The organism is Planktotalea sp., assembly GCF_050633725.1.
Taxonomy (GTDB): Bacteria; Pseudomonadota; Alphaproteobacteria; order Rhodobacterales; family Rhodobacteraceae; genus Planktotalea.
The window spans coordinates 56550-169691 of record NZ_JBOEHB010000004.1; the positions used below are offsets into that span (position 1 = coordinate 56550).

The 113142-nt window shown below is 53.6% G+C and carries 112 protein-coding genes and 1 tRNA gene (2 of these 113 running past the window's edge); 59 read left to right on the top strand and 54 right to left on the bottom strand.

Annotated elements, in window-relative coordinates:
- A protein-coding gene (locus tag ACRBCU_RS04980) for an isopenicillin N synthase family dioxygenase (RefSeq protein ID WP_431364269.1) crosses the window boundary here: on the top strand, window positions 1-494 show its 3' portion. 433 nt of this gene lie to the left of the window's left edge; 494 of the gene's 927 nt are visible here — the last part of the coding sequence; the start codon falls outside the window, past its left edge; the stop codon is at window positions 492-494.
- A 67-nt stretch (window positions 495-561) separates the two neighbouring features.
- On the opposite strand, the gene ACRBCU_RS04985 is transcribed toward ACRBCU_RS04980, so the two are convergent.
- A complete protein-coding gene (locus tag ACRBCU_RS04985; RefSeq protein ID WP_431364270.1) occupies window positions 562-1311 on the bottom strand; it encodes a DUF1013 domain-containing protein in 750 nt (249 codons plus the stop codon).
- 130 nt (window positions 1312-1441) lie between these two features.
- Between ACRBCU_RS04985 and ACRBCU_RS04990 the strand changes: the two genes are divergently transcribed.
- On the top strand, window positions 1442-2074 hold the full coding sequence (locus ACRBCU_RS04990; RefSeq protein ID WP_431364271.1) for a ribonuclease T2 family protein: 633 nt from the start codon (window positions 1442-1444) through the stop codon (window positions 2072-2074).
- A gap of 94 nt (window positions 2075-2168) precedes the next feature.
- On the opposite strand, the gene ACRBCU_RS04995 is transcribed toward ACRBCU_RS04990, so the two are convergent.
- Together ACRBCU_RS04995 and ACRBCU_RS05000 are read right to left on the bottom strand one after the other, a co-directional pair.
- Window positions 2169-3137, bottom strand: coding sequence for an NAD(P)H-quinone oxidoreductase (locus ACRBCU_RS04995; protein WP_431364272.1), 969 nt, complete (start codon window positions 3135-3137; stop codon window positions 2169-2171).
- Between the two features lie 18 nt (window positions 3138-3155).
- Window positions 3156-3860 carry a COQ9 family protein gene (locus ACRBCU_RS05000; RefSeq protein WP_431364273.1) on the bottom strand — a complete coding sequence of 235 codons (705 nt, stop codon included), beginning with the start codon at window positions 3858-3860 and terminating at the stop codon, window positions 3156-3158.
- 111 nt (window positions 3861-3971) lie between these two features.
- Here ACRBCU_RS05000 and rpsU point away from each other — a divergent pair, with 111 nt between their 5' ends.
- Together rpsU and ACRBCU_RS05010 are read left to right on the top strand one after the other, a co-directional pair.
- Window positions 3972-4178, top strand: coding sequence for a 30S ribosomal protein S21 (rpsU, locus tag ACRBCU_RS05005; RefSeq protein WP_085306716.1), 207 nt, complete (start codon window positions 3972-3974; stop codon window positions 4176-4178).
- A gap of 294 nt (window positions 4179-4472) precedes the next feature.
- Complete coding sequence (locus ACRBCU_RS05010) at window positions 4473-4967, top strand: CAP domain-containing protein (protein ID WP_431364274.1); 495 nt, start codon at window positions 4473-4475, stop codon at window positions 4965-4967.
- A gap of 8 nt (window positions 4968-4975) precedes the next feature.
- On the opposite strand, the gene ACRBCU_RS05015 is transcribed toward ACRBCU_RS05010, so the two are convergent.
- From ACRBCU_RS05015 to ACRBCU_RS05050, 8 genes are all read right to left on the bottom strand, one after another.
- Window positions 4976-6598 carry a thiamine pyrophosphate-binding protein gene (locus tag ACRBCU_RS05015; RefSeq protein WP_431364275.1) on the bottom strand — a complete coding sequence of 541 codons (1623 nt, stop codon included), beginning with the start codon at window positions 6596-6598 and terminating at the stop codon, window positions 4976-4978.
- 162 nt (window positions 6599-6760) lie between these two features.
- The gene (locus ACRBCU_RS05020) at window positions 6761-7831 is read right to left on the bottom strand and encodes an NAD(P)/FAD-dependent oxidoreductase (RefSeq protein ID WP_431364276.1); all 1071 of its coding nucleotides are present in this window, start codon (window positions 7829-7831) and stop codon (window positions 6761-6763) included.
- Window positions 7824-10142 carry a LodA/GoxA family CTQ-dependent oxidase gene (locus tag ACRBCU_RS05025; protein ID WP_431364277.1) on the bottom strand — a complete coding sequence of 773 codons (2319 nt, stop codon included), beginning with the start codon at window positions 10140-10142 and terminating at the stop codon, window positions 7824-7826. Before ACRBCU_RS05025 ends, ACRBCU_RS05020 begins: the two co-directional genes overlap by 8 nt.
- Window positions 10143-10204: 62 nt before the next feature.
- Window positions 10205-11545 carry a hypothetical protein gene (locus tag ACRBCU_RS05030; RefSeq protein WP_431364278.1) on the bottom strand — a complete coding sequence of 447 codons (1341 nt, stop codon included), beginning with the start codon at window positions 11543-11545 and terminating at the stop codon, window positions 10205-10207.
- A 661-nt stretch (window positions 11546-12206) separates the two neighbouring features.
- A complete protein-coding gene (locus ACRBCU_RS05035; protein ID WP_431364279.1) occupies window positions 12207-13157 on the bottom strand; it encodes a glycine betaine ABC transporter substrate-binding protein in 951 nt (316 codons plus the stop codon).
- Between the two features lie 56 nt (window positions 13158-13213).
- Complete coding sequence (locus ACRBCU_RS05040) at window positions 13214-15022, bottom strand: ABC transporter permease (protein WP_431364280.1); 1809 nt, start codon at window positions 15020-15022, stop codon at window positions 13214-13216.
- Window positions 15019-16074, bottom strand: coding sequence for a quaternary amine ABC transporter ATP-binding protein (locus ACRBCU_RS05045; RefSeq protein ID WP_431364281.1), 1056 nt, complete (start codon window positions 16072-16074; stop codon window positions 15019-15021). The genes ACRBCU_RS05040 and ACRBCU_RS05045 overlap by 4 nt, the downstream gene beginning before the upstream one ends.
- The gene (locus ACRBCU_RS05050; protein ID WP_431364282.1) at window positions 16071-18398 is read right to left on the bottom strand and encodes a DUF1989 domain-containing protein; all 2328 of its coding nucleotides are present in this window, start codon (window positions 18396-18398) and stop codon (window positions 16071-16073) included. Before ACRBCU_RS05050 ends, ACRBCU_RS05045 begins: the two co-directional genes overlap by 4 nt.
- A 106-nt stretch (window positions 18399-18504) precedes the next feature.
- Between ACRBCU_RS05050 and ACRBCU_RS05055 the strand changes: the two genes are divergently transcribed.
- The gene (locus tag ACRBCU_RS05055) at window positions 18505-19509 is read left to right on the top strand and encodes a LacI family DNA-binding transcriptional regulator (protein ID WP_431364283.1); all 1005 of its coding nucleotides are present in this window, start codon (window positions 18505-18507) and stop codon (window positions 19507-19509) included.
- Between the two features lie 32 nt (window positions 19510-19541).
- On the opposite strand, the gene ACRBCU_RS05060 is transcribed toward ACRBCU_RS05055, so the two are convergent.
- Together ACRBCU_RS05060 and ACRBCU_RS05065 are read right to left on the bottom strand one after the other, a co-directional pair.
- Entirely contained in the window at window positions 19542-20423 is an 882-nt protein-coding gene (locus ACRBCU_RS05060; RefSeq protein ID WP_431364284.1) for a CobW family GTP-binding protein, read from the bottom strand.
- Window positions 20420-22063: an amidohydrolase gene (locus ACRBCU_RS05065; protein ID WP_431364285.1), complete on the bottom strand. Its 1644-nt coding sequence runs from the start codon at window positions 22061-22063 to the stop codon at window positions 20420-20422. Before ACRBCU_RS05065 ends, ACRBCU_RS05060 begins: the two co-directional genes overlap by 4 nt.
- Window positions 22064-22194: 131 nt before the next feature.
- Between ACRBCU_RS05065 and ACRBCU_RS05070 the strand changes: the two genes are divergently transcribed.
- From ACRBCU_RS05070 to ACRBCU_RS05095, 6 genes are all read left to right on the top strand, one after another.
- Window positions 22195-23139, top strand: a complete 945-nt coding sequence (locus ACRBCU_RS05070; RefSeq protein WP_431364286.1) for a LysR family transcriptional regulator — start codon at window positions 22195-22197, stop codon at window positions 23137-23139.
- Between the two features lie 97 nt (window positions 23140-23236).
- Entirely contained in the window at window positions 23237-24808 is a 1572-nt protein-coding gene (locus ACRBCU_RS05075) for an ABC transporter substrate-binding protein (RefSeq protein ID WP_431364287.1), read from the top strand.
- 64 nt (window positions 24809-24872) lie between these two features.
- Window positions 24873-25850 carry an ABC transporter permease gene (locus tag ACRBCU_RS05080; RefSeq protein ID WP_431364288.1) on the top strand — a complete coding sequence of 326 codons (978 nt, stop codon included), beginning with the start codon at window positions 24873-24875 and terminating at the stop codon, window positions 25848-25850.
- Window positions 25847-26731, top strand: a complete 885-nt coding sequence (locus tag ACRBCU_RS05085; protein ID WP_431364289.1) for an ABC transporter permease — start codon at window positions 25847-25849, stop codon at window positions 26729-26731. Before ACRBCU_RS05080 ends, ACRBCU_RS05085 begins: the two co-directional genes overlap by 4 nt.
- Window positions 26728-27717 carry an ABC transporter ATP-binding protein gene (locus tag ACRBCU_RS05090; protein ID WP_431364290.1) on the top strand — a complete coding sequence of 330 codons (990 nt, stop codon included), beginning with the start codon at window positions 26728-26730 and terminating at the stop codon, window positions 27715-27717. Before ACRBCU_RS05085 ends, ACRBCU_RS05090 begins: the two co-directional genes overlap by 4 nt.
- Window positions 27717-28706: an ABC transporter ATP-binding protein gene (locus ACRBCU_RS05095; RefSeq protein ID WP_431364291.1), complete on the top strand. Its 990-nt coding sequence runs from the start codon at window positions 27717-27719 to the stop codon at window positions 28704-28706. Before ACRBCU_RS05090 ends, ACRBCU_RS05095 begins: the two co-directional genes overlap by 1 nt.
- 56 nt (window positions 28707-28762) lie before the next feature.
- Here the strand turns inward: ACRBCU_RS05095 and ACRBCU_RS05100 are convergent.
- Together ACRBCU_RS05100 and ACRBCU_RS05105 are read right to left on the bottom strand one after the other, a co-directional pair.
- Window positions 28763-28838 (bottom strand) — tRNA-Ala (locus tag ACRBCU_RS05100).
- 91 nt (window positions 28839-28929) lie between these two features.
- Window positions 28930-29253, bottom strand: coding sequence for a TIGR02300 family protein (locus ACRBCU_RS05105; protein ID WP_431364292.1), 324 nt, complete (start codon window positions 29251-29253; stop codon window positions 28930-28932).
- A 101-nt stretch (window positions 29254-29354) separates the two neighbouring features.
- Between ACRBCU_RS05105 and ACRBCU_RS05110 the strand changes: the two genes are divergently transcribed.
- Both ACRBCU_RS05110 and ACRBCU_RS05115 read left to right on the top strand, forming a co-directional pair.
- Window positions 29355-30041 (top strand): M48 family metallopeptidase, encoded by a 687-nt coding sequence (locus ACRBCU_RS05110; protein ID WP_431364293.1) that lies wholly within the window; start codon window positions 29355-29357, stop codon window positions 30039-30041.
- A 42-nt stretch (window positions 30042-30083) separates the two neighbouring features.
- Window positions 30084-30737 carry a GntR family transcriptional regulator gene (locus tag ACRBCU_RS05115; RefSeq protein ID WP_431364294.1) on the top strand — a complete coding sequence of 218 codons (654 nt, stop codon included), beginning with the start codon at window positions 30084-30086 and terminating at the stop codon, window positions 30735-30737.
- A gap of 43 nt (window positions 30738-30780) precedes the next feature.
- Here the strand turns inward: ACRBCU_RS05115 and ACRBCU_RS05120 are convergent, their stop codons facing one another.
- From ACRBCU_RS05120 to ACRBCU_RS05135, 4 genes are read right to left on the bottom strand one after another with little or no spacing between them, the layout of a single operon-like run.
- Window positions 30781-31743, bottom strand: coding sequence for an OmpA family protein (locus tag ACRBCU_RS05120; protein ID WP_431364295.1), 963 nt, complete (start codon window positions 31741-31743; stop codon window positions 30781-30783).
- Window positions 31740-32303 (bottom strand): peroxidase-related enzyme, encoded by a 564-nt coding sequence (locus tag ACRBCU_RS05125; RefSeq protein ID WP_431364296.1) that lies wholly within the window; start codon window positions 32301-32303, stop codon window positions 31740-31742. The genes ACRBCU_RS05120 and ACRBCU_RS05125 overlap by 4 nt, the downstream gene beginning before the upstream one ends.
- 12 nt (window positions 32304-32315) lie before the next feature.
- A complete protein-coding gene (locus ACRBCU_RS05130; protein ID WP_431364297.1) occupies window positions 32316-33044 on the bottom strand; it encodes a GNAT family N-acetyltransferase in 729 nt (242 codons plus the stop codon).
- Window positions 33041-33763, bottom strand: a complete 723-nt coding sequence (locus tag ACRBCU_RS05135; protein WP_431364298.1) for a competence/damage-inducible protein A — start codon at window positions 33761-33763, stop codon at window positions 33041-33043. The genes ACRBCU_RS05130 and ACRBCU_RS05135 overlap by 4 nt, the downstream gene beginning before the upstream one ends.
- A 48-nt stretch (window positions 33764-33811) precedes the next feature.
- On the opposite strand from ACRBCU_RS05135, the gene sfsA reads away from it, so the two are divergent.
- Together sfsA and map are read left to right on the top strand one after the other, a co-directional pair.
- Window positions 33812-34519, top strand: coding sequence for a DNA/RNA nuclease SfsA (gene sfsA / locus ACRBCU_RS05140; protein WP_431364299.1), 708 nt, complete (start codon window positions 33812-33814; stop codon window positions 34517-34519).
- 58 nt (window positions 34520-34577) lie between these two features.
- Window positions 34578-35393 (top strand): type I methionyl aminopeptidase, encoded by an 816-nt coding sequence (gene map / locus ACRBCU_RS05145; RefSeq protein ID WP_431364300.1) that lies wholly within the window; start codon window positions 34578-34580, stop codon window positions 35391-35393.
- A gap of 10 nt (window positions 35394-35403) precedes the next feature.
- On the opposite strand, the gene ACRBCU_RS05150 is transcribed toward map, so the two are convergent.
- Window positions 35404-35925 carry a cell wall hydrolase gene (locus tag ACRBCU_RS05150; protein ID WP_431364301.1) on the bottom strand — a complete coding sequence of 174 codons (522 nt, stop codon included), beginning with the start codon at window positions 35923-35925 and terminating at the stop codon, window positions 35404-35406.
- Window positions 35926-35963: 38 nt separating this feature from the next.
- Window positions 35964-36923 carry an acetyl-CoA carboxylase carboxyltransferase subunit alpha gene (locus tag ACRBCU_RS05155; RefSeq protein WP_431364302.1) on the bottom strand — a complete coding sequence of 320 codons (960 nt, stop codon included), beginning with the start codon at window positions 36921-36923 and terminating at the stop codon, window positions 35964-35966.
- A gap of 122 nt (window positions 36924-37045) precedes the next feature.
- On the opposite strand from ACRBCU_RS05155, the gene ACRBCU_RS05160 reads away from it, so the two are divergent.
- Window positions 37046-37900 (top strand): AraC family transcriptional regulator, encoded by an 855-nt coding sequence (locus ACRBCU_RS05160; protein ID WP_431364303.1) that lies wholly within the window; start codon window positions 37046-37048, stop codon window positions 37898-37900.
- On the opposite strand, the gene ACRBCU_RS05165 is transcribed toward ACRBCU_RS05160, so the two are convergent.
- The 3 genes from ACRBCU_RS05165 to ACRBCU_RS05175 are packed head-to-tail and all read right to left on the bottom strand — an operon-like array spanning window position 37879 to window position 40609.
- A complete protein-coding gene (locus ACRBCU_RS05165; protein ID WP_431364304.1) occupies window positions 37879-38475 on the bottom strand; it encodes a LysE family translocator in 597 nt (198 codons plus the stop codon). The two genes, ACRBCU_RS05160 and ACRBCU_RS05165, sit on opposite strands and share 22 nt — an antisense overlap.
- A gap of 40 nt (window positions 38476-38515) precedes the next feature.
- Window positions 38516-39682, bottom strand: coding sequence for a cytochrome P450 (locus ACRBCU_RS05170; protein WP_431364305.1), 1167 nt, complete (start codon window positions 39680-39682; stop codon window positions 38516-38518).
- A 30-nt stretch (window positions 39683-39712) separates the two neighbouring features.
- A complete protein-coding gene (locus tag ACRBCU_RS05175; protein ID WP_431364306.1) occupies window positions 39713-40609 on the bottom strand; it encodes a LysR family transcriptional regulator in 897 nt (298 codons plus the stop codon).
- Window positions 40610-40692: 83 nt separating this feature from the next.
- On the opposite strand from ACRBCU_RS05175, the gene ACRBCU_RS05180 reads away from it, so the two are divergent.
- The 3 genes from ACRBCU_RS05180 (at window position 40693) to ACRBCU_RS05190 (ending at window position 44228) form a co-directional block, all read left to right on the top strand.
- On the top strand, window positions 40693-41325 hold the full coding sequence (locus ACRBCU_RS05180; RefSeq protein ID WP_431364307.1) for a class I SAM-dependent methyltransferase: 633 nt from the start codon (window positions 40693-40695) through the stop codon (window positions 41323-41325).
- A gap of 82 nt (window positions 41326-41407) precedes the next feature.
- Entirely contained in the window at window positions 41408-42733 is a 1326-nt protein-coding gene (locus tag ACRBCU_RS05185) for a calcium-binding protein (RefSeq protein ID WP_431364308.1), read from the top strand.
- 157 nt (window positions 42734-42890) lie between these two features.
- A complete protein-coding gene (locus ACRBCU_RS05190) occupies window positions 42891-44228 on the top strand; it encodes a calcium-binding protein (RefSeq protein ID WP_431364309.1) in 1338 nt (445 codons plus the stop codon).
- 5 nt (window positions 44229-44233) lie between these two features.
- Here the strand turns inward: ACRBCU_RS05190 and ACRBCU_RS05195 are convergent, their stop codons facing one another.
- Window positions 44234-44734, bottom strand: coding sequence for a hypothetical protein (locus ACRBCU_RS05195; RefSeq protein WP_431364310.1), 501 nt, complete (start codon window positions 44732-44734; stop codon window positions 44234-44236).
- 135 nt (window positions 44735-44869) lie between these two features.
- Window positions 44870-46261: an aspartate aminotransferase family protein gene (locus ACRBCU_RS05200; protein WP_431364311.1), complete on the bottom strand. Its 1392-nt coding sequence runs from the start codon at window positions 46259-46261 to the stop codon at window positions 44870-44872.
- A 392-nt stretch (window positions 46262-46653) separates the two neighbouring features.
- Between ACRBCU_RS05200 and ACRBCU_RS05205 the strand changes: the two genes are divergently transcribed.
- The 3 genes from ACRBCU_RS05205 (at window position 46654) to ACRBCU_RS05215 (ending at window position 49854) form a co-directional block, all read left to right on the top strand.
- The gene (locus tag ACRBCU_RS05205; protein WP_431364312.1) at window positions 46654-47652 is read left to right on the top strand and encodes an ABC transporter substrate-binding protein; all 999 of its coding nucleotides are present in this window, start codon (window positions 46654-46656) and stop codon (window positions 47650-47652) included.
- 88 nt (window positions 47653-47740) lie between these two features.
- Window positions 47741-48547: a taurine ABC transporter ATP-binding protein gene (locus ACRBCU_RS05210; RefSeq protein ID WP_431364313.1), complete on the top strand. Its 807-nt coding sequence runs from the start codon at window positions 47741-47743 to the stop codon at window positions 48545-48547.
- A complete protein-coding gene (locus ACRBCU_RS05215; RefSeq protein WP_431364314.1) occupies window positions 48544-49854 on the top strand; it encodes an ABC transporter permease in 1311 nt (436 codons plus the stop codon). Before ACRBCU_RS05210 ends, ACRBCU_RS05215 begins: the two co-directional genes overlap by 4 nt.
- A gap of 141 nt (window positions 49855-49995) precedes the next feature.
- Here ACRBCU_RS05215 and ACRBCU_RS05220 read toward each other — a convergent pair whose 3' ends face one another.
- Window positions 49996-50751, bottom strand: coding sequence for an NAD(P)-binding domain-containing protein (locus ACRBCU_RS05220; protein ID WP_431364315.1), 756 nt, complete (start codon window positions 50749-50751; stop codon window positions 49996-49998).
- Window positions 50752-50920: 169 nt separating this feature from the next.
- Between ACRBCU_RS05220 and ACRBCU_RS05225 the strand changes: the two genes are divergently transcribed.
- The 3 genes from ACRBCU_RS05225 to ACRBCU_RS05235 all read left to right on the top strand — a co-directional run bounded on the left by ACRBCU_RS05225 (window position 50921) and on the right by ACRBCU_RS05235 (window position 55478).
- Complete coding sequence (locus tag ACRBCU_RS05225) at window positions 50921-52390, top strand: PLP-dependent aminotransferase family protein (RefSeq protein ID WP_431364316.1); 1470 nt, start codon at window positions 50921-50923, stop codon at window positions 52388-52390.
- A gap of 143 nt (window positions 52391-52533) precedes the next feature.
- Entirely contained in the window at window positions 52534-54315 is a 1782-nt protein-coding gene (gene xsc / locus ACRBCU_RS05230; protein ID WP_431364317.1) for a sulfoacetaldehyde acetyltransferase, read from the top strand.
- Between the two features lie 2 nt (window positions 54316-54317).
- Entirely contained in the window at window positions 54318-55478 is a 1161-nt protein-coding gene (locus tag ACRBCU_RS05235) for an acetate/propionate family kinase (protein WP_431364318.1), read from the top strand.
- A 4-nt stretch (window positions 55479-55482) separates the two neighbouring features.
- On the opposite strand, the gene ACRBCU_RS05240 is transcribed toward ACRBCU_RS05235, so the two are convergent.
- A complete protein-coding gene (locus ACRBCU_RS05240) occupies window positions 55483-56334 on the bottom strand; it encodes a phosphate acyltransferase (RefSeq protein ID WP_431364319.1) in 852 nt (283 codons plus the stop codon).
- A 35-nt stretch (window positions 56335-56369) separates the two neighbouring features.
- On the opposite strand from ACRBCU_RS05240, the gene ACRBCU_RS05245 reads away from it, so the two are divergent.
- The 6 genes from ACRBCU_RS05245 to ACRBCU_RS05270 are packed head-to-tail and all read left to right on the top strand — an operon-like array spanning window position 56370 to window position 62901.
- The gene (locus ACRBCU_RS05245) at window positions 56370-57503 is read left to right on the top strand and encodes a citrate/2-methylcitrate synthase (protein ID WP_431364320.1); all 1134 of its coding nucleotides are present in this window, start codon (window positions 56370-56372) and stop codon (window positions 57501-57503) included.
- Window positions 57504-57507: 4 nt separating this feature from the next.
- Window positions 57508-58257, top strand: coding sequence for a sulfite exporter TauE/SafE family protein (locus ACRBCU_RS05250; protein WP_431364321.1), 750 nt, complete (start codon window positions 57508-57510; stop codon window positions 58255-58257).
- A gap of 54 nt (window positions 58258-58311) precedes the next feature.
- A complete protein-coding gene (locus tag ACRBCU_RS05255; RefSeq protein ID WP_431364322.1) occupies window positions 58312-61131 on the top strand; it encodes a molybdopterin oxidoreductase family protein in 2820 nt (939 codons plus the stop codon).
- On the top strand, window positions 61128-61271 hold the full coding sequence (locus ACRBCU_RS05260) for a hypothetical protein (protein ID WP_431364323.1): 144 nt from the start codon (window positions 61128-61130) through the stop codon (window positions 61269-61271). The genes ACRBCU_RS05255 and ACRBCU_RS05260 overlap by 4 nt, the downstream gene beginning before the upstream one ends.
- The gene (locus ACRBCU_RS05265) at window positions 61268-62029 is read left to right on the top strand and encodes a 4Fe-4S dicluster domain-containing protein (protein ID WP_431364324.1); all 762 of its coding nucleotides are present in this window, start codon (window positions 61268-61270) and stop codon (window positions 62027-62029) included. Before ACRBCU_RS05260 ends, ACRBCU_RS05265 begins: the two co-directional genes overlap by 4 nt.
- A complete protein-coding gene (locus ACRBCU_RS05270) occupies window positions 62029-62901 on the top strand; it encodes a dimethyl sulfoxide reductase anchor subunit family protein (protein ID WP_431364325.1) in 873 nt (290 codons plus the stop codon). Before ACRBCU_RS05265 ends, ACRBCU_RS05270 begins: the two co-directional genes overlap by 1 nt.
- Window positions 62902-62959: 58 nt before the next feature.
- Here the strand turns inward: ACRBCU_RS05270 and ACRBCU_RS05275 are convergent, their stop codons facing one another.
- The 7 genes from ACRBCU_RS05275 to ACRBCU_RS05305 all read right to left on the bottom strand — a co-directional run bounded on the left by ACRBCU_RS05275 (window position 62960) and on the right by ACRBCU_RS05305 (window position 70799).
- Window positions 62960-63580, bottom strand: a complete 621-nt coding sequence (locus ACRBCU_RS05275) for a DUF1523 family protein (RefSeq protein ID WP_431364326.1) — start codon at window positions 63578-63580, stop codon at window positions 62960-62962.
- A gap of 13 nt (window positions 63581-63593) precedes the next feature.
- A complete protein-coding gene (locus ACRBCU_RS05280) occupies window positions 63594-63860 on the bottom strand; it encodes a hypothetical protein (protein WP_431364327.1) in 267 nt (88 codons plus the stop codon).
- Window position 63861: 1 nt separating this feature from the next.
- Window positions 63862-65238, bottom strand: coding sequence for a DUF6638 family protein (locus ACRBCU_RS05285; RefSeq protein ID WP_431364328.1), 1377 nt, complete (start codon window positions 65236-65238; stop codon window positions 63862-63864).
- On the bottom strand, window positions 65235-66032 hold the full coding sequence (locus tag ACRBCU_RS05290; protein WP_431364329.1) for a hypothetical protein: 798 nt from the start codon (window positions 66030-66032) through the stop codon (window positions 65235-65237). Before ACRBCU_RS05290 ends, ACRBCU_RS05285 begins: the two co-directional genes overlap by 4 nt.
- Before the next feature lie 305 nt (window positions 66033-66337).
- Window positions 66338-68263, bottom strand: a complete 1926-nt coding sequence (locus ACRBCU_RS05295; RefSeq protein ID WP_431364330.1) for an ATP-binding protein — start codon at window positions 68261-68263, stop codon at window positions 66338-66340.
- Window positions 68264-68334: 71 nt separating this feature from the next.
- Window positions 68335-69498: a hypothetical protein gene (locus tag ACRBCU_RS05300; RefSeq protein WP_431364331.1), complete on the bottom strand. Its 1164-nt coding sequence runs from the start codon at window positions 69496-69498 to the stop codon at window positions 68335-68337.
- Window positions 69499-69722: 224 nt separating this feature from the next.
- Window positions 69723-70799, bottom strand: coding sequence for a hypothetical protein (locus ACRBCU_RS05305; protein ID WP_431364332.1), 1077 nt, complete (start codon window positions 70797-70799; stop codon window positions 69723-69725).
- 177 nt (window positions 70800-70976) lie between these two features.
- On the opposite strand from ACRBCU_RS05305, the gene ACRBCU_RS05310 reads away from it, so the two are divergent.
- The 5 genes from ACRBCU_RS05310 to ACRBCU_RS05330 all read left to right on the top strand — a co-directional run bounded on the left by ACRBCU_RS05310 (window position 70977) and on the right by ACRBCU_RS05330 (window position 74494).
- Complete coding sequence (locus ACRBCU_RS05310) at window positions 70977-72104, top strand: serine/threonine protein kinase (protein ID WP_431364333.1); 1128 nt, start codon at window positions 70977-70979, stop codon at window positions 72102-72104.
- Window positions 72101-72697 carry a GNAT family N-acetyltransferase gene (locus tag ACRBCU_RS05315; protein WP_431364334.1) on the top strand — a complete coding sequence of 199 codons (597 nt, stop codon included), beginning with the start codon at window positions 72101-72103 and terminating at the stop codon, window positions 72695-72697. The genes ACRBCU_RS05310 and ACRBCU_RS05315 overlap by 4 nt, the downstream gene beginning before the upstream one ends.
- 86 nt (window positions 72698-72783) lie before the next feature.
- A complete protein-coding gene (locus ACRBCU_RS05320; protein WP_431364335.1) occupies window positions 72784-73383 on the top strand; it encodes a TetR/AcrR family transcriptional regulator in 600 nt (199 codons plus the stop codon).
- A 91-nt stretch (window positions 73384-73474) separates the two neighbouring features.
- A complete protein-coding gene (locus ACRBCU_RS05325) occupies window positions 73475-74149 on the top strand; it encodes a PspA/IM30 family protein (RefSeq protein ID WP_431364336.1) in 675 nt (224 codons plus the stop codon).
- A 66-nt stretch (window positions 74150-74215) separates the two neighbouring features.
- Window positions 74216-74494, top strand: a complete 279-nt coding sequence (locus tag ACRBCU_RS05330; RefSeq protein ID WP_431364337.1) for a hypothetical protein — start codon at window positions 74216-74218, stop codon at window positions 74492-74494.
- A gap of 109 nt (window positions 74495-74603) precedes the next feature.
- Here ACRBCU_RS05330 and ACRBCU_RS05335 read toward each other — a convergent pair whose 3' ends face one another.
- On the bottom strand, window positions 74604-75812 hold the full coding sequence (locus ACRBCU_RS05335) for an aminopeptidase P family protein (RefSeq protein ID WP_431364338.1): 1209 nt from the start codon (window positions 75810-75812) through the stop codon (window positions 74604-74606).
- A gap of 238 nt (window positions 75813-76050) precedes the next feature.
- Here ACRBCU_RS05335 and ACRBCU_RS05340 point away from each other — a divergent pair, with 238 nt between their 5' ends.
- Together ACRBCU_RS05340 and ACRBCU_RS05345 are read left to right on the top strand one after the other, a co-directional pair.
- Window positions 76051-77529 (top strand): NAD-dependent succinate-semialdehyde dehydrogenase, encoded by a 1479-nt coding sequence (locus tag ACRBCU_RS05340; protein WP_431364339.1) that lies wholly within the window; start codon window positions 76051-76053, stop codon window positions 77527-77529.
- A gap of 46 nt (window positions 77530-77575) precedes the next feature.
- Window positions 77576-78388 (top strand): PaaX family transcriptional regulator C-terminal domain-containing protein, encoded by an 813-nt coding sequence (locus ACRBCU_RS05345; RefSeq protein WP_431364340.1) that lies wholly within the window; start codon window positions 77576-77578, stop codon window positions 78386-78388.
- Here the strand turns inward: ACRBCU_RS05345 and ACRBCU_RS05350 are convergent.
- Window positions 78362-79231, bottom strand: a complete 870-nt coding sequence (locus ACRBCU_RS05350; protein WP_431364341.1) for an SDR family oxidoreductase — start codon at window positions 79229-79231, stop codon at window positions 78362-78364. The two genes, ACRBCU_RS05345 and ACRBCU_RS05350, sit on opposite strands and share 27 nt — an antisense overlap.
- Before the next feature lie 41 nt (window positions 79232-79272).
- Here ACRBCU_RS05350 and ACRBCU_RS05355 point away from each other — a divergent pair, with 41 nt between their 5' ends.
- A complete protein-coding gene (locus ACRBCU_RS05355; protein WP_431364342.1) occupies window positions 79273-79923 on the top strand; it encodes a class I SAM-dependent DNA methyltransferase in 651 nt (216 codons plus the stop codon).
- Between the two features lie 110 nt (window positions 79924-80033).
- On the opposite strand, the gene ACRBCU_RS05360 is transcribed toward ACRBCU_RS05355, so the two are convergent.
- Window positions 80034-80786, bottom strand: a complete 753-nt coding sequence (locus ACRBCU_RS05360) for a class II aldolase and adducin N-terminal domain-containing protein (RefSeq protein WP_431364343.1) — start codon at window positions 80784-80786, stop codon at window positions 80034-80036.
- A complete protein-coding gene (locus ACRBCU_RS05365) occupies window positions 80783-81226 on the bottom strand; it encodes a glyoxalase (RefSeq protein WP_431364344.1) in 444 nt (147 codons plus the stop codon). Before ACRBCU_RS05365 ends, ACRBCU_RS05360 begins: the two co-directional genes overlap by 4 nt.
- Window positions 81227-81293: 67 nt before the next feature.
- Between ACRBCU_RS05365 and ade the strand changes: the two genes are divergently transcribed.
- The 6 genes from ade to ACRBCU_RS05395 all read left to right on the top strand — a co-directional run bounded on the left by ade (window position 81294) and on the right by ACRBCU_RS05395 (window position 87164).
- Window positions 81294-83096, top strand: coding sequence for an adenine deaminase (gene ade, locus ACRBCU_RS05370; RefSeq protein WP_431364345.1), 1803 nt, complete (start codon window positions 81294-81296; stop codon window positions 83094-83096).
- Between the two features lie 16 nt (window positions 83097-83112).
- A complete protein-coding gene (locus ACRBCU_RS05375) occupies window positions 83113-84585 on the top strand; it encodes an AMP nucleosidase (protein WP_431364346.1) in 1473 nt (490 codons plus the stop codon).
- Window positions 84586-84717: 132 nt separating this feature from the next.
- Entirely contained in the window at window positions 84718-85005 is a 288-nt protein-coding gene (locus tag ACRBCU_RS05380; RefSeq protein ID WP_431364347.1) for an HU family DNA-binding protein, read from the top strand.
- 71 nt (window positions 85006-85076) lie between these two features.
- Window positions 85077-85952, top strand: coding sequence for a DMT family transporter (locus tag ACRBCU_RS05385; protein ID WP_431364348.1), 876 nt, complete (start codon window positions 85077-85079; stop codon window positions 85950-85952).
- Window positions 85953-86010: 58 nt separating this feature from the next.
- Window positions 86011-86724, top strand: a complete 714-nt coding sequence (locus tag ACRBCU_RS05390; RefSeq protein ID WP_431364349.1) for a cytochrome c biogenesis CcdA family protein — start codon at window positions 86011-86013, stop codon at window positions 86722-86724.
- 23 nt (window positions 86725-86747) lie between these two features.
- Window positions 86748-87164 (top strand): thioredoxin family protein, encoded by a 417-nt coding sequence (locus ACRBCU_RS05395; RefSeq protein WP_431364350.1) that lies wholly within the window; start codon window positions 86748-86750, stop codon window positions 87162-87164.
- Here ACRBCU_RS05395 and ACRBCU_RS05400 read toward each other — a convergent pair.
- Window positions 87161-88159: an asparaginase gene (locus ACRBCU_RS05400; protein WP_431364351.1), complete on the bottom strand. Its 999-nt coding sequence runs from the start codon at window positions 88157-88159 to the stop codon at window positions 87161-87163. The genes ACRBCU_RS05395 and ACRBCU_RS05400 overlap by 4 nt on opposite strands.
- Before the next feature lie 173 nt (window positions 88160-88332).
- On the opposite strand from ACRBCU_RS05400, the gene ACRBCU_RS05405 reads away from it, so the two are divergent.
- Together ACRBCU_RS05405 and ACRBCU_RS05410 are read left to right on the top strand one after the other, a co-directional pair.
- A complete protein-coding gene (locus ACRBCU_RS05405) occupies window positions 88333-88860 on the top strand; it encodes an invasion associated locus B family protein (RefSeq protein WP_431364352.1) in 528 nt (175 codons plus the stop codon).
- Between the two features lie 6 nt (window positions 88861-88866).
- Window positions 88867-89277 carry a CopD family protein gene (locus ACRBCU_RS05410; RefSeq protein ID WP_431364353.1) on the top strand — a complete coding sequence of 137 codons (411 nt, stop codon included), beginning with the start codon at window positions 88867-88869 and terminating at the stop codon, window positions 89275-89277.
- 39 nt (window positions 89278-89316) lie between these two features.
- Here ACRBCU_RS05410 and ACRBCU_RS05415 read toward each other — a convergent pair whose 3' ends face one another.
- Window positions 89317-90021 carry a DUF4386 domain-containing protein gene (locus ACRBCU_RS05415; protein ID WP_431364354.1) on the bottom strand — a complete coding sequence of 235 codons (705 nt, stop codon included), beginning with the start codon at window positions 90019-90021 and terminating at the stop codon, window positions 89317-89319.
- 195 nt (window positions 90022-90216) lie between these two features.
- Here ACRBCU_RS05415 and rlmN point away from each other — a divergent pair, with 195 nt between their 5' ends.
- Window positions 90217-91392 carry a 23S rRNA (adenine(2503)-C(2))-methyltransferase RlmN gene (rlmN, locus tag ACRBCU_RS05420; RefSeq protein ID WP_431364355.1) on the top strand — a complete coding sequence of 392 codons (1176 nt, stop codon included), beginning with the start codon at window positions 90217-90219 and terminating at the stop codon, window positions 91390-91392.
- Here the strand turns inward: rlmN and ACRBCU_RS05425 are convergent.
- Complete coding sequence (locus tag ACRBCU_RS05425) at window positions 91389-92015, bottom strand: TetR/AcrR family transcriptional regulator (RefSeq protein ID WP_431364356.1); 627 nt, start codon at window positions 92013-92015, stop codon at window positions 91389-91391. The genes rlmN and ACRBCU_RS05425 overlap by 4 nt on opposite strands.
- 115 nt (window positions 92016-92130) lie before the next feature.
- Between ACRBCU_RS05425 and mbfA the strand changes: the two genes are divergently transcribed.
- On the top strand, window positions 92131-93105 hold the full coding sequence (gene mbfA / locus ACRBCU_RS05430; RefSeq protein WP_431364357.1) for an iron exporter MbfA: 975 nt from the start codon (window positions 92131-92133) through the stop codon (window positions 93103-93105).
- Between the two features lie 69 nt (window positions 93106-93174).
- Here the strand turns inward: mbfA and ACRBCU_RS05435 are convergent, their stop codons facing one another.
- Window positions 93175-93555, bottom strand: coding sequence for a VOC family protein (locus tag ACRBCU_RS05435; RefSeq protein WP_431364358.1), 381 nt, complete (start codon window positions 93553-93555; stop codon window positions 93175-93177).
- A 69-nt stretch (window positions 93556-93624) separates the two neighbouring features.
- Window positions 93625-94365: a helix-turn-helix domain-containing protein gene (locus tag ACRBCU_RS05440; RefSeq protein ID WP_431364359.1), complete on the bottom strand. Its 741-nt coding sequence runs from the start codon at window positions 94363-94365 to the stop codon at window positions 93625-93627.
- 135 nt (window positions 94366-94500) lie between these two features.
- Here ACRBCU_RS05440 and ACRBCU_RS05445 point away from each other — a divergent pair, with 135 nt between their 5' ends.
- The 5 genes from ACRBCU_RS05445 to ACRBCU_RS05465 are packed head-to-tail and all read left to right on the top strand — an operon-like array spanning window position 94501 to window position 98269.
- Window positions 94501-95439, top strand: coding sequence for an AEC family transporter (locus ACRBCU_RS05445; RefSeq protein WP_431364360.1), 939 nt, complete (start codon window positions 94501-94503; stop codon window positions 95437-95439).
- A gap of 22 nt (window positions 95440-95461) precedes the next feature.
- Complete coding sequence (gene fghA, locus ACRBCU_RS05450; protein ID WP_431364503.1) at window positions 95462-96292, top strand: S-formylglutathione hydrolase; 831 nt, start codon at window positions 95462-95464, stop codon at window positions 96290-96292.
- Complete coding sequence (locus ACRBCU_RS05455) at window positions 96289-96747, top strand: YaiI/YqxD family protein (protein WP_431364361.1); 459 nt, start codon at window positions 96289-96291, stop codon at window positions 96745-96747. The genes fghA and ACRBCU_RS05455 overlap by 4 nt, the downstream gene beginning before the upstream one ends.
- Window positions 96744-97364 carry an HAD family hydrolase gene (locus tag ACRBCU_RS05460; RefSeq protein ID WP_431364362.1) on the top strand — a complete coding sequence of 207 codons (621 nt, stop codon included), beginning with the start codon at window positions 96744-96746 and terminating at the stop codon, window positions 97362-97364. Before ACRBCU_RS05455 ends, ACRBCU_RS05460 begins: the two co-directional genes overlap by 4 nt.
- Window positions 97361-98269, top strand: coding sequence for an ornithine cyclodeaminase family protein (locus ACRBCU_RS05465; protein ID WP_431364363.1), 909 nt, complete (start codon window positions 97361-97363; stop codon window positions 98267-98269). The genes ACRBCU_RS05460 and ACRBCU_RS05465 overlap by 4 nt, the downstream gene beginning before the upstream one ends.
- Before the next feature lie 42 nt (window positions 98270-98311).
- On the opposite strand, the gene ACRBCU_RS05470 is transcribed toward ACRBCU_RS05465, so the two are convergent.
- On the bottom strand, window positions 98312-99553 hold the full coding sequence (locus ACRBCU_RS05470; protein ID WP_431364364.1) for an MFS transporter: 1242 nt from the start codon (window positions 99551-99553) through the stop codon (window positions 98312-98314).
- A 103-nt stretch (window positions 99554-99656) separates the two neighbouring features.
- Here ACRBCU_RS05470 and zapE point away from each other — a divergent pair, with 103 nt between their 5' ends.
- Window positions 99657-100715, top strand: coding sequence for a cell division protein ZapE (zapE, locus tag ACRBCU_RS05475; RefSeq protein WP_431364365.1), 1059 nt, complete (start codon window positions 99657-99659; stop codon window positions 100713-100715).
- Between the two features lie 3 nt (window positions 100716-100718).
- Here zapE and ACRBCU_RS05480 read toward each other — a convergent pair whose 3' ends face one another.
- From ACRBCU_RS05480 to ACRBCU_RS05520, 9 genes are all read right to left on the bottom strand, one after another.
- The gene (locus ACRBCU_RS05480; RefSeq protein WP_431364366.1) at window positions 100719-101321 is read right to left on the bottom strand and encodes a pyridoxamine 5'-phosphate oxidase family protein; all 603 of its coding nucleotides are present in this window, start codon (window positions 101319-101321) and stop codon (window positions 100719-100721) included.
- A 129-nt stretch (window positions 101322-101450) separates the two neighbouring features.
- The gene (locus ACRBCU_RS05485; RefSeq protein WP_431364367.1) at window positions 101451-102218 is read right to left on the bottom strand and encodes a LysM peptidoglycan-binding domain-containing protein; all 768 of its coding nucleotides are present in this window, start codon (window positions 102216-102218) and stop codon (window positions 101451-101453) included.
- Window positions 102219-102230: 12 nt separating this feature from the next.
- Window positions 102231-102860: a rhodanese-like domain-containing protein gene (locus tag ACRBCU_RS05490; protein ID WP_431364368.1), complete on the bottom strand. Its 630-nt coding sequence runs from the start codon at window positions 102858-102860 to the stop codon at window positions 102231-102233.
- 350 nt (window positions 102861-103210) lie between these two features.
- The gene (locus ACRBCU_RS05495; RefSeq protein WP_431364369.1) at window positions 103211-104014 is read right to left on the bottom strand and encodes a LysM peptidoglycan-binding domain-containing protein; all 804 of its coding nucleotides are present in this window, start codon (window positions 104012-104014) and stop codon (window positions 103211-103213) included.
- 10 nt (window positions 104015-104024) lie between these two features.
- Window positions 104025-104660 carry a rhodanese-like domain-containing protein gene (locus ACRBCU_RS05500; protein WP_431364370.1) on the bottom strand — a complete coding sequence of 212 codons (636 nt, stop codon included), beginning with the start codon at window positions 104658-104660 and terminating at the stop codon, window positions 104025-104027.
- A 132-nt stretch (window positions 104661-104792) separates the two neighbouring features.
- Window positions 104793-106067: a bifunctional folylpolyglutamate synthase/dihydrofolate synthase gene (locus ACRBCU_RS05505; protein WP_431364371.1), complete on the bottom strand. Its 1275-nt coding sequence runs from the start codon at window positions 106065-106067 to the stop codon at window positions 104793-104795.
- A complete protein-coding gene (accD, locus tag ACRBCU_RS05510) occupies window positions 106064-107005 on the bottom strand; it encodes an acetyl-CoA carboxylase, carboxyltransferase subunit beta (protein WP_431364372.1) in 942 nt (313 codons plus the stop codon). Before accD ends, ACRBCU_RS05505 begins: the two co-directional genes overlap by 4 nt.
- 61 nt (window positions 107006-107066) lie before the next feature.
- Window positions 107067-107978, bottom strand: a complete 912-nt coding sequence (locus ACRBCU_RS05515; RefSeq protein WP_431364373.1) for a CPBP family intramembrane glutamic endopeptidase — start codon at window positions 107976-107978, stop codon at window positions 107067-107069.
- Window positions 107979-108003: 25 nt separating this feature from the next.
- Window positions 108004-108960, bottom strand: a complete 957-nt coding sequence (locus ACRBCU_RS05520; protein ID WP_431364374.1) for a fatty acid desaturase family protein — start codon at window positions 108958-108960, stop codon at window positions 108004-108006.
- Between the two features lie 140 nt (window positions 108961-109100).
- Here ACRBCU_RS05520 and ACRBCU_RS05525 point away from each other — a divergent pair, with 140 nt between their 5' ends.
- The 4 genes from ACRBCU_RS05525 to ACRBCU_RS05540 form a co-directional block, all read left to right on the top strand.
- Complete coding sequence (locus ACRBCU_RS05525; protein ID WP_431364375.1) at window positions 109101-110093, top strand: 2-dehydropantoate 2-reductase; 993 nt, start codon at window positions 109101-109103, stop codon at window positions 110091-110093.
- 107 nt (window positions 110094-110200) lie between these two features.
- Window positions 110201-111958, top strand: coding sequence for a dihydroxy-acid dehydratase (gene ilvD, locus ACRBCU_RS05530; protein ID WP_431364376.1), 1758 nt, complete (start codon window positions 110201-110203; stop codon window positions 111956-111958).
- Window positions 111939-112745, top strand: a complete 807-nt coding sequence (locus ACRBCU_RS05535; RefSeq protein ID WP_431364377.1) for a hypothetical protein — start codon at window positions 111939-111941, stop codon at window positions 112743-112745. The genes ilvD and ACRBCU_RS05535 overlap by 20 nt, the downstream gene beginning before the upstream one ends.
- 50 nt (window positions 112746-112795) lie before the next feature.
- Window positions 112796-113142: the beginning of a DUF6478 family protein gene (locus ACRBCU_RS05540; protein WP_431364378.1), read on the top strand. Its footprint extends 427 nt past the window's final position; the window shows 347 of its 774 coding nt (coding positions 1-347); the start codon lies at window positions 112796-112798; its stop codon lies beyond the right edge, outside the window.

Here is a 113142-nt window from a genome sequence, read left to right on the forward strand (position 1 = left end):
TTGCACTCGATCTGCTCTGCGCCCTTGCGGATGCAGCTGACGCAGATGCCGCGTACTTTCGCGACAAATTCAGCAAACCAATGGCGCTGCTCAGGGGCAACTACTACCCTGAACGACCCGACTGGGCGACGGACAAAGATTTTGGCATTGCAACGCACACCGACTACGGCTGCCTGACACTTTTGGCGACAGACGGCTCCCCGGGCCTAGAAGTACGCAAGCGTGGCGGCGGGTGGATACCCGTGAGCGCACCAATTGGAGAATTCGTTATAAACTTTGGCGAAATGCTGGAAATTTGGACCGATGGGCGCATCAAAGCCACCCCGCATCGCGTTCTTGGCCCCAAGAATGAACGTATTTCGGTTCCGCTTTTCTTCAACCCGAACCACGACACGATCGTTTCTCACAAAGAACAAGAGCCAGTTCTTGCGATTGATCACCTTCAACGGCGCTTTGATGAAACCTATGTTCACCTTCAATCAGACAACGCCTAAATGGGCACAGAAAAACCCGGAGCATTTGTATGTTCCGGGTTTCAATGATTAGCAGGAATAAGCCAACTTAGCTGTCAGCTTCATCGTCCTTGTCACCTGGCAAGTTAAAGAAGCTCTCGGCATCCAGAATGTCGCCTGTCTCTTCTTCTTTTTCTTCAGGTGCATCTCCAAGTGAAAATGTCTCTAGGCCTTCGATCGCGCTTGGGATTTTCGGCTCTGCTTCCATACCAAGAGATTGCTCTGTGCTCACCAGCTTGCGGCGCTCATCATCGCTCATCACGCTGCCTTCGGCGGCTTTCTTCGCTGCGGCTTTCTGAACTGCTGCGTCCAATTCGGATTGCTTACACAGGCCCAAAGCAACCGGATCAATCGGTTGAATGTTTGCAATGTTCCAGTGCGTGCGCTCGCGGATTGCTTGGATCGTTGGCTTTGTCGTGCCGACCAGCTTGCCGACTTGGCCGTCTGTCAACTCTGGGTGGAACTTCACCAACCAAAGGATAGAGGCAGGGCGATCCTGACGCTTGGACAAAGGCGTATAACGCGGGCCACGGCGCTTTTCTTCGCCTTGCGCCGCTGCGTTGAATTTCAGTTTCAGTTTGTGCAGCGGATTGTCTTGCGCTGCGTCAATTTCTTCCTGCACCAATTGGTTGTTCGCGATCGGGTCAAACCCTTTGACGCCAGTCGCAACATCACCATCCGCAATGCCCTGCACTTCAAGCTCATGCATGCCAACAAAATCTGCGATCTGCTTGAAGCTGATCGTCGTGTTATCCACCAGCCATACGGCGGTCGCTTTTGCCATAATCGGTTTGGCCATGGGAACTCTCCTTCAAACATATCTCTCTCGTCGCCTGAAATAGGCGGCACCTTTTTGAGGGGTGCGGGTTACCATTGTGGGGGAACTTGACCCCTCATATAGTGGCGATTGCACCAAAGGGGAAGAGGCAATGCGTAAACTGGTTCTGACACTGTTAATGATGGCAAGCAGCCTGCGTGCTGACGGCGAAAAAGCGGGCGAATTTGACTACTACGTCCTCGCCCTCAGCTGGACGCCAACTTGGTGTGCCTTGGAAGGGGATGCGCGCAATTCTGAGCAATGCGATGCCTCAAAAGATTTCGGCTGGACGCTGCACGGCCTTTGGCCGCAATTCCACCAAGGCTGGCCCAGCTTTTGCCGAACGCCCGAACGCCAACCTTCTCGCGGTATGACTAATGCTATGGCCGACATCATGGGCACATCAGGTCTAGCTTGGCATCAATGGAAGAAACACGGCACCTGCACTGGCCTCAGCGCGCGCGCCTATTACGACCTCTCGCGCGAAGCTTACGGCAAGATCAATCGCCCGGCTGTGTTTCGCAGACTCGACAAAGCAGTTAAGGTTCCCGCCAAAGTCGTGGAAGAAGCCTTCCTCAAGGAAAACCCCGATCTCGAGGCCAACATGCTGACAATCACATGCAAACAGGGTCGCATCCAAGAGACACGCATTTGCCTGTCAAAGAACCTCGATCCAGTTCCATGCGGGCGCGACACGATCAAAGATTGCACGATGAAAAACGCTCTCTTCGATCCAGTTCGCTAACCACATATTAAGGTTAACGCCCCCCTTCATTTTCCAAAATAAACTCCGGGGGAGTCTCAGCTCGCTGAGACGGGGGCTGGCCCCCTCTGCTGCCTCAAACCTTAAGAACGATTTTTCCGATGTGCCCAGAGCTCTCCATTCGCGCATGGGCAACGGACGCATCCGCCAAGTCAAATTCGCTGTCAATCACAGGCCCCAAACGCCCTGCATCTAGCAACGGCCAAACCTGTTCGCGCAGCGCATCTGCAATGCGCGCTTTCGCCAAATCACTCTGCGGGCGCAGCGTCGATCCTGTGATCGTCAAACGCTTCATCATCATCAGCGCGAAGTTCAGCTCGATCTTCGGGCCTTGCAAAAATGCGATCTGAACCAAGCGACCATCATTCGCCAAAGTCTTCACATTGCGCGGTAAATACTCACCGCCGACCATGTCCAAGATCAGATCAGCACCGCCTTCGGCCTTCAAAACCTCAACAAAATCCTCATCGCGATAATTGATCGCGCGCTCTGCCCCTAGTTCAACGCAAGCCGCACATTTCTCGTCAGAGCCCGCCGTCGCAAACACGCGCGCGCCAAAGAGTTTCGCCAGTTGGATCGCGGTCGTACCGATCCCCGACGATCCGCCATGCACCAAGAACCGCTCACCTGCTTTCAACCCGCCGCGCTGGAACACGTTGGAAAAGACTGTGAAATAGGTCTCTGGCAAACAGGCGGCCTCTTTCAACCCCATCCCCTTGGGAACAGGCAAGCAATGCGCCGCTGGGGTCGCGACATATTCTGCATAGCCACCGCCCGGCAACAGCGCGCAAACCTGATCGCCAACGGACCAATCTGTGACAGCGTCGCCAATCGCAACGATCTCACCAGACGCTTCCAGCCCGGGCAAATCGCTCGCCGTTGGCGGCGGCGCGTAGGAACCAGCACGCTGCAACGCATCAGGTCGATTCACCCCTGCATATGCGATCTTAATAACAACATCCCCATGCCCTGCCTCAGGCATTGGGCGTTCGCAAATCTGCAAGACTTCAGGGCCACCAGATTTGGTGATTTCAACGGCGCGCATGGGCAATCCTTTCGGGTATTATGTATTATTAGAGGTGTTCGACCAATGGCCGGGCAAGTCATCGCGAGAACCTTCGGGTGGTGCCTTGAGCAAACTCAGCGCCCATTTTGGACCCGCCAGAAACGGCCTTAATATCGGCGATGCGTTTACCTGCGCTTTGACCTTTTCAAACTGCATGACATTTTCGATTCGACGATCCAGGAACGCCCATGTCTCCGCATGATCTTCGGACGTATCACCCAACCAAAACAGAACTGTTGCACTATAGACCGCACTCAATGTTGTTCGCTTGGAATACCAATTAGAATCGCGCGACGTATCGCCAAGCGCATTCCAAATTGCATCGGCAGTGCCCCAAATTAGTTTCGCCCCATCACCTGCGTATTGCGGCAAAGCAAAAAGCGTCGTGCCGCGTCGCACGGCTTCCTTGTCCATTGCCGCTTCAAGGCGAAATCGAACCAAGGCAGCGATTTTTTCTGAATACCGCAAGCCACTTAGATCTTCTTGCCCAAATCGCGCAACCATGTCGGCATCGCCGCGAAGGTGGTATGCTATCGCCAAATCAACAGCGCCGCGCGGACACGCACCCTTTGCGAGCGGCATATCAATGCCAAGGTCTTGAACAGCCGCGTCAAAGCTCGCATCGCTCCAACCATCAAAAGCAACATGGTTCAAAATAGCGTCCAACAACTGCTGCTTTAGCGCTTCATTTGGATTGGTCATAGCAAGCCCCTCTTCGCATGATGCTATACTAGACATATTACACGCGCTTTGCTATATGGCGGCTTCCTGCAAATCCTTGCAACTTCAAACTAGAAAGGTGGTGAAAACCACATGCAGGTTAGTGTTCGTGACAACAATGTCGATCAGGCGCTTCGTGCCCTGAAGAAAAAGCTCCAGCGTGAAGGCGTTTTTCGTGAGATGAAGCTCAAGCAACATTTCGAAAAGCCGTCTGAGAAAAAAGCACGCGAGAAAGCTGAAGCGATCCGCCGCGCCCGTAAACTGGCGCGTAAGAAGCTACAGCGCGAAGGGATGCTCTAAGCACCTTTTCTTGAGCTTGAATGCTTTTAGAATTTGAAACCCCGCGTTGCATCAGCTTCGCGGGGTTTCTTTTTCCGCACAGATCACTTTACAGCAACGCAGAAAATGTAGGAATTTTCTTTACAGGGCACGTTCAAAATTCAAAGCTATCTCTCGATGCGCCAAAAGCTGTTCATTTTTCGGGAGATCATAATGTTCGACAAATTTTCAAATATCGCGGTCTTGCTTGCTGCTCCATTTATTCTATCAGCGTGCCAAGGTTCAAGTTCCAGCAGCTCAGCGCCCAGGCCGCCAATGCCCCCAGCAATCAAAATGATCGCTGCAGGCGGAGAAATTGATCCCATTTTGGGCCTAAGACAGTTTCCCGAAACGATCACTGGCGGAGATAGCTATCAGGCTAATCCAACCAAAGATGCCTCGTTCGCGTCGCTTATCAACGCTGTGCGTTTGGACGCGGGCTCACCAGCCCTAAAATACAGCGCGAAGCTCGATAAAGCAGCCCAAGCGCATTCCAACGATATGTTCGCCAATGGCAAGCTAACCCACACTGGCTCTACGGCGGAAACGGCAACCGTCAAGCTGCGGGCGATAAGAGCGGGATACAATCCAACCGTCATCGGTGAAAACATCGCAAAAGGTCAAAGAAACGAAAACGCGGTTATGAATGCTTGGGTGAAATCCAAACCACACCAAGCGAACAATGTTAATGCAGCATTTGAAGATTTCGGCCTAGCCCGCAAAGGAACAGGGGCAAATACCTATTGGACCTTGGTTCTCGGCGCTGAATAATCAGCGCGTTACACGCGCATTCGCGGAACGTCATGCGGGTCGAGCCGCAATTCAAGCAAAAATGGGCCCTTGCGTGCCTCCAAACTTGCAAGGGCAACCTCCAGTTCAGCTTTTGAACGCACCACCTCGCCGTCCCCGCCCAAAGCAATTGCCGTTTCGGCAAATGAGGGCCAATGAAATTCAGTCAAACTTGGGTCCATCTTTCGGTCAATAAACTGGATGTGTTCCGCGCCGTAAGCTGAGTCATTTGCAACAACAACTATCAGATCAAGCCCCAGCCGAACGGCTGTATTAAACTCATTGATGCCCCCCATCATAAAGCCACCATCACCGGTAAATAGGACAACAGGGCGGTCAGGCGCGGCGACGCCAGCGCCAATCGCTTCTTGCAGGCCAAGCCCAATCGCGCCGAAATTTACCGTCGGAACAAAGCTTTGCGGATCAGGCGCTGAGAGGCGACACCAAACCTCGGTCATGAAGCGCCCTCCGTCAGACACCAAAATCCGATCCTTTGGAAGCGCCGATTCCAGCCGCTCTAAAGCATAGACATAATTCACAAACCCATCCGCCTGCTTTTCCGCGGAAATTGGATGTTGCGTTAGTGTCGTGATGTCCAACTCGCGTGTAAAGCCGCTGGCAGGCACCTCTGCCTCGTTGAGCCAGTAAACAATCGTCTCTGCCGTTTGGGCCGCATCCGCAACCAGGGCCGCGTCAGGATGAAGCCCGCCACCAATCGCAGTTGGTTCGACATCAACCTGCACGATGCGCTTGTCTTTCATTAGTTTTCCGCGATCAGTGGTGAAATCATGCAAAGCCGTGCCAAAGCAAACTATGCAATCTGACATGGCGATCAATTCATAAGCGGCAGGCGTCGATAAGGTTCCAAAGATATCAATGTTGTAGGGATGATCATTGAACAGACCCTTTGCCTTTAGTGTCGTCGCAAGTGGTGCCTCTAAGCGATCCGCAAGCGCGATAAGCTGATCACGCGCCTTCACCGCACCGCCGCCTGCAAGAATGAGAGGCCGACGCGCAGAGGCGATCATGCCAATCGCTTTATCTAGGATATCCCCTTCGGCCACGCCGCCAGGTGCAGTGAAAACATCAAGCACATGACTTTGATGCTCGACTTCTTGCCACATAAAGTCGGCTGGCATGTTCAAGACAATTGGACGCCGCTCGACCTGAGCGCGATAAAATGCCCGTGCGACGTCTTTGGTGACAGTTTCGGGCGCACGCATTTGCTCAAAGCCTGCGCCTGTCATTTTCACCATCTCGCGTTGATCTAGGCTTTGTAGATGTCGCGGATTATCGACGGGCGTATCCCCCGCAAGTACGACCATCGGAACGTGACCACGCACGCCCTCGGTTAATGCGGTTGCACAGTTGGTAAGCGCGGGGCCATGGGTCACAGTTGCGACGCCAACTTTGCCAGAGACATGCGCATAGGCAAGTGCCATCAGGATCGAGCTGCCTTCATGAGCCGCTGGAACAAAGCGCCCACCGCACTCTCGCACAAAGCTATCGACCATAAAAAGATTAGCATCCCCCATCAATCCAAACATTGTTTCTACGTTATGCTCTTGCGCAGCGCGCGCGATTGATTGGTAGACGTGAAATTGACGAGACATTGGATTTCCTTGGTGTGGGGTAGGAAATGAATATCCATCCGAACATGCAAATTGCGCGCAAAAACCTCACCAAAATAAGCAATCATGCGTAAATTTCTTGAAAATGCTTATACATCCGAGAAAAGTCCGCAACACCTAAGCAGATTGCGCTTCGATCACCGCTTAAGCGGCGCGATGTCGTTTTGCCCAAAATTCGCTTTCTGGCCAGCGTGTTTCACTTTGATACAGCTCGCGCCGCTTGAGCAAATAGGTTTCATAGTCCTGCTGTGCATTAAGCTCATACAATGAAGCACCATTGCCCTGAATAGCCTCAGCAGCCGCTTTTCCACTGTTTAGCGCTTTGTAGATACCTGCGGATGACAAGGGGTCAAATCCAGACGCTGCATCGCCGATAGCGATCCAATTTTTGCCGCATACACGGTCCGCTCGGTAAGAATGAGAGGCGGTTATTCGAAGGCTATCGGGCACCAGACGTGCGTGCCGCAGCTTTGGAGCGATCAGCGTCGTTCCAGACAAGGCAGCTGCCCAATGTTTCAACTGGAACACGCCCCCGGCCTTGGCGAGTCTCGGATCGGTTCCAAGTGCGACGACGGCTTTCTCGTTTGGCAAACCCGCAGCATACCACCACCCATTCGAGGCCGCCTCTAACCAAGTAGAGCGACCCAATGCTCCGTCTTGAATTGCGAAGTGAGCCCAAATTACCGTCTGTTGATCATTGAAATTCTGCCCAACCCCAAGCCCGCGTAAAATTTGCGAATTGCGACCGCTGGCATCGACAAAGTGATTTGCAAAGATGCGCTCACCTTCGACAGCCAGATAATCAATGCACCCATCGGTTTGAGCCACCTCGGTGCAATTTTTCGCTATCAGTTTAGCGCCATTAGAAATGGCCTGCTCCAACAGCATCTTGTCAAAGCGCGCACGATCAATGTGCCAACCATGACCATAAGGCGACGTCATAAAATCATTGTGACCAAGCTGCGGACTTCCCCACAATGAATGACTGCCAAAGCACGGCAAATGGCCATCCGCTGCGAAGGTGTCAAAGACCCCAAGCTCGCGCATCAGAAGGTTCGTGTCAGGCGGAATCGTCTCGCCTGCACGCGCAGAACTGAAGTCTGACTTTTCAACAATACAAACCGAGGAAACACCGCGCTTTAAAAGCGCAAGCGCAGCGGCGCTTCCTGCAGCGCCGCCACCCAAAATCGCCACCTCAAAGGAGCGATCATTCATCCGTGACAGGACTTTTCGTATCAGGATAAACCTTGTCTGTGGTTTGGATCGGCCAAGGTTGCGACCAATCTGAAGGGCCTGTCAGCAAGCTTTCCACTTCGAGGAAGAGATCCGTGTCCTCCCCTTCAAAACCCTCAATCGCAGGGCCTTGAATGACAGTTCCGATATTGAACCAATGCGTAAGGATGTTAACCCGATCTTGATAGCGCCCTACGCTTTCTGCACCTACGGCCACTTCGGGATCAGGGTTTCCAGCAACCCACTGCGTTCCTGTTCCACGTACCGAAAACCGCTGTTCTGCATAGAAAGCATTGTTGTTATTTTGATAATCTTCGTAGGTGTAAACGGACACAGGACGCTGTGCAGGCCATGACCAGAACAAAGTGTTGTTCTTTGTCAAAATTGCTGGGTTTTCTTTTGGGCTCGGGTTCGGAGCCGGCAAATGCGTTGCACATGAGTTGTAATCCGTGTGCCAAGGCAAAGCCATGAACTTGGACAAATCTCCGGGCTCCACACTGTTTGGATCTGTGCGGTTCGGCGTATAGCCGACGCTCAGGAATGGCGCTGTTGTCGCATTCGCATAATCCAGTGGTTTGGCTGCAATCCGGAACGTCCCCACATCTGCCGATTTCCAGTCCTGATTATATAGATATGGATCACGCACGATGAAGGTGAGATCAATTCCGGGGCTAAATCGCCCTCCCAGCAGGTTTGTCAGCGTGTTCTTATCCAACAACTCGCCAGCAGTCAGGGTCTCGGTATTTGCGTTGTAGGTTCCCGCATACCATTGCTCTAAGAAGAAATATTGCGTCTTGGTTACCGTCAGAAAACTACCGCCCGTATCGCCGAGCGCTAATGGCATCATTGGCGCGCCGACCTGCAGATCATCACCCGAAGTTATGTTGGGATTGCGAATGAAATCTTTGACGCGCAGATAGGCTTCAGGATCGTCACTTGGTGTGATGCTGCTAATACGCTTATGCGAGCCGATCGCTTTGCTGTTCAAATCTGTAGTGAACATTTGCAAATGCGCGGCGCGAAACATGGGCCAAACATCTTGCTCAAATTCAGCTTGGTAGCTTGGGTTATAGCTCAGCGTTGCTGCATAGTCGGGATTGTCCGCATCGTAGATGGTGCAATCCAGTTTCAATTCAGGTGCGCGCAGCCAGCTATTGTACACTTCATCCCAAATGGAAACGACGTTACGCACTTGGGGCGCATAGGCGGGGTCCGCGCAGATGCACCATGCAGGCACGTCGATAACGCGGCTGCTCCCGTCTTGGAAATGCAATGCGGCCGTTATCGGACCATCCCCTGCATCATCGAGCCATCCATCGTTATCAATGTCGCTCCAAAGCGGGAACGGGTCATCAAGCGCAGGCGGTGGGAAGGGTTGGTTTTTCGTTCCGGGTTGCCAATCTGGCGGCCCATCAACCGCGCCGCTTGGATTGTTTTCCGCCAATGACCAGCTCGCAGCATATCCAGGCGCACCTATCACCAAAAGGCGGCCCTGCGCGTCGGTCTCAAGCCCACCCATCGTGCCAAGCTGAGACTCGTTTGGTGTAAGCAAGGTTTCAAAATTGTTCGCGGGCCAAAGTTGCGGATAAGCGGCATTCTCCACTGATCCATCCGCAGCAATATAGGTGCAAGGGCCATCGTCCATTTCAACCCGTTGTCCCAAAGACGTGTTGATCGTTTTTGGACCCGCATCAATAACCAACTTGGTGAGGCGCACAGGATCAGACATATCAACATCCGCGGGATCACCGCCTAAACCCCATTTGTGATCGTTCAATTCAACAGGGTATGCTGAGGTGTTGAACGTTGCATTACGCACATTGGGCGTATTTCCCCCCGCATAATGCGCCATACCGCCAATGCCATGGTTCCAGTCTTGCTCGGCTTCGGGGCTTTTCTTTGTTGGAGGGCTTTCGGGAATGACCCAGTTGTTGGATTTCTTGTTCGCCATATGGACTTGCCACGTGATGCTTTCGACGGTTTTTCCATCAACGACACTGCCAATGCAAACCTCACTCACTTCTCCAGTATAGGGATACCCCGTTGGCGTATCGGCATATGCAAAAATGCGAAAGCGTTGCGCGTGGGGTTTCAAACGGCCTTGCGAGTCGCGCAAATCCTTATCGCTGATTGTCGCCGTTTCTTCCCCTGGCTTTATTGGCAAGCCACCAGAAATGGGCGAGCCATCAGCCCCGGGCATGCCCGCAGACGTTTCGGGGGCAATAATATAACCTTCAGCGTTACCAACACGAGAAACGCCAATTGCGGGGTGAATACGTAAAATCGTCGTCATCTAACAAGTCTCCTAAATCTATGGTCAGCCAAGCGAAACGCTGGCAAGATACTGCACGTCGATCACTGGGTTTTGTCGTAAGTGTCGACGTAGATCTGCATCAGGAAATGGCTCAGGTTGAGCATTGACGGCTGTAGCGGTTTGATCGCGGGGTCCGATGGCTGAAACTGCAAAGAGTTGTGGCAAGAAAAGCAATTGTGCTGTGCTTGTTCTGTTTGCGTGAAGGTCTCGATCACAGGATTAGAGAGAACGTTTGAGCCAAACAATTCTGTTTGAAACGTCGAGTTAAGCTTGCTGACCCCTGGCTTGTCGCTTGACGACCAAACCGCTCCAATCTCGAAATACCCGCCAGCAACGTTATCACTAGGAATTTGCGCCTTGGCTGACGCATTCACTTCGGCGATATGCTTGACGTTGTCGGGACTTAATCCTTTGACTGTGCCAGATTGGTAGTTCTGACAGACCTGTGTTGCGATTGAAAATTGTTGTGTCGTCACATCCAGCGACTGAACAGGCGCGTTGGTCTGGTTACAGTCCGCAAGCGTTGTATTGGCCGTATAAAATGGTGTGCTTGTCGTCGAAACAGGTTCGTCTGGCTTAGTACCATGCTTCACAACTGGCGCGATCCCAATCGGTGAAAACGATGCCCAAACCGCCTCAGTATGGCCGTTCACCCATCCGACGACGTGCAGGCCAACCAAGGCAACTTGCGCTTCGGTATAATTTGGGTTGGCTCCAACACCAAATGTCGGCACCCCATCAACGACTTGAATGCTCAACTCTGGGATCAAGGCCTTGGTGACATAGGCATTTGGTACAGTAAATCCATCATCCACAATTGCCCAAGCAGCCTTGTATTCAATGTTGCCAACATCAAACGTTGCGCTTGGATCTTCGCCGGCTATTCCTGCTGCATTGTTCCAATTGTCCGCAATGATCTGATTGTACATTTGTGGACTGACGTGCTGACTATAATAAACGCCGCGATTGTTCTGGGCGACAAGAATACCCATTGTGCCTGCTTGCGCGACGGAATCTATAGGATGATCACTTTTGGCCGCACGGGGCGAGAGCGCCAGCATTTTTGAACCTGATGACGCACCTTCAGCGTTTTGTCCAAAGGCCGCGTCAATGGTTTCTTCCTGCGTTGGAAAGGATTCAAATCGAAGCCGCCCATCTGCATCTTTTTCCATCGACCACAAAAATGCGTTCCAAGACCATTGATGGAAAACGCAGTTTTCTGTGAAGACCCCCGTCGCGGTTTGTTGAGGATCAGGGATGCTGTTTGGGAACCAATCTGACGGCAAAGAACAGTCCGCTTGCGCCATTGTTGCGCCTCCACAAAGGAGCGTCGTGAAAAGCGCAGCGCCCTTAAAATTGAGCAAAGATCGTATGGTGGTCATATGAATTAGTCCTTTGTCAAAAGTGATGCGCCGAGCCGAAAAGGAGCCGCGCAGAAATCCGGGCTTGCCTAAAAACCAAGCAAGAGAGTGATTTGAAAAGTGACCGAAACAAGCAAACTCATTAAGATTGAATACACGCAACCATAAGATGCATTTCAGATCAAGGAAAAACGCACCAAGCTGTTAGAGGTCGAAAACCCAACTTGGTTGACCTGTTCCTAAGGCATTACAGAAAACGGCTTACAAAGCCTCTCGCTCCACCATTTTTTGACGCTGGAAATTCTTCAAAAACTCAAATCTTTTTGCCTAGAAGCTTGGTTTGAAAGCCTTCTAATTTTTGGAAGAAAAGAAATATTTCGTGCGTTTCATGGAAAACTCCACAAAACAAAGAGCGGGCAAACAAAAGCCGCCAAGACCTCACAGAGTATTCCAGCGCTCAAAGAACAGCAGCTTTGCCTTTGCGCTCAAGTAGAATCAATACGGTAAAATCTGAGGCTGAATCCAGCCAAATAAGCAAAAGCTCGCGGCGCTACCGACCTTCGATCAATCAGCGATCGCGCAAATCCAAGGTCGCTGAGAATATCTCTTCCACTGAAATTGACGCTTACGCAATCAGCCTATTGGGCCACAAACTTTCGTGGCCCAATAGATATCTACCAAATTAGCCGTTGATCCATGCATCAACGGTTTCAGCGTTATCCGCGATCCATTCTTGCGCAACTTCCGCTGGATCACGCTTGTTCTCGAACATCTCTTGGATCCAAAGACCAACTTCGTCGCCCGTAAGCTGCATACGGCTTAGCATAGCAGCGACTTCCGGATTACGCGTTTCAAGCGATGCTGAATACGCAACATATACAGACGCAGGCGTACCAGCACATTCAAATTCAGACACTTCGAGCCAGTTTTCCGCATCCAGATCAAGGTCTTCACACCCTTCTGATCGCGCGGGTTCTTCGAGTGGCGTCAGATCGTACTGCACATGCAACGCTTCTGGCGTCCAGTAATAGAAAAGCTGGGGCTGAGATGCTGCGTATGCGGCGGCAAGGCCCGCTTTGAAGGTATCGCCAGACACAACATTTGGCTCCCACAACGCATCGAGGCCGTAGGACTTAAACTTGACCTGCCAACGCTTTGTTGAAGCCCATGTCACATCACCTGCCCAGTATTCGCCCTTACCGTTTCCGTCTGTGTCAAACATCGCGGCGACTTCAGGATCGTTCAAGTCTTCCATGGATTTGAGTTTGTCAGCCATATAGGACGGCACATAAAGGCGCGATGTACCCGCATAGCTGTTGTTGGTTTTAACCGTACCATTGCCTTCGATGTACTGGTCCCAAGCGGACTGCCAGTTCGGCATCCACATGTCTGGATGAATATCGATCGAGCCGTCGCCCTTGTCCATGCCTGCAAAAATGACAGGCTGCTGGTTCATACCTGTGAGAATTTCTGCTTCGCCTCCCATCTTCTCGGTGACGATGGCTTTGATCACATGACCAACCGCACGTGCACCGTTCCAGTTGGGATCAGAGATCATGATCTTCTCTTGCGCAGCTAGACTGGACGCCGCGCAAACCGCCGCGAGGGCTGTTGCTGTGAATAGTTTTTTCATTTTGTAGTCTCCCTTGTTGGTCGTTTATGAGTTTGTCGTTGGGTGTGGATCAGCCGCTAGATACGGCTGAAGGACTCTCGAATTCCGCGAAGAATGCGATCGATCATCATCGCCACGAGGGCAATTGCGATACCGGCGAGCAGGCCTTTGCCAGCCTGAGCATCGCCAAGTGACTCAGTCACCAAAGCACCAAGGCCAGCCGCGCCAATGAACGCAGAAATCGTCGCCATGGATAGCGCCAGCATGATGGTCTGGTTGAGCCCTGCCATAATAGAAGGAATCGCCATTGGTAATTCTACCTTGCGCAAAAGCTGTCGCTCGGACGCGCCAAAGGCGAGCGCGGCTTCTTTAGTGGTTTCGGGCACTTGCAGAATACCCAGCGCCGTTAGCTTGACCATTGGCGGGATCGCAAAAACGACTGTTGCCAGAACTGCTGGAGGTTGCGAGATGCCAAAAAAGGCAACAGCAGGCACCAGATAGCTGAGTGAAGGAATGGTCTGCATCACATCGAGGATTGGCTCGGTGATCCATCGGAACCATTTATTCTTGGCCATCCAGATGCCCACGGGCAGGCCCACAAAGACGCAGATCGCGGTGGCGACGACAACCAACGCCATGGTCTGCATCGCGATTTGCCATAGCTCGAAAGTCGCGAGGAAAGACAAAGAGGCCGCAACGAAAATAACCGTCGCTCGGCTCGTATAGGCCCAGCTAAGCGCCAAGAAGAGGAAGGCAGTCACTGGCCAAGGCGTCTGCATGAAGGCAACTTCGACGCGGATGAGCGATTGGCGCAAGACCAAGGTCATGGCATCAAAGATACCTGCGTATTTCGCGCGCAAATAATTGATACCTGTGTCGATAGCCTCTGCGTTATAGGTAAAAATATTAACGCGGCGCCCCTCCACAGGTGGCTTTTCCTGCACCAAAATCTTGGTTGCGTTCAAATCACCCGCAGCAATCGCAGCCTCATCAGGAACCCGGCGATAGCGGATCTCTTGTTGAGGCGTCAGGCGTACAAGTGTCGGGAAATCATCAATAAACGCACAATCAAAACGATCTTTGCTTGTCGTTGTTTCAAAGGCATTGACCGACTTTGCTTCCCGTTCGAATTGGCGCACAAGTTTGCGCGCTGCGCTGCGTTCGCTCTTTTGTTCGGCTGTCGGAGTTTCAAGGGAATCCAAGCGATCATATTCGGCTTGAGCAGCAGCAAGTTCAACATCAACCGCGCTCGCAAGCCCTTCGACATTTGGCAGACCAAAGCGCTGCATCATGTCTTCTATCTGCTCACCCGTTCGGACTTGGTTCAAGCAAGCCCGGTCATCAAGGCGAAGCTGGGTTGCGCGATACGTTGTGATCGGCGCGCAAATCGCGAGGATCACCAAACCGATGATCACACGCTTGAACGTGACGCCATTTGCTACACTGCTATCAATGCGCCAGCGATTATATTGCCCATAATACCAACGATTTGCTTGGCTCGCGAGCCATATCCGCCCGCCAATCAACATAACCCAACCAACAGTGCCATAAGTGTTGATCCACCCCGAATAACGCGGGATCAAAGTTCGGTTTGCATCAGGGTCTAGCAATGCCGTTTCGAGCAAAGGTGTGAACTTGACGACCTGCATCAAGCAAACAATCGCTAACATGTCGATTGCAAGAGCGAGCCAGAACATCAGCCAGACACCGCGCCATGAGGCCCAAAGCCACGGCACTAACAGACCCCAAATATTCAGGTTCCAGCGCGGCATCTCTGCCCGCTGAATACGCTCAAAGGCCGGCGCGTAGTAAGCCTCTTTTGTGGCGACAAACGTATCAATACTGACATCGCGTTCGTTGATGTCGCGGGTCTCTGCACCGCTCATGAGTTTGATCCCCCTTGCAAGCCCCTAAGGAGCGTATCTTTGGTGACGACCCCAACGGTTGCGCCGCCGTCCTTAATCAGCACGGAAAGGTCTGTGCCCGTGCTTAAGCTAACCAGCTTGTCTAGATCATCGTCGGGCTTGGCGCAGGGGTGATCGGCATCTGTTGCGATCGCGCCGTGCTTGGCTTCGTGCTCGGCGACGCCCGTCATGATCTTTGCGGCGGAGACCAATTTAAGACGGCTAATGCCTGCAACAAAGTCAGCCACGTAATCGTCGGCGGGTGCCGTTACGATATCCTCAGCCGTTCCGATTTGAACAATTTCTCCGTCTTTCATAATGCCGATGCGATCCCCCATGCGAATGGCTTCGTCCAAATCATGGGTAATAAACACCGTCGTCTTCTTGAGGTTCGCGGAGAGACCTAAAAACTCATCCTGCAAATTCCGGCGAATGAGCGGATCAAGCGCTGAAAATGGCTCGTCCATCAATAGGATTTCAGGATCAGCCGCAAGTGCGCGCGCAAGGCCAACTCGCTGTTGCATGCCGCCCGATAGTTCCGAAGGCAGGCGATCTCCGTAACCATGCAACGATACTTTTTCGAGTGCCTGATCAGCAAGTTGTGAACGGTGGTACGCGTCCATGCCGCGCAATTCCAAAGCGAAGCCAATGTTGTCCCGCACCGAGCGATGCGGCAGCAAGGCCATGTTTTGAAACACCATACCAATCTTGGTCGCGCGCAAGGCGCGCAGTGGTTCTGTCTTCATCTTGCCAATGTCTTCGCCAAGAATTCGGATGGTGCCAGCCGTGGGATCAATGAGACGGTTGATGTGGCGCACAAGAGTAGATTTACCTGACCCGGATAATCCCATCAGACAGAAAATCTCGCCCTTTTTTACAGAAAAGCTCGCATCTTTGACGCCGACTACAGCTTGAAAACGCTCTAGCACTTCGGCTTTTCCGATACCTTCCGCGCGGATTGCTTTCATCGCCTCGGCGGCGCGGTCTCCAAAGACTTTCCAAACGCCTTCTAATTCCAGGACAGCATCACTCATGCGCGGGCTCTTTCACGTTTGGGATCAAAAAATGGGATGTCGCAGACAGTGGCGGTCAAACGCTTCATATGCCCGTCCAACTGCCCGACTTCTACTTTGGCACCGACGTCGGCGTGCTCAACCGCAAGTCGCGCCATTGCTATCGTGCGTTCAAACATCGGAGAGCGCGTAGCAGAGGTAATCACCCCAACAGGACGCTCACCTACATAAATCTGGCACCCTGAATTGGGAACGTCATCGCAATCGAACATCAGCCCTTTGAGAACGCGTCGCGGATCGCGCGCGTTGCGCGCCAACGCGGCTTTTCCGATGAAGTCCGACTTGCTCGCAGCGACTGCAAATCCAAGCCCTGCCTCATGGGCATCAACACCGACGTCGAACTCGGCTTGGCCTGCGGCGAGCCCCGCTTCGATACGGATAATATTCAGCGCATCAGAGCCCATCGGCGTGATGCCAAATTCGTCGCCAGCTTCCATGATTGCATCCCATAAAGCAGGCGCATCAGAAACGGAGCAGAACAGCTCATATCCAAGTTCGCCCGTATAACCAGAACGCGCAAGCATGAAGGGAATGCCGTCACGATCACCAATGCGCGCAATGGTGCAGCCGAACCATTTGACATCATCAAGCGCGGGAACCGTCGGCTGGGTGAATACCACCTTGCGCAGGACATCGCGGGATCGCGGGCCTTGCAGCGCGAGATTGGGCATCGCACTCCCCATACCGTGAACGCGCACTTGCAATCCCTCAGCTTTGGCGGTGTTCTCCAGCACGCGCGCGCTTTCTTCACTGCCGCAACACCAACGAAACAACTCGTGGCCAATACGAAATAGCGTGCCGTCATCCACCACAGCGCCTTGCGCGTCACAAATCAGCGCATAGGTTCCGCGCCAAACAGAAAGCCGAGCAATGTCTCGTGTCATCACCATTTGCAATAAACGCTCAGCATCTGGGCCAACGATGTCATATTTGCGCAGGCTCGACATATCCTGCAAAGTCACCTTCTCGCGGCAAGCCCAATATTCGCCAATCGTACCAACGCTTGGATATCGCACAGGAGCCCAGAGATCGCGCGCTGGGGCAAATTGCGCTGTCAGCTTCGACGTAGCTGGATGAAACGCACTTTCTTGGCTAATCGACATAGGCGCATTTTCCTTTTCTCGATAAGCAATTGCACGGCGAATAGGGGCATCCGGACGATAGATGCGCACATGAACATCGGTTGGGTTCCAGCCGTTGATTGGATCAAGATCGTCTGGGCATGCTGTTGAGACACAAACCAAATGATCCATTGCCTTCATCGCTACATAATCGCCGGGGCGCGAATAGCTTTCTTCGGTCATCAAATGGTGCGTATGCGGATCGACCCATGTGTTCCAAAAGAAATTGATCGCAGGCCAAGCGGGGCGCTGTTTCACCCCATAGGGATCAAAAGCGCGAGAAATATTGTCAGAACAATTGAGATGACCAGGAAAACCGCGCTCTTCGTATCCGCGCGCTGTGCAGGCCATTCCAAAGGTATCATGGCGCCCGCAGGTGTCTTGCAGCACATTCATCATCGGACGAAGATCAGCATCAAAGAATTTGTCGAGCAAACCAGGTCTCGGGTACGCGCCGCGCACCATCGAACGGGTCGCCGTGCTATCGATCGTTTTTTCCACCCCTTGATCCAATGGCGCGAGGCGCATTGCCATGAAATCAGAGCACTGCTGACCTTCGATATCGATAATTTGCACCACTTCACCCGGGCGCAACTCATAAGACTGCGCTGTGCCACGCTGCACAGTGAATTCCTCGCGCGGCTCTGCAAACAACGGGGGAAGTGGCGAAGATGCGCCGGACAATGCCGGTTTGAGTGAAACCTCGACAAGACCCGTAGATGCGCCCTGAACAAAGCTGGCGACATCAACCGGGCGGGCGATCCACAGCGTGCAAGAACGCATTGCTTTAAACACAACGAGCTCATCTACAGGGACCGTGACACCGTCCAAAACCCGCCCCGCATCGCCGCCGTTTGCCGCGATCCAGCCTTGTAACGCGCTTGCATCGAAATCGCCCAATGCACCGCACATGCTTTGCTTTAGACCAAGGCAGGCAGGCGCGCTCTGGCCCATGTCGTCAAAAACCAAGAGAGCAATCGTTTGCCCTATACCAAGCGGTGTCACCGCTATTGCATCGCCTTCGGAAAGCTCAAACTTCGCCGCGCCGCGTGGCGGGATTTGAACTCGGAACACATCGGACTTGGCAGGAAATCCACCAAAGGAACGCCCATGACCGGAAAATCCGATGTTACTGAATTCGTTTTGCAACCGCTGTTGTAGCACGGCTCCCCCAAGCCCTTTACGTCAATGTAACTAGTTACACACCGCCTTTCATGCACGAGTCAAGAAAATCTTGTAACTAGTTTCAAAATGCTTGTAACATCGCTCAATGAATAATCAGCCTCGAAAGAAGAAGCCCAACCTACGCGATGTTGCGCGAGAAGCAGGCGTGTCGGTCGCAACAGTTTCGCGCGTGTTGAACACACCAGATGTTGTAAATGCCGAGAAACGACAGATAGTGCAGGCTGTTATTGAGCGCTTGGGATTTGTTCGCAGCGCGGCCGCGCGCTCTATCAATTCTGGACGCACGAAAATTTTCGGCGCATTGGTGCCCACTTTAGACAGCGATATCTTTGCGCTGACACTTGATGCGCTGGAAAAGCAGCTTGCGGGGCTAGGTATGTCCCTGGTCGTTGCGACAACCAACGATGACCCAGAATTAGAAACCCGCAAAGCCGAAGAACTTCTGAATATTGGTGTCGAAGGGCTCTTTTTGTCGGGTGTAAGCCACGATGAAGAATTGTTAAAACTAATTGAGCGCACTCGCACGCCCACTTTAGCGATGTCGTATTTTGACCCTCAATATCGGCTTCCCACGATCGGGTATGACAATGCCCTTGCTGCGCGCCAAGCGCTTGAACATTTGATTGAGCTGGGACATCGCAACATTGCGATGGTTCATGGCCCAACGTCTAACAACGACCGCACACGCGCGCGTGTCGAAGGTACGTTCGCTCAAGGTGTCGACGTGTCTTACTTCGAAACGGAATTAAGCGCCGAAGGCGGCAGCACCGCGACTCGCAAATCGTTGAAAACCGGCGATCCTTATGATGCGTATCTATGTGCATCAGATGTTTTGGCATTCGGTGTTTTGTCGGCGCTCAGCCGAGAGGGTATTAAAGTACCAAACGACGTTTCTGTTATCGGCATTCATGATCTGCCAAGTTCGAGCGTTACCTTCCCAACGCTTTCGACTATTCGCCTTCCCGTACAAAAAATGGGCATATGCGCAGCGAATGCTTTGTTTGAGTGGGCCGAAAAAGATGTCAGGCCCGAGTCCATATGTTTACCTACAGAACTCAAAGCGAGAGAATCGACTCAACGTAGAAGCTAAGCTTTGAAAACGCGCTAGATTGAACTGCACCTTCACAAATAAAGGTCATCTAGCGCGACTTCGCCCTCCATCCCTAAACAAACAATGCCAATGTTGTCGCTTGTTTTTGCCAGCGACACTTCCCAGCGATTTCCGACCACTTGAATCAAGCTGAGTTCGCCATCCAAATTCATAGCGAACCCTTTCGCCCTGATGAGCCCCGAAGACTTCCGAACCAGTTTCTTTGCAAGCGCTTCAACGTCAATCGGCTCTTTGATTTCTAACGTGCTCATTTTGAGGTTGCCAGTTTCATAGTGTTTTGTTGAGGCCACCGCCGCGACGACAAAACTATCAAATAAGACCTCAAGGGGAACAGCGCCTTGGATTGCCTCAATAATTCGCACATCGCTATTTTGCCGCTCAAGCCAACGTGTCGTTTCAAGCGCAGTTTCTTCGTCGACCAAGTCGGTCTTGTTCAAAACCACTATGTTCGCATCCGAAATTTGGCGTAAAACAGTGTCGCCCATGTATTTATCGTTGGCGCTAGTGCGCAAGGTTTCTGCGTCTGCGAGAATAACAATCCCGTCAACTCGAAAGGTAGGAAGCAAGGAAACAGTGCCGACAATCGCGCTCGGAATAGCAACGCCAGACGATTCAATGATCAGATGATCCGGTGGCGGATCCAATTTGGCCAAATCCATCATTGCGCCAGTTAGATCGCTTCCAAATGAACAACAAACGCAGCCACCAGCGATAGAAATAATATCATCGCCTTCCGCTTCGATGAGGTCTTCATCTATCGCCAGCTCTCCGAATTCGTTGACCAAAACCGCCAGCCGAAGTCCGTTTGCGTTGCGCAGAAGATGGTTTACCAGCGTTGTCTTGCCCGCGCCTAGGTATCCGCCAATGACGGTAACAGGGAGCTTGGGGCTCAAAGCTCCGATGCCGGAAAAATTCGGCCTCCTAATACTGTGCCCCAAACCTGCACATCTTTCAGGTTCGCTTCGCCGATTTCCGTCGGATCATCTAGAAGAACCGCAAAATCCGCCTTTTTGCCGACCTCGATTGATCCAATTTCATCATCCATATGTAGGGTGTAGGCCGCTCCTAGCGTGATGGCTGAAAGCGCCTCGTTCAGTCCAATTTTCTCGTATTCTCCTTGAGTTCGCCCGGAAGCGGTCAATCGGGTGATCGCACTCCACGCCGTGAAAAAGGGACCAAGTGGGGTAACAGGTGCATCAGAATGGATTGCCATTGGAACGCCCGTTTCGAGCGCTGTGCGACATGCGTTCATCCTCAAGGCGCGCTCTGGTCCGACTGTTAGGCGATAATGCTCATCGCCCCAATAAAAATGGTGGTTGGCAAACAGGTTCACGCACATATCCAACTCTTTCATACGGCGAAACTGTGCCGCGTCCGCGAGTTGGCAATGTTGCAAGGTAAAGCGATGATTTGGGCTTGGCACGTCTTTCAGCGCTGGCCCAAGCACATCCAGCACCATCTCTGTCGCTTCATCACCGTTTGTGTGCGTATGAACCTGTACGCCCGCGGCCAATGCCAAACGATAAAGCTCGGCAAGCTGTTCTGGCGCTGTGTACCACAAACCATTTGGTGCGCCGTTATAATACCCGGGCCACCGCATCCGCGCGGAAAAACCTTGTATAGATCCGTCCGCAACGGCCTTGATACGACCCAACCGCAGACGATCTGTGGCCTTTGCCTTTAACTTGACGACCTTCTCAACGGTGTCCTTTGGCGTTGCTCCCATAAAGAACTGTAGCGGAACAATACGCGCTGGAAAGTCATCCTCTCCCGTCACACTTAGCATCGAGGCTACAGCGTCATCTTCAAGGCGGGCTGCAAGATCTGTAATAGTCGTGACACCCGTGCGCACACATAGTTTGGCGAAATCACGCAGACCTTGTTCATCGCTGTCCGTGAGAGAGCGATTAAACCCGACATGAACGCCAACAGGTGTCATCGTCTCTGGGCCAAAAAGTTCTCCTGTCGGAAGCCCATCATCCCCCAATGGAATACCGTTGTGATTGATGCCCGTTTTCAGCAAACCACCTAGCTCCAACGCTTTGGTATTTACATTCAGAATGTGGCCCGAGGCATGCAGCACCCCAATCGGGCGCGTGGTTGAAACCCTATCCAAATCAGCGCGCGAAACACGTGTGTTATCCATATAGATGGGATCAAGTGACCAGCCAGACAACGGCGCATCAGGATCGTCCATTGCGCGCTCGGCTTCCTCAAGGCGCTCGATAATCGCATCAATCGTGCGCACCCCGCTCCACACTTTACCATCTGGATCTGCGCGATCAAAAAAACCGCAATAAACGTAGCGCCATAAGGTGCCTTCCATCGTATGGGCATGGCCCTCGACCAATCCGGGCATCAGAATTTTGTCGGCAAAGGTCTCATCCAGCCTGTATGCGCCCCACGATTCTAATTCGAACAGATCACCGGCCCCCAAAATTCGGCCCTCGCGAACCGCAACATGACTAACAATTGGGCGATTAGGGTTCATCGTGATGATTTTGCGAGCAGCGAATATTGTTACTTCGTTCATGAAGCGCGTCCTTTTGAAAGGGCAAAGCCATTGGGAGCAGGCGTGATCTTCTAATAGTTAAGGTGCTTTCAATGATGCTGAAAATAGTTTTTATTGCTGACTAATCGCCATTTTTTGATGGAAAGGTTACCGTGAACTTCACTCTCAAACAGCTACGATACGTCGAAGCCTCGGGCCGCTTAGGATCAATCGCCAACGCCGCAACCGAGCTGAACATCTCCCAATCCTCGATAACAGCGGCCATTGGCGCTTTGGAAAGTCAGCTTGGGTTTGACCTGTTCAAACGTACGCCAGCCAAAGGAATTAGGGTAACGCCCGCCGGCCAAAAAGCACTGCGATTGATACGGGCGTTCATTATCCAATCCCGCCATTTTGAAACAGAAATGATATCAATAGGAGGGGCAACAACAGGCAACTTACGCGTGTCGTGTTATGCAACCGCTGCGCCCTCATTTTTACCGCCGATCCTAAAGTCTTTCAAAGTCTCCCATCCCAGTACCTCCATCACATTGCTGGAGGGTAACATGGAGGCAACATTGGCTTATTTGGTCAATGGAGAAGCCGATTTAGCGTTTGCGTACGATCTTATGACAGATACCAGGCACGATTTTACTCCGCTATTTGGAGCACCTCCGCACGCACTATTAGCTGCGGATGACCCTTTGACAAAAAACGAGTCCGTCAGCTTGTTTGAGTTGATTGATCGTCCAATGGTCATGTTGGATTTGCCCCGCACCAGAGATTACTTCAGCAGCATTTTCGAACCCCTAGGCTTGCAGCCAAACGTGGCCCATTCAACAAGGTCCGCAGAAATCGTGCGCGCGCTTGTCTCTGGTGGGCATGGGTATTCCATTATGAACATTTGCCCACCGGGCTACCGACATGCTGACTCGCCTGTGTGTGCAATGCCCATTCGCGATGGGCTACAAGTGCCCGTCTTTGGCATTATGACGCCTTCAGGACTGCGCCAACCGAATATCGTGCAAGCGTTTATAGACCAATGCGTTGGGCTCGCCGCCAAGGGAAGCTTCGACGAGATCATCGTAAAACAGCCCGACTCTTCCACCACAAAATGATGCAACGAACCATATTAAAACTCTTTTGTAGGGCAAGGAGGCTGGTCTAGGCTTTTCCTATAGTAAAACAAAAAATACGTCTGATAGGGAAAGAAACATGAAAAAGTTCGTCAAGGGCTTGGCGATGGCAACGGCGCTAACAGCGTCGTTTGCTACAGTTTCGCAAGCCGAAGAACCTAAGATGGGTGGCACGCTAATCACCGTCCTAGGCTCCAATGTCCGCAATCTCAATTCCTCAGTGCAATCCGGTATCGTCACAGGATTCCCGGGGGCGCAATTATTCGCCTCCCCCTTACGTTATGACGAAAACTGGGAACCACAGCCGTATCTGGCCGAAGCGTGGAACGTCTCTGAAGACGGGCTAACCGTTACTTTGAATCTCGTTAAAAATGCCAAGTTCCACGATGGCACACCTTTGACCTCTGAAGACGTCGCGTTCTCGGTTGATGTGATCAAAGCGAACCACCCATTCAAATCTATGTTCGCGCCAGTCGAATCTGTCGAAACTCCCGACGCGCACACGGCGGTCCTAAAACTTTCCAAACCACATCCCGCATTGATGTTGGCGATGTCTGGTCAGTTGATGTCCATCATTCCGAAACACATTTATGGTGATGGCGAAATCACCGACGTGAAAACCCATGCCCGCAACAACGAAAATGTTGTTGGTTCTGGCCCATTCAAGTTGACCGAATTCAAAAATGGCGAACATGTCATTTTGGAACGCTTCGATGACTTCTTTATCGATGGCCGTCCATATCTGGATAAAATCGTGATGCGCATCATCCCGGACCCAGCAGCGCGCGCGATTGCCTACGAAAATGGCGAACTGCACATGGGTGCATTTGAATCTTTGCCGCGGATCATCAACCGTCTCAAAAAAGTTGAGAACCTGACTGTGACTCCGGATGGCTATGGCGCAATCGGCCCGATTGATTGGCTGGCGATGAACACCACAAAGGGGCCATTGTCGGACGTGCGCGTCCGAAAAGCGATTGCTTATGCGGTCGATAAGAATTTCATCCACAAAGCATTGATGCAGGGCACAGCGAACGATAGTACCTCAGGCATTCACCCCGATAGCCCATTTTACGTGGCGCAAGAGGGATATGACGTTGATCTCGAAAAATCGGCGGCACTGTTAGATGAGGCAGGCTTCCCCGTCAAAGACGGCTCGCGTATGTCACTCACAATCGATTTTGGGTGGCCCGGAGTTAAACCACAGGTCGAATACGTCAAAGCCGCTTTGAAAAAAGTGAACATAGATGTTGAAGTTCGTGCCTCTGCCGATTTCCCAACTTGGGCAAAAAAGATGGGCACCATGGATTTTGATATGTCTTGGGACACTGTGTTCAATTGGGGTGATCCCGTGATCGGTGTGCACCGCACATATGACAGCACCAACATCGCAAAAGGCGTTTGGTCCAATACGCAGGGCTATTCGAACGCGCGCGTAGACGAATTGCTAACAATGGCAGCGGTTGAAACGGACGATGCAAAACGCAAAGCACTTTATGCTGAATTCCAGCAAATCATCGCTGACGAATTGCCTGTCTATCACACAAATACGCTACCCTATCATACCGTTTACAACGACAAAGTTGGCAATCCGCCACTTGGCATCTGGGGCACATCGACGCCTATCGATATGACCTATCTGAAAGAGTAATTGCTCTCTGCTCGGCGGCCGATCGGTCGCCGAGCAATCATTTGCCCAAGAGAAGACAAACTTCGTGACAACGCTCCAATCTTTGCTCATGCGCGTCCTATATGCTGTCATTTTGCTGATGGCGGTTTTGGTGCTCAACTTTTCTATGATGCATCTCGCGCCCGGTGATGTCGCCGATACAATCAGCCAGTCCATGGGCGGCGCCGATCAAGAGGTTCTGGATCAGATCAGGGCTGACTATGGCTTGGATCAACCCTTTATCGTTCAACTTGGCAACTACATGGGCAAGGTGCTGCGTTTTGATCTGGGGTATTCGTTTTTCTACAACACACCCGTAACAGAACTGATCCTGCAACGGCTTCCTGCAACTTTGCTGTTAGTGTTCACAGCACAAATTCTTGCGTTGTTCGTTGGAGTTATTTTGGGTGTGATTTCTGCGCGAAAGCCGAACGGCATCGCCAGCCACTTTGTTACAATCCTTGCCTTGTTTGGCTATTCCGCCCCTGTTTTCTGGACGGGTATACTGCTGTTGATTGGCTTTTCCTTAAAGATCCAGCTCTTCCCGGTCGCTGGAATGCAGGACGTCACCATTGAAGGTGGGTTTTGGGTCCATTTCATCGACGTCGCGCGCCACCTTGTGCTGCCTGTCGTCACGTTGGGTTCCATCTTTCTGGCTTTGTATTCCCGCCTTGCGCGGGCAACTATGATGGAGGTTCTTGGCTCGGATTACGTACGAACCGCAAAAGCAAAAGGCCTGTCAGAGCGCCAAGTGGTCTACAAGCACGCCTTGAAAAATTCGCTATCTCCCGTAATCACTCTCGCTGGTTTGCAATTCTCAGCGGTCATTTCTGGCGCAGTTCTGGTTGAGGCAGTGTTCAGTTGGCCGGGTCTTGGAACGCTCGCCTTTCAATCTATTCTCGCGCGGGATACGCCGACAATCTTGGGCATCTTGTTCTTCTCAGCATTGGTTGTCATTCTCGGCAACCTGCTGACAGATCTTGCACTTCGACTTGTCGATCCGCGCGTAGGGAGCAAACGATGAGCACGCCACCCATCATTCCAACAGAACCGCCCCCCCAAGCACGCCACCCAATGGCGGAAGCATGGGAAATGTTTCGACGCAATCACGCGGCAATGGTGGCCCTTGTCGTTTTAGCCTTGATCATCATAGTCGCGATCATTGGCCCTTACATCTACCCAACAGACCCCTTTGATATGGTTTGGGCCCCCTTCTCCCCCCCCGGCGTAGATGGGTTTTTATTAGGAACAGACTATCTAGGGCGCGATCTTATGGCAGCGTTGATCCACGGTGCCCGTGTGTCGATTGTCATTGGCGTGGCCGCTGCATTTATGTCGGTCTTCATTGGCGTAAGCGTCGGCGCATTGGCGGGCTTCTATCGGGGGTGGGTCGAAGAAGTTCTGATGCGGATCACCGAGTTTTTTCAGGTCTTACCAACGCTCTTGTTCTCAATGGTAATCGTTGCTCTATTCGGAGCCTCTCTTCCGATGATCACGTTCGCTATAGGCGTCGTCAGCTGGACAGCTGTTGCACGGATTACGCGTTCTGAATTCCTAAGAATCAGAGAACTCGAATACGTCACAGCGTCGCGCGCGTCAGGCGCTAAAAATGGCAAGCTGATGTTTCAAGTCATCCTACCCAACGCGTTACCTCCAATCATTGTCCAAGCCGCTTTGATGGTGGGCTCTGCCATTCTTTTTGAGGCGGGCCTTTCCTTCCTTGGCTTGACCGACCCGAATGTTGTGTCATGGGGGCAGGTCATCGGATCAAACCGCCAGTATATCCTTGATGCCAGCTACACCGTCACCATCCCCGGGATCGCCATTTTCGTCACCGTCCTTGCGATTTCATTGGTGGGTGACGGCCTGAACGATGCTTTAAATCCGAAATTGAGACAGCGATGAGCGCACCCCTGTTAAAAGTTCAAAACCTGCGCATCGAGCTTACTTTGCGCGATAGTATTGCGCCTGTAATTGATGATCTGTCTTTCGAGTTGGCTGCTGGCGAAAGCATCAGTTTCGTTGGGGAATCTGGTTGCGGAAAATCGATGACCGCCTTGGGAATCATGGGCCTATTGCCCGAGAAAGTTGGCCGTATCGCAGCTGGCTCCATAATGTTCGATGGAGAAGACCTCACCGCAGCAAGCGAAAAACGTATGCGCGCAATTCGCGGCAACGACATTTCCATGATATTCCAAGAGCCAATGACCTCACTCAATCCTGTCTACACAGTGGGTGAGCAAATCGCTGAAGTTCTGCAAGCCCACCAAGGTCTCAGCAAGGCAGCCGCGTGGAATAGTGCGATAGAACTGCTCGATGCAGTGCGTATTCCAAACGCCAAAAGACGTGTCTCGGACTATCCTTTCCAAATGTCGGGTGGGCAAAGACAACGGGTCATGATCGCGATGGCTTTGGCCTGCGAGCCGAAAATCTTGATCGCTGATGAACCTACAACTGCACTTGATGTGACTGTTCAGGCGCAAATTTTTGACCTGTTGAATGACCTCAAACGCCAAACCGGCAGCGCAATTATCTTGATCACCCATGACATGGGCGCGGTGGCCGAAATGGCAGAACGCATGATCGTGATGTATGCAGGGCGCAACGCAGAACAGGGGCCGGTTGAGCAGGTCATCGATCATCCACGTCACCCTTATACCAAAGGGCTTATTTCATGTGTTCCTCACATCACTGCGACCCTCACGGATGAACGGTTAGACCTTACTGAAGTGGCCGGCATCGTGCCTCCGTTACGCGAATTCGGACAAGATCGCTGCCTCTTCGCATCGCGCTGTCAATTGGTCACTCAACGGTGTCTAGACAAGCGCCCTGAAGATGCAATTTTCGGCGCAACTCAAAAATCTGCCTGCTGGCATGCGGGGGAAGTGTGATGCAAGACGAGCCACAAACAGCGCCCTTGCTGGACGTTCAAGATCTCTCCGTGCGGTTCGCCGTCAAACGTGGGGGCCTCTTTGGAAAACCCAAATACCTCTATGCGGTTGATGACATCTCGTTTCAGATTAAGCGCGGTGAAACACTGGCGATCGTCGGGGAAAGCGGATCAGGCAAGACAACTGCAGCATTGGCCGTTGCCCAGCTTGTAGATGCGTTTGCAGGCAAAATTTTGTTAGAGGGAACCGATTTCCGCCAACTTGAAGGCGAAGAGCTGCGCCAAGCGCGTGCGCAAATGCAATTCATTTTCCAAGACCCCTATTCCAGTCTGAACCCTCGCGTGCGCGCGGAAAAAATCGTGCGTGAACCTCTTGATAATCTAAACACCGAACCCGAAGAAGAACGTCAAAAAATAGTCGACAAACTGTTCGAGGCCGTGGGCCTACATCCTGAACAACAGCGCTTATTTCCACATCAGTTTTCAGGGGGGCAACGTCAACGCATCGGCATTGCACGCGCGCTTGCCACCAAGCCGAACCTGATCATTTGTGACGAGCCCGTTTCAGCGCTCGACGTTGCGGTGCAAGCACAAATTTTAAACTTGCTTAGAAAGCTGCAATCCGATTTTGGTCTGACATTCTTGTTCATTAGCCATGATCTAGGCGTCGTTCAGCATATGTGTGACAGCATCGCTGTGATGTATATGGGCAAGATCGTTGAATACTCGGACCGGCTGTCTTTGTTCAACAACCCCAAGCATCCATATACTCAAGCACTGCTTTCTGCCGTACCAACTTTAGACAAAAATCGCCGTGCCAAGAACAAACGGATTCTCATTCCAGGCGACCCGCCCGACCCGTTGGATTTGCCCGAAGGTTGCCGTTTCGCCAATCGTTGCCCGATAGCTCAAGAGCAATGTTTTTTGAGCCAACCAAGATTAGATGATATTTCCGATGGCCACAAAGTCGCGTGCCACCTAGCTGAATAGCCCGTGATCTTGGCAGCGCAATTCGCACAAAGAAAAATCACAATTTCAAGAAAATTTGGTGGAGCCTAGGAGGATCGAACTCCTGACCTCCTGCATGCCATGCAGGCGCTCTCCCAGCTGAGCTAAGGCCCCAAACAGACACAGCGTATCTATTGCAAGCGGTGTCTAGGCAAGGAATGCATCGGGATCAAGTGAAAATCACAAGGCCCCGACGCGAATTTTATCAGTTGTCTTCATCTTCCGAAGAGACGTCCGCGATTTCGTCGAGAGACACTGTGTCATCGTCGTCATCTTCCAGCACGTCATCACCGAGATCCAGATCAACATCATCGTCATCCAGAACCACGTCATCCGTGTCTGTCTCTGCGTCTTTCGCCTTCTTCGTCGCGGCGTCTTCAGCGTCAGCTGCGATCATACGGCTCTTGCCGTTTTCCATCTCGATGGTTTCGCCTGTGTATGGGCTAACAATCGGGACTTTGTTCAGATCGTAAAATCGCTTACCCGTGGTCGGGCACAGGCGCTTGACGCCCCATTCTTCCTTGGGCATGGAAATTCCTCATGACTTGGTATTTAGACGGTTCACGGCAACTGCCATAACCTGTGAAGAGTGTCAAAGGCTTTGCAGCGATAATCCAGTTAGAGGCGTATATGGGGCAGCATATTTTATCAGGCAACCCTCCGGTTCCAATAAATTTGAGAAAATCCGCACGCGCAAAGCGAATTAGCCTGCGGATCAGTCAGCTTGATGGGCGTGTAACTCTGACCCTTCCACGCGGAATTAGCGAAGCAGAGGGAATCGCTTTTGCCCGTGAAAAAGAAGTCTGGCTAAGAGGACATTTGGAAAAGCGGGGTGAGGACGAGGTTGTTGGCCTTGGCTCTGAGTTGACTATCGCAGGGCAACCGCGCGTCATTCGGGCGGGTGTTGGCAAACGGGTCATTCTGGAGAACGACGCATTGCTCGTGCCAGGTGATCCAAAGCAGGTCGGCGCGCGGGTGCAGGCGTTTCTAAAGGCATTGGCGCGGGACAGGTTGGCGCTTGCGTCTGATCACTTTGCCGACAAGCTTGGCAAACGCTACAGCCGCATCAGCATACGCGACACGCGCTCTCGCTGGGGGTCATGCTCAAGCGCAGGCGCATTGATGTATTCTTGGCGCCTTATCCTGTGCCCAACTGACGTCCTTGAATATGTCGCGGCGCATGAGGTCGCTCACTTGGCCGAGATGAACCACAGCGCAGCATTTTGGGACACAGTTACGCGCATTCATGGCCCCTATGCTGAACCGCGAAACTGGCTGCGTATAAATGGCAGTCAGCTGCATTCCTACCGCTTCTAATGGACCACTTGACCCACGTCGGCTTTGTGATCACAACAGGGCATGCTGATAAACCCTCGCCCTTCTGAATCCTCACCCGCAGTCGCGCATGATCGTGTGTATCGCGCCCTGCGATCACGTATAATGCACGGCGACATTGCGCCAGGCCAAGCCATGACATTGCGTGGGATCGGAGAAGAATTCGAAGTTTCCATGACCCCTGCCCGCGAAGCTGTCCGCCGTTTGGTGGCCGAAGGGGCATTCTCTATGTCCAGTTCAGGCCGCATTTCAACGCCAGAACTCAAAAGCGAGAGAATCGAAGAACTCGCAGCTCTACGGGCATTGATCGAGGTCGAACTTGCCAGCCGCGCCCTACCTCGCGCCCATATGGCCTTGATCGAGCGGTTACAGATGATCAATAACTCAATCGCCGAGCAAATCGCCAAGCAAGACGCTGTTGGCTATATCCGCACAAATCTTGAGTTTCACCGTACGCTCTATCTGCGCGCCCAAGCCCCCGCGATGTTGGCGATGGCCGAGACAGTTTGGCTGCAACTTGGCCCCACAATGCGCGCACTCTATGGCCGCTTACGTCGCAAAGAACTCCCGCACTTTCACCGCGTCATAGTCGCCGCGCTGCAAGCCGGCGATGAACCCGGTCTGAGGCTTGCGGTGCGATCGGACGTGACGCAAGGCTTGAAAATGCTGGCGCGCTAACCAAGCAGGACAAGACAGGCTTTTTACCTCGCGCGATGCCGTCCTATTTCGAAGAAGTCACAACCGCTTCAACCCGCCTGTTGGCTTCGCGTCCGGCTTTGCTCACATTGCTTGCAACGGGCGCAAGATAGCCGACACCATCTGCCGCCACTTGAGCGGCTTCAACAGCATGCACTTCAATAAGACGTGTGCGCACAGAGGCAGCGCGACGCTTAGACAGCGCAATGTTGCCTTCTAAACTGCCTTCAGTGTCTGTGTGCCCAACCAATACCACGCGCTTTTCAGGGCTTTCCGACAGATAAATCGCGATCTGACTTAGCGACGAAAACGGCCCAGCGCCTAGCTCTGACGAGCCAGTTTCAAAAACCAAATCTGCCAAAATGACATGCCCGGTCACGTCAAGCTGTTTGGCGACATCAATTGATGCACCTGCAAGAGGAATTGCACCGCTTTGAGGCGTGCTTGCGATCAGTTCCGCACCCTTTGCAACGCTAATATCCGCACGCTCGTCTACTGCAATTTGGATAATCTGAATATAGGCGGCGGCGGCGCTACGGCTCACCAAAATAGAAATCGCGGACTTAGGAGCGTCAGAAGGGCCATGAACGGCGGAAATGAAACGGTAATCGTCCAAGTCCACGAACATATCTGGTGCATTGATGACATCAGTCCCAAACCGAAAATCAAAACCACCGCATGCGCGATCAGAACATTCGAATAGGACAGTATAGCCGTTCGACGTCAATTCATTGCGCAAAGGTTGCAAAAGCTGCAAGGGCGTGACGCCGCGACCTTCAACGCGCCATGCCTGGCGCGTTACATACCCTTCAAACGTTCGAGACGGGATTTTGCCGCCATCAAACGCAGCAATTGGAACCGCATAGCTCGCCAAGCCCAAGTCCTGCCCTGCCGTTTGTCGCGCGGACGCAGGCAAAGTCACGTCAAGCGCGAGTGCAAAGCTTGGCAACAACACAACAAGGCAAAAGACAAAGGCGCGGAAAATCATCGGTAGGACGCGTGATATTCATCATTCGGACGCATGTCTGTTGAGCTCGCGACGCGGTTGGACATGTTATAAAACGCTGTGACATTGGCAATATCCCAGATGTCGCGATCAGAAAAACCTACATCGCGCAAAGCCTGACGATCGCTCTCTTCGACAGTGTGGCTTTCTTTCGTCACATGCTCCGCAAACAGGCACATTGCGCGTTGGCGGGCGTCCAAATCAGCCGCGCGCCAGTTCATAACCAACATCTCGCCGAGCTTGGGATCGCCAGACAATTGGCGCACGGCAGCGCCATGCGCAGTCAGGCAATAAAAGCACTTGTTAATAGAAGAAGTGACCACAGCAATCATTTCGCGCTCAAGCTTGCTCAGCCCGCTGTCAGCCAGCATGATGTCGTTATAAAGCGCCGTGAAAGCATTCAGCTTGTCGATATCAAAGGCATGCGCCTGAAGAACATTTGGCACCATGCCCAACTTGTCTTGGCAGATATCAAAATACTTTTGCGTCGGCGCAGGAAGCGGATCAACCATAGGCAAATCGAGAGCTGTGGGTTTTGTCATAACAGGCGTCCTTTAATCGGTTTTAACACGGTAATGGTAACGCCCAATGAGCGTCATTCCCAACCCGGTGTAAAGACGGTTCGCTGCGTCATTAGCCTGTGTACAAATCACCGACATATGTGTCGCGCCTTGCTCACTTGCCCAAACGGCAGCTCGGCGCATCATCCATTTCCCAACGCCCTGCCCACGTTGGTGTTCAAGAATTTCCAACGCATGAACCATCGCAACCCCATTTTGTATGGCAACATATCCTGTTCCAGCGGGTTGATCATTCCAGCGCCCGAGCAAAGCGGTCTTTTCGCATGTAGACCGCTGCATAACCGCATACCGCGCGTTGTCGATGCCGCCCTTGAGCCAAATGTCATGCATGATCTGCAATGGCTCCCATATGGTAAAGGCGGTTACGCGCGGAATCTCAACATCCGTCAAATCAGAAATCGGGCAGGTATAAAGATTGACGGGATCTTTGATTGAATAGCCTTGGCTCTCCAGCAGCGAGTCCAGTTCTGCTTCGCCTTCGCGCACCATGAACAACGCATTTTGCCCAAGCGCTGCCATCGCCTGCTCTGCGCTTGCCAGATCACTCCCGTTTATCTCGCCTTCGACCGTCGCGGCAGATACCCGTTGCCCACCACCTTGGCCATCGCGGATCATCCAAGGCCCAACACGGCTTTCTTTCGCGGCGGGCCAAGTTTTCGCACAAACCTCATAGAGCATTTCAATCGTTGGAAGTGTCATCATACGCCCATCTCCAAAGCGAGACGCTCAATCGCAGCGCCAACTTGCGCGCTATCTTGCCCTCGGATCACAATGTTAGAGCCATATTTTCCGTCCTTTTGAAACGGGTAAGAGCCGATAGACAACTGCGGATAGTCATCTGCCAACTTGCTCAAAGGACCGGCTATGTCCCCCTCGCCGCGATCAATACGCAGGCTCTGACTAAGCAATGGTGCCCCACCTGTTAGCGTCGGCATCACACTCGCAACCATCGCTTTGAACACGCTCGGCACACCCGCCATCACATGAACGTTCTGGATCACAAAACCGGGGGCAACTGACACCGGATTATCAATCAGCGTCGCACCATCCGGAATACGCGCCATGCGAAGGCGCGCCTCGTTCAGCTCGCTTCCTTGCCGCTCATAATGCGCCGCCAAAAGCGCACGCGCATCAGCGCGCACATCAATCGAGACACCAAAGGCCTGAGCGATGCAATCGGCCGTAATATCATCATGGGTCGGGCCAATTCCCCCGCTCGTGAACACATGATCAAATCCATTGGACAGCGCTCTAACCGCGGAAACAATCGCGCTTGCATCATCGCTCACGATGCGCACTTCGCGCAAATCAATGCCATGCTCGGTCAGCTTGCCAGCCAAATGGTTTGTATTGGAATCAAGGGTACGCCCCGAGAGAATTTCGTCACCGATCACCAACATGGCGGCTGTAGGGTTTGGCATTTTCGGCTCTCCTTGCTGACGCATTAAGGAGGGTATAGGCCTTGCGTCATGCGCTTTCAAACCGATCTCATCCCCGCTCGCCTTATTCGCCGTTATAAACGTTTTCTTGCCGATGCGCGTTTGTGCAACGGGCGCGAAATAACAGCGCATTGCGCCAACCCTGGTTCAATGATGGGGCTGGCGGAAGAAGGCATGAAAATCTGGCTAGAGCCAAATGATGATCCAAAGAAAAAGCTGAAGTTCGGCTGGCGGTTGGTCGATCACGAAAATGGGCACTATACGGGCGTTGATACGTCAGTGCCGAACCGTGCCTTGAAAGCTGCATTAGAAGCCCGCGAAATCGATGGATTCGGTGCGTACGAAACCGTGCGTCCAGAAGTGAAATACGGTGAAAACTCCCGCATTGATTTTCTTCTGCAAGGCGAAGGCCCTGACACTTATGTCGAAGTCAAAAGCGTCACGCTAAGCCGTCAAACGGGCCTCGCAGAATTCCCCGATAGCGTCACTAAACGCGGGGCCAAGCATCTCGCGGAGCTTGCCAATATGACCGCTCAGGGCCACCGCGCTGTCATGCTCTATCTCGTTCAGCGCACGGATTGCACGCAAATGACCCTCACCCGCGACATCGACCCGACCTATACACAGGCCTTCAAAGATGCTCAAAGCGCGGGCGTTGAGGCGATTTGCCTCGATACAAAGATCACCCCAGAGGGCGTTTGGATCGGCAAGCCCCTTACAATTCTCCCTGCCCCCTAGAAGCCCGCGCCAATCCGAACTACATATCGCTCAAGAAACGCACCAAGGAACACCTGCCATGATCGGTAAATCACGTGGTCGTATGACCAAAGACGGTATTCGCATCTACGAAGACGCAGATTTTGCAGGCATGGCAGCGGCTGGAAAACTGGCCGCTGAAATTCTTGATAGCCTATCAGAGCATGTCTTCGTCGGCCAAACGACAGGTGCGATCGACAAGATAATCGAGGATCAAGTAAATGCCGCTGGCGCGACCTCAGCCACGATTGGTTACAAAGGGTACAAACACGCAAGCTGCATTTCGGTGAACCATGTGGTCTGCCACGGCATTCCGGGTGACAAAAAGCTGAAAGATGGCGACATCGTCAACATCGACGTGACCGTGATCGTCGATGGTTGGTTCGGTGACACCTCGCGCATGTACGTCGCAGGCAAGCTGTCACGCAAAACCGAGCGTTTGCTGCAAGTCACGCACGATGCCTTGATGAAAGGGATCGAAGTCGTAAAGCCCGGCAATACCTTTGGCGATATCGGCCATGCGATCCAAACCTTTGCCGAAAGCCACCGCATGTCGGTTGTGCGCGATTTTTGTGGACATGGTTTGGGCCGTGTTTTCCACGCGCCGCCCAACGTTGTGCACTATGGCAAGGCAGGCACCGGCTCTGTTCTAGAGCCGGGCATGTTCTTTACAATCGAACCTATGGTGAATCTCGGACGCCCTGAAACCAAAGTTCTGGCAGATGACTGGACGGCAGTGACCCGCGACAAATCCTTGTCTGCGCAGTTTGAACACTCCATTGGTGTCACCGAGACAGGTTGCGAAATTTTCACGCTTTCACCTGCTGGACGATTCCACCCGACTTATCAGGTCTAGGCGTCAACTGTTACTGAGCGGTTAGACCTTCAGTTGCGGGAACCGGTGTGCGCGACGTCACTTTTTCGGGGCGGCGTTTTTCATAAAACGCATTACCGCCCGTCGTAAGAACGTAGTGCATGTTGTTGAAGTTCGCTTTGTACCATGCCGCATGGAAAAACTTTGCATTCGCGATGCGCGGATGCCGCTCCCCGTGATAGACCGACTTTGCAGCGCCCGTAATGAGCGGCGCAGTGTGCAACTCCATGGACCTTGTCATAACACCCGGCGCAAACTGGTTTTTCTGACTGACAACGCCACAAACAGTATCGGGAAAGGCATCGGAATCGACACGGTTCATCACAACGCTGCCAACCGCAACCATCCCATCGCGACTTGAACGATTGGATTCAAAATACATTGCCCGCGCCATGCAATCGAGCTCTGCTTTCGAAGCGACCTCTGGGGCTTTTGATCGCTTTGCGCAACCTGCAAGCGCTGCGAACGCGCATAAAGCGACAATCGTCAAACGAATTCCGTTGGACTTTTGCATTCTCAAAACCGCCCTCACCTTTGTTTCCAAAGAAGCGTTTAAGCCGCTAACCCCTTGGAACCCATCGCCAAAAACTTTTCGCGCCGTGTCTTCACCAAAGCAGCAGCGTCCATACCCTGCAATTCACCAAGCATCGCTTCAATTGCATTGCTCACTGAATCCATCGTTGCTGAACGATCACGATGTGCGCCTCCCAGTGGCTCGCCGATAATGCGATCGACAACGCCCAATTTCAACAAATCTTGCGCTGTGAGCCGCAATGCCTCGGCCGCTTCGCGCATTTTCTCAGCATCCTTCCACAGGATTGACGCACACCCTTCGGGGGTGATCACCGAATAAACAGAATGCTCCAGCATCGCCAATTTGTTCGCCGTTGCAAATGCCACTGCGCCCCCAGAGCCACCTTCGCCGATGATCACACTGACCAAGGGCACACCGATCTGCAAACACATCTCTGTTGAACGCGCGATCGCCTCGGATTGACCGCGCTCCTCTGCGCCTTTGCCCGGATAAGCACCAGGGGTATCCACGAGCGTTACAACAGGAAGGCCAAATTTGCTCGCAAGTTCCATCAAGCGGATCGCTTTACGATACCCCTCAGGGCGCGCCATGCCAAAGTTACGTTCGATCCGGCTGGACGTGTCGTTGCCTTTATCTTGACCAATCACAACAACAGGGCGATCCTTGAACCGCGCCAAGCCGCCCATGACCGCATGATCATCGGCAAATCCGCGATCTCCGGCCAAAGGTGTGTAATCCGTAAAAATGGTCGACAGGTAGTCGCTACAATGTGGGCGCGCGGGGTGGCGCGCAACTTGGCATTTCCGCCAAGCTGTGAGGTCATCATATAGCTCAACCAGCATGTCCGCTGCTTTGGTATCCAGCGCCGCTGCTTCGTCTTCCACATCGGTTTCTTCATTGGCACGCGCCATCGCGCGAAGCTCTTCCGCTTTGCCTTCAATTTCCGCCAAAGGTTTTTCGAAGTCGAGATAGTTCATTGCGCGCTCACTTACTGAAAACTTACCGACTATATGGCGCGCCTCTGGGCTGGATGCAATAAAGCAAGATCAATCCATGCGAACTGACTAAACTGAGGGCACTTAGGAACAAGGCCCGCACAATGACACCCAACCCTTACGAAGATCGCATCTTGCGGGTTTTAAACCACAAATACGAAAACCCAGGCGCTGACTTATCCTTAGACACACTTGCCGATGTCGCAGCCATGTCACGGTTTCATTGGCATCGTGTCTTTCACGCGATGACTGGCGAGAGCTGCGCTCAGGCTGTGCGCCGCGTGCGCATGCACCGTGCCGCGTTCTGGTTAGTTCAAACCGACCTGCCCGTCGAAAAAATCGCAGAGCGGGTGGGCTATACCAATACGCAGAGCTTCACGCGCGCTTTTCGCGACATCTTTAAAAACTCGCCTCACGCCATTCGCTTAGGGCGAACCCAGCACCCCTTTACCTTTAAACCCCAGTTCGGAGACTCCACCATGTACGATGTCAAAATAGCTCAAACCCCTGAGCGTCGCCTTGCAGCGCATGCACATATCGGCGCTTACAACACAATTGATCAAAGCTACGAGCAGATCAGCACCATTTTCACGACGCGCAATCTTTGGCCTCAAGCACGGGGTATGGTTGCGATATATCACGACGATCCCAACACCGTCCCGGAGGCCAAACTGCGCTCTCATGCGGGCGTCGAGGTCGACGCAGATTTCGCAATGCCAGAAGGCTTGGAAGAAGTTACAATTTCCAGCGCCGAAACGGCCGTTCTGACGTTTAAAGGTTCATATGCTGGACTGCAGAACGCCTATAATTGGTTTTACGGTCAATGGCTCCCGCAATCGGAGCGTATTCCTGCAGATAGCCCCACATACGAGGTCTATCTGAATTCACCAATGGATACGGCTCCAGATGATTTACGTACCGAAATTTGTATGCCGCTTCAGCCCAAGAACGCTGGATAAAGCGAAGCAACCAGCAGCACCGCCATCGTCCAGTTAAAGGCGCGAAGGCGGGCTGCACTGGTCAGGAAGCGCGCCATCTGTTGACCCAGGACCGTCCAAACAGACACGCTTGGAAAGTTCACAAGCCCAAATGCAAACGAAACATAGAGTACTGAAATTAGGCTTTGGTCAGGCGTGTAGACTGAGATCGCGGTAAGCGCCATTGTCCAAGCCTTTGGGTTCACCCACTGAAACAAAGCGGCCTGCAGGAACGTCAACGGCGTTGCTTCGCTATCGCTCTTACCCTTCGGGGGCGCAGCGTGGGCGATCTTCCACGCAAGCCAAAGCAAGTAAAACACGCTCACGACTTTAAGCACTGTATGCAGAATCGGATAGGCATCAAACACCTGCACCAAGCCCGCGCCAACAAGGAAGATCATCACGGAAAAACCAATGCCAACCCCAAACATATGCGGGATCGTACGCTTGAAACCAAAGTTCGCGCCCGAAGCCATAAGCATCATATTATTTGGCCCCGGCGTTATCGACGACACGAAGGCAAATAGAACGAGCGCAGCTATAAGGTCATAAGTCATGCCCTATCGCTAGTTCATCAAAGCGATTTTTCAAACTGATTTATTGTACCAACCATTTTGCATAAACGCTGAGAGGCCCGCGGAAAGCCCAACCTCGGTACTGAACAGGGTCTACCAACTCAATGTTCTTGAAACGCTCAAAGAACATCGGCAGCGCGACCTCGGCAATCAAACAGCGCGACGCCCAGGCGCCTGCGCAGAAATGCGGTCCAGCGCCAAATGAAATTGCGGGGCCTGTATCGCGTAATACATCAAACTTGTCTGGCGCATCAAATACGGCTTCATCGCGATTGGCCGACCCAAACATCAAAAAAGCCCGATCCTCGGGATAAAACGTAACACCATCAATTGTGTCTTCCCGCGCGATACGTCTGGGGGACATCCCAATAGGTGACATCCAGCGCGCGTATTCTTCAAAAACAGCAAGCCAGCTTGCCTTGCCCTTTAGCACCAATTGCAACTGCTCAGAATGCTCCAGCAACGCAGAAATAGCGCCTGCAATTGCATCTCGCGGTTCGTTTTGACCACCCGAAATTGCCAGCTTGATGTTCGCGCGAATTTGCTGCTCTGGCATTCCTGCATTCATTGAAACGCTCAGCAAAGATTGATCGGGTGCCGCGCTCAATACAGGGATTTGCGCATCAATATGACGATCCACAGAGGCCGTGCAATCATGGCAATTCGCCTCAATCGCGGCATCGCCAGCATAATTTGCGCAGCCATCAATCATCCCTTGGCTGACACGATCCATCTCGTCGTAGCGCATATTCGTCAGGCCCGTCATCGACTTAAGCGCCTCTGCAGACACTGGCATCGCATAATCACGCACCAGATCGCCAGAACCCTTCGCTGCAAGCCGATCCAAAATGCCCCGCGTTGCGCTCACAAATTGCTCTTTCCAAACATCACGAACGGTGCGCGGCGATACCGTTGGAAAGATCATCTTGCGCTCGATCATATGCGCATCACCATCCTTGCGCATCATATTCTCGCCCATCAATTGGCTCATCAATCCACCGGGCTGCTCCGAGCTAAACACATGCGTTCGCTTTTCTTCGCGAAAGATTGCATCGCGCCGTGTCAGCAGCGTCGCATCCAATTCAGGCACAAAGGCAATTGGTGCGTCGCGGCGCATGACTGCCAGATCTGGATAAGGGTTCACCCAGAAAGCCGCGGGATCAATATTGTAGGTAGGTGCGTTTGACATGCGTCATGCTGCGCTGAGCAATATGTGCGGTCAAGCCATAGCCTTGGGCAATTCTTCAGCCAACAAATCAAATACCATCCTGATACGGCGCGACGTGTGCAATTCGCGATGCGTAACCAACCACGTTGGAAAAAGGATCGGCTCCATGTCTGGCAAAACCTGTTCGACTTCAGGGGTACGGCGCGCCACATCAACAGACATTGGGCTCACGCCGAAACCTTCTTTAACCATTTCCCAAGCAACCAAACCATTTTCGGAAATCACCCTGAAATTGCTCGCATCCAGATCAAGTCCTAAAGGGACAAAAAAACCGATACTCGTCTCAACATCTCCAAAACAAACGAAATCATGTTTGCTAAGCGCTGCAAGATCCGCAGGTCGCCCCTTGCGATCAAGATAACTGCTGGCAGCATAAAACCCTGCTTTGGAATCGTGCACCAAGCGCGCAATCAAGTCTGGTTGCTCGGGGCGCACGTTGCGGATAGCGATGTCCGCCTCTCGTTGCACAAGATTGCTAATATCGTTGGTCGCTACGACATCGACAATAATCTTAGGTGCAAGAATGCGCAGCTTGGCAATAATTCGCGGCAACAAATAAGCTGCGAAAATGTCGGACGCGGAAATGCGTACAAGTCCTTCGACCGCTTGCGATTGGCCTGATGCAACCATTGAAATGCGCCCTGCCGCCTCGGCCATCGCGCGCACATGCTCTGCCAGATCAAGACCCGATTGCGTCACCACAAGCGAACGCCCTGCCCTTTCAAACAAAGTGACATTCAATTCTGCCTCTAGCGCTGTAATTTGACGGCCAATCGTTGGCTGTGTCTGCTGCAAAGCACGCGCAGCGGCTGACAGCGAACCCGTCTCCACCACGGCCAAAAACGCCCGCGTTTGGTTCCAGTCAAATGAAATCGCCTGCCAATTCATGCAAATACGCATAACACAAAGACGAAATTCGGCAATTCCTAGTTGATACTTGCATGGGTAAAACAAAGCCAAAGGAGATCAACATGAAAAACGAAGCTACATTTTGGGACAATATTTCTGAAAAATACGCACGTGATCCCATCAAGGATATGGACGCATATACATATACGCTTGAGCGCACGCGAAGCTATCTGAAAACAAGTGATCAGGTCTTGGAGATAGGTTGCGGCACAGGTTCAACGGCGTTGCTTTTGGCTGAAAACGTAGAGACATACCATGGAACTGATATTTCATCCGGCATGATCAAAATCGCGCGGCGTAAAGTAGCAGAAACCAGCCTCTCCAACCTCAGTTTTGAAGCGCATCCCGCACTTTCTGGTATCCACGTCCATGACGATTTGGACGCGATTCTGGCCTTCAATCTCATTCACTTGGTAAAAGACATTCCCGCAACGTTCGCCGCCGCCCATGCGGCGCTGAAACCAGGTGGACTTTTGATTACCAAAACCCCGTGCCTCAAATCCGCTAGTTTCAAGTTCCAATTGATCTTCAAAGTAATACCCCTCGCCCAGATGTTAGGCAAAGCGCCATTTGTTCACTTTTTCTCGGTGCAGGCATATGATCAAATGATCGAAAATGCCGGCTTTGAAATCATCGAAAGCGGAAACCATCCTATTAACCCGCCTAACAGGTATGTGGTCGCGCGCAAACTTTGATCCATGTGAGTGCGCATGATCCTTGACCCATAAACAACTTGAGCTCTAAATTTCCAAGATTAGCAAACGCATTGGAAAAAAAATGACAACAATTCTCACAAACGTTACGGCAACCCAAAGTCTCACCGGAGACGACGTACTATTTATCGATCAAGTGGGCTCGGTAAATGTAGTTGGCGCACATGCAATCTCTAATTCTGGTCCTGATAACCTCAGCCTGATACATGGATTAGCAGCGGCCTCTAATACCGTGGTCTATTTCTCAGGAACCGCCGTTGATAGTACTGTGTCTATCGGTGAAACGGGCCGTGTTGTTGGCCTTAGCCAAGCGCACTTCGCAGTTTATACCTCTGGCACGCGCACGAACATTGTGAACCATGGCCAAATCTCAGGTCCCTATGCTGTCAGTCTAAGTGGTACGGATTCAGTTTTAACAAATACGGGTCTCATAGAAGCCTTGTCCGGCGTCGGCAGTAACGTTGGCGGCGTGTTGATGTATGGCGATTCTGAAACAGTCATGAATTCAGGCCATATTTTCGGAAAAAGTTTCGGAGTTGGAGCAAGGGTCTCAGCACCGACTAACGGCACAATCATAAATTCAGGCCAAATCACTGGCGATGTCGGCGTTTTGTTCGAGAGTGGTACAGACGTACGGCTAGAAAACAGCGGAACGATCACCGGTACCAGCGGTAAAGCTTTGTATTTAGATATCGACAAAGCTTATGTTCTGAACACTGGCACCATTGTCGGTGACGTTGAATTTGACAACACAGGCGGCTTTCTCAAAAACTCCGGAGAGATCCACGGCGACGTAATCCTCGACGAGACGGGCAGCTATTACAAAGGGGCTGTCGACGGTTGGGTGTCTGGCGGTGTTCGCGGAAATATCGGCAACGACACGATCTACGGTGCATCCGGATTTGACTATATCGAAGGTGGCGAAGGCAACGATTACGTCAAGGGCCGCGCTGGCAACGATCGCATTTTTGCAGATGAGGGCGCGGACACGGTTCGCGGCAATGACGGCGATGACGAGATCGAAGGCAACAAAGGCACTGACCTCCTTTTTGGTGGACGCGGCGACGACACTATTCGCGGTGGCGGCGGCAATGACACGATCAAAGGCGGTAGCGGCGATGACGAGCTAACGGGCGGATCAAACGCAGACGTGTTCATCTTCGGATTCCGCAGCGGAATCGATGAGATCACCGATTTCAACAACAACACCGACAAGCTTGACCTCTCCGCGCTGGCCCTCACAGATGTTTCAGATTTAACCGCTGCGAGCGCAATCGTTGCCAATGGCTCAGGGTCGATCATTGATCTAACCGCCCTCGGTGGCGACGGCGCGATCTACGTAGAAGACATGGCTGTCGGACAATGGAACAACGCTGACTTTATTTTCTAAAAATCGGCGGAACTACGCCTAAAAATCATTCCTGTTAGATTAAAGTAATGCCCTTCGCTATTATTGCGGAGGGCAAATAATATATATGGAAGATGCCATACCTATATTTCTATGGCCATTAAACTGTAACAATTACTCAGCTTATTGGAGGCTTATTATGACAACAACAATTATTTCCAGTGCAATGACAACAACTCAAACGATGGATGGCAACGATATTATCTTGCTCACTCCAACTGGGTCAGTTGTAATGCTCGGCTTAGAAGCTTTTCTTTCGACAGGTGCCAATGATCGTTTGGTCGTGAGCGGCTATGTCGCGTCAGATTATGCTGCGATTTATTCGGCTGAGAAAGGTTTTCAATTTCACCTGACGTCTACAGGCGTGGTGCAAAACATTTCAAACGATAATTTTGCGGCGTACTTTTTCGGGGGCGATGCAAATATTCTCGTCGATGGTGCAATTTCCGGTGCTGTTGGCATGACAATCTCGGGCATCAACTCAGAGTTGGTCAATACAGGCGCAATCAACGGGTTAGGCAATTCTCTCGATGATACTGGCACGGGTACCGCGTTGCAGGCGAATGGCGAGAACCTGCTGGTGAACAACTCTGGCCAAATGATCGGAACGCGCACAGGGGTTGATGACAACTACGGCGCCGCGAACAATCTTTATTTGATCAACTCTGGCGAAATCTCTGGCAGCGAGGCTGGGGTACGCTTGTTAAGCGGCAGCGATCAATTCATCGAAAACACGGGCGTCATTAGTGCTTCCAACGGATTTTCACTCGATATAGCAGCGGGCGGCGTCGAGGTTCGCAACTACGGCTTGCTTGACGGAGACGTTCAGATGATCGGCGAGGATAGCGAGCTGGCGAATCTGGGAACAATCCTCGGGGATGTCACGTTTGGCGATGGCACAGACACCTTCCAAGGAAAGTTGAATGGCTTTGTCGATGGCGCAGTCTACGGCAATCTTGGTGATGATACGCTCCGCGGAAGCGCGCGCGATGATGAGTTTTATGGCGGCGCAGACAATGACTCCCTAAAGGGCAACGATGGCGACGATCTTCTGTATGCAGGTGGCGGCGATGATACAATTCGCGGCAATCTTGGCGATGACCAGATCGAAGGCAATCAAGGACAGGATTGGATTCTCGGCGGGCGCGGCGACGACAATATCAAAGCTGGATCTGGCATGGACACGATCAACGGGGGCAAGGGCGATGATGTCATGACGGGCGGCACGGGCGCAGATGTCTTTGTGTTCGCCCGCAAAAGCGGAGATGACGAGATCACCGACTTTAACAACAACACCGACAAATTGGATCTATCCGCTTATGGGATTAGCTCACGTCAGGATTTGACCGATGCCAACGCAATACTAGCTGACGGTGCAGGCTCGATCATTGATCTGCGCCAGATTGGCGGCGACGGAGTGATCTACGTGGAAGACATGGGTGTTGGTCAATGGAGCAATCCCGACTTCATTTTCTAGCACGCTTAAACAAACTCACGCACCACAGCTTTCAATAGCAGTCTCGAATAGAGCGTGTGAAAGCGCAAAAATAGCCGATACGTGCCCCCCATTTGCGGAGCACCATCTGCTGCCTTGCCAGTCGGCAACACCGCGCTGCCAAAAAACAAATGCGTTTCTCCTTCTCGCGAGATACGCATTAGCCAAGTGCGGATCGGCCCGCCGCCGACTGCCAGTAGGATTTGATCCGCATCGCGCGACTCGACGCTCCAGAGCGCCAAACTATCGGACTCACCTGTTGCCAGTCTTTGCACATCATGGGATCGACTTGCTACGCGCGCGAAAAGGGCAAGCAACTTTCGCTCTAGTCGAAACACCCAAGTGTCAAAGAATGTGCTGATAAAGGTTTGCAGTGAAACATCACCTTCAACACCTGCTTTGAAACAATCGACATACGCGCCGGGGATCTCGGCATAGCGCGAAAGCGTGGCCCCTTTAGGTAAGGGCGAAGCAGAAACCGATGCCATCATCTTTCCTCTCGCAAAAACATACGGCACCGTATGCTTACATTGCTAAGATGTCAAATCCAATGACTTTTGCTTGGCGCGCAAAAATAGCGCCGCGCAATCCCTTGCACGGCGCTCCTTTTGTGGTCGTCTAATTTAAGCGAAAACGCGACCCAAAGCTTGATCGACGGCATTGGTAATTTGATCAATATCATCCGCCGTCGCAATCAATGCAGGAGAGAAGCAAAGCGTGTTGTTCTTTCCCGGGATCGAACGGTTGGTCGCTCCGATGATCACGCCTTGCGCCATACAGTCAGCAACAACTGCTCCGACCATCTTTTCTGACATTGGCTCTTTTGTTGTACGGTCCGTCACCAGTTCAGCACCAATAAATAGACCTTTGCCGCGCACATCCCCAATCACGGGGTACTTTTCAGCCAATACATTCAAGTTTGCGACCATGCGATCCCCCATGAGCAGCGTATTGTCGAGAAGTCCTTCATCCTCGATGATACGCATGTTTTCCAGAGCGGCCGCAGGGCCAGCCGTGCACCCGCCAAACGTGGAAATATCGCGGAAGTAGTTCAGCGGATCGGAACTATCATCTTTGAACATCTCAAAGACTTCTTCCGTCGTCACGCAGCATGAAATCGCCGCATAGCCAGAGGCAACGCCCTTTGCCATCGTTACGATATCAGGCTTGATGCCGTAATTCTGATATCCGAACCACGTTCCCGTACGACCAACACCACACACGACTTCGTCGATGTGCAATAGAACATCATACTTTTTGCAGATTTCCTGAACGCGCTCCCAATAACCCTCTGGCGGAGTGATAACGCCGCCGCCAGCAGTCACAGGTTCAAGGCACAGCGCACCAACAGTGTCTGCACCTTCGCGCAGGATCACTTCTTCGATCTGGTTCGCCGCCCAAACGCCATATTCCTCTTCAGGCGCGCCGTCCTGCTCGTGCTTGCGGTACTCCATGCAATGAGGCACGCGAATGAAACCGGGGGCAAACGGTCCGTACTGTGCGTTGCGCTCGTCCTGACCACCCGCTGACATCGACGCAATGGTTGACCCGTGATAGTCGCGATCGCGATACAAAATCTTGTGCTTCTTGCCGCCATAGCGCTTGTGCGCAATTTGACGAACGATCTTAAAGCCTTTCTCATTCGCTTCAGATCCAGAATTCGCGTAGTAAACTCGGCTCATCCCCGGCATTTTCGTGATTAGCTTTTCAGCGAACATTGCGCCTGGAATAGACCCTGTCGTGCCACCAAAGAAGTTCATCTTAACCAGTTGATCGCGCACGGCATTTGCAATGCTTTCGCGGCCATAGCCAACGTTAACCGTCCAAACACCGCCAGACACCGCATCAATGTGCTCTTTGCCATGTTGGTCCCAGACCTTCATGTCCTTGCCTTCGATGATGATCTTAGGCTCTCCGGTTTCAAAACCCTTGTGCTGTATCAGATGGTGCCAAACATGTGCACGATCTGCATCGACCACTTTCGAATAGTCGTTGTCGTTAAACGTACCGTCCATCTTTATAACCCTCGTTTGATCTGCGCACACCGCGCGTGAAAGCATCCCCGTTCTTTCAGAGATTTGATCTGCCTAATTCATATTCAAAATTGAGTCTCGGATAGGGCCAGATTGATCGCCAGTCTAAGTCCAAAATGAAAGTGCTTCGCGTTAATCACGCGTAGAGATCGCGTATATCCTCATGAAAAATCAGAAGTATTTTCAGAAAAGTGAGTTGCTCGCCACGCTCAAACATGACTTTGTGCGTGGCGAGCGATGCAAAAACGATTTGCAATAAGTGCGAATCTGACGTGCTTTATTCATCGCAAATACCCCGCTTGTCGGGATTCTGTGTGTACCGACAAAAAGTCGGGCAAAGCGCCCTCGGGCGTACAACTAGGGAGACTACTAAGATGACATTTAAATCCAAGCTCATGAGTGCAGTTGCTGGCGTTGCGATGCTTTCAGGCGCGCAAGCAATGGCAGACGGTCACGGCGGTATCACTGTCGGCTATTTCCTAGAGTGGCCGATGCCATTCCAGTTTGCCAAAGCAGAGGGCATGTATGACGAGGCCCTCGGCACAGAAGTGAAATGGGTATCTTTTGACACAGGGACAGCAATGTCCGCAGCGATGGCGTCTGGCGACGTTCAGCTGTCCGTTTCGCAAGGCATCCCACCTTTTGTTGTTGCGACATCAGCAGGTCAAGACCTTCAGGTTGTCGACGTAGCAGTATCTTATGCCGACAATGACAACTGTGTCGTCGCCGCCGCGCTTGAGATCGACAAAGATTCAGCAGGCGAGCTTGCTGGCAAAAAGGTTGCGGTTCCGCTCGGTACAGCGGCGCACTACGGCTTCTTGAAACAGATGGCTCACTTCGGTGTTGACGTTGATGGCCTCACTGTTGTGGACATGGCACCAGCAGAGGGCCAAGCAGCTCTCGCGCAAGGCGCTGTTGACATGGCTTGCGGCTGGGGCGGCGCGCTGCGTCGTATGAAAGAGTCAGGCAACATCCTTCTGACAGGCGCAGAAAAGATGGAACTGGGCATTCTCGTATTTGATGCGACGACTGGTCCAACATCCTACATCGCAGAAAACGGTGATATGGTCGCGAAGTTCCTGAAAGTCACAGCAGAGGCAAACGCGATGTGGGCAGATGAAGCCAACCACGCGAAAATGCTGCCGGTGATCGCGAAAGATGCCGGTATGTCCGAAGAGGATGCGGCATCCAGCCTCTCCACTTTCGAATTCCCTGACGTAGCCGGCCAGTTGTCCGATGCGTGGCTCGGTGGCACAGCGCAAGAGTTCATGAAGGGCGTAGCAGACGTCTTCGTGGCGGCGGGTTCAATCGACGCGGCGAAAGCATCCTATACTGACAACGTGAACACAGGCCCGCTTGAAGCAATCAAGTAAGACCTAGCAATGCGAGGCGGGTGCCAACATGGTGCCCGCCTTTATTTTTTCCTCCATTGCCGCCCAAAATTTGGGCAGAGAGGGTCAGATGTCTGAACTCAAAATAGACAATATTTCAATGCGCTTTGAGTTGCCCAACGGCGGCCATGTGCAAGCGCTAAAGAATGTGTCTCTCGATATTAAGTCCGGCGAATTGATGAGCGTGCTCGGCCCTTCAGGCTGCGGTAAAACCACGCTGCTCAATATCGTTGCAGGTTTTTTAGCCCCGACCGAGGGCGATATTCTCCTGAATGAAAACAAAGTCGTTGGCCCAAGCCCAGAACGCGGCATGGTCTTTCAACAAGGTGCATTGTTCGAATGGATGAACGTGCGCGACAACGTGAGCTTTGGCCCCGATATGAAGGGCGTTAGCCGCGCAGAAAGCAAAGAAAAGGTCGAACACCTGCTTGAAGTTGTTGGCCTGCAAGACTTCAAAGAGAAAGCCATCTACGAGCTGTCCGGCGGCATGCAACAGCGCGTCGCGCTAGCGCGATGCCTTGCCAATGATCCTGATGTTATCTTGATGGACGAACCGCTTGGCGCGCTTGACGCTTTGACCCGCGAAAAGATGCAAAGCCTTGTTCTTGATCTTTGGAAAGACACGGGCAAAACAATCATCCTGATTACCCACTCTGTCGAAGAAGCGTTGCTTTTGGGCGAAAGGTTGCTCGTCATGGCCCCGCGCCCTGGACGCGTGCACAAAGAATACCGCCTCCCCTTCGCCGCTCTTGGCGTTGGCAATGATCTGCGCGAAGTCAAAAAGCACAAAGACTACGCGAGCACACGAGAAGAAATTCTCGAAATGATCTGGAGCATGGAAGAAGAAATCATGGGCCGTACGGAGGAAAACGCATGACCGGATTACTCGTACTCGTCCTATACGTCGTTGCCTTCTTTGGCAGCTACGCAATCTTGTCGCGCCTTTTGCAAAAGTACTTCCAGCGTGATGGCTACAACTCTCTTAAGACCGTTACATTTGGCGACGAAAGCGCGGTAAAAGCCAACCGCATCGCCTCGGTCATTTCGATCCTGACGGTCTTCTGGCTATGGGTCGCCTTTACCAACTCGGCCATTCCATTGCCAAAACTACCCGGCCCCTTCCAGGGTGATGTAACCTTCACATACACTGCGACGCTTGAGGATGGCACATCGGACGATGCTACCGTCACAGTGCGCGTGTATCGCGAAGACATTCAGCAAACTGTGGATGCAGAGGGTAATCCGGGTCGCGAACCCGCTGCGCCCGAAATCGAAGCTGGCGACGGATTTGCCAAGAACGACTCACTCACGGTGGCCCGTTACGGCTTCAAAGTGGTGAACGTCTGGAAAAACGATGAGGTGTCTAAGAAAGATGGCTCGAAGGTCACCGCGATCAACGGGCAAGCCATTGCGCCGGGTGAGAAAATCAAGATCGATGAAGGCGTCGTAGGTCTCACAGACAAAGGCACACCGACCTTTGCACCCAAAACGGGCCTGCGCATGGCGCGCCTCTATCTGCCAGCGCCAGAAATCGTTCTCCAACGCTTTATCAACCTGAACCGCGAAGGCTATCAGGGTTTCACACTGTGGGAGCACACACGCTACTCTCTACAACGTGTTCTCCTTGGCTTCTTGCTTGGCTCACTCGTCGGCATTCCGCTTGGCTATGCAATGGGTCTGACAAACTGGGCGCGCGGTTGGTTTGATCCAATCGTCGAATTCATGCGCCCGGTTCCACCGCTCGCTTTGATCCCTCTGATGATCATCTGGTTCGGCATCGGTGAGACTTCCAAGGTTATCTTGCTGTTCCTCGCAGCGCTCTGGATCATGATCATCGCAGCACGCTCTGGTGTGTCAGGTGTGGCCATTGCCAAAGTGCATGCGGCCTATTCTCTCGGGGCGTCCAAATGGCAAATCCTGAGCAAAGTCATCGTGCCAAACTCGCTTCCAGAGATTTTCACGGGCGCGCGCGTTGCAATGGGCGTATGTTGGGGCACGGTGGTTGCTGCGGAACTCGTCGCGGCCGAAGTCGGCCTCGGCAAAATGATCGTGGTCGCCTCCAAATTCCAGCTAACGGACATCGTTTTGGTCGGCATTATCCTGATCGGCATCATCGGCTTCCTGATCGACGTCGGTGTGCGCGCGCTTGAAAACTGGCTCGTGCCTTGGAAGGGCAAGGTCTAATCCTTCCAAACAGACAAACTATCAAACAGGGGCGAAGCAAGGACTTTCGCCCCTGTTTTCGTTTAACACCCAAGCGCCTGTCACCCAGTCACGGCCCTAAATCATCGCAGCAGACAAAGAAGGGGGGCAACATCATCCCATTCAGCCTTTCATGCCGCGACTGAGCCGATCCAGAACCTCACGCACGACGCTGCGCGTATCCGCGCCTTCCATCGCGTCCACAACGGCGCGGTTCAATGTGTTTGGCGTCGCAAGGCCAGATCGCGCCTCAAGAATGCGCCCTTGGCCATCTTTCGGAACATCTCGCAAAAATCCCGCCATAAGCGAGGCGTAATAGGTGTCCGCCCCGCTTGGATTTTCAATCTGTTCACCCAACCAATCAGCGCCATCTTTCATAACCGTTAGAACAGCGGACAAAAGCGCCGAAGCTGCAAAAAAGTCCGCCATTTGCTCTTCTGTATTCAAAGCGATCACAGGGTTTTCTGGGCCAAACAGCGCCTCAATCAAATCTGAACTTGGATATGCGGGCAAAGGGCATCCTCCGCGCTCAAGAAACCCGATCGGAACAGTAACAGACACATCCGATGCTGGCGCAATCGCGCGTTTGATGTCTTCTATTGCGACATTGGCCATCACCGAAATTACACGTTGCTGTTTGCGAAAATCCAGCGGAGTGACGATGCCCTCCCACATAGCAGGGCGAAGGCAAAGAAAAACAATGTCCGAGCGATCAACGACATCTTGGTTTTCCATGATATTGGCACCGACGGACGCTTCTAGATCGCGCGCAACATCTGCGCCTCTCTCCGACACATTCACCTCGTGTCCTTTGGACGCGAGAAAACGCACCATCGGTGCAGCGATATGACCTGTGCCCAAAAACCCAATGCGGCTCATGCGAAAACCTCCCTAGTTAAGCGGTCGCGCTTTGCGATCCGACTTTGCCGCCCAATGTATCGGCCTCTCTCAAGTCATAACAGCCTTCATCGTAGGGTGCGTGGTTCTCCACGCACCCTCATTGCTAGGTCCAGTTGCATCCTCACATAGGTCCAGACTAAACTGCGGCATGGCTATTTCAATCGACACCTTCTTCTTGAACCCCGATGCTCAAGGAACCCTGCAAGCACAAATCCAGCAGATCATTGCGCAAGGGATCTTGTCAGGCCGATTTGAAAAAGGGGAAAAGCTGCCCTCCTCGCGAAAACTCGCGACCCATTTGGGCGTGAGCCGCATAACCGTGACCCTTGCCTACACCGAGCTGCTCGCAAATGACTACCTAAGCAGCCGAGGCCGCTCTGGCTATTATGTCTCGTTAAACGCCCCCGAACCGCCCAAGTTCGAGCCGACGCGAACAAGCGAAGACGCAGTCGACTGGAACCGCGCCATCGGCCAGCGATACATTGGCGGCTCAACCCCCACAAAACCTGCCGATTGGTCGCGCTACAAATACCCCTTCATCTATGGACAGGTGGATCACAGCCTCTTTGATCACGCAAACTGGCGTCTGTGCGCATTGCAAGCCCTAGGAGCGCGCGATTTTTCCGCACTCACTGCTGATTACTACGATCAGGACGACCCCCAGCTCATCGAATTCATCCTGCGCCACACGCTCCCGCGCCGCGGAATTGTTGCAAGGCCAGAGGAAGTCTTGATCACACTCGGCGCCCAGAACGCGCTATGGCTTACGTCGCAAATTCTACTCACTCAAAGACGGACCGCCGCGATTGAGGATCCATGTTATCATGCCTTGCGCGACATTCTCACCCAATCTCGGTGCCATCTATCCCAAGTGCCCGTAGATCGTGACGGCCTTCAACCTGATCTTATCGAGCCGGAAACCGACGTAATTTTCGCCACTCCAAGCCATCAATGCCCTACATCCGCAACAATGCCCCACGCACGGCGCAAGGCCCTGCTTGCCCGCGCCAAAGACATAGATGCGTTGATCGTCGAGGATGACTATGAATTTGAGATGTCCTTTCTCAACGCGCCACTTCCCGCTCTTAAATCGCTCGATGAAGACGGGCGGGTGATCTACGTCGGAAGCTTCTCAAAATCCCTTTTTCCGGGCCTGCGCCTTGGCTATGTTGTAGGTTCCGAACCCTTTATCCGCGAAGCACGCGCCCTTCGCGCGTCTGTTCTGCGCCATCCGCCCGGGCATATCCAACGCACAGCCGCCTATTTCCTGTCGCTTGGTCACTATGATGCGCTCGTGCGCAAGATGGGCATGGCCTTTAAAGAACGACGCCGTGTCATGGAAGAGGCCTTGAAAACCCACAAGTTAGAGATCGCTGGGCGCGGTGTTTTTGGCGGCTCTAGCTTCTGGATGCGCGCGCCAGAATCGATCGACACTCAGGAACTCGCAGAGAGACTACGAAGCCAAGACGTCTTGATCGAGCCGGGGCATTCCTTCTTTAGCCAAGACGCGCGGCAAGGAAACTATTACCGCCTCGCCTACTCTTCAATTCCCATCGAAAGAATACCCGAAGGCGTCGCGCGTATCGCGCTTGAAATCAGTGAATTAATGAGACGGTAAGGCTCAGTTTTTTCGCAACTGGATATATCCACTGCATCATTTTGGCCCTAACCTGAATCTCCGTCGCTGCCTAGTGTCGCGTCAATTCGCCTGCCCTTGTTGCGGGCATTTTCTATTCCAAATGACAGTCCAGGAGCGCATCCATGAAGATGACCACCGAAGAGGCCTTTGTTAAGGTTCTACAACGCCACGGTATCGAGCACGCCTTTGGCATTATCGGCTCTGCCATGATGCCAATCTCTGATATTTTCCCTAAAGCGGGCATCAAATTCTGGGATTGCGCCCACGAAGGCAGCGCCGGCATGATGTCAGACGGTTACACGCGCGCGACAGGCAAAATGAGCATGATGATCGCTCAAAATGGCCCGGGAATTACGAACTTCGTGACGGCTGTGAAAACAGCTTACTGGAACCACACGCCCCTGTTGCTCGTAACGCCGCAGGCCGCGAACAAGACAATCGGTCAGGGTGGCTTCCAAGAAGTCGAGCAGATGAAACTGTTCGAAGACATGGTCGCCTACCAAGAAGAAGTGCGCGATCCGTCCCGCGTTGTTGAAGTGCTCACACGCGTGATTTCTCAGGCAAAACGCCTGTCTGGCCCTGCACAGCTCAACATCCCACGCGATATGTGGACCCAAGTCATCGACACAGAAATCGTCGATCCGATTGAGTTCGAAGCGTCCCCAGGCGGTTCAAACTCTGTTGCAGAAGCGGCAGCGCTTTTGTCGTCTGCAAAGAACCCTGTGATCCTGAACGGTGCAGGCGTTGTTCTGTCCAAAGGCGGTATTGAAGCGTCCAAAGTTCTAGCCGAGCGCCTGACAGCACCTGTTTGTGTTGGCTATCAGCACAACGACGCCTTCCCGGGCAACCACCCGCTTTTCGCAGGTCCATTGGGTTACAACGGCTCCAAAGCAGGCATGCAGTTGATCAAGGACGCGGACGTCGTTCTCTGCCTTGGTACGCGCCTCAACCCGTTCTCTACTTTGCCGGGGTACGGCATGGAATACTGGCCAACGGATGCGAAGATCATTCAGGTCGACATCAACCCTGACCGTATTGGCCTGACCAAGAAGGTCACAGTTGGCATCGTCGGTGATGCTGCAAAAGTTGCAAGCGGCATCCTCGCGCAGCTGAGCGACGACGCTGGCGACGCAGGCCGTTCCGAGCGCGAAGCACATATCGCCAAAACCAAATCCGCATGGGCGCAGGAACTAACATCCATGACGCACGAAGACGACGATCCGGGCACGACTTGGAACGAACGCGCGCGTGCGGACAAGCCTGAATGGATGTCTCCTCGCATGGCATGGCGCGCGATCCAGCAGGCGCTTCCACGTGAGGCAATCATTTCCTCCGATATCGGCAACAACTGTGCAATCGGTAACGCCTACCCTGATTTCGATGAGGGTCGTAAGTACCTTGCGCCGGGTCTGTTTGGCCCATGTGGCTATGGTCTGCCTGCGGTTGCTGGTGCGAAAATCGGCTGTCCTGATGTGCCTGTTGTTGGCTTTTCTGGCGACGGTGCATTCGGTATCGCCGTGAACGAACTTACAGCGATTGGCCGTGGTGACTGGCCTGCAATGACACAGGTTGTTTTCCGTAACTACCAGTGGGGCGCGGAAAAGCGGAACTCCACGCTTTGGTTCGATGATAACTTCGTCGGCACCGAGTTGGACGAGCAAGTGTCCTACGCGGGCATCGCTCAGGCCTGTGGCCTCAAGGGCGTCGTCGCGCGCACCATGGATGAACTCACAGAAGCGTTGAACCAAGCTGTGAAAGATCAGATGGAAAACGGCATCACCACGCTGATTGAAGCCATGATCAACCAAGAACTAGGCGAGCCATTCCGCCGCGATGCGATGAAAAAGCCCGTCGTTGTAGCTGGCATCGACGCAAGCGACATGGTCGAGCAAAAGGTAGACTAAGAATGGCGAAACCCGGCAATTCAGACTGCATTCTTGTAGTGAATGCCGGATCGTCCTCGATCAAATTTGCACTTTTTGATCCTTCCATGTCCGAGGTCATCTCGGGCATGGCAGAAGCCATCGGCGGCGCATCGCGCCTAAAGATCGGCAAGCAAACACAAGACACCCCGTTCATTGATCACAAGTCTGCACTGTCAGCGATCTTGAAGGGATTGGACAAGGCGGGTTACCCGCTCACCTGCTTGCGCGCCGTCGCGCACCGCGTCGTTCATGGCGGCTCAAAGCTCGCGGGACCAATGCGCATCAATGCAGATGTACGCGCCGAAATCTCTAACTGCACACCGCTTGCACCACTGCATAACCCTCACAACTTGGCTGGCATCGACACCCTTGCTGATCTCGCGCCGAACTTGCCGCAATTTGCCAGCTTCGATACCTCGTTTCACGCAACCAACCCACCCGTCGCGACGCGCTATGCGATCCCGCGCATGCAAGAAACCAAGGGCATTCGCCGCTATGGTTTTCACGGGCTAAGCTATGCTTCGCTGGTCCAGCGTCTTCCAGAAGTCTCAAAGGAAAAGCTGCCCTCTCGCCTTCTCGCTTTCCATCTCGGCAACGGTGCATCACTTTGCGCCATCCAGAACGGGCGATCCGTCGCAACAACGATGGGCTACTCCCCACTTGATGGACTTACGATGGGCACGCGCTCTGGTGGAATCGACGCAAACGCAGTGCTGCGGCTTGTTGAAGACAACGGGCTTGAGCGCACCAAGGCGATCCTCAACCACGAAAGCGGCCTGCTTGGCCTGTCTGGCGGCAAGTCTGATATGCGCAACCTGATGACCGACCCTTCCGCCGACAGCAGCTTTGCGATTGAGCATTTTTGCTACTGGTCGCTGCGCCATGCTGGATCGTTGATTGCTGCAATGGAAGGCCTTGATGCCATCGCTTTTACGGGCGGCATTGGCGAGAACGCGACAGCCGTGCGCGCAGGCATTCTGCGCGGTTTAGAATGGATCGGCGCACGCATGGACATCGACGCCAACCATCGCGGCAGCGCGCGGCTTCATGCGCAAAGCTCAAAGGTCGCGATATGGATCGTGCCCGCCGAAGAAGAACGCATGATCGCGCTCGACGCCGCCGCCCTTATGGAGGCGACGTGATGTCCTATGCCATCGCAATCGCGACGACCGCGCTCGCGACAATATCATCAACTGTGGCCCCACGGCTGAGATCGCAAACAGGCTTGGCAAAACCCTGCAAAAACGGCCCAATTGCCTGCGCACCCGCAAATTCTTGGCATAGCTTATACCCGATATTGCCAGAGTTGAGATCAGGGAAGACCAACACATTCGCATCCCCTTCCCCCATTTCCTTTTTGCGCGCAATCGTTGGGTTCAAAGCCGCATCCGCCTGCACGGGGCCGGTAAATCCAGTCGCCTCGGCCACCTCGCGCACCAGATCAACGCTTGCGCCTTGCCCGGAACGATCCGTTGAGAACGACAGCAGCGCAGTCTTGGCTGAACCGAGCAGCGCCTCTCCCGTCGCATGCGACGCACGCGCGATATCGCCCAGCGCGGCCGCATCGGGCGCAACATTCACCGCGCAATCGGCAAAGATCATCTCGCGGCCATCAGGGAAGATCATCAAGAAGAATGACGAGGGCGTCGCAACGCCGCTCGACAAACCAATCCCGATGCTTGCCGCTTCGATCACCTTCTTGGTCGGGCTGTCAGCGCCCGCGACCATCACATCCGCTTCACCAGCCGCGACCATTGCCGCCGCGCGAAACAGTGGCTTGGCAATCATGCGCTTCGCAATCGCTGGCTTCATCCCGCGCGCGGCGACAAGCGCCTCGACATGCGCTACGCTCGGCTCAGCGAGACCCAATGGCTCGGCAAGACCCTCTTGGCGCAAAATCTCCGCCGCTTGCGCGACACGTGGATCGTCTAGTTCTGGCAACACAACACGCGCGGGATTGGCCCGAGCACGTTCAAAAAAATTTTCCAAAATTGGCATGCATGCCTCCGTATACAATCTGAAGGGAGCTCGTAATGAGTGAAGATGTAAAGATCAATCGTGGTCTCAAAGGCATCTATTTCGAGCGCTGCGGCGTCAGCGACATCAACGGATCAAAGGGCGAGCTAAGCTATCGCGGCTATTCGATCCACGATCTCGCGACGAAATCCACCTTCGAAGAAGTGTGCTATCTTCTGATCTTTGGTGAGCTCCCAAGCGCCGATGAACTCGCAAGTTTCGATGCCCGCCTCAAAGCCGCGCGCACCCTGCCTGCGCCCGTTTTCGACATCATTCGCGCCGCCAAAGACGGCCACCCGATGGATGTGCTGCGCACCGCCGTCAGCGCCCTCGCCGCACTTGAGCCGCAAAGCAGCAACGTCGGCACCGAAGCCTTTATCGAAAACGGTATTCGCCTGACCTCACAAGTGCCGATGATCATCGCCGCCCATGAAGCGATCCGAAATGGCCGCGAACCCATCGCCGCTGATCCGAACCTCAGCCATGCCGCCAACTGGCTCTGGATGCTCAAGGGCGAGCTGCCTTCCGAAGATGCCGCGCGTCTCGCAGACGTAGATTTCATCTTGCACGCAGAACACGGCGCGAACGCCTCCAGCTTTGCTGCGCGCGTAACCATTGGCACCGAAGCTAACCTGCATGGCGGCATCGTCACCGCGCTTTCGACCCTTGCAGGCCCAGCGCATGGCGGCGCGGCTGAGGACGTGATGAAAATGGTGCACGATATCGGAACGCCCGAGAATGCAGCCGCCTATGTCAAAGAAAAACGCGGCAAACGTGAAGCGGTCACTGGTTTTGGCCACCGCGTTTATCGCGCCGAAGATCCGCGCGCTCGTCACATGCGCGATGGCGTAAAGAAACTCGGCGAGGAAATGGGCGCGCCTGAATGGTATGAAATTCTGCAAGGCGTTGTCGAGGCGATGAAACCCTACGCTCGGCATGGCCTCAACGTGAATGTCGATTTCTATTCTGGCGTGATCTATCAACTTCATGGCATTCCCATGGACCTTTATGTTCCGATCTTTGCCATTGGCCGTATGCCCGGCTGGATCATCCAATGTATCGAGCAGCAGGAAAGCAATATCCTGATCCGTCCTTTGACGCTCTACAATGGCCCTGAGCCACGTGACTATGTCGCAATGGGTGATCGCTAAATAGATGGCTTGGCTCGCTCTGACACCAGCGGAAATCATGATCCTCACCGCGATTTGCTTCGCGGCGGGGGTCGTTCGTGGGTTTTCTGGCTTTGCGCTTTCAGCGCTGGTCATGGCGAGCGCTGCACTTATTCTGCCCCCGATCCAACTCATCCCGATTTGCTGGTGGCTGGAACTGTCCGCAAGCGTTCTTATGGCGCGCGGTGGCTGGCAAGAAGCGGATCGCAGGATCGTTTGGGGGCTCGTCATTACCTCCGCACTAGGGACGCCAATTGGCCTTTGGCTCACCACAAGCATTGACGTCGAAAGCTCAAAGCTCATCGCACTTTGCGTCATAATCACCTTAGCTGCCCTGCAACTTGCCAAAATCCGCATCCCTGCCCTTGCCAGCCGCTCGGGTCTTTATGGCGCGGGTTTGCTCGCTGGCATCGTCACTGGCCTCGCCAGTGTGGGCGGCATGGTCATCGCGCTTTATGTTCTGTCGAGCGATACACCAGCGCGAAAGATGCGCGCGGCGCTTGTGCTGTTTCTTTTTCTCAGCTCGGTTACCTCGCTTATCTGGCTTTTCTGGTTTGAAATGATGAACCAGCAAGCAATCACCCGCGGCGTCGTTTTCGCGGTACCCGCAATCGCTGGCGTTTACGCAGGCATGAAACTCTTCACACCGCGCTTTGAACCCTATTACCGCCCGTTCTGCCTGACCCTGCTCTGCGGGCTTTCTGCCTTTGGTTTGCTCAGGTTAACCTTGTCATGACCCCCAACCTGACCCACACTCATTTTCGCACCTGTAACAAGGAAAGTATCTGACATGCCCAAAGATCAGCCCACACTGGACCTGTCCCCCCACGTCTCAGACGAGGTGCGCAAAACCACCTGTTACATGTGTGCCTGTCGCTGCGGCATCAATGTCCATATGAAGGACGGCAAGGTCGCTTATATCGAGGGCAACAAGGATCACCCTGTGAACAAGGGTGTACTTTGCGCCAAAGGCTCAGCTGGCATCATGCAGGTCAATGCCCCCTCGCGTTTGAAAGCGCCTTTGAAACGCGTTGGGCCACGCGGGTCGGGTGAGTTCGAAGAGATTTCATGGGAAGAAGCGCTGACAATCGCTACAGATTGGCTCGCCCCGATCCGCGCTGAGAACCCTGAGAAACTCGCCTTTTTCACTGGTCGCGATCAATCGCAGTCTTTCACCAGCTTTTGGGCGCAGCACTTTGGCACGCCTAACTATGCTGCCCACGGTGGCTTTTGCTCAGTGAACATGGCCGCCGCTGGCATCTATACGATGGGCGGTGCTTTTTGGGAATTCGGTCAACCTGATTGGGACCATACCAAGCTCTTCATGCTCTTTGGTGTTGCCGAAGATCACGATAGCAACCCGATCAAAATGGGCATCGGCAAAATCAAGGAACGCGGCGCGCGCGTGATTGGCGTCAACCCGATCCGCACGGGCTATAACGCGGTTGCCGATGATTGGGTCGGCATCACGCCAGGAACCGACGGTCTCTTCATCCTCGCGCTTGTGCATGAGTTGATGAAAGCAGGCAAAATCGATCTGGAATACCTCGCCCAATACACCAACGCACCTGTTTTGGTGGACAGCGAAACCGGCCTCTTGATGCGCGACGAGAACGGCAAGGAACTGGTCATTGATCGCAACACAGGCAAGCTAACTCCGTTCGATCAAAAGGGCGTACGCCCTGACCTCTCTGCCACCTACCGTCATGCAGGCGTCAGCCATCGCCCTGTCTTCCACCTTATGGCCGAGCGCTATCTCTCCACAGAATACGCTCCCGAAGCCGTTGCCGAACGCTGTGGCATCCCTGCCGAGCGTATCCGCGGCATCGCCAACGAAATCGCGCGTGTTGCGTTTGAGGAAAGCTTTGAGCTGGATCACGAGTGGACCGACTTCCGCGGTGAAACCCACAAGACGATGACGGGCCGCCCCGTGAGTTTCCACTCCATGCGCGGCATCTCTGCGCATTCCAACGGCTTCCAGACCTGCCGTTCGCTCCATGTGCTGCAAATCCTGCTCGGCACCGTCGAAGTCCCCGGTGGGTTCCGTTTCAAACCACCCTATCCGAAGCCTGCAACAATCCACCCAAAACCGCATTATGGCGTGACACCTGGCAAGCCGCTGGATGGCCCGCATCTTGGTTTCGTGCATGGCCCCGACGATCTTTGCCTCAAGGACGACGGTTCAGCGGCGCGTATCGACAAGGCCTTTACTTGGGACAACCCGATGTCAGCCCATGGCATGATGCATATGGTGATTTCCAACGCCTATGCGGGCGATCCCTACAAGATCGACACGCTGTTCATGTATATGGCGAATATGGCGTGGAACTCATCGATGAACACGCGCGGTGTCATTGATATGTTGACCGACAAGAATGAGGAAACGGGTGAATATGTTATCCCCCGCATCATCTACTCAGATGCCTATTCTTCGGAAATGGTTGCCTATGCGGACCTGATCCTGCCTGATACGACGTACCTTGAACGCCACGATTGTATCTCGCTACTCGACCGCCCGATCTGCGAGGCTGACGCCGCCGCCGATGCGATCCGTTGGCCTGTGATCGAACCTGACCGCGATGTGCGCGGTTTCCAATCGGTGCTCTGTGAACTCGGTGCGCGTCTCGATTTGCCGGGCTTCATCAATGAGGACGGCAGCCAGAAATATGCCGATTACGGCGATTACATCACCAACCACATCCGCAAGCCGGGCATCGGCCCGCTCGCAGGGTGGCGCATGGGTGAAAACGGTGTGCAGCACGGGCGCGGCGACGCCAATGAGGCCCAGCTTGATAGCTATATCCAAAACGGTGGCTTCTTTGTTGAGCATATTCCCGAAGGATCAAACTACTACAAACCGTGGAACATGGCCTACCAAGAGTGGGCTGTGGGCATGGGTATCATCGACAAACCCGAGCCTTATCTGTTCCAGCTTTATGTCGAGCCGATGCGCAAATTCCAGCGCGCCGCCGAAGGGCATGGGGATCGCCAACCACCCGAGCATCTGCGCGAGCGGATCAAAGAGACGATGGACCCTTTGCCGATCTGGTACGAACCCTTCGAGGATGGCAATGTCGATGTGGACGAATATCCCGTTCACGCCCTCACGCAGCGCCCTATGGCGATGTATCACTCTTGGGGTACTCAGAACGCATGGCTGCGCCAAATTCATGGCCGCAACCCGCTCTACCTGCCAACAAACCTGATGCAAAAGCATGGGCTCAAGGACGAAGATTGGGCGACGGTGACCTCTGCGCATGGCGCGATCACGGTTCCTGTCATGGAAATGGCAGCGCTGAACCCGAACACCGTTTGGACATGGAACGCCATTGGCAAACGCAAAGGTGCTTGGGCGCTGGAAGAGGATGCGCCAGAGGCCACCAAGGGCTTTTTGCTCAACCACCTCATCCACGAATTGATGCCGCCCAAGGGCGATGGTCTCAGATGGTCAAACTCTGATCCGATCACTGGCCAAGCCGCATGGTTCGATCTGCGCGTTAAGATTGAAAAGGCAGCCAATCCGCCAAGCGAAAGCCAACCCGCGTTTGCACCTATCAAATCCCCGGTCGGCACAGGCCCGTCCGAACTGAAGTGGAAGACGAAACCATGAGCGGTCCACAAAAAACCCTGCTGCTCATCGGAGCGTTTCTCGCTCTGATGATCGGCACATTCATCTGGTTCGTCGCAACTTGGGACGCCGCAAAAGAACAGCCCGTCAGCGGGCACATGACATTGGAGGCCATCGTATGACGACGCTCCCCGCCAGCACCCAAAAAAAACTCGGTCTTGTCATCGACCTTGATACCTGTGTGGGCTGTCATGCCTGCGTGGTGTCGTGCAAAGGCTGGAACACCGAAAACTATGGCGCGCCGCTGAGTGATCAAGACCCTTACGGCGCTGATCCTTCGGGTACTTTCCTCAACCGTGTGCACTCTTTCGAGGTGCAACCTGATGAGGGCGCAGCGCAGCTTATCCACTTCCCCAAATCCTGCCTTCACTGCGAAGACGCGCCTTGCGTTACTGTCTGCCCAACAGGCGCCAGCTACAAACGCGTTGAGGACGGCATCGTTCTGGTGAACGAGAGCGATTGCATCGGATGCGGCCTATGCGCTTGGGCCTGTCCATATGGTGCGCGTGAAATGGACGCCGCAGAGAAAGTGATGAAGAAATGCACTCTCTGCGTCGATCGCATCTATAATGAAAACCTGCCCGAAGAAGATCGCCAACCTGCTTGCGTGCGCACCTGCCCGTCAGGCGCGCGTCACTTCGGGGATCTGGGCGATGCAAATTCCGATGTCAGCATCCTCGTCGCCGAGCGCGGTGGTTTTGATTTGATGCCCGAGCAAGGCACCAAACCCGTCAACAAATATCTGCCGCCGCGACCCAAGGATACTATGGAAGAATTCGACGTTCTCGCCCCCTACCTCGAACCCGTCGCACAAGATGCGGGCGGCTTCCTTGGCTGGCTCGACAAAGCCTTAGACGCCCTACCGGGAGGAGCAAAGTAATGCATCCAGCACCGTCCATTATCCTCTTCACCACACTCTCTGGTCTCGGCTTTGGCTTGCTTGCTTTTCTTGGCATAGGCATGCCTGGCTCAACGGGCCTCGTGGCGTTTGTTTTCTTCGCAATTGCCTATCTGCTCGCCGTAGGGGGTCTGCTCTTTTCAACCTTCCATCTCGGCCACCCAGAACGCGCAGTGAAAGCATTTAGCCAATGGCGCTCTAGCTGGCTCTCGCGCGAAGGGATTTGCGCAGTCGCAGCGCTGATCGTGATGGCAATCTACGGATTTGGTCGCGTCTTCTTGGCCCAGAACTGGGGCCTGATCGGCCTCATCGGTGCTTTCTTGTCACTGGCAACTGTCTTCACGACCTCGATGATCTACGCGCAGCTCAAAACAGTGCCGCGCTGGCACATGCCGCTAACCAGCCCGCTGTTCATGGCCTTTTCGATCACGGGCGGCGCGCTTCTTGCAGGACAAGTCACGCTGGCAATACCATTTCTGATCATATCCGCAGGCATCCAAGTCGCCTATTGGATCATGGGCGATGGCCGCCTTGCCGCCTCTGGCACCACGATGGAAAGCGCAACAGGCCTCGGCCACATCGGCAGCGTCAAAGCGTTCGAACCGCCCCACACAGGCTCCAATTACCTGATGCGCGAATTCATCCACGTGGTTGGACGCAAGCATGCAAGCAAGCTGCGCATCATTGCGCTCACACTAGGGTTCTTGGTGCCGTTGATCTTCTTGGTACTTCCATTCGGCCACTTCTTCGCGCTGATCGCTGTGCTAAGCCATATCGCCGGCATCTTAACATCGCGCTGGCTTTTCTTTGCGCAGGCCGAGCACGTCGTCGGGCTCTATTACGGCAAACGCTAAACGAAAAAGCCCCCGCGACAATGTCGACGGGGGCTTTTCTATTCTGGGAAACCAGCGCTTATTTGCGCCAACTTCCGAACCATTTCTTCACATCATCACTCGTATTCGCGATGCTATCTCCCGCATCTTCGAGAACGGGATCAATCCGGTTCTCGCGGAACCGACGCCAGCGCACCCAGATCGCCCAAACGAATGCGAAGAAGAACAGCAAGATCACGATATTGAGCCAAGGAATGATCCGCACGTCGGGCCCATCGACCGCACGTACAGAGATCGCATTGGGGAAAATCGACATGAACTCATTGCGCCAGCCATAATGCTTGATCACAACCCATTGCGGTGCATCGGCGCCAGATTTCAGATCCGCCGCTTCGGCCTGCAAATTGGACGTGTCAAACTTGAAGTACGGCGGCCAACCCCAGCCTGTGTCTTCGTTGCGGTAAACCATGACCTTGTCATTGCTCAAACGTGACTGAATGAAGAACACATCGCGGTTCACTGTCGTCGCCGCGTTGCCTACGTCAGAGCTCGCCCAGAAGATCGAGTTCTCACCGAAATCAATCCGTTTTTCATAGGTGTCCGTGACGCGCGCAACGTCGTGTTGCGGCAGTGTGTAGTGAAAAAACGCAGCGACCAGCACCCAAAAGGTGATCCAGAACGCCCACTTGATATAGCCCATGTCTCAGGCTCCCTTACATAAAATTAGTCGCATAGATGATGAACGAAATAATGCAGATCGGGATAACGTACACCCCGAGGATCAACTTACGGCGCAGCGAGTCGTCGTAATCCTCCAAGCCTTCCTTCACAAAGGCATCGCGATCGCCCGTCTTTACCTCTTCATCCCATTCTTTTTCCAACTTCCCGCGTCGTACCGCGCGCGAATAAAAGGAAAGACACACATAGATCACCGACAGGATCAGAAAGCCGAAAACCAGCAAACGTGCGAGTGCTAACATATCATTTTCCCCTTACCGCGCCCCAAGGGCCAACCGCAGCGATCTTCTTATTGCTCACACTCCAAGGCCCGTCCTTAGAGCCAGAGCGTTTTCGCGCGGGTTCTTCCATTTGTGCCTCATGCCCAAACAAAGCATCACGCGCACCTGCCTTATCCACTTGATACTCCCGATCCAGAAAATCCGCCACATAGGATTTCTTGGTCTCATGCCAGCCCGCATAAAGCTGATAGAACAGCTCCTTATGACAGATGAACAACTGGCGCACGTCCTTGGGGGACAATTGCGACAGCAGCATATTCACCAAGTCACGATCTTCATGATCCGCAGAGCGCAGTGTGTAGAAATATGCAGGATGATCCGAAGTGATGCGCGGCCAACGACCGCCCTCTTCGGCCCAGCGCAAAAGCGAGGCAAGCCCGTGAAACTCTTCTGGCAAATCGCTCGCGTGACGGCGCGCCAGCGCGCGAATATCGCGCCGCGTTGCGCCCGTTAGATCAATCCCGCTTTCCTGCGCGGTATCAACAACGATGAAATCCATCTTTTGCTGCAAAATCGCCGCCGCATCTATGCCGCGCGCTTTTACAATCGGCTCTGCCAGATCGTTATACTCAAGGAACTTCGCAATTTGATTACGATCCTTCATGTCGAACACATACTTGATCGGCAGCTTGCCCAGCGCCGATTTATCACCCGATGAAATCACCGCAGGGTGATCCATCCCCTGAAACACATAAAGCCCGCCAAAATGCGCAGTCCAGAAATTGCGCTGCTCGAACTCCATCAGGTTCAGCGCAATCGGGTTGCGCGTCACATCCCCCGTGCGCTTGGCCTTGCTGATCATATCGGCGATCAAGACATCATCGAACCACGCGTCTTCCTCTTGCATAAAGCGATCCACGTCGTCCGCCAGCGCCTGCGCCTCGGCGACCATGCCCGTAGTCGTATCCGCCTCCAGTCGCACCTTGCGAATGTCAAACAGACGCGCGGGACTATCGACAGAATAGACCGAGTTCACCAACTCGCCCGCCACAGCATCGCGCGCGGTCAGGGCGAAAAGCTCGCTTTCATTTTCCTCGATGAAATGGCGCAAGATGGAACGGGAGGTCGAAAACTTCGCATTCAACAGCGGCGAGCGTTTTTGATCCGTAGAGAGCAAAATAAACTGCCGATTCACCCCCGCATGGTTGAGATAAAGCGGATCACCCAGCTCATCCCCGATCTCGGGCGAATAGCCGGATATGTCGATATGAAAATCGGTCAGCTTGGTTTGTTTTTGCGTGAGATGCATGAGCGCACGATTATACCGTTCGATCAGCGCAGGGCTTTCGACATGGATGAGGTTGCCAAACATCAGGCCGCGTTGGATGAGGTGGATCATATTGCGGTCCTAGTCTTTTGAGATTCGGCCGCATTGCTTTTTGACCAAAGCGGCAATGCTTCTAGTCCTTTCAAGATTGCAGGGATTTTGTATACGCAACTCATTTTTAGAACTCTTTCTGTGCTAGCAGATTTTGGACCAACACTCGAACGCAATTGTTCAATTCGCGCTAATACCCCAACAAAAGCTTCGGGAAATTCAACTTCTTCACTTGTACTGTACTTGCCGGAAAAACTGGTCGCTTTTTCAAAGAACTCAGAAAGTTCGATAAGCACAGAGCGTAAGTAATTGTCATCGGACGTCAGTTCTTTCCTCGATGCGAAGTATAATGTTGCGCTTGGAACGTGCCCTTCGTATCTCTGCCGAGAATGGATTGAAATCTCCGTTTCTTGTATTAATTGTGAAACTTCTCGCAACAGCTGAAATACCAAAGCATCCGCTTCCATCTCAGCCTTTTTACGATTCTCTAACTGAAAGATCGCAACCTGTTCATCAGCTACTTTTTTTTGAGCCTCTTGAGCCACTGCCATACGTTCAAACTCTTTTCGAGTAAGCTTGAGCTCTTTCCGTTGCTCCGACAGTTCTTTGCTCTGTAGCATAACTGTTACAATGATCCAAAGAAACGCAAGAGTGCCTGCGATTCCAGCAAGGGTATCTCCGACTTCATTGGGAGGTGCATTCCACAAATAGCCCCATTTGTTTGGACCTACCCCTAGCCAGTTCGGCACTGGGCCAAACATCAAAAATGCAAACACAACAGCGACGGAGAAAGTCCCCCAAACTCCAAACTTCATTGGCGTCGCGGAAACCAAATACAGCCGCCTAGCTCTCCTTAAAGGGTGTTTCCATGACCTCTTGGGTTTCTTTCGCTTTGGTCCAAGCATTATACAATCACTCCAAACACCCGTTCCACTCACCAGCGAGACTACGTCTCGCAGCGCCTTCCCTTCCCCCCATGGGGAAGGCGCTCTTTAGCCGAACATCTGTTTGGCGCGTAATCATTGGCTTGCCTTTTTTCTGAACAGGCCACGCACTAATCGAACCAGCCAAACCAAAGGCGTCACCAGAAAGAGCCACCCCAGAACATCCCGAACCCGCTTCATGCTTTCGACTCCAAATACCGCTTTTTCGCCTCTTCGGTCCGCCCATAATCCCGCACCATCGCGTCAATCGCGACCTCGTCCGACTTATCCGCATAGCGGAACTCGCTATCGGCGTAGCGGTTGATCTCTTGCACGACCATGTCCACCGTGATCGGCTGGCGTAGCTCGGAAATCATGCCCTTCTTTTCGTCGTAAGATTTGAACAGGAACAGCTCAGGCTCTTCCATCCATTCATCGGGCAATTCAAAGTCCATCGCGCGCACTTTCACGGCGTCGGTGATGTTCTTGATCGCGCGGCCCGTAAAGCGTTCGTCCGCCTCCTGAATGCCCTTCAAATAGGTGCCGAGTTTTGCAATTGTATCCAGCTCGCCGACACGGCCCTGCACCGCATCAAAAACCTTGATCAGTCCCTCTTCATGCGGCTTTCCGTGACTTTCAAAGCTGGCTGCAACCGCCTTTTTGATCGCCTGCGCCTCGAACAGATTATGCTCACCCAGCGGAATATCGTGGTTTTTCCCCATCAAGAGCGAGAGAATGTCGATGTAATCTTCCCGCGTTTGCGGCCCATCCACGAGGAAGCGCGCTCCAGCCCGTTGGCGCAAAGCATCGTCCACGTTTTCAGGGTAGTTCGAGAACATCCCGAAGGTACAATTCCCGCGCACGACGGTGTTCGCGCCCGCAAAGCTCTCCATCAGCACAGCGGTGATTTCGAGTTGCCCCGCCGAGGACTGTCGATCCCCGCGTTTGCCCGCAAGCTGGTCAATGTCGTCAATCGTTCCAAAGCCGATCACGCTCGGGTCGATAACATGGTTAATGAACGCCTTCGCGTTTTGCCCCGATTTACCCTGATAGCTGTCGATGTTTTCGGTGCTAAGGTTCTGATAACGGAACGGGTAGCCCGCGGTCTCGCAATAACCGTTAATCAGACCAGCCATCATCTGGATCAGGATCGTTTTGCCTGTCCCCGGCGCGCCGTCGCCCATGAAGGTAAAGATAAATCCACCGAGTTCCGCAAAGGGGTTCAACCTGCGCTCGAAATCATAGGCCATCAGCATCTTGGACAGCTTCATCGCCTGATATTTGGCAATATGGTTGCCCACAATCTCGTTGGGCTTTTTGAACGTCATGGTCAGCTTGGACGCCTTGCCCTTGGCCGCTGGCGTAAATCCATGCACCACGAAATCATCCGCTTCGACCTTCCAATTGGCACTGCGAAATGCCTCGAGCCGCCCCGCATTCTGAGCGCGCGCTGCGACCTTATCCATCAGCGCCTCCGCATGGGCCATGACCACGGCCACCAGCTTCGGATCATCATCCCCATAATCCGCTATATCCTGATCCAATTCCCAAAGCGCGCCGTGCAGGGCGAGCGGCGCATTGTCCGTCAACACCTCCTCAACCTCGCCCAAGGCGACGGCCACTTCGCTCGCATGAGTGGACAGCAAGAACGACGAGGCAGAGGCAAACACATAAAGCGAGATCAATGCCTCCGCCGTGAGCATCTCTGAGAACTCCGCCTTTTTGCCTGCCGCAACGCCCCCCTCAAGGTTCGCGCGCTTTAGATCCGAGAGACCAACCTGCTCTGCATAATTCTCCGCTACAGCCATCGAGATCGCCAAAGCGCGGCGCAAGGAATTCATCACCGTCGCCTGCAAAGGCGAGACCAACGCGCCCTCATCGCCTTCAATGCGCGCGATCAACTGAACGCCTTCCGCACGCGCACTCGAACGTGTCACCAAACCCGGAGTGGTCGAACGAAACCGCCGCCGCGTGCCAAGCCCTGCCGATTTCTCAACCGCCGCCTCGCGCGCCTTGGCGATACGCGGCGCATGATCAAACCCTGTAAGCAACGCCAAAGCCGCCGGATAATGCTTCTGAATATCCGCTTCCCGCAATTCCATCTGATCGGCTGTCACGCTCATCTAGTCTCTCCAAATGTCTTCATTTTCCAAAATAAACTCTCCCCGAAGGGCCGCTCTGCCGAAGGCTCCGCCTAACGATAACTCAAAACCCGCCCACTCGAAGACACCACAAACTTGCGCACCGATGAAAATCCCGGTGGGTTTTGCTCTTCCAGCACCTGATAGGGGCGCTCTGGCAGAATGATGCTTCGCTCCATCCGCGTTGCGCCCGTGTCCGCGCCGCGCCCCGCAAAGGGATCTAGCGCAAAAACCTCGCGATCAACGGTGCCGAACCAACCAGATCGCTCGCGCTCAACCCGCTCACTCTCTAACTCTTCGCGCGTCCATGCCAGCGCCCAATCTTCCCCGACAGGCGCTTTGGCCTCTTCCAGAACCTTGCGTAGCGGGCCCGTTTGCTGGGTATACCCGCTGGAATACATCGGCCCCAAATGGAAACGCCGCAGCGACTTGGGGTGCAGATCGTCAAAGGCTTCATCGAACCCCTTGGCAATCGTCAAGAGCTTCAACCCCGCCAACGCCTGTCCCATCAGATGCGCTTGCACCTCGGGCCAACGGTATTGATCCTTTGGCAGCGCCGTCTTGCCGCTGTCCTCAAGCTCCATCAGGTAGATCACAGGCAGGTTCACTTGGCTGTCATAAACCGCCCAATGCACCAGAAACTTGCGCCTCCCGTCGCCAAGGTTTTCGACCCAAATGCAATCGGGATCATTCTGCGCCCAGAACAGCTCCCCGCGCGCAAGCTCCTCGTAATAGAGCCGTTGCGACAAAGAAAACTGCAACCGCGTCGGCAATTCCTGATCGCCCACAATACGGCGCACCATCTGCTGCTTATACTCCTCAACCGAGGGCATATTGGCGAGATGCTTGTCCGCCTGCGCAGCATCATTGGCCATGGTGAGCAATTCGCGATGCACAGGAAACCCGCTCTCGCGCGTGTCCATAGAGAGCGAGCCAAAGAACTGCCCCGTATCCCGCCCGACCAGCAGATATTTCATGCTAAGCGCGCGGAAGGTAAACGAGAGCTTCGTCACATAACGCGTTATGACCTCTACGTCCGCTTTGGAGAGCCGCCCCTCCGCCTGCATCACCGCAGAGACCCGCATCAAATGCTGCGTGATCTTTCCGAACTTGCGGAAATAACGGCGCGAGGCGAAGGCATCGCTGAGGCCGACATGATCTTCTGTAAAATCATCCACCGCCATCACCGGAAAACCCGTCAAAGCCTGTTGGAACATGCATGTCAACTTGCAACTTGTCAGACAAGCTGTCAGCCTGACTTTGCAACTTTAACGATTGCCATTTTGAAAAGCATCCCCATGAAAAAGCGGCACTCAGTGAAATCCCGATCGCTTCGACTTCTCTAAGTTCCACAAAATAAAGTCTGAAACCGAAGTAAGCAAACGCGATTAGAAATAGTGTCGCTGCAAAGAACCAAAACTTAGGCGTTCTAAGCATTCAATTACCCACCATACGCATTGCTATCGTGCTTCTCCACGATCTGCGCGAACCTACGCGCGAAACGCTCGTCCGCTTTCGCTTTCGCCTCTAACACATCACGGGCAAAGACCATGTGATCTTCATGCGCTTCCATCATGTCGGCCATACGCTGGTTCGTCGCCGTGCCAATCGCAGCCATAGCGGTTTGCGCTTCTTGATCGGTCTCGACACCAATTTCGTTGATGCGATGCGCGACGTCCTGTTGCTGCGCCGTCTTCAACGACTTTGTCAAAGCATCATAGAGAACCACACGCTGTTTCGTGTCGGTCTCCAGCTTGTTGATCAACACCATCTGCGTCGCCGCTTGATTTTGCAGTGAATCGATCCAGGTCTTACCCTTCTCGATATAACGCTCCAGCGTTTGCGACTTGGCGAGCTTGACCTGCTCCTCCTGCACCAGCTCGTTGTACTTGGCGTTCATATCCGCCAGCTCTGTTTCGAGCTTTGTACGCGCGGCGGCGTCTTGCTCAACCGCGATTTTGCCCTCTAACGCGATGATCTCTGGGTCTGCGGCCATGATCTGCGCTTTGACGTCTTCGAGTTCGCCGACGGTGAATTCACGCTCGTCCAGTGTTTCGGCGAGGTTCGCTTCAACCTTGGTCTTTTGATCGTTCAGGACCGTTAGCTGGCCTTCAAGCAATTTGGTAATCACGTCGGATTTCGAAATCAGATCCTGCAATTTGTCGTCGATCGAGGCAGAGCGCACGCGTTCCTGACGCATCGCATCGGACTTGGCGCCCGCGAAGATGCCGACAAAGCTTTCCCAGCCGGTCTTGTTGCGCATCTCATCGAAGTCTTTGGAGAAGGCCGCAGTGACGTCATCAAGCCCCATAATCAGCTCGGCGATATTGGCATTCATCACATCCGTATGGGCGTGCACGTCTTCCAGATTAGCGTTCTCAATGTCGATCATCGCCTCATCGCCCGCCTTCATCTTTTGGCGTGCGACTTCGATGCGGCTGGTCAGCTCAGAAATCTTCGATTGCGCTTCCGCGACCTGTTCTTGCGACTCGCGGACTTGCGCGTTGAAATCTGACATATAAATTCTCCCGTCTTACAAATACTTATCTTAGATATAGGTATGTAAATCGAATTTACATCACCCATATTTCATTTTCATGTCTCACTTTTCCCCGCGAGTGTCGCAAAACTCTTGGCAGTTGGGAAGGCGCTTCGCTAAGAATGGCGAAAATCTACGCTAAAAGGAACGCGCGCAATGTCTTGGTCACCGACAAAAACCGAAGTCAAAAGCTGGAACGAATGGGACACATTGCGCCACGTGATTGTGGGCCGCGCCGACGATTGCCACATCCCGCCCGAGGAACCTGCGCTGGACGCCAAGGTGCCAGAAGACAGCGATATGCGCGGTCAGTGGGGTCGCCGCCCACAAGAGACGATTGATCGCGCGAATGAACTTTTGGACACCTTCGCAGGCCAGCTAAAAGCCCGCGGAATTCGCGTCGATAGACCGACTTCTATTGATCATTCACTACCAGTGAGCACGCCCGATTTTCACACGGAAAGCCAGTTCGGATGCATGCCGCCGCGCGACGTTCTTTTGACCGTTGGACGTGAAATGTTAGAGGCGACAATGTCCTATCGCTGCCGCTGGTTCGAGTATTTGAACTACCGTCCCTTGATGCAGCAGTACTTCGATGAAGACCCGAGGTTTCGCCACGAAACCGCCCCCAAGCCCAGATTGACCGATGCGGACTATCATCCGGACTATTTGAGCGAAAAAATTGGTGATGCGAAGCGTTTGGAGTGGGCCGCAGAGAAATTCTTTGTCACCACCGAAGAAGAACCCCTCTTTGATGCCGCTGACGTTTTGCGATTTGGCAAAGATCTCGTGGTGCAGCATGGCTTCACAACAAACCTTAAGGGTATCGAATGGCTACGCCGCCACTTCCCGGATCATCGTGTACATACAGTTAACTTCCCCGGCGATCCCTATCCGATCCATATCGACGCGACGTTTACACCGCTGCGCCCCGGCTTGATCCTGAACAACCCACAGCGCCGCCTACCCGAAGATCAACGCGGCATGTTTGAAAAGAACGGCTGGGAAATTGTTGATGCGGCTCAGCCTGCACATAACGCGCCTCCGCCCTTGTGCTACTCGTCCACATGGCTATCGATGAACGTGCTTGTACTCGACCCCAAAACGGTCTGCGTCGAGAAGTCCGAAGTCTATCAAGCCGAGCAAATGGACAAACTAGGCATGGAAGTCGTCGAAGTTGAATTGCGCGACGCCTACGCGTTCGGTGGCGGTCTGCATTGCTGCACCGCAGATGTGTATCGCGATGGCGAGTGCGAGGATTACTTCCCGAGCCTCTCTTCATGAGCCATTGGCCAGAAGATGTGACCTTGAGCGGTGAGCATGCGGTGCTCGCCCCTCTGAGCCAAGCGCATGCCAGTGATCTGGCCGAAGCGGCGGCGGACGGTGATCTGCACAAGCTGTGGTACACGATGATCCCGCATGCGGATGATGTGCCCGCTGAGATCGACCGCCGCCTTGCGCTTCGCGCGAGCGGCTCCATGCTGCCCTTCGCGATCCTGACGCCCGACGGCAAAGCGGTTGGCATGACGACCTACATGAACATTGACGCCGCAAGTCGGCGGGTTGAGATCGGCTCCACTTGGTATCGTAAATCCGTTCAGCGTGGGCCAATGAATACGCAAGTCAAATTGCTTATGCTTGAGCACGCCTTTGAAGAGCTGGATTGCATCGCAGTCGAGTTCAGAACCCATTTCGTGAACATGCAAAGTCGTCGCGCAATTGAACGACTCGGCGCAAAGCTGGACGGCGTCTTGCGCTCTCACATGATCATGGCAAATGGCACAATACGTGACACAGCCTGTTATTCGATCATCGCGTCAGAGTGGTCGACGGTCAAAGCCAATCTTACTTGGCAACTCGAAAAGCCCCGCGATTAGAGGCGTAGGGTGCGTGGTATCACGCACCTTACTTGAACCTCACTCTTACTCAGGTAAGTTGTGAACAAAGTTCAAGGACATCCAAAATGGCAACCAAGACCCAGCAACGTCGCGAAGACCTGCGAGAGCAACTTATCGATATCGCCGAAAAAGTGATCGCTGCCGAAGGCCCTTCCGCGATCAAAGCCCGAAAGCTGGCAGATGAAGCTGGCTGCGCAGTCGGCGCGATCTATAATGTCTTCGGTGATCTCCAAGAAATTGTTATTGCCGTCAATGGCCGCACGTTCAAAGCTCTCGGAGAAGCCGTTGCACAATCTTTGATTGGTGCAGAAAACTCATCTCCGACCGAACGGCTCATCACGATGTCCTACGCCTATATGGAGTATGCCTCCCAGCATCCTGAATCGTGGCGCGCACTATTTAGTTTGCGGATGTCGACAGACATGGAGGTGCCCAAATGGTACCTCGCAGAGTTGGAACGCCTGTTTGGATTCATCGGCGGCCCCGTGCGCGAGTGCTTTCCTGACTACGCCCCTGAAGACGTGATTTTGATGACGAGAGGGCTGTTTTCATCGATCCACGGAATCGTTCTCCTCGGCCTGGAGAACCGAATTTCGGGCGTGCCAAGGGATCAGATAGAACGCATGATCGCTCTTTTGTTAACAAATGCGACCTCCATTCCATAATTTTTGAACATCGTTCATTTTTGTTCTTGAACATCGTTCACGCACCTACTATATGAACTTCATGAACGATGTTCACAAAAGGAATACGGTTATGATCTCGATTATGAAAACACTTTTCACTGGTGCCAATGCACGTGCTGAAGATCGCCTCAAAGACACGTTTGCCCTTGAGTTGATTGATCAAAAAATCCGCGAAACAGAAACACAGCTAAAAGCTGCGAAGGCAACGCTTGCGTCTTTGGTTCAGCGTCAACGCAGCGAGCAACGTCAGTTCGATGGCTTGCAAACGCGCATTGCGACGATGATGGAGCGCACACGTGAAGCCCTCGATGCGGAACGTCAGGATCTCGCAAGTGAAGCGGCAAACGCTATCGCCACAATGGAAAACGAAGCAACCTTGCGCCAACAAACTCTGGATCGCTTGGAACAACAGACCCTCCGCTTGCGCACCTCCGTTGAAACGTCTCACCGCCGCATCATTGATCTCAAACAGGGTGCAATCAGTGCAAAGGCGATAAAGCGAGAACAGTGCATTCAATCGGGGCTTCGTACAACAATCTCGCGAACGTCTAGCGCTGATGAAGCCGCAGAACTGATCGCGCAGGTCGTGGGTAAAGACGATCCCTTTGAGCAATCGGACATTTTGTCAGAGATCGACGCATCGCTTGATCACAGCAGCCTTGAAGATCGCATGGCCTCCGCCGGATTTGGCGAGGCAAGCAAAACGACTGGCGCGGATATCCTCGCCCGTTTGGCACAAAAATAACGCCCTTTCTAAATCAAATCCCCTCCAAACCGCACCGCGCGGCACTCTCATCAAAGGAACTTAATGATGAACAATGTAGATAAAACCGACAACTCCCTTATCATGCTTTTCAACGGCGCAGGTGTTGTCGCAGCTTACGGTTTACTAGGCATGTCCCTGTGGCTTTCCACCGAAGTACCCCTTGCAACGAAAGGGTTCTGGGGCATCGGCATCCTGCTTTTGACGCTCAGCCTTGTGAATTTTGTCAAATACCGCTTTGACAATCAGCAGCGCGTTGATCGGATCAACCGTATCGAAGAAGCGCGCAACGAAAAGCTTCTGGAAGAACATATCACTGACATCTAATCGAAGCAGTGTATCAGAATGCGGGCTACTTGTGCTTTGCACGAGTAGCCTTTGCCTGTTGTCGGTATTTTGAACGTAAGGTGCGTGGTATCACGCACCCTACCTATAGTTAGCCAACAACGTTAAATTCTGGCCCATATGGATAGCCTGTGATGTTCTCGTTACCCTCTTCGGTGATCAAAAGAATATCGTGTTCTCGGTATCCTCCCCCACCTGGCTCTCCGTCGGCAATCGTCAGCATCGGCTCCATAGAAATAACCATGCCCGGCTCAAGAACCGTGTCGATATCTTCGCGCAGTTCAAGACCGGCTTCGCGACCATAATAGTGCGATAACACTCCGAAACTGTGACCATAGCCAAAGGTACGATGCTGCAAAAGATCGCGGCGTTCAAAGAAACCGTTGATCGCCTCAGTCACTTGCGCGCACGAAACGCCCCGCTTGAGTTGCGACATGCCAAACTCATGAGCAGCGACATTGGCCTCCCAATATTCGAGCGACGCGGCATCCACCTCGCCAACGAACATCGTGCGTTCAAGGGCAGTGTAATAAGCGCTGATCATTGGAAATGTATTGAGCGACAGGATATCGCCGCGCTCTAACTTGCGACCCGTTACAGGATTATGCGCGCCATCGGTGTTTATGCCGGACTGAAACCAGACCCAAGTATCGCGATATTCGGCACCTGGAAAACGTTCAGCGATTTCAAGCTCCATCGCATCGCGCCCTGCCATAGCGACATCAATCTCGCGCACGCCTTCGCGGATCGCCTCGCGAACGGCATGCCCGCCGATATCCGCAATAGCAGCGCCAGTTCGGATCAAGGCAATCTCTTCGGCGCTTTTACGCATCCTTTGCTGCATCGTCGTCGGTGCAACATCCAAGATCGACACTGGCTTCAGATAAGTCTCCAGCTTTTCGCGCAACATTAATGTGAGGTGATCCGCCTCAATGCCAATGCGCTTGCCAGCGCCCGTTACTGAAAAGATCGCACGCCAGAAGTTATCGCGTTGCCAATCCGTATAGGTGATATTGTCTCCATGACAGCGTCGCCATGGTTGACCCGCATCAATTCCGGCCGAAATCGTTACTGACGCGTCGGGCGTAACCACCAATGCGTAGGGCCGACCAAAAGCGCAGTAGGTAAAGCCCGAATAATACGACACATTGTGCATCGAGGTGAATACCGCCGCTTCAACGCCTAGCTCCTCTAATCGAGATCTTAGGTTGGACAGGCGGGCTTCGTATTCCTGAGGAGAGAATTGCAACGGCGCTTTCTGGCCATTGTGAAAACGATGAAAATCTGGACGTGCAGTCATTGTGTGACCTCCTTTGACGCATCAAACAGAGGTCCCGGCGTTCAGGACAGGAAAAGAGCGCACCTGATTCTAGGTGGCGACGCCATCGCCAGCGCTCTGGCTCAAACATTAGCCTGACCAGCCCATCGACCTTGCCAGTTAGCGGCGCAAATTCCGCAAAAGCGACCCCTATCTGAGCACTGGACAAGGCTTGCGCCACGTGATCTGCCTAACGTCAAACGCCATGCGGAGACTTGATATGACATCGACCCAAACAAACCTTGCTTCTTTGCTCAAAGACCCCACCCTCTTGGCCACCAAAGCCTATATTGGCGGACAATGGGTCGAGGGTGAAAATGGTGCAACGTTTGACGTGACCAACCCTGCAAGAGGCGATGTTATCGCTCAGGTGTCTGATCTTAGCCGCGCTCAAGTTGCAGGCGCGATTGCGCAGGCAGAGGCCGCCCAAAAAGAATGGGCCAGAAAGACCGGTAAAGAGCGCGCAAACATTCTACGCGCTTGGTATGATCTGATGATGGCAAATCAGGACGATCTCGGGATCATTCTGACTGCTGAGCAGGGCAAACCGCTGGCGGAAGCCAAAGGCGAAGTTGGCTACGGCGCATCGTTCATCGAGTTCTTTGCCGAAGAAGCCAAACGCATTTACGGCGAGACCATTCCGGGCCATCAAGCAGACAAACGGATCACCGTTATCAAGCAGCCGATCGGCGTTGCTGCCTCGATCACCCCTTGGAATTTCCCGAACGCGATGATCACGCGCAAGGCAGCGCCTGCACTAGCTGCGGGATGTTCAATGGTTGCACGACCCGCCGCTGAAACACCGCTTTCAGCGTTAGCTATGGGTGTACTAGCCGAGCGCGCAGGCATTCCGGCGGGTGTTTTGAATATCCTCCCGTCTTCCCGCTCTAGCGAGATCGGCAAAGAGTTCTGCGAGAACCCTGCTGTGCGCAAATTGACCTTTACAGGCTCAACCGAAGTGGGCCGCATCTTGATGCGCCAAGCCGCAGATCAGGTGATGAAATGCTCGATGGAGCTTGGGGGCAATGCGCCTTTCATAGTGTTTGATGACGCTGATCTGGACGCAGCTGTGGATGGTGCGATCATGTGCAAGTTCCGCAACAATGGTCAGACCTGCGTTTGCGCGAACCGTATTTACGTACAAGCAGGCGTTTATGATGCCTTTGCAGAAAAGCTCGCAGCGCGCGTTGGCGCGATGAAAATTGGCGACGGTTTGGAGACGGGCACTGACTTTGGCCCATTGATCAACTCAGACGCTGCCGAAAAGGTACGTGAGCATATTGACGACGCGAAAGCGAAGGGTGCCCAAGTTATCCTGGGCGACAATGGACCAGCATTGGGCGGCAGTTTCTTTGCACCAACCATTGTCACAGGAGCCACAAAAGAGATGGCCGTCTCAACCGAAGAAACTTTTGGCCCGCTCGCGCCTTTGTTCAAATTTGAAGACGAAGACGAGGTGATCGCGCTTGCCAATGACACAATCTTTGGCCTCGCCTCTTACTTTTATGCAAAAGATCTCAGCCGCGTCTATAAAGTCGCCGAAGCGCTTGAATACGGGATCGTTGGCGTAAATACAGGCATCATTTCTACAGAAGTCGCTCCTTTTGGCGGCGTAAAACAGTCAGGTTTGGGCCGTGAAGGTAGCCACCACGGGATCGAAGATTATCTGGAAATGAAATACATCTGCATGTCTGTATAGCGCGCTGTCGGCTCAGCGGCTCTCCAGAGGGAGTTAAACTGGAAAGATGAACGATGACGCGTTTCAGAATGCCATTCGCGCATTGTGCGGGAATGAAGCGCCGCGTGTTTGGTCGTTCATCGTTACCATCTTTGGCGATCTGACTCAGGCTCAGGGCGATGCTATTTCGGGACCGGTTCTTGCCGATATTCTCTTACCTGTTGGCGTTCGCCCCGAAGCTATGCGCGTAGCGCTTCACCGTTTACGAAATGAGGGATGGCTCGAGACCAGCAAACGCGGGCGCGAAGCATTGCATAGCCTCACCCCTAGCGGGTTTGAGCAAAGCGCGCGCGCAAGCCATCGGATTTATGCAGAAGATCATCGCGCAGGCCCAGATTGGCATGTGCTATGCTATCCGCCAGCTTTATCAAGCGAAGAACAGGTCCGTGCAGAGGCATTTGCGCACCAAGGGTATGTGGCAATTTCCTCGGGCGTTTATCTGTCAAATGGTGAGCTAAGCCCAAACGCCAAAGACGCGTTTGTCATAAAAGGCACCATTGGCGACGTGCCTCAGTGGCTTTCCAAAGCTTTGGTCCCTGATGCACTAACGCTTGGGTTTAATGATCTTTCGTCTGCCTTGGAGCTTGCGACGCTGACAAGCCTAACCAGCGAAGACTTGTCAGCCATTCAAATTGCAACGCTACGCGCCTTGATCGTTCACAGATGGCGCAAGCTGATCTTGAAAACACCCAATTTTCCAGACAGGCTTTTTGGCCCTCAATTTGAGGGAACTCGCTGCCGCGCGAAGGTGGTGCAGGCTCTTAGCGCACTTCCAAAGCCGATGATTTCAAACCTAACCCGCGTCGGCAGCTCGCTCTAATTCCAACAGCTTTGCGAGACCCGTTCGATAGTTGGGATAGCCCAGCTTCACACCAAGCTCTGCTTTGATTTTGTCATTTCTCACGCGCTTATTCTCTGCATAGAAGCTCCGAGCCATCGGGGTCATTTCCGCTGTCTCAAAGTCCACCGCTTCTGGCAGGGGCAATCCCAACAGCTCCGCGGCGTGGGCGATCACATCTTGCGGGGGGGCTGGATCATCATCGCACAGGTTATAGACGCTTCCAGCATTGGGCGCCGCAATAGACGCGGCAAGCACCTGAGCGATATCTTCGACATGAATGCGGCTAAACACCTGCCCTTGTTTGATAATCCGCCGCGCCGTCCTTGCACGGACTTTGGAAAACGGACCGCGCCCCGGGCCATAGATGCCAGCGAGTCGGAAAATATGCAGCGGCAGACCCTCAATCGCGCGCCATTCAGCTTCGGCAGCGACGCGCATTTCACCGCGTTTGGTTGACGGGCTCAGCTTGCTATCTTCATCAACCCATGCCCCCTGCGCATCCCCGTAAACGCCTGTCGTGGACAAATATCCGACCCATTCGAGGTGAGGCGCATAGTCAGCAATCTCATCGCGCAAAAGGCCCAGCACTGGATCGCCCTCAGCGCTCGGTGCGGCCGAGATCAGCAGATGGGTCGAAGCGTGCAAACTCGCGATCAATTCGGATTTGGACCAGATTACTGGCGTGACACCCGTGGCGATGACTTCGTCGGCTTTTTCGTTTGATCGTATAGAGCCAACAATCGAAAACCCATTAGCGAGCAACAAAGGCGTAAGCGCGCGGGCGCTGTAGCCATGTCCAAAAGAGAGAAGTTGTTTTTTCATGTGTGATATGTGCGTGCGTTGTTTAGGGCTTGCAAGATGACATGAGCGCCCTTTCAATGAAGATCATGACAGATAAACCCGATTTACAAAATGCTTATGCGCTTGAAGGGCCGAATGGCGCGAAGAAGTTATATGCGGATTGGGCGGGCACGTATGACAAGAGCTTCGCAGAAGAAATGGCGTACCGCCTGCCGAAATCTGTAGCTGATGCCTATCAATCCCTTTCGCAGGAGGGGCCGATATTGGATCTAGGGGCTGGGACGGGGCTTGTCGGTGAATGCCTTACTCACTTGGGGCTAGGGCCTGTGGATGGCACAGATATTTCTCCTGACATGCTCAGGCAGGCGCGCGGCAAGAACGTCTATCGCCGCCTGTTCGAGAGCGACCTGACACAACGATTGGCTGTTGAGGATGGTGCTTACAGCGGTGCAGTAAGCGCGGGCACATTCACGAACGGTCACGTCGGACCCGAAGCGATTGCGGAAGTGCTGCGCATCCTCAAGCCCGGCGGATGGGCAGTTCTATCGGTTAATTCCCACCATTGGGAGGCAATGGGCTTTGAGGCTGTGATTGACCGGCTCGAAAACTCTATTTCTGAGCGACGCAAGATCGACATCCCAATATATGGCGCAGATGCGAGCGGAGAGCATGCAAATGATCGCGCTTGGCTCTTACAGCTTAGGCGCTCTTGATATCATCCGATTACTTCAAGCGCCGTGTATCTTCGTGATCGCGCATCGATCTTGAGATTAGGTTGCTCGCGCTGAAATTTAGCCAAGTGGAGTGTATGATCTAGAGCACTCTACGCCGCATAATCAGAGCCTTCCGCATCAAGGATCGCTTTGAGTTCGGACAAATGACGTTCGTCCTGCTCGGGGTAAGTTTCCAATTCCTGCGCCGTCTTCTCTGCGATCTCATCGGACAAGACACGCAGCGGCATACCCGTTTGCAAAGCACGGATATAGGTCTCGCAGGAGCGCTCGAAATAGAACAGGCGGTTGAAGGTTTCTGCGACGGTCGTGCCGATAATCATGATGCCGTGATTACCCATGACCATGACCTTCTTCTTCGGGTCATCAAAAAGCTTGGCGCAGCGCTCGCCCTCTTCTTCAAACGCCAAACCACCGTAGTTTTCATCAATCACCATACGATTGAAAAACGTCGCTGAGTTTTGATCAATTGGTGGCAAGCGACTATCGGCGAGCGAGGCCAGAACTGTCGCAAAAATCGAATGCACATGCATGGCGCAGCGCGCGTGTGGGCAATGACGGTGCATCCCGCCATGCAAGCCCCAAGCGGTTGGATCTGGCGCATCCGGACCCTCTAGCGTTTCAGGATCGTTCGCATCGACGACGATCAAGTCAGAGGCTTTCACACGACTGAAATGCACTTGGTTCGGGTTCATCAAGAACCGCGTGCCGTCCTCGTTGATCGCAAAGGAAAAGTGATTCGCAACCGCCTCGTGCATGTTGAGCCGCGCGGTCCAGCGAAAAGCCGCGGCAAGATCAACGCGTTCTTGCCAGTGATCCATATTGGGGCGGGTCTCTACATTCATTGAGCGTCTCTTTCTTCTTGTGTCAGGGCGCGGGACGGCACCCAAGCATAGCCGTTTTCGCAGAGGATATATGCCTCGCGCAAGCCATGCGGTTTATTCGTTGCACCTTGGAGAATATGCGCGCCGATTGCCTCGGCTTTGTCACATGCGACATCAGGATCGGTCGCATACAGGCGAAACTCCGCGCCTGCGCCGCGCGCGCCTGCTTCGGGTAAAAGCGCAGGCAAAGGGTGTGAATGATAGGTTCCATCGCTGTGCAACTGAAAGACCTGATCCCCGTAGGTCATAATCGCAAAATCGGCGCTGATACGATGCGATTTCATGTCAAAGACGGCTTCAAGGAAAGCGGCTTCTGCTTTCACGTCACGCACCAAGAAATTCAGCCCCAAGCCCTGCAATGACGCTCCGAAGTCACCTGCGCTTACTGTTTCATAGTCCATCGCATCGCTCCCTGTTTGCGCTAAATGAGATGCTTGAACATCGCTTGGACGCGTGTCAACTTTCCTCATGAGTGAATCACACATAAAGACATGGGCGCAGTGCGCACCAAGATTGGTCGCAGTCGCAGCAGGGCGCGCGGCAGCAGATCTCGTTATCAAAGGCGGCACATGGGTTAATGTGCATACCCGCGAAACCCTTGAAAATCATGATTTGGCAATTGCGGACGGACGGTTTGCCTATTGCGGACCTGATGCCTCCCATTGCATTGGGCCTGATACCGAAGTGATCGAAGCAGAAGGCCGCTACATGATCCCCGGCCTGTGCGATGGGCATATGCACATCGAAAGCGGTATGTTGACCCCTGCCGAATTCTCGCGGGCGGTGATCCCGCATGGTACAACGTCGATGTTCACTGACCCGCACGAGATCGCCAATGTTCTCGGCCTCGAAGGCGTGCGCATGATGCACGACGAAGCGATGATGCAACCGATCAACGTCTTCACCCAGATGCCCTCCTGTGCGCCCTCCGCGCCGGGTTTGGAAACGACAGGGTTTGAGATTTCCGCAGAGGACGTGAGCGAAGCGATGGCTTGGCCCGGTATCATCGGCCTTGGCGAGATGATGAATTTCCCGGGCGTTGTGAATGGTGATCCGCAGATGCTGGCCGAGATTGCAGCGACGCAGAACGCGGGCAAAACGGTTGGCGGGCATTATGCCTCGCCCGATTTAGGATCGGCGTTTCACGCCTATGCGGCAGGCGGCCCTGCGGACGATCATGAAGGCACCTGCGAGGCCGACGCTATCGCGCGCACGCGTCAAGGGATGCGCCATATGATGCGGCTGGGCTCAGCTTGGTATGATGTGGAAAGCCAAATTACTGCGGTTACGGAAAAGGGTCTCGATCCACGCAATTTCATTCTCTGCACGGACGACAGCCATTCAGGCACCATTGTTAACGAAGGCCACATGAACCGCGTTGTGCGCCACGCGATTGAATGCGGGTGCGATCCTTTGATTGCGCTACAAATGGCGACGATAAACACGGCAACGCATTTCGGGTTGGAGCGCGAGCTAGGCTCTATCGCGCCCGGCCGTCGCGCGGATGTGATCCTGACATCTGATCTGAAGACATTGCCAATCGAGCATGTAATCGCGCGCGGTCAAACTGTTGCTCGAGACGGGATTTGCGAAGTTGAATGCCCCCATTATGACTGGCCACGCCATGCGCGCGGTACGGTTTACATGGGACCACAAAAGAGCGCGCAGGATTTTGAGATCAAAGCGCCAGAAGGTGCCAACTCGGTGCGCGCGAATGTTATCGGCGTCGTTGAAAACCAAGCTCCCACAAAGGCGCTAAAAGTTGATCTACCTGTGACCGAGGGTCTGGTTGAAACCAGTGATCAAGGTGACATCTGTCAGATCGCTCTTGTCGAGCGTCATCGCGCATCGGGCGCTGTTGTGAACGGGTTCGTGTCTGGCTTTGGTTATGAAGGGCCTATGGCGATGGCCTCAACTGTTGCCCATGATAGCCACCACATGATTGTCGTCGGCACCGATCGCGAAATGATGGCCGCCGCCGCGAACAGGCTCGCTGAGGTCGGCGGCGGTGTCACAGTTTGGAAAGACGGCGCGGAACTGGCGCTGGTTGAACTGCCCATCGCGGGGCTTATGTCAGACGAACCCGCAAAGGACGTCGCACGAAAAGCCGAAGACATGGTACACGCCATGATCGAATGTGGGTGCACGTTAAATAACGCTTACATGCAGCATTCATTATTGGCCTTGGTCGTGATCCCTGAAATCAGGATTTCCGATCTCGGCCTCGTGGATGTCACGAAATTTGAACTGACCCCGCTCTTTGAAAGCTAGGGGCATAGAGGACGAGATGAAACAACACTCCATAGTAACGCCTGACGCGATTCACCCCGAAGCCTTTCGCGACCCGAAAGCAGCTGTTGCGCAACTGATCAAGCTGTATGATCACGCGACAAATTTTCTGTGTGAAAAATTCAGCGAGGCGATGCAAAGGGGGCATCCCGGACACAAATTTCGTGCGTTCTACCCTGAAATTCGCATTACAACGACCAGCTTTGCGCAAGTGGATAGCCGCTTAAGCTTCGGCCATGTCTCATCGCCCGGAACCCATGCCGCAACGATCACGCGGCCCGATCTGTTTGCACACTATCTAGAGCAGCAGATCGCGCTTTTGATCGAGAACCACGATGTTGCCGTAGGGATTGGCGTTTCCGATACACCAATCCCCGTGCATTTTGCTGTTGCGAACGATGCGCGCATTTCGGTGCCACAAGAGGGCGCTGCTGAATTTACGCTGCGCGATGTGTTTGATGTACCCGATCTCAGCACGACAAACGATGACATTGTGAATGGCACGCATACGCTGCCTGAGGACGGGACCGAACCGCTTGCGCCCTTTACGGCCCAGCGTATCGACTACTCGCTTGCGCGGCTTTCACATTACACCGCGACCGCGCCTGAGCATTTTCAGAACCATGTGTTGTTTACCAACTATCAGTTCTACGTGTCGGAATTTGAAAACTACGCGCGCGAGCAGATCGCCAATCCTGATAGCGCCTACTCCAGTTTTGTCAGCACCGGGAATGTCGAGATTTTCGATTCGACAACAGTGATAGAGCCAACAACCAAAACGCCGCAAATGCCGACATACCACTTGAAAAAGCCGGACGGCAGCGGAATCACCTTGGTCAATATCGGTGTTGGCCCCTCAAACGCAAAGACCGCAACCGATCATATCGCGGTGCTGCGACCGCATGCGTGGCTCATGGTTGGTCATTGTGCAGGTCTGCGGAACTCACAAAGTCTTGGTGATTTCGTACTCGCCCACGCTTACCTACGCGAAGATCGTGTGCTGGATGATGATCTGCCTGTTTGGGTTCCAATCCCCGCTTTAGCCGAAATGCAAATCGCGCTTGAATCTGCTGTCGCGGATGTCACCAAATTAGAGGGTTACGATCTAAAACAGGTCATGCGAACTGGAACTGTCGCATCAGTTGACAATCGCAACTGGGAGTTGCGCGACCAAGATGGGCCTGTTCAGCGGCTCTCGCAATCACGCGCGGTCGCGTTGGATATGGAAAGCGCGACGATAGCGGCCAACGGATTTCGATTCCGTGTCCCTTATGGAACGTTGCTTTGTGTCTCGGACAAACCGCTTCATGGTGAACTCAAGCTGCCTGGCATGGCGTCAGATTTCTATACAACGCAGGTTGCGCGCCACTTGATGATCGGAATAAAGGCTATGGAAACCCTAAGCGAAATGCCGTTAGAACGCATTCACAGCCGCAAATTACGCTCTTTTCACGAGACTGCGTTCCTTTGACCTCGGGGAAATGTTAAAAAACGCCTGTTTTTTGCACATTTCTGCGTCTCTATCCGTTGTGCTAGGTGGCAAGATACCGTTACATGCGTCTTCAGAGGCCCAAGATACGGGCAGTAAAGGGAGACCATGAACATGGCAAAACCAATGACAAAAACTCAACTGGTCGCTGCACTGGCTGATGAAATGGGCGCAGACAAAAAAGCTGCTGGCGCGGCGCTTGACGCAGTATGCGCATTGATCACACGCGAAGTATCCGGCGGCGGCGCTGTCACACTTCCAGGCGTTGGCAAAATCTATTGCCGTGAGCGTCCAGAGCGTATGGTTCGCAACCCAGCAACGGGTGAGCAGATCAAGAAAGACGCGGACAAGGTTGTCAAAATGACAATCGCGAAAGCATTGAAAGACAGCGTTAACGGCTGATCTTGCATTTGCACTGATTATACGAAAAGGGTCGCTCTTATAGAGCGGCCCTTTTTGCATTGGAGCACCCCATGGATATTCGCGCGTTACTGATGGGGCTGGCCTTTGCGCTGATGTGGTCGAGCGCCTTCACTTCCGCACGGATCATCGTACAGGATGCGCCGCCGCTGGCCTCACTTAGTTTGCGATTCTTCCTGTCGGGTTTGATCGGCGTTTTAATCGCCAAAGCGCTTGGGCAGAGTTGGAACCTAACGCGCAACCAATGGCGCGCTGTTTTCGTGTTCGGGCTTTGCCAGAACGCGCTTTATCTCGGGCTTAATTTCTTCGCGATGCAAACTGTAGAAGCCTCGCTCGCCTCCATTATCGCGTCTAGCATGCCACTGCTTGTAGCAGGGATCGGGTGGCTCTTGCTTAAGGATCGCTTGCCAGTTCAGGGCGTGATCGGATTGCTCCTTGGCATTGTTGGCGTGGTTCTTATCATGGGTGCCCGATTCAGCGGGAATGCAGATCTCGTCGGTATGGCGCTTTGCGTCATTGGCGCTTTGGCTCTCGCAATCGCAACGCTTGCGATGCGCGGTGCCTCATCTGGTGGGAACCTGTTGATGGTTGTCGGTCTGCAAATGTTCGTCGGCGCAATCATCCTTGGCATAGTGTCTGCCTTCACCGAAACGATATACGTGAACCCGTCCATGCGACTTGCGATGGCCTTTGCCTATACGACGCTTGTCCCGGGTCTGATCGCAACCTTCATATGGTTCAGCCTTGTCGAGCGAATCGGAGCGGTCCGCGCTTCTACCTTTCATTTCCTCAATCCGTTCTTTGGCGTTGCTATTGCGGCTATCCTGCTTGACGAAGACCTTGGACGCATGGACATCATTGGCGTGCTGGTCATCACCGTTGGCATTCTGTTGGTGCAGCTTTCGAAACAAAAACCCACGGGGAGTTGAACGCGCGCTAGTGTCTTGTGGGGTGACAGCAATGCCCCCCATGTCCTAACTCATATTCATGGAATTGATTTTTGCATATGGCGCGGGATTGCTGACGCTGATTAACCCCTGCGTGTTACCCGTTTTGCCGATTGTCTTGGCCACCGCTCTGCAAGCAAGCCGCTGGGGACCAGTGGCCCTTGCAGCGGGAATGAGCCTGTCTTTTGTCGTGCTTGGCGTTGCTGTCTCTGCCTTTGGCCGCGCTGTTGGCCTCAATGCAGATAGTATCGCCCAAGCTGGTGCCGTGTTGATGGTGCTTTTTGGCATCGTTCTCTTGGTTCCTCGCGCCTCTGCCGTGTTTTCAACTGCCACCGCTGGTGTCGCTGCGCGCGCCGATAGCGGATTGGACGAGATAGATCGCAGCTCGCTTACAGGGCAGTTCGTCGGCGGAATGCTTCTTGGCGCTGTTTGGTCCCCCTGCGTTGGCCCAACCTTGGGCGGCGCAATTTCCCTCGCGAGCCAAGGCGAAAGCCTGTTGTGGGCCACAGCGATCATGCTGTTCTTCGCACTTGGCGTATCTTCCATCATCCTTGCCCTTGGCTATGGCGCGCGCTCTGCTTTGCAAAAACGTCAGGCCGCAATGCGCAAATTCGCCGCCGCTGCGCGTCCCCTACTTGGCGCAATTTTCATCGCTGTCGGGCTGATGCTCTTCTTCAAATGGCACTACGTCATTGAAAGCTATCTGCTCGATATCATGCCGATCTGGCTACAAGACCTATCCGTTAAACTGTAATCCGTCCCCTTAAGGAGTATCCCATGAACCGAAGAACACTGATCCTCTCTGGCGCTGCAACGCTTGTTTTGCCTGCCCTGCCAGCCTTCGCAGTACCGCTCGATTACACGCCCGGTCTCGCCAAGAAGCACCTTGATGCAGGCGCGACTGTGTTTCTTGATTTCAAAGCCGACTGGTGTGGCACCTGCCGCGCGCAAGAGCGTGTTTTGACCAACCTCAAGCAACAAAATGGCGCTTACGAGAAAAACATCGTATTCATCAACGTCGATTGGGACACCTATGGCACGTCTCAAATGGTAGATCGTTTGAAAATTCCGCGCCGCTCAACCTTGGTAGCGCTCAAAGGCAAAACCGAGATCGGGCGCATCGTTGCCGACACGTCCGAGCGCAACATCAAAAAATTGATGGATTCAGCATTGGCCGCCGCAACAACGGCCTAAGCCACAAGGCCAGCCGCTGGCCTGATGTATCCCGTGAGCGTCCCGCGCCAATTGGTGATCGGGGCGTTCATGCGTTTGAGCGTGGCGGGATGGCCTGCATCCAATACGCCGAGGCGCACCAAAAGCGCCGCGATCGCGCATTCCGCGCCGCGCGTGCTGCCATCTGCAACCTTCAGCGCAATGCCCATTTGTTGTTCTGGCAGGATCCCCACGTAAAAGGCCTCTGCCCCCGTTTTGATCGCAACCTTTCCACCCATCGCACGCATCAATTCGGTGCAGGCGCGGGCTTCACCCGCAACCAATTCAGGATGTAACGCCATCGCTTCGGTCAGGCGCGCCGCTGCATTGCTCACGCTGTCAGAACGCGTGTGCGCAGAGGCAAAGAACCCCATCGCGCGGGCCATCGCATGAAGCGACGTCGCGTGATTTGGCGCGGAACAACCGTCGATCACAAAGCCCGGCGATGTGAGCTGCGTTGTCTCCTCGACAGCCTCTAAACATGCCTTCTGCACCGCATGTGCAGGGTCGATGTACTCTGGTCCGGCCCCCAAATGTTTACTAAGCGTCAGAAACCCCGCGTGTTTGCCAGAGCAATTATTGTGGATCTGACACGGGCTATTGTCGGTCTTAATCAGATCATTCATTGCAGGCTCGTCCGCAGGTTTTTGTGGCCCGCAGCGCAAATCATCCTCGCCAAGCCCCAAATCATCGAGCCAACGCGTCACGCGGTCCGTATGGATCGCCGCGCCTTGATGCGAGGCGCATGCCAGCGCGAGATGCTCTGTGCCAAGCCCCGCCGCATCGGCCGCACCAGAGGTGATCAAAGGGATCGCCTGCAACATCTTGGAAGAGGAGCGCGGCAGGATGATTTCTTCGGGATTTCCCCAAGCATCCACAATCTGACCCGAGCCGTCACAAATGACCGCGTGACCCAAATGCAGGCTTTCCAGAAACTCGCCGCGCCAGATTTCGGCCAAGGGAACGGGTCCAGTCATTTTGCTCTCCTGAAAAACTACGGCGAAAAAATGCCAAGCAGGCATTCACCTGTGGTGGATTTCAGGCTAATGTGCTTTTGTCGAGAAGAAAATGCTGGGCGCGATAACAGTCGGTTAAGAGACGCGGCGCGCAGTTTGTTATTGAGGTTTCGGACAGCTTGGAGGCTGGACAGATGAATTCATGGATTACGCGCACAGGATTGGCAGCGGCGATGGCCCTTGCAACCACAGGCGCATTTGCCCAAGCGCAAAGCACGAACCGCGTAGGCGCAAACACCGATTGGAGCGTTTTTGTCGAAAGCAATCCAAAGGAATGCTGGAGCGTTTCGTCCCCGAAAGAAACGGTAAACACACGTGGTGGCCGCGTCGTTGCGGTGAAACGCGGTGATATTTTGCTATTCGTTTTCAACCGCCCGGGTTCTGGTGTGACAGGCCAAGTGACCTTTACTGGCGGCTATCCTTTCGCAAGCGGATCAACCGTTAACATGAACATCAGCGGCACCGAGTTCGAATTGTTTACCGATGGCGAATGGGCATGGCCTGCGACCCCCGCGGATGACGCCAAGATCATTACCGCGATGAAGCGTGGCAGCAGCGCCATTCTCACGGCGCGCTCTGGTCGCGGAACGCAGACGAAAGACACCTTCTCTTTGCTCGGCTTCACCGCGTCTGTTGAAGAGTCTGAGAAGCGCTGCAAATAAGTTCTGATGGAATGGGTTAAGATCATCCATCTGCTCTGCGTGATGGGGTGGATGACCTCTATTTTTGCCGTGCCGCGCGCTTTGATTTTCTGGAAACGGGAATATGAACGGCTCGGTGAAAACGGCCCGCTTGGTGATCTGACCTTTAGGCTCTATCGCTTTTCCAACATGCTCAGCTTTATCGCGATTGCGATGGGGCTTTGGCTGGCGTGGGATTGGGGATTTCCGACGTGGAGCTTGGTGAAACTGGCGCTCGTTGTCGTATTGATTGTTCAGTATGAAATGACGGGCCGCATGGTGCGCCGCGCGAAACAGGGTATTTTCAACGAAAGTGATATGTTCCTTCGCATTTTCAATGAATCCAGCGTCATTGGTGTGATCGCCATCCTATGGCTAGTTGTTTCAAAACCCTTCTAAAGAAGTGCGCAACACGCTGCGCACTTCTGGTTCTTCGGATTACCGCGCAGGATTTCTGCCGAATATTGCGAGCATAAGCGCAAAACTGATCTCGGACAGCGTCACAATGACTAGCAAACCGATCCGTAAGTTACCGAGCCATGCTTGATCCGTGAGCACACTGGCGTAGGCGCTATCCAAGATGTAGCCAAGCCCGCCGATCATTAACCCATAACCCAGCCACTTTGGAAACGCACCTGAACGCACAACCAAACTGCCCAGTAGCAAGAGGTGGAGCGTGAAGAAGAGCTGCCAAATCCAGACACCAACGCTATTGAGATGCAGCATGAGCATTACCCATTCAACGCGCTGCGGTTCTGGAAAAGCGATCAATGCACCTTCAGCAGTCGCTAGGTAGAGCGCGCCTGCGTAGAAAAACAACATCGATGCCATGACTGCGACCATCATTACCCGTGCGATTGCAGCGGCGAGCGACAGCGTCGCGTTCACCGACCTGAACATAAAGAACAGCATGACCGACACCATGACTTCGGCCAGCATGACCACGGCATCCCCGAGGATGCCGAGGTGAAAGAGAGATTGGCGTTCGATCAAGTTCGCGACCGTTGCGGTGCCATCACCAGCGACTTGGATTTGGCTGGGCACATAGGCAATCGAAAAGCCGCCTGCGACAGCGATTGTGAGATAGAAAAGACCAGCCAAACGCGCGTAGCCTTGGCTCTGGGTATCGTTGATATTGAGCATTGTTCTAACCTTCCTAAATGATGAGGAGGGTTTAGAGCGCGACAATGCATGCGAAAATTGCCTAAATAGGACTAGTATTCATGCATAAATGCATGAACTCGCTGATCTGCCTTGATCGCTTCAAAGATCAGATTTCCCTTCTTTTATGAGTCAAACCAGTATACACGCGGCAGCATTCCAAAAAGGCAATGTACCATGACGGCCACGGCTCCGATCACTCAAGACGTAATGACGATCCCCCGCAAAATGCCGGAGGGTGCAATTAACCTTGTTGGCCTTACACGGGCAAAGATGCGCGACGTGTTGATTGAGAATGGCACACCTGAGAAGCAGGCCAAGATGCGCGTTGGGCAGATTTGGCAGTGGATTTACCAATGGGGCAAGCGCGACTTTGACGAGATGACCAATCTCTCCAAAGCTTACCGCGCTGAATTGGCTGAAAAATTCGTGATCGAAGTACCTGAGGTCATCACGCGTCAGGTCTCCGAGGATGGCACCCGCAAGTATCTGGTGCGCATCGCAGGCGGGCATGAGGTCGAGATCGTTTACATCCCCGAAGAGGGGCGCGGTACGCTGTGCGTTTCCTCGCAGGTCGGTTGCACGCTTACCTGTTCCTTCTGCCATACTGGTACGCAAAAACTGGTGCGCAACCTGACGGCTGGTGAAATCATCGGCCAAGTCATGGTCGCGCGCGATGATCTGGGCGAATGGCCCGAGCAAGGCGCGCCCAAGGATGAAACGCGCCTCTTGAGCAATATCGTGCTGATGGGCATGGGTGAGCCGCTTTATAATTTCGAGAACGTGCGCGACGCGATGAAGATCGCTATGGATGAAGAGGGCATTCAATTGTCCCGCCGTCGTATTACGCTTTCCACATCCGGCATTGTGCCTGAGATTGAGCGCACCGCCGATGAGATTGGTTGCCAGCTTGCGGTGAGTTTCCACGCAACCACGGACGAGGTGCGCGACAAGCTGGTTCCAATCAACAAGCGCTGGAATATCGAAGCCTTGCTAGAAGCGCTGCGCAACTATCCGCGTGGGCGTAACTCTGAGCGCATCACCTTTGAATATGTCATGCTCGACGGTGTGAACGATACCGAGGAAGACGCGCATCGCTTGGTCAAACTGATCGACGGCATCCCTGCCAAGATCAACCTGATCCCCTTCAACGAATGGCCCGGCGCGCCCTACAAGCGCTCCTCGAACAACCGTATCCATCGATTTGCGGACATTATTTATAAGGCTGGCTATGCCTCGCCGATCCGCAAACCGCGCGGAGAGGATATTATGGCGGCCTGTGGTCAGCTCAAATCTGCTACTGAGCGGGCGCGTAAATCACGCAAACAGATCGAAGCAGAAGCAGGGCTTTAACGGGTCTTCACCGCATATCTAGCGAGAAAAGTTGTGACTGCGCTGGTAACGACGCGGTCAATGTCTTGCGAACTGAAGTCGGTCTGAACCCCAAACAGCATCTTTGGAAAGATATCCGCTTTGCACAACTCGGCGAACTGATCTGCGGCGAGGTCTGTATCTTCGATTGCAAGCTCGCCGCTATCAGACGCGCTGGTCAGATAATCACCAATTTTCTGCTTAACCACCAACGGTCCGCTTTCATAAAAGGCAATTCCAAGCTCGGGAAAGCGGTCAGCTTCTGCGATACAGATCCGAAACATCCGTTGCCCGAACTCTGATGTAATAAACCCGAGCAGATGACGTCCCGCGTTGGTCAACACCTGCGCCGCTGGGGCGCTTTGGTCGATGTGTTCCATCGCATAGTCAGCTTGGCGCGCGCATTCGCTTTGCACGACATTCACAAACAAACTCTCTTTGTCGGGGAAATAGCTATAGAGTGTTGCCTTGGACACGCCACTTTCTTTGGCGACGTAGTCCATATTGGATGCACTAAATCCCTCGGCCAAAAATACCGTACGGGCACCTTGCAAAACCTGATCGAACTTACGCCCCCTGCGAATGGCCGTGTTTTGCAAATTCATTCTGTCCTCCCGACATCACGCGAAACTACAGGCTATCACCTGAACTATTCAAGCCGCCTTGCGCATAATCACATCATGCCCCATATTTAGAATCATTCTAAATATGAGAATTCCTATGCGCTTTACAAATCACCGTCGACGCTTTTCTGACCTGACAGAACAAGAGGTCCTCGCGCTTGCGATTTCCTCCGAAGAAGATGACGCTCGGATTTATCGCTCGTACGCTGAGGAGCTGCGCTCAGAATTTCCAGCAAGCGCCGCGATCTTTGAAGATATGGCTGACGAAGAGGACACGCACCGCTCGCGTCTAATTGCGCAGCACCAACAGCGGTTTGGTGCTGTAATTCCATTGATACGACGTGAACATGTCGCCGGGCATTATGCGCGGCAACCGGTTTGGTTGATCAAAAACCTGTCGCTTGAACGCATACGCGAGGAAGCCGCGAACATGGAGCGTGCGGCAGCGCATTTTTATACCGAGGCCGCCAAGCGCAGCACGGATGCTGGAACGCGGCAATTGCTTGGCGATTTGGCCGCAGAAGAGTCAAAGCACCAGACACGCGCGGAAACGCTGGAAGAAGAGCACCTAAGCGGTGAAGCTGGAGATGATGAAGAACGCGCAGCAAAGCGCCAGTTCCTGTTAACATGGGTGCAACCCGGTCTTGCGGGCCTCATGGACGGCTCTGTTTCAACCCTTGCACCAATATTCGCAACCGCCTTTGCGACCCACAACACTTGGACGACCTTTCTGGTCGGACTTGCGGCTTCGGTTGGTGCGGGTATTTCGATGGGCTTTACGGAAGCGGCAAGCGATGATGGTCAGCTATCGGGGCGAGGATCACCCATAAAGCGAGGATTTTCCTCGGGGATTATGACAACCGTCGGTGGCTTGGGGCATGCTATGCCATATCTCATCACCGATTTCTGGACCGCGACTATTGTTGCCATCATCGTTGTGTTTGTTGAGCTTTGGGCAATTGCATGGATCCAGAACAAGTATATGGAAACGCCCTTTTTTCGCGCGGCCTTCCAAGTTGTTCTGGGGGGAGCATTGGTTTTCGCGGCTGGCGTCTTGATTGGCAGCGGCTAGGAAAATGACAAGCACGGGTCGCATATTCGTCTGCCCGTGCTTGCTTTTGTTGCGTTTCAGGCTGGCGGTTTACGCCATTGAGTTCATGCCAAACATATTGCCTTCAGTGTCTTGGCAGATCGAGACGAAACCGAACTCGCCTATCGAGAACTTTGGCCGGATCACGATCCCGCCTGCTTCGACGACGCGGCTTTCTTCGACAGCAACATCTTGCGCTGAAAAGTAAACAATCGTTCCACCAACACCCGGCCCGGCGTGTGGCGCTTTGGTCAACGCCCCAGCTGCGCCATAGGCGCTCATGTCAGCAGGAAAGCTCATCATTTGAGTTTCACCAGTCGGATCGCCCATCTCTTCGAGCTTGGTCCCCAAGACAGTTTCGTAAAAGCGTGTGGCCCGATCCAGATCGTCTACGTAAATGTCAAACCAAGCGACTGCGTTCATCTTTGTCATGTCATATTCCTTTTGTTGATAGGCTATGACACCGAACTACCAAGTCATCTGGGGTGGGTATTGTAGATTTCAGACATCGAATTTTTTTGCGTATTTTCCGGGTGTGTACCCTGTCGCGCGGCGAAAGGAGTGGATGAAATGGGACTGATCCGCATAGGACCACGTATCCTTGCCGTTCAAAGACTGCTGCACCCTCAAGACCTTTAAAAAGTCATGGGGTGTAAAATCAGTGGTTCGCTTGAGCGTGCGTTGTAATTGACGCGCTGATATTCCCACGCACTCCGCCATGTCAGCAACGTTGTGAATATCGTCCAAGTGTTGGAAAATCTTCTCGGTCACAGGGTTCGCGGCAACGTGTTTGCTTTCAATGAGCTGTTCAACAAGCTGGGTCAAAAGGGGTTGGCTCGCGTCAAAGCCCCGCGTCGTGATTTCGCGGTTCAACTCGATCAAAGGCAGCGTACCCACATAGGGCCTATCAAGCATGCCATAGATGATGTGTTCATTCTCGCTCTGCCAGACACCGGGAAGAAAACGAATGTTAATGAAATGAAATGACGTGCCTAAGTTAAATTCTTCAGATTCTGCCCGAAGTTTGGCTACGCCAGTGACGTTCGGGTTCATCTGGTCAAACACCACATAGGAACAGGCATCAGGCAAAGCGTGAAACCGATAGTCTTCTTGCAGCGGAGACTCTGTTTTTAACTCCAAGTATCGATGAACGATCCCGCGCAAATGACTAGGGGGTTCAACTTCGGTGAACTGCACGGATTGAACAGCCTTGTCTTTGCCATTGCCCTTGGGGTCATACATTCCTGTTCTTCCTTTCGCCGTGTGCATCGCGGGCTGTACTCCCCTTAACAAATAAAGCGCAGGAACCTAGCAAAACCTTCCTAGAGCGGCGCAAGTATCTTGCCCCAGTCTAGCGGGCAAGATACCCCTAAGCCTATGCTGGATATTTTCCTTCAAACACTTCCCTTTTTTGCGGTGATCGCACTGGGCTATGGCGCAGGGCGCACGGGCTTTTTCACCCAAGAAGCGACGGCCTTTCTAACAAAGTTTGTATTTTACTTTGCGCTGTCTGCGATGCTGTTTCGTTTTGCTGCGAACCTGCCCCTTAGCGAAGTCTGGAATGGACGTTTGGTCGGCGCTTATCTTTGGGGAACAGCCTTTGTTTACGGCATCGCAACGATTGTCGCGCTGTTGCGGAAACAAGGGATGCGAAGGACCGCAATCGAAGCGCAATGTGCAGTCATCGGAAACACCGGTTTTCTTGGGGTTCCGATGCTGGTGCTACTATTAGGCGAGCAAGCTATTGGCCCTGTCATGCTCGCCTTGGCGGTCGATCTCGTTGTGTTCTCAAGCTTGATCGTCATCTTGATGTCTATCGCCAATGAAGGAAGGTTCGATCTCTCAATTTTCAAAACGATTGGCCTTGGGCTTTTGAAAAACCCGATGGTTGTGTCGATGGTTCTCGGCCTTAGTTGGTCTGCGACTGGCGCAGCATTACCAACGCCTGTGAACGCCTTTGTGACCCTTTTAGGCGATGCCGCAACGCCGGGAGCGCTGTTTGCTATCGGCGCATCCCTTGCGGGCAAGTCCACCGAGCGGCTCGAAGTCGCGTTGTGGCTGTCCTTCTGCAAGCTCATTTTGCACCCTGCTTTTGTTGCGATCGCCGCAATATTCCTCTTTCCGCTTGATCCCTATTCTGCTGGCGTCATCATAGCTGCCGCCGCCCTGCCTGTAGCTGGCAATGTGTATATGCTTGCACAGCACTTTAACGTCGCACCGCAGCGTGTTTCCGCTGCAATTCTCGTTTCAACCGCTATCAGCATTGTCACCGTGTCCTTGGTGATTGGCTGGGTAAGCGGCTTTCAATCACCCTAAGGAGCCCGTCTCAATGTCATCCATAACCCCCGTTTCTGAAAATGCCTGTTTCGGCGGAACCCAAGGTGTTTATTCCCATGCCTCGCAAGTTTGCGGCGTCGATATGACGTTCGGGCTATTCATGCCTGCTGAAGCAGCCAATGGTCCAGTGCCCCTGCTTTGGTTCCTCTCTGGCCTCACGTGCACCCATGAAAACGCCATGGTCAAAGCTGGTATGCAGAATTGGGCTGCCGAACAGGGTATCGCAGTGGTGTTTCCTGACACCTCCCCGCGCGGGGAAGGCGTCGCCAATGACGACGCTTATGACCTTGGCCAAGGCGCTGGTTTCTACGTGGACGCCACCGAAGCGCCGTGGTCGCCGCATTTCAAAATGTGGAGTTACATTGCCGATGAACTGCCCGCACTGATCGAGGACCAGTTCGAAGTCGATATGGAGCGCCAAGGCATCACGGGCCATTCCATGGGCGGTCACGGCGCGCTGACGCTGGCGATGAACCTTGAGGGGCGCTTCCGCTCGGTCTCTGCCTTTGCGCCGATCTGCAACCCGACAGGATCAGATTGGGGCCGTAAGCAACTCACCGCTTACCTCGGCGCGGATGAAAGCAAATGGGCAAAGCATGACGCATCGCTTTTGATGAAGGAAAAAGGCTTTGATGGTCCGATGCTGATCGACACAGGCACTACCGATCAATTCCTTGATCTCTTGAAGCCCGAAACCTTGGCCGAAGCAGCCGCGAAGCGCCGCCAGCAAGCCATCATTCGCATGCAGCCAGGATACGATCACAGCTACTTCTTTATCTCCACGTTCATGGAAGATCACGTGACCTTCCACGCAGAAGCGCTTTATGCATGAGCGTTTACATCGACGCTGACGCCTGCCCTGTCAAAGCAGAGGCCGAAAAGGTCGCAACCCGCCACGGCGTGACGATGTATGTTGTCTCCAACGGCGGCTTGCGCCCCTCGCAGAACCCTTTGGTGGAAAATATCATCGTCGATGCGGGGCCAGATGTGGCCGATATGTGGATCGCGGATCGCTGCGGGCCTGCGGATGTTGTCGTGACAGGTGATATCCCCTTGGCGGCCAAATGCGTTGAAGCAGGCGCAGAGGTGCTGCGCCACAACGGTGAGAGGTTCACGGCCGCGAACATCGGCCAGCAACTCGCTATGCGTGATTTGATGGCAGACCTGCGCGCGGCAAATCCTCTGGGCGCTGGTGGCGGTGGAAAACCGTTTTCCAAGGCGGACAAATCGCGTTTTCTGGACGCGATGGAGCGTGCTTTGCGTGCAGCAAAAGGAAAGAGTGCATGAGCATCGAAGCGGTGATTTTCGACATTGGAAACGTGCTAATCGAATGGCAGCCAGAGCGCTATTATGACCGCGTCATCGGCGAGAACCGCCGCCGCGCGATCTTTGACACGGTCGATCTGCACGCAATGAATGACCGCGTAGATCGCGGTGAAAATTTCCGCGATGTGATCTATGAAACGGCAGACCAGCACCCCGAAATCCGCGATGACATCCGACAATGGCATGACAATTGGATCGAAATGGCCAGCCCCGCGATTGATCATTCCGTGCGCTTGATGAGAGCGCTACAAGGCAAAGGCGTGCCCGTGTTTGCCTTGACGAATTTCGGTGTTGAAAGCTTTGCTTATGCTCAAACCAAGTATGATTTCCTGAGCGAATTTGACCGCGCTTATGTGTCGGGTCATATGAAAGTAATCAAACCTGACGCCGATATTTATGCACAGCTCGAGGCCGATTGCGGTATCGCGCCAGAGCGCCTGTTGTTCACAGATGATCGGATCGACAACACCAACGCGGCTGATGCGCGTGGGTGGAAAACGCATTTGTTCGAGGGACCACAGGGTTGGGCGGATCGGCTGGTTTTTGAGGGCTTGTTGTCACGGGAGGACGCCGTATGAGCGTGAATATCGGCTTTGAAGAGGGCGAAAAGAACCTCGATTGGATCGGGCTGACGGAGGCTCTGAAACATGGCCACACTCTGCCCAAGGCTGAAATCGCGGACACGTTTCTTTATCGCGGTAAGGATACCTTGCTGAACCGCTCCGCTTGGATCGACGGGCTTGGGCTGGCCGTGAAATGCGCGACGGTGTTTCCAGATAACCCAAGTGCAGGTGTTCCGATGATCAACGGCGCTGTGTCGCTCTTTGACGATGCGCATGGGCAGCTTGAAGCGATCATTGATTTTCATTTGATCACCAAATGGAAGACGGCGGGGGATAGTCTGCTGGGGGCTTTGAGGCTTGCCCGTCCTGAGAGCCGCAAGGTGTTGATCATCGGATCGGGCACAGTCGCGCGGTCCTTGCATGACGCTTATAGCGCTGGTTTTCCAAATGCGGAGTTTAGTGTTTGGAGTAGAACGCGCGCGAACGCAGAGGCTTTCGCGCAGGATCGCACTGCGCGTGTTGTGGATGATTTAGAGAGCGCTGTGCGCGACGCGGATATCATCACCAGCGCGACGATGAGCACAGAGCCTGTGCTACGCGGTGAGTGGTTGAAAGCGGGACAGCACGTCGATTTGATCGGAGCCTATCGCCCCGACATGCGCGAGGCGGATGATGCGACGCTACAGCGTGCGCGGGTCTTTGTAGATAGTTTTGATACGACCATCGGACATATCGGCGAGGTTCAAATCCCGCTCGATAGTGGTGCGATCACACGTGATGACTTGATTGCTGATTTCTATTCGCAGGATGGATTTGAGCGCCGTTCAGAGGAAGAGATTACCCTGTTCAAGAATGGCGGCGGCGCGCATTTGGATTTGATGGTGTCGCGGTATGTTATGGACAGTTTTTCCAATCGCTGACGCGATCGGACCGGCTGGGGGCCAGCCCTTGGAAAATGAAGACTAGGCCGTAAGCGCGCGTTTGAGTGGGCTTTCGCGTACTGGCAGATGGATAATGGCGCTGAAGGCTCCGACGCCGACTCCGACCCACCACACGGCTGTGTAGCTGCCATAGATGTCATACATGCGCCCACCGAGCCACACGCCAAGGAAGCTGCCGAGTTGGTGGCTGAAAAAGACGATGCCGTAGAGCGTGCCCATGTAGCGCAGCCCGTAGATATGCGCGACGAGGCCAGAGGTGAGCGGGACCGTGGCCAGCCACAATGAGCCCATCGCAACAGAGAAGATGATGACCGAAGTTGGCGTGATCGGCATCATGATGAAAGCGGCGGCGACAATTGTGCGTGCGGTATAGATGCCCGCGAGCAGGTATTTCTTGGAATAGCGATTGCCGAGCCAGCCCGCGAAGAGCGTGCCGCCGATGTTGGCCGCGCCAATGAGGGCGATGGCGAGCGCGCCGAGGGCGGAGGTTGTGGTGATGCCCGCCGCATGCAGCGCGCCGCCCGGCAAAATTGGGCCGCACATCTCTGTTACAAAGGCGGGGAAATGCGCGGTGATGAAAGCCAGCTGGTAGCCGCAGCTGAAGAAGCCGAGGAAGATAAACGTGTAGGTCGGATCTTTGAACGCGCCGCGCAGCACCTCGCCCATGCTTTGCTCTAGCTCTGCTTTACCTGCGGTTTGCGGCGCGCGCATGAAGGGGAGCAGCATGAGCACCGCGAGGATTGCCGCGGCGAAGGCAAGGAAGACGCTTTGCCATGGCATCATGCCCAGCAGAAATTCAGCGGTCGGTGCACCGACGATCTGACCCGCACTGCCAGCCGCGGTGGCAATGGCAAGCGACATAGAGCGGTTCGCGTCCGAGCTAGCGCGACCAACGACGGCAAGAATTACGCCGAAGCCAGTCCCAGCAATGCCGAAGCCAACGAGAACTTCGAGCAATTGATGCGCCTCTGGCGTGACCGCGAACGAGGACAAAACCAACCCTGCGGCATAGATAAAGGCACCTGCAATAATGGCTTTGCGATCGCCTATCTTCTCTGCCAGAGCGCCGAAAATAGGTTGACCGATGCCCCACGCGAGGTTCTGAATCGCGATCGCCAGCGAAAACTCAGAGCGTAGCCAATTGAACTCTGTCGCGATGGGAATCTGAAAGACACCAAAGGACGCGCGAATGGCGAAGTTAACCAAGATAATGACACAGCCGACGATAAGAACAGGCGTAAAAAGGGAGGTCTGCGGTTTCATTTTATGGCTCTCATAACTCAATTGCTGGGACGTTACGCTTTTTCCTAGGGCGGTCAATCGCATGCCCTCTTTTCGCAGGCTTTGATGCGAGGTAGTGAGGGGTATGAAAACCCTTCAAGAAATATATGCCGCGCGTGTCGCTTCGGGCGAGCTCAATGCCGATCCCGTTCAGGAATTGGCGCTGCAACGGTTCGAACGTATTCGCGCAGAACTCTCGGCGCCGCAAAAGAAAAGCCTGTTTCGTAAGGCACCACCTCCGCCGAAGGGACTCTATTTGTGGGGCGGAGTTGGGCGCGGGAAGTCCATGTTGATGGATCTTTTTGTCGATGCGCTCGAAATTCCTGCACGGCGCGTGCATTTCCACGCTTTCATGCAGGAAATCCACACAGGCATGCACAAGGCGCGAAATGACGGTGTGGAAGATGCGCTCAAGCCTGTGGCCGAGGCTGTGATCAAGCAAGTTAAATTGCTTGCTTTTGACGAGATGCAAATCACCGATATTACCGATGCGATGATCGTTGGGCGCCTGTTCCAAATGCTGCATGATGGTGGTGTTGTAGTTGTGACGACCTCCAACCGCGTTCCGGATGATCTTTATAAAGACGGTTTGAACAGACAGCTATTTTTGCCGTTTATCGAGTTACTAAAAGAGCAAATGGAAGTCGCGGAACTGGCCAGCCCCAAGGACTATCGCCAGGACCGCCTGTCTGGCGCGCAAGTCTATTTTGCCCCAAATGACGCCGAAGCGCGTGCGCAGATCGAGCAAGTTTGGCAGCGTCTAACCCACGGCCAAGCGAAACCCCACGAGCTAACAGTGAAAGGGCGGACCGTCACTTTGCCCGGTTTTCATAATGGCGTTGCCCGCGCGCGGTTTTTCGATCTATGCGGCGCGCCGCTTGGACCAGCGGACTATCTCACGATTGCCGAAGCCGCACGAGTGCTTGTGCTGGAAGATATCCCCCGCCTAAGCCGCAATAACTTTAACGAGGCTAAGCGCTTTGTGACACTTATTGATGCGCTTTATGAGGCGGGTGTACGGTTGATTGCCTCAGCAGCGGCAGAGCCTGAAATGCTGTATGTCGAAGGCGAGGGGCGATTTGAGTTTGAACGTACCGCAAGCCGTCTTCGCGAAATGCAGGACGCTGAATGGGGCCGCGCATAAACGTCACCACATGCGTGGCTTTGCATACTCCGCATATGTTTCATCATAGGTCTTGCCGTCAAACAGAGCGTCGCGTTCCTTAATAAAGTCACCTGCGGTCGGTAGTTTCTGATCGTCGATCGCGCCCTTCCAAAGCTCTGATCTCATCAGCGCTTTTGCACATTGAAAATACATCTCGCCAATCGTGATAGCGATGACAGTGCGCGGCAGCTTGCCCTTTTTCTCAAATCGTCTGCGCGTTGCCTCATCTACGGTGACAAGAGCCGTGCCATTCACGCGCACAACGTTGGTGCTGGACGGGGCCATGAACATAAGGCTAACGCGGTTGTCGCGTACAATATTACGCAGACTGTCGATACGGTTGTTACCGAACCAGTCTGGCAAGAGAAGCGTTTTATCATCGGCAATTTCGACAACGGCGCCATCATCACCGCGAGGGCTGCCATCCGTCCCCTCGGGGCCAACCGTCGATAGAACCACAAAGCGCGACGCTTCGATCCAGGTGCGATAGTGCGGCGTAATGTGTGTGGTGACTTTGCTAAGAGAGCGCGGCACTGCCTCGCCATAAATCAATTCGAGATCTTCGATAGAGGTGATTGGGGTCATTCTGCTCTCCGCAATTCAAGCTATGCCTGTTGATAGCGATCCCATAGGCCCAATGCAAAAAAGAAGGGGCTTCGTTGAGCCCCTTCAAGTCATTGCCTGTTGTTGTCCCGTTTCCCGAACGCCGCTCGATCAGACGTTGGTCATCGGAGGGATCTTTAGTTTTTGTCCAACACGAATTCTATCAGGGCTTGGCAAGCTGTCCCTATTCGCTTCGTAAATCAGTTGATAATCAATTGTCGTGCCGTAATAGCGGATCGAAAGTTTCATCAAACTGTCACCACGTTTCACGATGTGAACGGTGTCATCAAAACCCGGTGTCTTCTTGGTGCCAGAGGACATGAACGTTGTCGCATCCCCCATTGCTTTTGATTGCTTACGGGCGTTCTCGATCCAGCGCGTTTTCACATCATCCGTGTTGCGCGCCGCGCCGACCATAGCCAGTTTAGCATATTCTTCCGTTCCGTATTTCGCCTCGCGCGAAATCGCGCTGAGGAACGCATCGTCCCCTGCCGCACCCATTGAACGCGAGACAAGTGATGCGAGGTGCACAGAACCTTGCTCGGCAGAATTTGTTGATTTCGCCCGAAGGTTTGCGAGAACATTGGACGTCAGCGCGCGCATGTCACCTTTCGCAGGTTTCATTGCTTTTTGCGCAAGGCTCGCATCGGTCGCCTTTTGCAGCTTTTGCAATGCCGCCAATTGCTGGCCGGCCTCTGGGCGCGCTTCGAGCACAGGTTCTGGATTTGTAACGCGCGTTGTCAACATCGTCTCGGATGTGTTGCGCGACACCTCGGTTTCATTTGCACGCATCGAAGCTTGCCGCTCGCCGGGTTGCAGTAGCAGCAACCCGATGATGGACAACAGAAAAACGCCCATGAAAGCCATAACACGGATCATCGTAAGTATTCCTTATCCATCTGAATTTGTTGTGGTTAAACCAAGGAGAAGCCAGTTTTGCATACCGCCTCGGTAGTAATTCAGCTTCTCAGGCGGGTATCCTACGCCCAACAACGCGTTAACCGCGCGCGTTGTTTGCTCGCACCACGGACCATTGCAGAACAGCGTTAATCCAAAGGCGCTAGAGAATTCCCAGCTCCCGCTTGCATCGCTGGCGCCTAAAGCACGCAAGATTTCGTCGCGAAATGGGTTGTTTTCTTCTAATGTCGAGAACGGAAGATTGACCGCGCCAGGAATTGACCCTTTTTCGAACCAATCGGGCAAGCGTGTATCAATCAACAGACCTTTGCCCGTTGCGACGTCATTTTGAAGAAAACTGATCACTTCCAACTCGCCATATGTTGAAACACCTTCGCCCAACGACATTGGCTGAATGCAAAACGGCGGGCATGGGCGAGACGTTTTCGTGAACTCAGAGGTGAGGCGGTTGCCTTGGTTTTGATTGCGTTCTATCGAAACAGTCGCCCCGTTCAGATTGACCGAAACCTTATCCATATCCTGCGTGATACGCACGTCCTGCGCAGATGCGGTTCCGACAGCAAAACCTGCAATCAAACACGCCACAACGATATGTTGCTTCATCTTCAAGTCCCCCAAGTCGGCCGTCTTTATGCGTTTCTAAGTGCTGGCAGGCACTGCTCAATCCGACTGGGAACAAGCTATAGGCGAATCAATGCGAATCAGTCAACATTTGGTGATTCGCGATTCGCTCAAAACAGAATGCTGTAGGCGACGTAGGGGCAACGTTTTTCTTCGGCAACTGTCACGTGTAGCCGCGTGATTTCAAAGGACAACCCCTTGACGCGACTCTGGAATTTCAGCTCAACCCAAAGTATGAAGCTGGTTTGAAAAGCTGTTAAATCAACGCTCTTTTAGTTCAATTTTGTTCGGAAAAAAAATTTTGCCGCTCAGCGAAAAGCATAAATTTTAAGCTACCGAAGGCTGTATTTCAGAACTTGTCCAATTCGAAGCGCATTCGGATTTTGGCGTAGCGTCGGGTTTTGCGAGAGCAAACGATCCGTCGCAAGGGCCGATCCGTGCAATTTAACCGCGATCAACGCAAGCGTGTCCCCCGGTACAACCACATAGGTTTGCATTCCCGTCCGAGGCTCGGGGGATACCGCTCGTGCAGGGGTCGTGGCCGCGATCGGCATCTTAGGGTGCTTCATGTCACTCGCATCAACTTGGCCCATTGAACGCCGCACAATCGAGCTAAGCAAACTGCCTTCTTGACCCGGTGCCTTGGAAATCTGCCCCAAACTATTGAGCGTATTGAGCGTCTGCCAGCTCATGTCACGCAGCTCCGGGGCGACTGCCTGCGCAGGCACTATTTCAGGCGCGCGCGTCGCGGGTTGAACTGCAGGAATGCTCGCTATGTGTTGCGAAGTGTCTGGTGTGCTTTGAACAACTTGCTCGCTTTCTAGCGAGGCTGTGAGGACTGATTGCAGTCGATCTAGTGATCCAGAATTCTGACCCATTGCTGGTTGCGGCTGTTCGGGCTGAGCCGCGCTCTGCGCAATTTTCGCGGACTTTAGCTCTGAAATCACCTCGTCAGGTGCCTCAAGCGTCGGTTTTGCCGGCGGAGTAAACAGAACATCGACCTCATTGCGCGAAGTCGTATTTGTCGGCATTTCGGACCGTTCATACACATAGGCAGGCCGAGGCCCCGGCTGCAAAAAGATGATAAGAACTGTCGAAAGGGCGAAGAAAGAGAAAATTGCAATGCCACGCATCATAACCTGATACTCACTTTGAAACTGTTAAACCAAAAAGATGCCACATCTGAAGTCCGCCGCGATAATAGAAGATTTTTTGCGCCGGATATCCTGCCTCCAGAAATAGCTGTGTTGCCTCACGGGCTGTTGGCGACCAAGGACCATCGTCAAAGATCAAAAGATCGAAAGCGCCAGAAAAATCCATCTGCCCCAAAGAGCCTTTCGCGCCGAGTGCAAGCAGCAAGTCTTCGCGGTAGGGGTTGCTGGCGACTAGCGTCGGCGCTGGAACGGATATTGCTGCTGGAATAGAACCTTGTTCGAATTCGGCAGGCAGCCGCACATCAACTAACAGGCCCGTGCCCGCAGAAACCCGTTGCTGCATAAAGCCAAAAACTTCGTGCTCAGTTAGTGTGACAACGCCTTCAGCGGCAACGCGTGGTTCGATACACTCAGAGGGACAAGGACGCGCTGTTTTCGCATACGCACTTGGCAATGTTGTGGAACCGGATTGACCCTGTTGAATACTATACGGTTGACCCCCGAATTCGAAGTCAACGCTTTGCTGCCCAGGAACAATATCCGCACTTGCTATGTGTGGCATACACACAGCCGAAAAAATTGCCATCACTTTGGCGGGTGTGAATACACCCCAACTAAAATAACTCATAATTCTGCCTGCTCGAAACGTTTTGTTACGTTTTCGTTACAGTGATTGGTAAGCCCTTGAAACAATTCCGTCAATATGTCTCATGGGTTGTATTCACAATCGTAAAAAAATCGGGTCTTCAAGCAGGCAAAGTTAGCCGTTTGAGCGCAACACGTCGCCAGCCAAATAGAGCGAACCGCAGATCAAAACCCGCGCGTGCGGAGCCGTTTTAGCGATCGTTTCGAGCGCCTCATTGACGGATTTCGCATTGCTCGCCTGCATGCCCGCGTCACTCGCAGCTTTTGCCGTGTCTTCGCTTGAAAGCGTATTCGCTTCGCCCGGGATATCAACAGCAAACAACTGAGTAACATGAGGGGCCAAAGGCTGCATATAAGCGCTAACGTCTTTGGTGTTTAACATCCCGCAAATCAGGTAGGTGTCTCTTTTTGGTAGACCGCCAAGCAAATCAGCAATTGCCTGCGCAGCTGCTGCGTTGTGGCCGCCATCAAGCCACAGTTCAGCTTCGGGTGCGATCTGGGAAATCGGACCCGACTTCAATCGTTGCATACGCGCAGGCCACGTGGCGTTTTGCATTGCTGCAATGCAAGCATCTTCGCCAAAGCCCAGCGCGCGCAAACCTGCGATTGCAGCGCCCGCGTTTTGAACCTGATGGGCCCCTAAAAGAGCTGGCATCGGCAAATCAAGCAAACCTGTCTCATCTTGAAACACCAAACGATCCCGTTCGACGCCAACGTGCCAATGCTGCCCATACACAAGCAATGGTGCGCCAATTCTTGCGGCTTTTGCTTCGATCACCTCTAGCGCCACGTCATCTTGCGGCCCGACAACACAAGGCACTCCGCGCTTGAGAATACCAGCCTTCTCGCCTGCAATCTCAGCCAAGGTATCGCCGAGGAATTGCTGATGATCTATCGAAACAGGTGTGATCACGGTCAAAGCTGGCGCATCAACCACATTGGTCGCATCAACACGCCCGCCCAATCCGACTTCTAGCAAAGTGTAATCGGCTTCATTGCGCGCAAATGCCAGTAGCGCAGCGCAGGTTGTTATTTCAAAGTAGGTGATGCTTTCGCCGCCATTCGCAACGTAACATTCATCAAGAATCTCGGTGAGGTAACTTTCCGAGATCAAATCCCCCGCGACGCGAATTCGCTCATGAAAGCGCGCCAAATGAGGTGAGGTATAAGCGTGAACGCTTTTGCCGACGCCTTCAAATCCTGCACGCATCATTGCTTGCGTGCTGCCTTTGCCATTGGTGCCTGCAATATGAATCACAGGCGGTAATTTGCGTTCAGGGTGATCGAGCGCTGCAAGTAACCGCTCGACACGATCAAGCACGAGATCAATGATCTTCGGATGAAGGGACATCATCCGCCCAAGGATGACGTCGGACGTGTTCGCGTTCACGCTACGCTGTCCTCAGCCGTTTCTGTCTCACTGGGCGTGGGTAGCTCAGGATGCTCTGGTGGTTTGGGCAAATCACCAGCCACGGGTGGTGGCATTTGCATCAGCATCCGAATAATCGAGACGAGCTCTTCTTTCATCTCAGTGCGCTTAGTAACGCGATCCAGCATGCCATGCTCGAGCAGATATTCTGCGCGTTGGAAGCCTTCGGGCAATTTTTCACCAATGGTTTGCGCGATAACGCGTGGACCCGCAAAGCAGATCAGCGCATTGGGTTCGGCGATCTGTACATCGCCAAGCATCGCATAGGAGGCCGTAACGCCACCAGTCGTTGGATGCGTAAGCACAACGATGTAGGGCAATCCCGCTTCTTTCAGCATCTGCACGGCCACTGTTGTGCGCGGCATTTGCATAAGGCTTAGAATGCCCTCTTGCATGCGCGCGCCGCCAGCTGCTGAAAACAGCACCAAGGGTTTGCCAGTTGAAACCGCGCGTTCTGCGGCAGCGACAATCGCGTTGCCCACATACATGCCCATGGATCCCGCCATGAACGAAAAGTCCTGACAAGCGGCCACAATTGGCGTACGCCCGATTTCGCCTTCTGCGACCAGCATCGCTTCTTGCTCTCCGGTTGCCTTTTGCGCGGCTTTCATACGATCAGGATATTTCTTTTGATCGCGAAACTGAAGCGGGTCCGCAACTGGCTCTGGGACGTCGACTTCGGTAAAGATGCCACCGTCAAATAATGCGATGAAACGATCGCGCGCCGTGATTGCCATATGATGACCGCAAGACGTGCAAACGTTCTGGTTGCCGCTGAGTTCGCGGTGGAACAACATCGTTCCACATTCATCGCATTTCGACCAAAGGTTCTCAGGTGTCTCGCGACGCGAGAAAATCGAATTGATCCGAGGGCGAACGTAATTGCTAATCCAGTTCATCGCAGAGCCTTTCCCGCGTTAGTCTTAACCGTCAGATAAAGACCCTTGCCAGCAATTGCAATCAGCGGCGCAATGCAAGGCGCGCGGCAAGCCAGCTCACAAACATAACTGCAAAATCGACAGGCAACAAAGCGCGCATTGCAGTTTCATCGCTTGCTGAGAAGCCGAATTGATAAAGAGCAAGCCCAGACATTTCGCCCTGCGGCGCAATCAGCAACAAAGCGGAGATGTTGGTCGCAAAATGCATAGCAATCGCAGGCCCCAAAGTCCCAGCGCGCGCGGTCAGATCTGCCGCGAACAGACCGAAGACAGACGCCCAGATCACGACAAGCCACGCGTTACCGCCGTAGGTATCAGGTGCATAATGCGCCAAACCAAAGAGGACAGACGGCACCAATAGCCAAACTGCGGGATGATCAAACCGCGCGGCCAACTGTTGCTGGATGTAGCCTCTAAACAGGACTTCTTCGGCACTGGTTTGCACGAAAATTGCAATCAACCCCGGTATCAAAAAGGCGATCCATCGCCCGAAAGGAAGCCCATCCAAAAGCTCGGGTGTATATCGATAGGGCGGGAGCAAGATCGTTGCGCCGAGTAGGAGCAATAGGGCAATCGCAACGAACTTCGCTTGCATCCAGGCAATCGTAGGCGGGCCGATAAGCGTTTCGGGTCGTCGTTGGTGCAACATCATCACGACCAACGCTACGGCAAGCCAAACAAAGCCAAAGGAATACAACATCAGCAACAGACTTTGCGGCAGCAAAAGCGTATCAAAATCTTCGATTAAAATGAGGTAGGCATCTTCGCTCAGGCCGATGAACAGGACTTGCCAGATCAAAGGCGCGCCGAGCCAAATCACAACAACCGCGAGAGCAAGCCCAGCAAGCAAGCGCCATATTTCAGACGATGCGCGCGCAGGCGCGACAAATCCACTATGGGCAGAGTAGTCGAAATTGAATACCGTCTTCAGCATAGGGCCTATCTAGGCCCGCAACGCGCTACGCGCTAGAGGGCAAAACAACCTTTGACGCCGCAAGGCGCATCACTTGCCAATAGCTCTGCCCGATTTGCATGCGCGCGCCATGCCCACGCGCGAGCATCATGTCATGGAGTTTCGGCAAACGATGGCACGGAACATGCATCACCAAATGATGCTCAAGATGGTAATTCACATAGTAGGGCGCGAGGAGAAGACGCATCAACGGTCCTGCTTTGGTCGTGCGCACATTACGCAGTGGGTCATCGCTTTTTTCAACGACGCCATGCTCGGCAATATTTCGAACGCGCAGAACCAATTGAAACCATGTGAGCAATGGCAAAGCCCAAAACGCAATCCACCACCACCAAGCACCTACGATCCACATCAGCAGGAAGATAACAAAGTTGGCCAGCAACGCACGGCCAAGGACCGGCCCCGCAAAAGCCTGCGCGAGATCTTGCGAACTGATCTCGCCTTCGACCTCCCCTGCCATTTTAAACGCGAACATAATTTGCTGACTTCGCTGACGAAAACCCGTCTGTCCCGTGATGTCACGGATCAATTTGCGCTGCATCGATGCTTTGGTTGTCGGAAAGGGAGCAGACAGCTTAAGGTCGGGATCCTTTTCTGTCTGCGTGTATCGGTGATGCTTCAGGTGGTAGGTGCGATATTCAAACATATCCGCAAGAATTGGCCGCCCGCAGAGCCATTCGCCTACAAATTCGTTCAGCGCCTTGGTTTTGAACATCGCGGCATGTGCCGCTTCATGCATGAGGATCGCAAGGCCAAGCTGGCGTGAGCCGATGATAATCACCGTTAGAATGAAGGTAAGCGGATTGGGGAAATACGCGAACAACGCCAAGGCCAGCGCAATTGTGCCCCAGCAATGCGCGATCAACCAATAGCCCCAAAGGTCCGAGCGCGCAGCGAGGGGGCGAATTTCATCGGACGTGAAAAAGGCTTTTCCTGGTGTCATAGCGAGAGCTTCAGCTCTCAAACCCACTTCTGTCAAATCTTACGCAGTGTCACTTGCTTTGCTCTGCGTTTGATGAGCGCGGCATATTACGGTTTTGATCTTTGCCTGCTAGGCTGCGCGAGAATTAAAGGAATAGGCAGATGAGCTATCACATCGTGATCTTGGGTGCGGGCGCGATTGGGTGCCATTTCGGCGCAACGATTGCAGCCGACATTCTTGCAGAGAATGGCCACGTCACCTTGATCGGGCGCGAAACGACGATTGCGCCAATGCAAAAGGCCGCCCTTACAATTGATAATAAAGCTACGGCCAAAGCAGTCACGTTCACCAGTGATCCCGCAGCAATGAAGGACGCCGATCTCATCGTTCTTGCCCTCAAGTCCCATGCGCTGGACGCCGCGATTGAGCAAATCGAAACATTTGCGCAGCCCGAAACGCCAATTCTGTCCCTACTCAACGGCATTGCACCCGTGCGAACACTGCAAGAGCGGCTCGGCGCGCGCAGAGTCCTTGCTGGGATGGTGCCTTTTAATGTCGTTTGGACCTCACCAACCGAATTGCATCGCAGCGGTCCAGGTGAAATCGCGTTAGAGCGTCATGAAATCACGGTCTGGCTCAAACAACTCGGTCATGATTTCCATATCGCCGACGATCTCGCCCCTATTCAATATGGCAAGCTGTTGCTCAACCTGATCAACCCTATCAACGCGCTCGCGGGAATACCGCTCCACGATATGCTCTCGGATCGCGGTTATCGGCGCATCTTTGCAGAGGCGATTGCCGAAGCTCTCGCGGTCTACGACACCGCAGGCATCACGTGGGAGCAAGTCGGCCCGAGCAGCCCGCGCTTGGCGCTCAAAGTAATGCGCCTGCCAAACTGGTTGTTCCGCAAGATGGTGTTGAACAAGCAGAACTTGGATCGCAATTCGATGACCTCAATGGCGAGCGACCTTGCCGCTGGCAAACCTACCGAGATTGACACGATCAACGGAGAAATCGTTCGACTGGGTCAGCTACACAACCTGAAAACACCGATCAACACCAGCTTGGTCGCTTTGGTGAAACAGGCTGAGGCAAGCAGCTCGCCCCCGAAACTCGCTGCATCGCGATTGTTGCAGGACGTTGGCCTCTAAGAACCCGCTCTTGGCTATGTAATACCACCTAGCAGCGGCAAGACGCACCTTGCGGCCCTGTCCCTGCTGATTTATCCACACTCCAAAGCATTCCCCGGGAGCCAGCCATGACCAAATTCGACAAAAGCAAACTGCCCAGCCGCCATGTGACCGAAGGCCCAGCACGCGCGCCGCATCGTTCGTATTACTATGCGATGGGCATGTCCGAGGAGGAAATTCACCAGCCACTGGTTGGCGTGGCCACCTGCTGGAACGAAGCCGCGCCTTGCAACATCTCTTTGAACCGTCAGGCGCAAGCCGCCAAAATGGGTGTTAAAGCTGCTTCTGGCACGCCGCGCGAGTTTACAACAATCACCGTCACAGACGGTATCGCAATGGGCCATGAAGGCATGCGCAGCTCGCTCGCATCGCGTGAAGCAATTGCAGATACGGTTGAGCTGACCATGCGCGGTCACTGCTATGACGCGCTTGTTGGTCTTGCAGGTTGTGACAAATCCCTACCTGGCATGATGATGGCGATGATCCGCCTCAACGTTCCGTCTGTTTTCCTTTACGGCGGCTCTATCCTTCCGGGCAAAGTGCCAGCAGGCGCGAAAGTTCCTGAAAGCTTCGCAACACGCGATTTGACCGTGCAGGACATGTTCGAAGCGGTTGGCCACCAGCAAGGCGGCACGATGACCGAAGCAGAGCTTGCGATCCTAGAGCGCGTTGCTTGCCCATCCGCGGGTGCTTGTGGCGGTCAGTTTACAGCCAACACAATGGCCTGCGTGTCCGAGGCGATCGGCCTTGCACTACCAGCGTCATCTGGTGCCCCTGCCCCATATGAGAGCCGCGATGAATATGCGAAAGCCTCTGGTGAAGCGGTGATGAACCTGATCGCCAAGAACATCCGCGCGCGTGACATCTGCACGAAAGAAGCCTTCGAGAATGCTGCGCGCGTTGTTGCCTGTACTGGTGGTTCCACAAACGCGGGTCTGCACCTTCCTGCGATGGCGCATGAAGCGGGCATTGATTTCTACCTCGAAGACGTCTGCGATATCTTCCGCGACACGCCTTACTTCGTCGATCTGAAGCCGGGCGGTCAGTATGTTGCGAAAGACCTCTATGAGGCTGGCGGCGTTCCTGTTGTTCTTAATGAGCTTCGCCGTGCAGGCCTGCTGCACGAGGACTGCATGACTGCGACTGGCTATTCCATCGGTGAAGAGCTCGATAAGTTCGACCTCAAGGCCGATGGCCGCGTGGTTTACCCAGTTGAAACACCGCTGACCAAAACAGGCGGCGTTGTGGGCCTTAAAGGTAACCTCGCCCCAGAAGGCGCGATTGTTAAGGTTGCTGGCATGGCCGCGCAACATCAGCGTTTCGTTGGCCCTGCGCGCATTTTTGAATGCGAGCAAGACGCGTTCGAAGCCGTTCAAAGCCGCGCATATAACGAAGGCGACGTTTTCGTAATCCGCAACGAGGGTCCATCAGGCGGCCCAGGTATGCGCGAAATGTTGGCGACGACCGCTGCGCTTTCTGGTCAGGGCATGGGCCTAAAGGTCGCTCTGATCACCGATGGTCGTTTCTCTGGCGCGACACGCGGTTTCTGCGTGGGTCACGTTGGCCCCGAGGCTGCGCATGGCGGGCCGATTGCCTTGCTGAAAGAGGGTGATGTCATCACGCTTGACGCGATTGAAGGCGAACTCAGCGTTGACGTTTCGGATGCGGACATGGCCGAGCGCCGCAAAGCATGGGCTGGCCCTCGCGAAACGATCTATGCATCTGGCGCGCTTTGGAAGTACGCTCAGCAAGTTGGTGAAATCTATAAAGGCGCGGTTACACATCCGGGCGGCAAGGCAGAAAAGCATGAGTATTGGGATCTGTGATCTCAACATGAGCAAAGCCCGTGTTTTGGGCTTTGCTTTGTTGTGTAGCGCCTCGTTAAGCGCATGTAACAGAAACGGGGGAGAAGGGTTTTCCTTCGCGCCTAAAAAGGCGGATGCTCGAACTGGTTCGGAAGAAGGGCCAGTTGTTCCAAAAACAACAGAAACAACGCTGGCCCGCGGATCTGTAACACTGAAAGCGCCGAAAGGGTATTGCATCGACGAAACCTCGGTGACCAACGGCTTGCAGGGTAGCTCTGCAATGCTGGCCAAATGCTCGTCATTAGATGGAATTGGCGCAGGCAGCGATGCTGCGGTCATGAGCGTGAGCATCTCACCGCGACGGGGCAACGACGCAATCGCACCCACACCAACCGATCTTGCAAAAGCTGCGGAGCCCAGACGGATTTTGCAACTCAAGGAAAAGGGAAAACTTGCCCTTGTGCAAATCGGCTCCGGCGGTGATGAGGTGTTTTCCGCAGCTGACCCAGTTCATTGGCGCGGCGCAACCATGCTAGATACGCGACTCGTTCTGCTAGGTGCCTTCGCACCAAAGGGATCAGTCCTTACATCAAATAAAGGTGCTGACCTGCTGGCCTCACTTGCCCGTGGAATTTCCGCGACACGAGGAAGCCTGCTAGGACGCGCAAGCGCTCCTGCAAATCCTGACGGAGAAGCTGGGCAAGCAAATCAACCCAAAGATGATCCGTCAACACCTGCACCCGAATCAGTTGAGTCAGAAAAAAAAGGTGCGTCAGGCCTCATTGCCCGTTTGTTAAACCGCTCTTAATTTGATTAAAGTAATTCAAAAAGCAGTCTACGAGTAGGTAATAGAGTACCATGGCCCTGGAAAAAACGTCATTGCTAGGCAAGCTATTGTTCCAGCGCTCTTTGCGACGTTGGGCGCGCATTGCCGATGGCGCATCCAAAGCGCCAATTTCCGTTCTTCGCCGTCAACGCGGAAACGCACGACAACTTTTGGTTCATCTCAATCGCTTTGTGCATGTTGCAGACAACCGATTGGCGTTGCCACTGATCGGTAGCCAAGCAATTCAAAAATCGCATGATTCCGATTGGGCTTGGCGCCCCGAAGCCTGGGCAGGACCGCTGCCTGTGCAAGGCATGGCTTCGGTCCCGACAAAATCCATGCTGGGGCAGGAATTATCCCTGCATCACGATTGCGAACT

Excerpts from the sequence above, each read along its gene's own strand:
- ACRBCU_RS04990 (WP_431364271.1), top strand. The coding sequence starts at position 1,442 with ATGCGTAAACTGGTTCTGACACTGTTAATGATGGCAAGCAGCCTGCGT.
- ACRBCU_RS05090 (WP_431364290.1), top strand. The coding sequence starts at position 26,728 with ATGAGCGCACCCCTGTTAAAAGTTCAAAACCTGCGCATCGAGCTTACT.
- ACRBCU_RS05350 (WP_431364341.1), bottom strand. The coding sequence starts at position 79,231 with ATGAAAAAACAACTTCTCTCTTTTGGACATGGCTACAGCGCCCGCGCG.
- accD (WP_431364372.1), bottom strand. The coding sequence starts at position 107,005 with ATGAACTGGATTAGCAATTACGTTCGCCCTCGGATCAATTCGATTTTC.
- ACRBCU_RS05355 (WP_431364342.1), top strand. The coding sequence starts at position 79,273 with ATGAGCGCCCTTTCAATGAAGATCATGACAGATAAACCCGATTTACAA.
- ACRBCU_RS05020 (WP_431364276.1), bottom strand. The coding sequence starts at position 7,831 with ATGAATGATCGCTCCTTTGAGGTGGCGATTTTGGGTGGCGGCGCTGCA.
- ACRBCU_RS05380 (WP_431364347.1), top strand. The coding sequence starts at position 84,718 with ATGGCAAAACCAATGACAAAAACTCAACTGGTCGCTGCACTGGCTGAT.
- ACRBCU_RS05300 (WP_431364331.1), bottom strand. The coding sequence starts at position 69,498 with ATGTTCCAACAGGCTTTGACGGGTTTTCCGGTGATGGCGGTGGATGAT.
- ACRBCU_RS05515 (WP_431364373.1), bottom strand. The coding sequence starts at position 107,978 with ATGCTGAAGACGGTATTCAATTTCGACTACTCTGCCCATAGTGGATTT.
- ACRBCU_RS05385 (WP_431364348.1), top strand. The coding sequence starts at position 85,077 with ATGGATATTCGCGCGTTACTGATGGGGCTGGCCTTTGCGCTGATGTGG.
- ACRBCU_RS05275 (WP_431364326.1), bottom strand. The coding sequence starts at position 63,580 with ATGGGCTATATCAAGTGGGCGTTCTGGATCACCTTTTGGGTGCTGGTC.
- ACRBCU_RS05520 (WP_431364374.1), bottom strand. The coding sequence starts at position 108,960 with ATGACACCAGGAAAAGCCTTTTTCACGTCCGATGAAATTCGCCCCCTC.
- ACRBCU_RS05200 (WP_431364311.1), bottom strand. The coding sequence starts at position 46,261 with ATGGACGGTACGTTTAACGACAACGACTATTCGAAAGTGGTCGATGCA.
- ACRBCU_RS05235 (WP_431364318.1), top strand. The coding sequence starts at position 54,318 with ATGGCGAAACCCGGCAATTCAGACTGCATTCTTGTAGTGAATGCCGGA.
- ACRBCU_RS05170 (WP_431364305.1), bottom strand. The coding sequence starts at position 39,682 with ATGTCAAACGCACCTACCTACAATATTGATCCCGCGGCTTTCTGGGTG.
- ACRBCU_RS05455 (WP_431364361.1), top strand. The coding sequence starts at position 96,289 with ATGAGCGTTTACATCGACGCTGACGCCTGCCCTGTCAAAGCAGAGGCC.
- ACRBCU_RS05310 (WP_431364333.1), top strand. The coding sequence starts at position 70,977 with ATGTCTTGGTCACCGACAAAAACCGAAGTCAAAAGCTGGAACGAATGG.
- ACRBCU_RS05500 (WP_431364370.1), bottom strand. The coding sequence starts at position 104,660 with ATGAGTTATTTTAGTTGGGGTGTATTCACACCCGCCAAAGTGATGGCA.
- ACRBCU_RS05425 (WP_431364356.1), bottom strand. The coding sequence starts at position 92,015 with ATGAATTTGCAAAACACGGCCATTCGCAGGGGGCGTAAGTTCGATCAG.
- ACRBCU_RS05330 (WP_431364337.1), top strand. The coding sequence starts at position 74,216 with ATGAACAATGTAGATAAAACCGACAACTCCCTTATCATGCTTTTCAAC.
- ACRBCU_RS05195 (WP_431364310.1), bottom strand. The coding sequence starts at position 44,734 with ATGGCATCGGTTTCTGCTTCGCCCTTACCTAAAGGGGCCACGCTTTCG.
- ACRBCU_RS05495 (WP_431364369.1), bottom strand. The coding sequence starts at position 104,014 with ATGATGCGTGGCATTGCAATTTTCTCTTTCTTCGCCCTTTCGACAGTT.
- ACRBCU_RS05065 (WP_431364285.1), bottom strand. The coding sequence starts at position 22,063 with ATGAACGAAGTAACAATATTCGCTGCTCGCAAAATCATCACGATGAAC.
- ACRBCU_RS05445 (WP_431364360.1), top strand. The coding sequence starts at position 94,501 with ATGCTGGATATTTTCCTTCAAACACTTCCCTTTTTTGCGGTGATCGCA.
- ACRBCU_RS05105 (WP_431364292.1), bottom strand. The coding sequence starts at position 29,253 with ATGCCCAAGGAAGAATGGGGCGTCAAGCGCCTGTGCCCGACCACGGGT.
- ACRBCU_RS05335 (WP_431364338.1), bottom strand. The coding sequence starts at position 75,812 with ATGACTGCACGTCCAGATTTTCATCGTTTTCACAATGGCCAGAAAGCG.
- ACRBCU_RS05110 (WP_431364293.1), top strand. The coding sequence starts at position 29,355 with ATGGGGCAGCATATTTTATCAGGCAACCCTCCGGTTCCAATAAATTTG.
- ACRBCU_RS05155 (WP_431364302.1), bottom strand. The coding sequence starts at position 36,923 with ATGAACTATCTCGACTTCGAAAAACCTTTGGCGGAAATTGAAGGCAAA.
- ACRBCU_RS05525 (WP_431364375.1), top strand. The coding sequence starts at position 109,101 with ATGAGCTATCACATCGTGATCTTGGGTGCGGGCGCGATTGGGTGCCAT.
- ACRBCU_RS05125 (WP_431364296.1), bottom strand. The coding sequence starts at position 32,303 with ATGACAAAACCCACAGCTCTCGATTTGCCTATGGTTGATCCGCTTCCT.
- ACRBCU_RS05290 (WP_431364329.1), bottom strand. The coding sequence starts at position 66,032 with ATGAAGTTTGGAGTTTGGGGGACTTTCTCCGTCGCTGTTGTGTTTGCA.
- ACRBCU_RS05395 (WP_431364350.1), top strand. The coding sequence starts at position 86,748 with ATGAACCGAAGAACACTGATCCTCTCTGGCGCTGCAACGCTTGTTTTG.
- ACRBCU_RS05120 (WP_431364295.1), bottom strand. The coding sequence starts at position 31,743 with ATGATTTTCCGCGCCTTTGTCTTTTGCCTTGTTGTGTTGTTGCCAAGC.
- ACRBCU_RS05190 (WP_431364309.1), top strand. The coding sequence starts at position 42,891 with ATGACAACAACAATTATTTCCAGTGCAATGACAACAACTCAAACGATG.
- ACRBCU_RS05365 (WP_431364344.1), bottom strand. The coding sequence starts at position 81,226 with ATGGACTATGAAACAGTAAGCGCAGGTGACTTCGGAGCGTCATTGCAG.
- zapE (WP_431364365.1), top strand. The coding sequence starts at position 99,657 with ATGAAAACCCTTCAAGAAATATATGCCGCGCGTGTCGCTTCGGGCGAG.
- sfsA (WP_431364299.1), top strand. The coding sequence starts at position 33,812 with ATGCGCTTTCAAACCGATCTCATCCCCGCTCGCCTTATTCGCCGTTAT.
- ACRBCU_RS05460 (WP_431364362.1), top strand. The coding sequence starts at position 96,744 with ATGAGCATCGAAGCGGTGATTTTCGACATTGGAAACGTGCTAATCGAA.
- ACRBCU_RS05055 (WP_431364283.1), top strand. The coding sequence starts at position 18,505 with ATGAATAATCAGCCTCGAAAGAAGAAGCCCAACCTACGCGATGTTGCG.
- ACRBCU_RS05490 (WP_431364368.1), bottom strand. The coding sequence starts at position 102,860 with ATGAAGCAACATATCGTTGTGGCGTGTTTGATTGCAGGTTTTGCTGTC.
- ACRBCU_RS05135 (WP_431364298.1), bottom strand. The coding sequence starts at position 33,763 with ATGCCAAACCCTACAGCCGCCATGTTGGTGATCGGTGACGAAATTCTC.
- ACRBCU_RS05470 (WP_431364364.1), bottom strand. The coding sequence starts at position 99,553 with ATGAAACCGCAGACCTCCCTTTTTACGCCTGTTCTTATCGTCGGCTGT.
- xsc (WP_431364317.1), top strand. The coding sequence starts at position 52,534 with ATGAAGATGACCACCGAAGAGGCCTTTGTTAAGGTTCTACAACGCCAC.
- ACRBCU_RS05400 (WP_431364351.1), bottom strand. The coding sequence starts at position 88,159 with ATGACTGGACCCGTTCCCTTGGCCGAAATCTGGCGCGGCGAGTTTCTG.
- ACRBCU_RS05410 (WP_431364353.1), top strand. The coding sequence starts at position 88,867 with ATGGAATGGGTTAAGATCATCCATCTGCTCTGCGTGATGGGGTGGATG.
- ACRBCU_RS05405 (WP_431364352.1), top strand. The coding sequence starts at position 88,333 with ATGAATTCATGGATTACGCGCACAGGATTGGCAGCGGCGATGGCCCTT.
- ACRBCU_RS04995 (WP_431364272.1), bottom strand. The coding sequence starts at position 3,137 with ATGCGCGCCGTTGAAATCACCAAATCTGGTGGCCCTGAAGTCTTGCAG.
- ACRBCU_RS05000 (WP_431364273.1), bottom strand. The coding sequence starts at position 3,860 with ATGACCAATCCAAATGAAGCGCTAAAGCAGCAGTTGTTGGACGCTATT.
- ACRBCU_RS05210 (WP_431364313.1), top strand. The coding sequence starts at position 47,741 with ATGTCTGAACTCAAAATAGACAATATTTCAATGCGCTTTGAGTTGCCC.
- ACRBCU_RS05030 (WP_431364278.1), bottom strand. The coding sequence starts at position 11,545 with ATGACCACCATACGATCTTTGCTCAATTTTAAGGGCGCTGCGCTTTTC.
- ACRBCU_RS05315 (WP_431364334.1), top strand. The coding sequence starts at position 72,101 with ATGAGCCATTGGCCAGAAGATGTGACCTTGAGCGGTGAGCATGCGGTG.
- ACRBCU_RS05115 (WP_431364294.1), top strand. The coding sequence starts at position 30,084 with ATGCTGATAAACCCTCGCCCTTCTGAATCCTCACCCGCAGTCGCGCAT.
- ACRBCU_RS05305 (WP_431364332.1), bottom strand. The coding sequence starts at position 70,799 with ATGTCAGATTTCAACGCGCAAGTCCGCGAGTCGCAAGAACAGGTCGCG.
- ACRBCU_RS05325 (WP_431364336.1), top strand. The coding sequence starts at position 73,475 with ATGATCTCGATTATGAAAACACTTTTCACTGGTGCCAATGCACGTGCT.
- ACRBCU_RS05025 (WP_431364277.1), bottom strand. The coding sequence starts at position 10,142 with ATGACGACGATTTTACGTATTCACCCCGCAATTGGCGTTTCTCGTGTT.
- ACRBCU_RS05280 (WP_431364327.1), bottom strand. The coding sequence starts at position 63,860 with ATGTTAGCACTCGCACGTTTGCTGGTTTTCGGCTTTCTGATCCTGTCG.
- ACRBCU_RS05485 (WP_431364367.1), bottom strand. The coding sequence starts at position 102,218 with ATGATCCGTGTTATGGCTTTCATGGGCGTTTTTCTGTTGTCCATCATC.
- ACRBCU_RS05180 (WP_431364307.1), top strand. The coding sequence starts at position 40,693 with ATGAAAAACGAAGCTACATTTTGGGACAATATTTCTGAAAAATACGCA.
- ACRBCU_RS05240 (WP_431364319.1), bottom strand. The coding sequence starts at position 56,334 with ATGCCAATTTTGGAAAATTTTTTTGAACGTGCTCGGGCCAATCCCGCG.
- ACRBCU_RS05075 (WP_431364287.1), top strand. The coding sequence starts at position 23,237 with ATGAAAAAGTTCGTCAAGGGCTTGGCGATGGCAACGGCGCTAACAGCG.
- ACRBCU_RS05340 (WP_431364339.1), top strand. The coding sequence starts at position 76,051 with ATGACATCGACCCAAACAAACCTTGCTTCTTTGCTCAAAGACCCCACC.
- ACRBCU_RS05465 (WP_431364363.1), top strand. The coding sequence starts at position 97,361 with ATGAGCGTGAATATCGGCTTTGAAGAGGGCGAAAAGAACCTCGATTGG.
- ACRBCU_RS05245 (WP_431364320.1), top strand. The coding sequence starts at position 56,370 with ATGAGTGAAGATGTAAAGATCAATCGTGGTCTCAAAGGCATCTATTTC.
- ACRBCU_RS05160 (WP_431364303.1), top strand. The coding sequence starts at position 37,046 with ATGACACCCAACCCTTACGAAGATCGCATCTTGCGGGTTTTAAACCAC.
- ACRBCU_RS05270 (WP_431364325.1), top strand. The coding sequence starts at position 62,029 with ATGCATCCAGCACCGTCCATTATCCTCTTCACCACACTCTCTGGTCTC.
- ACRBCU_RS05255 (WP_431364322.1), top strand. The coding sequence starts at position 58,312 with ATGCCCAAAGATCAGCCCACACTGGACCTGTCCCCCCACGTCTCAGAC.
- ACRBCU_RS05535 (WP_431364377.1), top strand. The coding sequence starts at position 111,939 with ATGAGTATTGGGATCTGTGATCTCAACATGAGCAAAGCCCGTGTTTTG.
- ACRBCU_RS05045 (WP_431364281.1), bottom strand. The coding sequence starts at position 16,074 with ATGAGTGATGCTGTCCTGGAATTAGAAGGCGTTTGGAAAGTCTTTGGA.
- ACRBCU_RS05095 (WP_431364291.1), top strand. The coding sequence starts at position 27,717 with ATGCAAGACGAGCCACAAACAGCGCCCTTGCTGGACGTTCAAGATCTC.
- ACRBCU_RS05260 (WP_431364323.1), top strand. The coding sequence starts at position 61,128 with ATGAGCGGTCCACAAAAAACCCTGCTGCTCATCGGAGCGTTTCTCGCT.
- ACRBCU_RS05205 (WP_431364312.1), top strand. The coding sequence starts at position 46,654 with ATGACATTTAAATCCAAGCTCATGAGTGCAGTTGCTGGCGTTGCGATG.
- ACRBCU_RS05085 (WP_431364289.1), top strand. The coding sequence starts at position 25,847 with ATGAGCACGCCACCCATCATTCCAACAGAACCGCCCCCCCAAGCACGC.
- ACRBCU_RS05185 (WP_431364308.1), top strand. The coding sequence starts at position 41,408 with ATGACAACAATTCTCACAAACGTTACGGCAACCCAAAGTCTCACCGGA.
- ACRBCU_RS05415 (WP_431364354.1), bottom strand. The coding sequence starts at position 90,021 with ATGCTCAATATCAACGATACCCAGAGCCAAGGCTACGCGCGTTTGGCT.
- ACRBCU_RS05480 (WP_431364366.1), bottom strand. The coding sequence starts at position 101,321 with ATGACCCCAATCACCTCTATCGAAGATCTCGAATTGATTTATGGCGAG.
- ACRBCU_RS05320 (WP_431364335.1), top strand. The coding sequence starts at position 72,784 with ATGGCAACCAAGACCCAGCAACGTCGCGAAGACCTGCGAGAGCAACTT.
- ACRBCU_RS05295 (WP_431364330.1), bottom strand. The coding sequence starts at position 68,263 with ATGAGCGTGACAGCCGATCAGATGGAATTGCGGGAAGCGGATATTCAG.
- ACRBCU_RS05010 (WP_431364274.1), top strand. The coding sequence starts at position 4,473 with ATGCCCCCAGCAATCAAAATGATCGCTGCAGGCGGAGAAATTGATCCC.
- mbfA (WP_431364357.1), top strand. The coding sequence starts at position 92,131 with ATGCGCTTTACAAATCACCGTCGACGCTTTTCTGACCTGACAGAACAA.
- ACRBCU_RS05225 (WP_431364316.1), top strand. The coding sequence starts at position 50,921 with ATGGCTATTTCAATCGACACCTTCTTCTTGAACCCCGATGCTCAAGGA.
- ACRBCU_RS05130 (WP_431364297.1), bottom strand. The coding sequence starts at position 33,044 with ATGATGACACTTCCAACGATTGAAATGCTCTATGAGGTTTGTGCGAAA.
- ACRBCU_RS05285 (WP_431364328.1), bottom strand. The coding sequence starts at position 65,238 with ATGATCCACCTCATCCAACGCGGCCTGATGTTTGGCAACCTCATCCAT.
- ACRBCU_RS05375 (WP_431364346.1), top strand. The coding sequence starts at position 83,113 with ATGAAACAACACTCCATAGTAACGCCTGACGCGATTCACCCCGAAGCC.
- rlmN (WP_431364355.1), top strand. The coding sequence starts at position 90,217 with ATGACGGCCACGGCTCCGATCACTCAAGACGTAATGACGATCCCCCGC.
- ACRBCU_RS05435 (WP_431364358.1), bottom strand. The coding sequence starts at position 93,555 with ATGACAAAGATGAACGCAGTCGCTTGGTTTGACATTTACGTAGACGAT.
- ACRBCU_RS05345 (WP_431364340.1), top strand. The coding sequence starts at position 77,576 with ATGAACGATGACGCGTTTCAGAATGCCATTCGCGCATTGTGCGGGAAT.
- ACRBCU_RS05035 (WP_431364279.1), bottom strand. The coding sequence starts at position 13,157 with ATGAAAAAACTATTCACAGCAACAGCCCTCGCGGCGGTTTGCGCGGCG.
- ilvD (WP_431364376.1), top strand. The coding sequence starts at position 110,201 with ATGACCAAATTCGACAAAAGCAAACTGCCCAGCCGCCATGTGACCGAA.
- ACRBCU_RS05250 (WP_431364321.1), top strand. The coding sequence starts at position 57,508 with ATGGCTTGGCTCGCTCTGACACCAGCGGAAATCATGATCCTCACCGCG.
- rpsU (WP_085306716.1), top strand. The coding sequence starts at position 3,972 with ATGCAGGTTAGTGTTCGTGACAACAATGTCGATCAGGCGCTTCGTGCC.
- ACRBCU_RS05360 (WP_431364343.1), bottom strand. The coding sequence starts at position 80,786 with ATGAATGTAGAGACCCGCCCCAATATGGATCACTGGCAAGAACGCGTT.
- ACRBCU_RS05440 (WP_431364359.1), bottom strand. The coding sequence starts at position 94,365 with ATGTATGACCCCAAGGGCAATGGCAAAGACAAGGCTGTTCAATCCGTG.
- ACRBCU_RS05040 (WP_431364280.1), bottom strand. The coding sequence starts at position 15,022 with ATGAGCGGTGCAGAGACCCGCGACATCAACGAACGCGATGTCAGTATT.
- ACRBCU_RS05265 (WP_431364324.1), top strand. The coding sequence starts at position 61,268 with ATGACGACGCTCCCCGCCAGCACCCAAAAAAAACTCGGTCTTGTCATC.
- ACRBCU_RS05165 (WP_431364304.1), bottom strand. The coding sequence starts at position 38,475 with ATGACTTATGACCTTATAGCTGCGCTCGTTCTATTTGCCTTCGTGTCG.
- ACRBCU_RS05215 (WP_431364314.1), top strand. The coding sequence starts at position 48,544 with ATGACCGGATTACTCGTACTCGTCCTATACGTCGTTGCCTTCTTTGGC.
- ade (WP_431364345.1), top strand. The coding sequence starts at position 81,294 with ATGAGTGAATCACACATAAAGACATGGGCGCAGTGCGCACCAAGATTG.
- ACRBCU_RS05015 (WP_431364275.1), bottom strand. The coding sequence starts at position 6,598 with ATGTCTCGTCAATTTCACGTCTACCAATCAATCGCGCGCGCTGCGCAA.
- ACRBCU_RS04985 (WP_431364270.1), bottom strand. The coding sequence starts at position 1,311 with ATGGCCAAACCGATTATGGCAAAAGCGACCGCCGTATGGCTGGTGGAT.
- ACRBCU_RS05175 (WP_431364306.1), bottom strand. The coding sequence starts at position 40,609 with ATGAATTGGCAGGCGATTTCATTTGACTGGAACCAAACGCGGGCGTTT.
- map (WP_431364300.1), top strand. The coding sequence starts at position 34,578 with ATGATCGGTAAATCACGTGGTCGTATGACCAAAGACGGTATTCGCATC.
- ACRBCU_RS05390 (WP_431364349.1), top strand. The coding sequence starts at position 86,011 with ATGGAATTGATTTTTGCATATGGCGCGGGATTGCTGACGCTGATTAAC.
- ACRBCU_RS05220 (WP_431364315.1), bottom strand. The coding sequence starts at position 50,751 with ATGAGCCGCATTGGGTTTTTGGGCACAGGTCATATCGCTGCACCGATG.
- ACRBCU_RS05150 (WP_431364301.1), bottom strand. The coding sequence starts at position 35,925 with ATGCAAAAGTCCAACGGAATTCGTTTGACGATTGTCGCTTTATGCGCG.